The sequence below is a fragment of the Vibrio sp. Vb1574 genome, assembly GCF_033338675.1.
The window spans coordinates 57672-173014 of the sequence record NZ_JAWOTC010000006.1 but is presented as its reverse complement, the minus strand read 5'-3'; the positions used below and the strand labels follow the sequence as shown (position 1 = coordinate 173014).

General features: G+C 44.0%; 105 protein-coding genes (2 of these 105 cut by a window edge). 60 read left to right on the top strand and 45 right to left on the bottom strand.

The genetic code is table 11. From position 1 onward, the window contains the following. The 5 genes from rlmKL to rmf form a co-directional block, all read left to right on the top strand. On the top strand, nucleotides 1–1160 hold the 3' portion of the coding sequence (gene rlmKL / locus R7O12_RS07050; RefSeq protein WP_025766615.1) for a bifunctional 23S rRNA (guanine(2069)-N(7))-methyltransferase RlmK/23S rRNA (guanine(2445)-N(2))-methyltransferase RlmL. Its footprint begins 961 nt before the window's first position; 1160 of the gene's 2121 nt are visible here — the last part of the coding sequence; its start codon lies off the left edge, out of view; its stop codon occupies nucleotides 1158–1160. Nucleotides 1161–1181: 21 nt separating this feature from the next. Continuing rightward, nucleotides 1182–1424, top strand: a complete 243-nt coding sequence (locus R7O12_RS07045; protein WP_080276907.1) for a glutaredoxin family protein — start codon at nucleotides 1182–1184, stop codon at nucleotides 1422–1424. Beyond that, nucleotides 1402–3321, top strand: coding sequence for an ABC transporter ATP-binding protein (locus tag R7O12_RS07040; protein ID WP_005377449.1), 1920 nt, complete (start codon nucleotides 1402–1404; stop codon nucleotides 3319–3321). Before R7O12_RS07045 ends, R7O12_RS07040 begins: the two co-directional genes overlap by 23 nt. 7 nt (nucleotides 3322–3328) lie before the next feature. Beyond that, nucleotides 3329–5062 (top strand): DUF3466 family protein, encoded by a 1734-nt coding sequence (locus R7O12_RS07035; RefSeq protein WP_318104594.1) that lies wholly within the window; start codon nucleotides 3329–3331, stop codon nucleotides 5060–5062. A 181-nt stretch (nucleotides 5063–5243) separates the two neighbouring features. Next, on the top strand, nucleotides 5244–5417 hold the full coding sequence (rmf, locus tag R7O12_RS07030) for a ribosome modulation factor (protein ID WP_005377453.1): 174 nt from the start codon (nucleotides 5244–5246) through the stop codon (nucleotides 5415–5417). 140 nt (nucleotides 5418–5557) lie between these two features. Here the strand turns inward: rmf and fabA are convergent, their stop codons facing one another. Both fabA and R7O12_RS07020 read right to left on the bottom strand, forming a co-directional pair. Further along, the gene (gene fabA, locus R7O12_RS07025; RefSeq protein ID WP_005390081.1) at nucleotides 5558–6076 is read right to left on the bottom strand and encodes a bifunctional 3-hydroxydecanoyl-ACP dehydratase/trans-2-decenoyl-ACP isomerase; all 519 of its coding nucleotides are present in this window, start codon (nucleotides 6074–6076) and stop codon (nucleotides 5558–5560) included. Nucleotides 6077–6146: 70 nt separating this feature from the next. Beyond that, nucleotides 6147–7787: a Lon protease family protein gene (locus R7O12_RS07020; RefSeq protein ID WP_005377458.1), complete on the bottom strand. Its 1641-nt coding sequence runs from the start codon at nucleotides 7785–7787 to the stop codon at nucleotides 6147–6149. A gap of 210 nt (nucleotides 7788–7997) precedes the next feature. Here R7O12_RS07020 and matP point away from each other — a divergent pair, with 210 nt between their 5' ends. The 3 genes from matP to R7O12_RS07005 all read left to right on the top strand — a co-directional run bounded on the left by matP (nucleotide 7998) and on the right by R7O12_RS07005 (nucleotide 9212). Beyond that, the gene (gene matP / locus R7O12_RS07015; RefSeq protein WP_005396497.1) at nucleotides 7998–8447 is read left to right on the top strand and encodes a macrodomain Ter protein MatP; all 450 of its coding nucleotides are present in this window, start codon (nucleotides 7998–8000) and stop codon (nucleotides 8445–8447) included. 15 nt (nucleotides 8448–8462) lie between these two features. Beyond that, the gene (locus tag R7O12_RS07010; protein ID WP_005377468.1) at nucleotides 8463–8774 is read left to right on the top strand and encodes a DUF3634 family protein; all 312 of its coding nucleotides are present in this window, start codon (nucleotides 8463–8465) and stop codon (nucleotides 8772–8774) included. 114 nt (nucleotides 8775–8888) lie between these two features. Beyond that, entirely contained in the window at nucleotides 8889–9212 is a 324-nt protein-coding gene (locus tag R7O12_RS07005; RefSeq protein WP_318104590.1) for a hypothetical protein, read from the top strand. 638 nt (nucleotides 9213–9850) lie between these two features. Here R7O12_RS07005 and R7O12_RS07000 read toward each other — a convergent pair. The 3 genes from R7O12_RS07000 to R7O12_RS06990 form a co-directional block, all read right to left on the bottom strand. Further along, the gene (locus R7O12_RS07000) at nucleotides 9851–11572 is read right to left on the bottom strand and encodes an ATP-binding protein (RefSeq protein ID WP_054574154.1); all 1722 of its coding nucleotides are present in this window, start codon (nucleotides 11570–11572) and stop codon (nucleotides 9851–9853) included. Further along, nucleotides 11562–12743, bottom strand: a complete 1182-nt coding sequence (locus R7O12_RS06995; protein WP_318104588.1) for an FIST signal transduction protein — start codon at nucleotides 12741–12743, stop codon at nucleotides 11562–11564. Before R7O12_RS06995 ends, R7O12_RS07000 begins: the two co-directional genes overlap by 11 nt. 113 nt (nucleotides 12744–12856) lie before the next feature. Further along, nucleotides 12857–13213, bottom strand: a complete 357-nt coding sequence (locus R7O12_RS06990; protein ID WP_005377473.1) for a hypothetical protein — start codon at nucleotides 13211–13213, stop codon at nucleotides 12857–12859. A 257-nt stretch (nucleotides 13214–13470) separates the two neighbouring features. Here R7O12_RS06990 and ccoN point away from each other — a divergent pair, with 257 nt between their 5' ends. From ccoN to uspE, 10 genes are all read left to right on the top strand, one after another. After that, on the top strand, nucleotides 13471–14898 hold the full coding sequence (ccoN, locus tag R7O12_RS06985) for a cytochrome-c oxidase, cbb3-type subunit I (RefSeq protein WP_005396488.1): 1428 nt from the start codon (nucleotides 13471–13473) through the stop codon (nucleotides 14896–14898). Between the two features lie 12 nt (nucleotides 14899–14910). Further along, nucleotides 14911–15531, top strand: coding sequence for a cytochrome-c oxidase, cbb3-type subunit II (ccoO, locus tag R7O12_RS06980; RefSeq protein ID WP_005377475.1), 621 nt, complete (start codon nucleotides 14911–14913; stop codon nucleotides 15529–15531). A gap of 9 nt (nucleotides 15532–15540) precedes the next feature. Then, the gene (locus R7O12_RS06975; protein ID WP_005377485.1) at nucleotides 15541–15714 is read left to right on the top strand and encodes a cbb3-type cytochrome oxidase subunit 3; all 174 of its coding nucleotides are present in this window, start codon (nucleotides 15541–15543) and stop codon (nucleotides 15712–15714) included. Next, on the top strand, nucleotides 15714–16688 hold the full coding sequence (gene ccoP, locus R7O12_RS06970; RefSeq protein ID WP_005377487.1) for a cytochrome-c oxidase, cbb3-type subunit III: 975 nt from the start codon (nucleotides 15714–15716) through the stop codon (nucleotides 16686–16688). The genes R7O12_RS06975 and ccoP overlap by 1 nt, the downstream gene beginning before the upstream one ends. A 105-nt stretch (nucleotides 16689–16793) precedes the next feature. Continuing rightward, entirely contained in the window at nucleotides 16794–17270 is a 477-nt protein-coding gene (locus R7O12_RS06965) for a FixH family protein (RefSeq protein WP_005377489.1), read from the top strand. Nucleotides 17271–17274: 4 nt separating this feature from the next. Next, entirely contained in the window at nucleotides 17275–19638 is a 2364-nt protein-coding gene (locus R7O12_RS06960) for a heavy metal translocating P-type ATPase (protein WP_318125717.1), read from the top strand. A 15-nt stretch (nucleotides 19639–19653) separates the two neighbouring features. Then, nucleotides 19654–19818: a cbb3-type cytochrome oxidase assembly protein CcoS gene (ccoS, locus tag R7O12_RS06955; RefSeq protein WP_005377493.1), complete on the top strand. Its 165-nt coding sequence runs from the start codon at nucleotides 19654–19656 to the stop codon at nucleotides 19816–19818. An 8-nt stretch (nucleotides 19819–19826) separates the two neighbouring features. Next, nucleotides 19827–20507 (top strand): sulfite exporter TauE/SafE family protein, encoded by a 681-nt coding sequence (locus tag R7O12_RS06950; protein WP_033905304.1) that lies wholly within the window; start codon nucleotides 19827–19829, stop codon nucleotides 20505–20507. Nucleotides 20508–20597: 90 nt separating this feature from the next. Further along, the gene (locus tag R7O12_RS06945; protein WP_005377497.1) at nucleotides 20598–21344 is read left to right on the top strand and encodes an FNR family transcription factor; all 747 of its coding nucleotides are present in this window, start codon (nucleotides 20598–20600) and stop codon (nucleotides 21342–21344) included. A gap of 180 nt (nucleotides 21345–21524) precedes the next feature. Continuing rightward, a complete protein-coding gene (gene uspE / locus R7O12_RS06940) occupies nucleotides 21525–22472 on the top strand; it encodes a universal stress protein UspE (RefSeq protein ID WP_318125716.1) in 948 nt (315 codons plus the stop codon). 140 nt (nucleotides 22473–22612) lie between these two features. Here the strand turns inward: uspE and ttcA are convergent, their stop codons facing one another. The 4 genes from ttcA to R7O12_RS06920 all read right to left on the bottom strand — a co-directional run bounded on the left by ttcA (nucleotide 22613) and on the right by R7O12_RS06920 (nucleotide 26008). After that, nucleotides 22613–23506: a tRNA 2-thiocytidine(32) synthetase TtcA gene (ttcA, locus tag R7O12_RS06935; RefSeq protein WP_005377502.1), complete on the bottom strand. Its 894-nt coding sequence runs from the start codon at nucleotides 23504–23506 to the stop codon at nucleotides 22613–22615. Nucleotides 23507–23705: 199 nt separating this feature from the next. After that, on the bottom strand, nucleotides 23706–24368 hold the full coding sequence (locus R7O12_RS06930) for a DUF2987 domain-containing protein (RefSeq protein WP_025766641.1): 663 nt from the start codon (nucleotides 24366–24368) through the stop codon (nucleotides 23706–23708). Nucleotides 24369–24381: 13 nt separating this feature from the next. Then, complete coding sequence (locus R7O12_RS06925) at nucleotides 24382–25218, bottom strand: glucosaminidase domain-containing protein (RefSeq protein ID WP_025766642.1); 837 nt, start codon at nucleotides 25216–25218, stop codon at nucleotides 24382–24384. Next, the gene (locus tag R7O12_RS06920) at nucleotides 25211–26008 is read right to left on the bottom strand and encodes a hypothetical protein (RefSeq protein ID WP_170893783.1); all 798 of its coding nucleotides are present in this window, start codon (nucleotides 26006–26008) and stop codon (nucleotides 25211–25213) included. Before R7O12_RS06920 ends, R7O12_RS06925 begins: the two co-directional genes overlap by 8 nt. A 400-nt stretch (nucleotides 26009–26408) precedes the next feature. On the opposite strand from R7O12_RS06920, the gene potA reads away from it, so the two are divergent. From potA to R7O12_RS06895, 5 genes are all read left to right on the top strand, one after another. Beyond that, nucleotides 26409–27524 (top strand): spermidine/putrescine ABC transporter ATP-binding protein PotA, encoded by a 1116-nt coding sequence (gene potA / locus R7O12_RS06915; RefSeq protein WP_017634901.1) that lies wholly within the window; start codon nucleotides 26409–26411, stop codon nucleotides 27522–27524. After that, complete coding sequence (gene potB / locus R7O12_RS06910) at nucleotides 27505–28365, top strand: spermidine/putrescine ABC transporter permease PotB (RefSeq protein WP_005377512.1); 861 nt, start codon at nucleotides 27505–27507, stop codon at nucleotides 28363–28365. The genes potA and potB overlap by 20 nt, the downstream gene beginning before the upstream one ends. Then, nucleotides 28365–29135, top strand: coding sequence for a spermidine/putrescine ABC transporter permease PotC (gene potC / locus R7O12_RS06905; protein ID WP_005389180.1), 771 nt, complete (start codon nucleotides 28365–28367; stop codon nucleotides 29133–29135). The genes potB and potC overlap by 1 nt, the downstream gene beginning before the upstream one ends. A gap of 102 nt (nucleotides 29136–29237) precedes the next feature. After that, nucleotides 29238–30269, top strand: coding sequence for an extracellular solute-binding protein (locus tag R7O12_RS06900; protein WP_054579293.1), 1032 nt, complete (start codon nucleotides 29238–29240; stop codon nucleotides 30267–30269). 249 nt (nucleotides 30270–30518) lie between these two features. Beyond that, a complete protein-coding gene (locus R7O12_RS06895) occupies nucleotides 30519–31556 on the top strand; it encodes an extracellular solute-binding protein (protein ID WP_025766646.1) in 1038 nt (345 codons plus the stop codon). An 88-nt stretch (nucleotides 31557–31644) separates the two neighbouring features. Here R7O12_RS06895 and cobB read toward each other — a convergent pair whose 3' ends face one another. Further along, entirely contained in the window at nucleotides 31645–32376 is a 732-nt protein-coding gene (gene cobB / locus R7O12_RS06890) for a Sir2 family NAD+-dependent deacetylase (protein ID WP_005377522.1), read from the bottom strand. Between the two features lie 118 nt (nucleotides 32377–32494). Here cobB and R7O12_RS06885 point away from each other — a divergent pair, with 118 nt between their 5' ends. Next, on the top strand, nucleotides 32495–32668 hold the full coding sequence (locus R7O12_RS06885; RefSeq protein WP_005377524.1) for a hypothetical protein: 174 nt from the start codon (nucleotides 32495–32497) through the stop codon (nucleotides 32666–32668). Nucleotides 32669–32700: 32 nt separating this feature from the next. Here R7O12_RS06885 and R7O12_RS06880 read toward each other — a convergent pair whose 3' ends face one another. The 12 genes from R7O12_RS06880 to R7O12_RS06825 all read right to left on the bottom strand — a co-directional run bounded on the left by R7O12_RS06880 (nucleotide 32701) and on the right by R7O12_RS06825 (nucleotide 48286). Further along, nucleotides 32701–33921 carry an ammonium transporter gene (locus R7O12_RS06880; RefSeq protein WP_064368422.1) on the bottom strand — a complete coding sequence of 407 codons (1221 nt, stop codon included), beginning with the start codon at nucleotides 33919–33921 and terminating at the stop codon, nucleotides 32701–32703. Between the two features lie 505 nt (nucleotides 33922–34426). After that, complete coding sequence (locus R7O12_RS06875) at nucleotides 34427–34843, bottom strand: hypothetical protein (protein ID WP_021486723.1); 417 nt, start codon at nucleotides 34841–34843, stop codon at nucleotides 34427–34429. Nucleotides 34844–34860: 17 nt separating this feature from the next. After that, nucleotides 34861–38946 (bottom strand): RHS repeat-associated core domain-containing protein, encoded by a 4086-nt coding sequence (locus tag R7O12_RS06870; protein ID WP_231972247.1) that lies wholly within the window; start codon nucleotides 38944–38946, stop codon nucleotides 34861–34863. 423 nt (nucleotides 38947–39369) lie between these two features. Further along, nucleotides 39370–39786 (bottom strand): hypothetical protein, encoded by a 417-nt coding sequence (locus tag R7O12_RS06865; RefSeq protein ID WP_086046762.1) that lies wholly within the window; start codon nucleotides 39784–39786, stop codon nucleotides 39370–39372. Further along, complete coding sequence (locus R7O12_RS06860) at nucleotides 39770–40822, bottom strand: formate dehydrogenase subunit gamma (RefSeq protein WP_318104581.1); 1053 nt, start codon at nucleotides 40820–40822, stop codon at nucleotides 39770–39772. Before R7O12_RS06860 ends, R7O12_RS06865 begins: the two co-directional genes overlap by 17 nt. Before the next feature lie 14 nt (nucleotides 40823–40836). After that, a complete protein-coding gene (gene fdh3B / locus R7O12_RS06855) occupies nucleotides 40837–41445 on the bottom strand; it encodes a formate dehydrogenase FDH3 subunit beta (protein ID WP_005377536.1) in 609 nt (202 codons plus the stop codon). An 11-nt stretch (nucleotides 41446–41456) separates the two neighbouring features. Then, nucleotides 41457–44312: a formate dehydrogenase subunit alpha gene (locus R7O12_RS06850; RefSeq protein WP_318125715.1), complete on the bottom strand. Its 2856-nt coding sequence runs from the start codon at nucleotides 44310–44312 to the stop codon at nucleotides 41457–41459. Between the two features lie 10 nt (nucleotides 44313–44322). Continuing rightward, a complete protein-coding gene (locus R7O12_RS06845) occupies nucleotides 44323–44523 on the bottom strand; it encodes a twin-arginine translocation signal domain-containing protein (RefSeq protein ID WP_005377542.1) in 201 nt (66 codons plus the stop codon). 73 nt (nucleotides 44524–44596) lie between these two features. After that, nucleotides 44597–45223, bottom strand: coding sequence for a molecular chaperone (locus R7O12_RS06840; RefSeq protein ID WP_017820684.1), 627 nt, complete (start codon nucleotides 45221–45223; stop codon nucleotides 44597–44599). A gap of 9 nt (nucleotides 45224–45232) precedes the next feature. Further along, on the bottom strand, nucleotides 45233–46894 hold the full coding sequence (locus tag R7O12_RS06835; RefSeq protein ID WP_182016361.1) for a 4Fe-4S dicluster domain-containing protein: 1662 nt from the start codon (nucleotides 46892–46894) through the stop codon (nucleotides 45233–45235). Nucleotides 46895–47202: 308 nt separating this feature from the next. Next, nucleotides 47203–47832: a DUF3306 domain-containing protein gene (locus R7O12_RS06830; protein WP_053307092.1), complete on the bottom strand. Its 630-nt coding sequence runs from the start codon at nucleotides 47830–47832 to the stop codon at nucleotides 47203–47205. After that, nucleotides 47822–48286 (bottom strand): DUF3305 domain-containing protein, encoded by a 465-nt coding sequence (locus tag R7O12_RS06825; protein WP_017634910.1) that lies wholly within the window; start codon nucleotides 48284–48286, stop codon nucleotides 47822–47824. Before R7O12_RS06825 ends, R7O12_RS06830 begins: the two co-directional genes overlap by 11 nt. A gap of 323 nt (nucleotides 48287–48609) precedes the next feature. Between R7O12_RS06825 and R7O12_RS06820 the strand changes: the two genes are divergently transcribed. Next, nucleotides 48610–49434, top strand: a complete 825-nt coding sequence (locus tag R7O12_RS06820) for a formate dehydrogenase accessory sulfurtransferase FdhD (protein ID WP_017820681.1) — start codon at nucleotides 48610–48612, stop codon at nucleotides 49432–49434. Between the two features lie 240 nt (nucleotides 49435–49674). Here the strand turns inward: R7O12_RS06820 and R7O12_RS06815 are convergent, their stop codons facing one another. The 3 genes from R7O12_RS06815 to R7O12_RS06805 all read right to left on the bottom strand — a co-directional run bounded on the left by R7O12_RS06815 (nucleotide 49675) and on the right by R7O12_RS06805 (nucleotide 54964). Continuing rightward, on the bottom strand, nucleotides 49675–51267 hold the full coding sequence (locus tag R7O12_RS06815; protein ID WP_222716689.1) for an ABC-F family ATPase: 1593 nt from the start codon (nucleotides 51265–51267) through the stop codon (nucleotides 49675–49677). 216 nt (nucleotides 51268–51483) lie between these two features. Further along, nucleotides 51484–53523: a cache domain-containing protein gene (locus tag R7O12_RS06810; protein WP_318125714.1), complete on the bottom strand. Its 2040-nt coding sequence runs from the start codon at nucleotides 53521–53523 to the stop codon at nucleotides 51484–51486. After that, nucleotides 53513–54964, bottom strand: a complete 1452-nt coding sequence (locus R7O12_RS06805) for a sigma-54 dependent transcriptional regulator (protein WP_318125713.1) — start codon at nucleotides 54962–54964, stop codon at nucleotides 53513–53515. The genes R7O12_RS06810 and R7O12_RS06805 overlap by 11 nt, the downstream gene beginning before the upstream one ends. 334 nt (nucleotides 54965–55298) lie before the next feature. On the opposite strand from R7O12_RS06805, the gene R7O12_RS06800 reads away from it, so the two are divergent. From R7O12_RS06800 to R7O12_RS06775, 6 genes are all read left to right on the top strand, one after another. Next, nucleotides 55299–56117, top strand: a complete 819-nt coding sequence (locus R7O12_RS06800) for a substrate-binding domain-containing protein (RefSeq protein WP_005389522.1) — start codon at nucleotides 55299–55301, stop codon at nucleotides 56115–56117. A gap of 6 nt (nucleotides 56118–56123) precedes the next feature. Beyond that, entirely contained in the window at nucleotides 56124–56822 is a 699-nt protein-coding gene (locus R7O12_RS06795; RefSeq protein ID WP_005389524.1) for an ABC transporter permease, read from the top strand. Between the two features lie 50 nt (nucleotides 56823–56872). Then, complete coding sequence (locus R7O12_RS06790; protein WP_025766658.1) at nucleotides 56873–57592, top strand: energy-coupling factor ABC transporter ATP-binding protein; 720 nt, start codon at nucleotides 56873–56875, stop codon at nucleotides 57590–57592. After that, the gene (gene mobA, locus R7O12_RS06785; RefSeq protein ID WP_005377572.1) at nucleotides 57570–58157 is read left to right on the top strand and encodes a molybdenum cofactor guanylyltransferase MobA; all 588 of its coding nucleotides are present in this window, start codon (nucleotides 57570–57572) and stop codon (nucleotides 58155–58157) included. Before R7O12_RS06790 ends, mobA begins: the two co-directional genes overlap by 23 nt. After that, complete coding sequence (locus R7O12_RS06780) at nucleotides 58154–59932, top strand: bifunctional molybdopterin-guanine dinucleotide biosynthesis adaptor protein MobB/molybdopterin molybdotransferase MoeA (RefSeq protein WP_130544940.1); 1779 nt, start codon at nucleotides 58154–58156, stop codon at nucleotides 59930–59932. The genes mobA and R7O12_RS06780 overlap by 4 nt, the downstream gene beginning before the upstream one ends. 74 nt (nucleotides 59933–60006) lie before the next feature. Next, the gene (locus R7O12_RS06775; RefSeq protein ID WP_005377584.1) at nucleotides 60007–60273 is read left to right on the top strand and encodes a DUF2960 domain-containing protein; all 267 of its coding nucleotides are present in this window, start codon (nucleotides 60007–60009) and stop codon (nucleotides 60271–60273) included. Nucleotides 60274–60458: 185 nt separating this feature from the next. Here R7O12_RS06775 and nagK read toward each other — a convergent pair whose 3' ends face one another. Continuing rightward, complete coding sequence (nagK, locus tag R7O12_RS06770; RefSeq protein WP_005377586.1) at nucleotides 60459–61367, bottom strand: N-acetylglucosamine kinase; 909 nt, start codon at nucleotides 61365–61367, stop codon at nucleotides 60459–60461. 175 nt (nucleotides 61368–61542) lie between these two features. Next, nucleotides 61543–62292 carry a tRNA-uridine aminocarboxypropyltransferase gene (locus R7O12_RS06765; protein ID WP_053350551.1) on the bottom strand — a complete coding sequence of 250 codons (750 nt, stop codon included), beginning with the start codon at nucleotides 62290–62292 and terminating at the stop codon, nucleotides 61543–61545. Between the two features lie 140 nt (nucleotides 62293–62432). Here R7O12_RS06765 and R7O12_RS06760 point away from each other — a divergent pair, with 140 nt between their 5' ends. Next, entirely contained in the window at nucleotides 62433–63248 is an 816-nt protein-coding gene (locus R7O12_RS06760; protein WP_031777247.1) for a sterol desaturase family protein, read from the top strand. A gap of 103 nt (nucleotides 63249–63351) precedes the next feature. Here the strand turns inward: R7O12_RS06760 and R7O12_RS06755 are convergent, their stop codons facing one another. From R7O12_RS06755 to R7O12_RS06740, 4 genes are all read right to left on the bottom strand, one after another. Continuing rightward, entirely contained in the window at nucleotides 63352–63570 is a 219-nt protein-coding gene (locus R7O12_RS06755) for a hypothetical protein (protein WP_005389537.1), read from the bottom strand. Between the two features lie 48 nt (nucleotides 63571–63618). After that, complete coding sequence (locus R7O12_RS06750; RefSeq protein ID WP_025766661.1) at nucleotides 63619–63999, bottom strand: hypothetical protein; 381 nt, start codon at nucleotides 63997–63999, stop codon at nucleotides 63619–63621. A gap of 210 nt (nucleotides 64000–64209) precedes the next feature. After that, nucleotides 64210–64623 carry an NUDIX hydrolase gene (locus R7O12_RS06745; protein ID WP_025766662.1) on the bottom strand — a complete coding sequence of 138 codons (414 nt, stop codon included), beginning with the start codon at nucleotides 64621–64623 and terminating at the stop codon, nucleotides 64210–64212. Between the two features lie 270 nt (nucleotides 64624–64893). Continuing rightward, nucleotides 64894–66912, bottom strand: a complete 2019-nt coding sequence (locus R7O12_RS06740; RefSeq protein WP_005377618.1) for a methyl-accepting chemotaxis protein — start codon at nucleotides 66910–66912, stop codon at nucleotides 64894–64896. Nucleotides 66913–67046: 134 nt separating this feature from the next. Between R7O12_RS06740 and R7O12_RS06735 the strand changes: the two genes are divergently transcribed. After that, complete coding sequence (locus R7O12_RS06735) at nucleotides 67047–67541, top strand: NlpC/P60 family protein (RefSeq protein WP_199266720.1); 495 nt, start codon at nucleotides 67047–67049, stop codon at nucleotides 67539–67541. Between the two features lie 44 nt (nucleotides 67542–67585). Here R7O12_RS06735 and R7O12_RS06730 read toward each other — a convergent pair whose 3' ends face one another. The 3 genes from R7O12_RS06730 to R7O12_RS06720 form a co-directional block, all read right to left on the bottom strand. After that, complete coding sequence (locus R7O12_RS06730) at nucleotides 67586–67930, bottom strand: DUF3802 family protein (protein ID WP_005377620.1); 345 nt, start codon at nucleotides 67928–67930, stop codon at nucleotides 67586–67588. Nucleotides 67931–68120: 190 nt separating this feature from the next. Continuing rightward, nucleotides 68121–69083: a GGDEF domain-containing protein gene (locus tag R7O12_RS06725; RefSeq protein ID WP_017634922.1), complete on the bottom strand. Its 963-nt coding sequence runs from the start codon at nucleotides 69081–69083 to the stop codon at nucleotides 68121–68123. Beyond that, nucleotides 69083–70057, bottom strand: coding sequence for a response regulator (locus R7O12_RS06720; RefSeq protein ID WP_318125712.1), 975 nt, complete (start codon nucleotides 70055–70057; stop codon nucleotides 69083–69085). The genes R7O12_RS06725 and R7O12_RS06720 overlap by 1 nt, the downstream gene beginning before the upstream one ends. Before the next feature lie 224 nt (nucleotides 70058–70281). On the opposite strand from R7O12_RS06720, the gene R7O12_RS06715 reads away from it, so the two are divergent. Both R7O12_RS06715 and R7O12_RS06710 read left to right on the top strand, forming a co-directional pair. Beyond that, nucleotides 70282–71148 (top strand): fructosamine kinase family protein, encoded by an 867-nt coding sequence (locus R7O12_RS06715; protein WP_104979169.1) that lies wholly within the window; start codon nucleotides 70282–70284, stop codon nucleotides 71146–71148. A 253-nt stretch (nucleotides 71149–71401) separates the two neighbouring features. Beyond that, nucleotides 71402–71596: a CPXCG motif-containing cysteine-rich protein gene (locus R7O12_RS06710; RefSeq protein ID WP_017634925.1), complete on the top strand. Its 195-nt coding sequence runs from the start codon at nucleotides 71402–71404 to the stop codon at nucleotides 71594–71596. Between the two features lie 75 nt (nucleotides 71597–71671). On the opposite strand, the gene R7O12_RS06705 is transcribed toward R7O12_RS06710, so the two are convergent. Then, nucleotides 71672–72283 carry a riboflavin synthase gene (locus R7O12_RS06705; protein WP_005377625.1) on the bottom strand — a complete coding sequence of 204 codons (612 nt, stop codon included), beginning with the start codon at nucleotides 72281–72283 and terminating at the stop codon, nucleotides 71672–71674. Nucleotides 72284–72675: 392 nt separating this feature from the next. Between R7O12_RS06705 and R7O12_RS06700 the strand changes: the two genes are divergently transcribed. Together R7O12_RS06700 and R7O12_RS06695 are read left to right on the top strand one after the other, a co-directional pair. Then, entirely contained in the window at nucleotides 72676–74046 is a 1371-nt protein-coding gene (locus R7O12_RS06700) for an MATE family efflux transporter (RefSeq protein ID WP_005377626.1), read from the top strand. Between the two features lie 134 nt (nucleotides 74047–74180). Then, nucleotides 74181–75179, top strand: a complete 999-nt coding sequence (locus R7O12_RS06695) for a DUF3080 domain-containing protein (protein WP_213961985.1) — start codon at nucleotides 74181–74183, stop codon at nucleotides 75177–75179. 15 nt (nucleotides 75180–75194) lie between these two features. Here the strand turns inward: R7O12_RS06695 and R7O12_RS06690 are convergent, their stop codons facing one another. Next, nucleotides 75195–76040, bottom strand: coding sequence for a DNA ligase (locus R7O12_RS06690; RefSeq protein WP_005377629.1), 846 nt, complete (start codon nucleotides 76038–76040; stop codon nucleotides 75195–75197). 422 nt (nucleotides 76041–76462) lie between these two features. Here R7O12_RS06690 and R7O12_RS06685 point away from each other — a divergent pair, with 422 nt between their 5' ends. From R7O12_RS06685 to R7O12_RS06610, 16 genes are all read left to right on the top strand, one after another. After that, nucleotides 76463–76783, top strand: a complete 321-nt coding sequence (locus R7O12_RS06685; protein WP_017634929.1) for an STAS domain-containing protein — start codon at nucleotides 76463–76465, stop codon at nucleotides 76781–76783. 26 nt (nucleotides 76784–76809) lie between these two features. Continuing rightward, nucleotides 76810–77676: an OmpA family protein gene (locus R7O12_RS06680; protein ID WP_017634930.1), complete on the top strand. Its 867-nt coding sequence runs from the start codon at nucleotides 76810–76812 to the stop codon at nucleotides 77674–77676. Beyond that, nucleotides 77673–79775, top strand: coding sequence for an SLBB domain-containing protein (locus R7O12_RS06675; protein ID WP_318125711.1), 2103 nt, complete (start codon nucleotides 77673–77675; stop codon nucleotides 79773–79775). Before R7O12_RS06680 ends, R7O12_RS06675 begins: the two co-directional genes overlap by 4 nt. Next, on the top strand, nucleotides 79775–80461 hold the full coding sequence (locus R7O12_RS06670; protein WP_005377635.1) for an AAA family ATPase: 687 nt from the start codon (nucleotides 79775–79777) through the stop codon (nucleotides 80459–80461). The genes R7O12_RS06675 and R7O12_RS06670 overlap by 1 nt, the downstream gene beginning before the upstream one ends. Nucleotides 80462–80472: 11 nt before the next feature. Beyond that, nucleotides 80473–80853 (top strand): Hpt domain-containing protein, encoded by a 381-nt coding sequence (locus tag R7O12_RS06665; RefSeq protein WP_005377636.1) that lies wholly within the window; start codon nucleotides 80473–80475, stop codon nucleotides 80851–80853. 308 nt (nucleotides 80854–81161) lie between these two features. Then, the gene (locus tag R7O12_RS06660; RefSeq protein WP_085569876.1) at nucleotides 81162–82688 is read left to right on the top strand and encodes a sigma-54-dependent transcriptional regulator; all 1527 of its coding nucleotides are present in this window, start codon (nucleotides 81162–81164) and stop codon (nucleotides 82686–82688) included. Further along, nucleotides 82663–83733, top strand: coding sequence for a glycosyltransferase family 4 protein (locus R7O12_RS06655; protein WP_138939125.1), 1071 nt, complete (start codon nucleotides 82663–82665; stop codon nucleotides 83731–83733). The genes R7O12_RS06660 and R7O12_RS06655 overlap by 26 nt, the downstream gene beginning before the upstream one ends. Nucleotides 83734–83877: 144 nt before the next feature. Further along, nucleotides 83878–85062, top strand: coding sequence for a glycosyltransferase (locus tag R7O12_RS06650; RefSeq protein ID WP_318125710.1), 1185 nt, complete (start codon nucleotides 83878–83880; stop codon nucleotides 85060–85062). Nucleotides 85063–85073: 11 nt separating this feature from the next. Beyond that, nucleotides 85074–86246: a glycosyltransferase gene (locus R7O12_RS06645; RefSeq protein ID WP_005377641.1), complete on the top strand. Its 1173-nt coding sequence runs from the start codon at nucleotides 85074–85076 to the stop codon at nucleotides 86244–86246. Beyond that, complete coding sequence (locus R7O12_RS06640) at nucleotides 86239–87669, top strand: lipopolysaccharide biosynthesis protein (RefSeq protein ID WP_054579479.1); 1431 nt, start codon at nucleotides 86239–86241, stop codon at nucleotides 87667–87669. Before R7O12_RS06645 ends, R7O12_RS06640 begins: the two co-directional genes overlap by 8 nt. Beyond that, a complete protein-coding gene (locus R7O12_RS06635; RefSeq protein WP_169644502.1) occupies nucleotides 87666–89030 on the top strand; it encodes an O-antigen ligase family protein in 1365 nt (454 codons plus the stop codon). The genes R7O12_RS06640 and R7O12_RS06635 overlap by 4 nt, the downstream gene beginning before the upstream one ends. A gap of 115 nt (nucleotides 89031–89145) precedes the next feature. Beyond that, nucleotides 89146–90270, top strand: coding sequence for a glycosyltransferase (locus tag R7O12_RS06630; protein ID WP_318125709.1), 1125 nt, complete (start codon nucleotides 89146–89148; stop codon nucleotides 90268–90270). Further along, entirely contained in the window at nucleotides 90267–91700 is a 1434-nt protein-coding gene (locus R7O12_RS06625) for a GumC family protein (RefSeq protein ID WP_318125708.1), read from the top strand. Before R7O12_RS06630 ends, R7O12_RS06625 begins: the two co-directional genes overlap by 4 nt. Before the next feature lie 221 nt (nucleotides 91701–91921). After that, nucleotides 91922–93040, top strand: coding sequence for a glycosyltransferase (locus R7O12_RS06620; protein ID WP_318125707.1), 1119 nt, complete (start codon nucleotides 91922–91924; stop codon nucleotides 93038–93040). After that, nucleotides 93033–94223 carry a glycosyltransferase family 2 protein gene (locus tag R7O12_RS06615; RefSeq protein WP_258645805.1) on the top strand — a complete coding sequence of 397 codons (1191 nt, stop codon included), beginning with the start codon at nucleotides 93033–93035 and terminating at the stop codon, nucleotides 94221–94223. Before R7O12_RS06620 ends, R7O12_RS06615 begins: the two co-directional genes overlap by 8 nt. Before the next feature lie 10 nt (nucleotides 94224–94233). Next, nucleotides 94234–94872, top strand: a complete 639-nt coding sequence (locus R7O12_RS06610; protein ID WP_213961992.1) for a sugar transferase — start codon at nucleotides 94234–94236, stop codon at nucleotides 94870–94872. Between the two features lie 19 nt (nucleotides 94873–94891). Here R7O12_RS06610 and R7O12_RS06605 read toward each other — a convergent pair whose 3' ends face one another. From R7O12_RS06605 to hrpA, 5 genes are all read right to left on the bottom strand, one after another. Continuing rightward, nucleotides 94892–95281 (bottom strand): ATP-binding protein, encoded by a 390-nt coding sequence (locus R7O12_RS06605; RefSeq protein ID WP_005377656.1) that lies wholly within the window; start codon nucleotides 95279–95281, stop codon nucleotides 94892–94894. A 126-nt stretch (nucleotides 95282–95407) separates the two neighbouring features. Next, nucleotides 95408–96988: a BCCT family transporter gene (locus R7O12_RS06600; RefSeq protein WP_005377659.1), complete on the bottom strand. Its 1581-nt coding sequence runs from the start codon at nucleotides 96986–96988 to the stop codon at nucleotides 95408–95410. Nucleotides 96989–97350: 362 nt separating this feature from the next. Next, entirely contained in the window at nucleotides 97351–97866 is a 516-nt protein-coding gene (locus tag R7O12_RS06595) for an outer membrane beta-barrel protein (RefSeq protein ID WP_005377661.1), read from the bottom strand. Between the two features lie 199 nt (nucleotides 97867–98065). Then, complete coding sequence (locus R7O12_RS06590) at nucleotides 98066–98545, bottom strand: outer membrane beta-barrel protein (RefSeq protein WP_021033871.1); 480 nt, start codon at nucleotides 98543–98545, stop codon at nucleotides 98066–98068. A 182-nt stretch (nucleotides 98546–98727) separates the two neighbouring features. Then, on the bottom strand, nucleotides 98728–102714 hold the full coding sequence (gene hrpA / locus R7O12_RS06585) for an ATP-dependent RNA helicase HrpA (RefSeq protein WP_318125706.1): 3987 nt from the start codon (nucleotides 102712–102714) through the stop codon (nucleotides 98728–98730). Between the two features lie 185 nt (nucleotides 102715–102899). Here hrpA and R7O12_RS06580 point away from each other — a divergent pair, with 185 nt between their 5' ends. Continuing rightward, complete coding sequence (locus R7O12_RS06580; protein ID WP_262682558.1) at nucleotides 102900–103484, top strand: FMN-dependent NADH-azoreductase; 585 nt, start codon at nucleotides 102900–102902, stop codon at nucleotides 103482–103484. Nucleotides 103485–103578: 94 nt separating this feature from the next. Here R7O12_RS06580 and R7O12_RS06575 read toward each other — a convergent pair whose 3' ends face one another. Then, nucleotides 103579–103965: a hypothetical protein gene (locus R7O12_RS06575; protein WP_080960090.1), complete on the bottom strand. Its 387-nt coding sequence runs from the start codon at nucleotides 103963–103965 to the stop codon at nucleotides 103579–103581. 65 nt (nucleotides 103966–104030) lie between these two features. Further along, nucleotides 104031–105335, bottom strand: a complete 1305-nt coding sequence (locus R7O12_RS06570) for a MipA/OmpV family protein (RefSeq protein WP_318104529.1) — start codon at nucleotides 105333–105335, stop codon at nucleotides 104031–104033. A gap of 235 nt (nucleotides 105336–105570) precedes the next feature. On the opposite strand from R7O12_RS06570, the gene R7O12_RS06565 reads away from it, so the two are divergent. The 3 genes from R7O12_RS06565 (at nucleotide 105571) to R7O12_RS06555 (ending at nucleotide 108501) form a co-directional block, all read left to right on the top strand. Beyond that, the gene (locus R7O12_RS06565; RefSeq protein ID WP_005377676.1) at nucleotides 105571–105921 is read left to right on the top strand and encodes a hypothetical protein; all 351 of its coding nucleotides are present in this window, start codon (nucleotides 105571–105573) and stop codon (nucleotides 105919–105921) included. 9 nt (nucleotides 105922–105930) lie between these two features. After that, nucleotides 105931–107871 (top strand): alkaline phosphatase D family protein, encoded by a 1941-nt coding sequence (locus tag R7O12_RS06560; RefSeq protein WP_064353898.1) that lies wholly within the window; start codon nucleotides 105931–105933, stop codon nucleotides 107869–107871. 189 nt (nucleotides 107872–108060) lie between these two features. Further along, nucleotides 108061–108501 carry a TerB family tellurite resistance protein gene (locus tag R7O12_RS06555; RefSeq protein ID WP_017820644.1) on the top strand — a complete coding sequence of 147 codons (441 nt, stop codon included), beginning with the start codon at nucleotides 108061–108063 and terminating at the stop codon, nucleotides 108499–108501. Between the two features lie 237 nt (nucleotides 108502–108738). Here R7O12_RS06555 and R7O12_RS06550 read toward each other — a convergent pair whose 3' ends face one another. Then, nucleotides 108739–109269 (bottom strand): 3'-5' exonuclease, encoded by a 531-nt coding sequence (locus tag R7O12_RS06550; RefSeq protein ID WP_005377684.1) that lies wholly within the window; start codon nucleotides 109267–109269, stop codon nucleotides 108739–108741. 83 nt (nucleotides 109270–109352) lie between these two features. Continuing rightward, the gene (locus R7O12_RS06545) at nucleotides 109353–110894 is read right to left on the bottom strand and encodes a sensor domain-containing diguanylate cyclase (RefSeq protein WP_005377686.1); all 1542 of its coding nucleotides are present in this window, start codon (nucleotides 110892–110894) and stop codon (nucleotides 109353–109355) included. 291 nt (nucleotides 110895–111185) lie between these two features. Between R7O12_RS06545 and R7O12_RS06540 the strand changes: the two genes are divergently transcribed. The 3 genes in view from R7O12_RS06540 to R7O12_RS06530 are tightly spaced (at most 55 nt apart) and all read left to right on the top strand, a layout consistent with a single transcriptional unit that may run on beyond the window. Then, complete coding sequence (locus R7O12_RS06540) at nucleotides 111186–111818, top strand: DUF2760 domain-containing protein (RefSeq protein ID WP_017634945.1); 633 nt, start codon at nucleotides 111186–111188, stop codon at nucleotides 111816–111818. After that, nucleotides 111818–113782 (top strand): Hsp70 family protein, encoded by a 1965-nt coding sequence (locus R7O12_RS06535; RefSeq protein WP_318125705.1) that lies wholly within the window; start codon nucleotides 111818–111820, stop codon nucleotides 113780–113782. The genes R7O12_RS06540 and R7O12_RS06535 overlap by 1 nt, the downstream gene beginning before the upstream one ends. A gap of 55 nt (nucleotides 113783–113837) precedes the next feature. After that, nucleotides 113838–115343: the 5' portion of an Hsp70 family protein gene (locus tag R7O12_RS06530; protein WP_318104521.1), read on the top strand. 1305 nt of this gene lie beyond the right edge of the window; 1506 of the gene's 2811 nt are visible here — the first part of the coding sequence; its start codon is at nucleotides 113838–113840; the stop codon falls past the right edge of the window.

The window sequence follows — 115343 nt, the reverse complement described above, 5'->3', positions numbered from 1 at the left end:
TGATTGCGCTCTATACCGCATTCGGTGGACAGCTAAAATCTGAGTTTGGCGGATGTAAAGCATCTATCTTCTCGAGCTCAGACGAGCTCTTGAGTTGCCTTCGTATGCGCGCTGATAAACAGTTTAAATTGAACAACGGTGCGTTACCGTGTCACCAAAAGAACTACAGCATTGCCGAGCGCAGCGCTGATGAAGTTAAAGGTGCAGATACTAACGTTCAAATCGCACCAGACTTCTCAAACCGTTTGAAGAAAAACATTGGCAAGATTGGCAAGTGGGCTCGTAAAGAGAAACTAGACTGCTATCGTATCTACGATGCAGACCTTCCAGAATACAACGTAGCGATCGACGTGTACGGCGATCAAATTGTGATTCAAGAGTACGCAGCACCTAAGAACATCCCTGAAGAAAAAGCCAAGCGTCGTCTAACGGACATTATCCGTGCGACGATTCAGGTGACCGGTGTTGAAGCGAACAAAGTTGTACTGAAAGTTCGTGAGAAGCAGAAAGGTCGAAGCCAGTACCAAAAATTAGGTCAGGTATCAGAGACGCTCGAAGTAAACGAGTACGGTGTGAAGCTGATCGTGAACCTTCATGACTACCTAGACACAGGCCTGTTCTTGGATCATAAGATCACTCGTCGTCGTCTTGGCGAAATGGCACAGGGTAAAGATTTCCTTAACTTGTTTGCTTACACTGGTAGTGCAACAGTGCACGCTGCAGTTGGTGGTGCGCGTTCCACTACAACTGTCGATATGTCAAACACCTACTTGAACTGGGCGAAAGACAATATGCAGCTTAATGGCTGTGTAGGGCGCCAACATAAATATGAACAAGCGGACTGTTTGCAATGGCTAGAAAACGCAAAAGGTGAGTACGACTTGATCTTTATTGACCCACCTACGTTCTCTAACTCTAAGCGTATGGAAACATCATTCGATGTACAACGTGACCACATTAAGCTAATGAAGAACCTCAAACGTTTACTGAGAAGTGAAGGCACAATCGTATTTTCAAATAACAAACGTCACTTCAAGATGGATGAAGAATCACTCGCTGAATTGGGTTTGAAGGCTCAGAATATTTCTTCTCAAACGTTACCATTAGATTTTTCGCGTAATAAACAGATTCATAACTGTTGGCTAGTAACGCACGCGTAGTATAAACAAAAGGATTAATACGTGCTGATATTGTATAGCACGGAGGGATGCCATCTTTGTGAGATGGCATTTGCTCTAGTAGACCAAGTCGGTTTGGCCGAGCAAACAGATATCATTGATATTGCGTTCGATGATGTACTATTTTCTCGTTACGGCGTCATAATACCCGTATTAAAATATCAAGATTCTGAGTTGAACTGGCCGTTTGACTTAGAACAACTCACACATTGGTTGGATAATAATGGCATTACTTACCATTCATAACGCACAACTTGCATTTGGTGACCACCCATTGCTAGACAAAGCGGAGTTCGCTCTTCAAGAAAACGAACGCGTTTGTTTAGTTGGTCGTAACGGAGCAGGTAAGTCCACGTTAATGAAAGTGCTTGCCGGCGACATTTTGTTGGATGATGGCAAGATTCAAATAACTCAAGACGTAGTAGTTTCTCGGCTTGAACAAGATCCACCGCGCAATCAAGAGGGTACGGTTTACGAATACGTATCTGGCGGTTTGGCTGAAATCGGCGAACAATTGAAGATCTATCACGATCTTCTCGATCTTGTTGCTCAAGACCCAAGTGAGAAGAACATTAACCGTTTGGCGAAAGTTCAAGAGCAACTTGATCATTCTAACGCTTGGCGCTTTGATGACCGTGTTAAGAACGTACTTGGCGCTTTAAAACTAAGCCCAGAAACCAAACTGACCGATCTATCCGGTGGCTGGCAACGTAAAGCTGCTTTAGCTCGTGCGCTGGTTTGTGATCCTGATGTATTGCTTCTTGATGAACCAACAAACCATCTCGATGTGACAACGATCGAATGGTTAGAGAACTTCTTAAAAGACTTCAAAGGCTCGATCATCTTTATTTCTCACGACCGTGCATTCATCAAGTCGATGGCGACACGCATCGTTGACTTAGATCGCGGTCAATTAGCTTCTTTCCCTGGTAATTACGAACAGTATTTGAATGACAAAGAAGAAATGCTTCGCGTCGAAGAAATGCAAAATGCTGAGTTCGATAAGAAACTAGCGCAGGAAGAAGTGTGGATTCGTCAAGGCATTAAAGCACGTCGTACTCGTAATGAAGGCCGTGTTCGAGCCCTTAAAAAACTTCGTGAAGAGCGTCGTGACCGTCGTGAAGTTCAAGGTAAAGTTAACCTAAACATCGATGATGCTTCTCGTTCAGGTAAGATTGTATTTGAAGCAGAAAATGTATCTTTTGCTTACGAAGGCAAGACAATTGTCGACGACTTTAGCTTTAACATCATGCGTGGTGACCGTATTGCACTTATCGGACCAAATGGCTGCGGTAAGAGTACGGTACTTAAATTGCTACTAGGGCAATTGGAAGCGCAGTCTGGTCGTTTACACTGCGGAACAAAATTAGAAGTCGCGTACTTTGATCAGTACCGAGAGATTTTGGATCCAGAAAAGACAGTGATCGATAACTTAGCGGATGGGAAACAAGAAGTAATGGTTGGGGGACGTCAGCGTCATGCGCTGAGTTATCTTCAAGACTTCTTATTTGCACCTAAGCGCGCCAGAACCCCGGTTAAGGCACTTTCTGGTGGTGAGAAAAACCGATTATTGCTAGCCCGTATCTTGTTGAAACCAAACAACTTACTTATTCTTGATGAACCAACTAACGATTTGGATATCGAAACGTTGGAACTTTTAGAAGAAATGCTTGCCAATTATCAGGGTACATTATTGTTAGTGAGTCACGACCGTGAGTTCGTAGACAACACAGTAACAACCAGCTGGATTTTTGAGGGTAACGGTATAATCGAAGAGTTCGTTGGTGGTTATCATGATGCTAAACAGCAGCGTGACCAAGTTCTTGCTTCGCGCAGTCAGGTTGAAAAACCAACAAAGAAAGAGAAAGTGGTTGAGGAAACTCCCAAAACTACGCAACCTAAGAACAATTCGAAGAAGTTATCGTATAAGCTGCAAAGAGAATTAGAGGCTCTACCAGCTAAACTTGAACAATTAGAGTCGGATATCGAGAGCCTTCAGGAGCAAGTGAACGATCCAGAGTTCTTTGCTAAACCTGTAGAGCAAACTCAGCCGGTATTGGAACAGCTTGCTGCATTAGAGCAGGAGTTGGAAATCGCATTCGAGAGATGGGAAGAACTCGAAGCAATGCAACAGGATAGTTAAGAATTCAATGAATTGTAGTAATAAATTCAAATTGACCGCCATTGCAATGATGGTTGGTACCACAATGAACGCACAGGCGGCATTGTATCAAGTTGTTGAGGTTTCACCTCAGGATCATGGTTCAAACGGTGACTACCAAACGGCTTACGGGGTTGCAATTCAACAGGGCAATGCAGGTACAGATCCTTCAACAGGTTCACCTTTCGCTCTAGGCTGCTTTGATGCAGCAGCAAACTGCACGCCAGAGCAGTTTAAACTTGCAATGGAAACTCGCACTACACCGATTTCAGCGACACAAGCCGTGGATGGGAACAGCTATCGTGAAGAAATCCCATTCGGATTAGACGCTGGCTTTTATTACATCCAAGAACTCAAAGACTTTGAGCGTTACTGTTACAACCAGCTTCGCTATTCCACCTGTGACTCATGGGCTTCAGTAAACTGGACGCCGTGGAATAAAGAACGTAGTAAAGACTTTACTTCTAATGCGTTAGCGTTCATAGAAGAAGATTCTGCTGCTTATAAAAATGAATATAACAATGTTATCAACCAGCTTACCGAGGATGGTGCAGCTGTCGGTAATCAGAGTAAAGTTAGCACAAAAAATACTTCTACATTAGAAACACGAAATACCGTAGTTGCACCAGTAGAGCCAAATATTCTTACTGGCGATGGTGACGCAAGTGTTGTGCAAAGCCATGCTTGGAGCACAGACGGCAATTTTACTGTTGGCAGTGTTTCTCGAACAGCAAGCAATACCAATGGATCTCACCACACATCAAAAGCAGCGATTTGGGATCAAAGCGGAACCGTCAGTGAATTGGCTTGGCCAAGTGGCACATCTAAAGATGGAGAAAGGTTAGCTCAAGGGAGCATGCGTGACCTTGTCACTGATGGAACTACGGTCTATGGCGTAGGTTACAACACTTACAGTGATGATAACTACCTGAATGCGACTGTTTTTGTCGGAACTCTAGAAGCCGAAGGTAGCGTTGAAAACGCAACTTGGAAAAACAAAGTTGTTGTAGGAGCTAGACAGCGCGAGGGTGATGATACGGTTCATACAAACTCACGATTAACCGACGTTAACTCTAATTTTGTTGCTATTGGTGAAGCAAAACGTTCGGGCGGATACTTAATGCCAACGGGCTCTGCTCCGAATCGTCTCTTTATCGTAGATGATGTTCGTAAGGATTCTATTAGCGCTTTTTACCCAACTACTGGCATTTTCTTTAGCGGTGCGGGCGGTAAGATGGGCGGTATCAACTCTTACAATGAAATCGTCGGGCAACTTGATGCAGAAACGACTCGTGAAGACGATGGCAAGCCACGTCGTAAGCGCGGTTTTATCTATCCATATAGCCTAGGTGGCGAGACTAGTGAACGTGCTGCAACATTGTTTAATGGAAAAGCTTGGTTCCTAGACAGTTTGACTAATGGCGGTGATTACTCTGAACAAAACAATCAGTTCCGTATTATCGACGCAACTGATATCAATGATGCAGGTGTGATCTCTGGTACAGCTATGAAATGTGCAGGTGGTTATAGCACAACAGCAAACAATGCGACATGTAGCTCTGAAGAGCAAATTGTAGCAGTCAAACTAGTACCTATTGCTGACGCAACTAAGGACGACATCGTATCTCGAAGCATTGACTCAACGACGACAGAGCGTCAAGGTGCAGGCCTTGGTTGGTTAGCTTTGACCATGCTTGGATTGTTTGGGTTCCGTAGAAAATAGTTAAAAATCGTCAGTAATTTTTAAATCAAGCAGATGCTCACACATTTGAGTCTCTGCTTTTTTTATGCCTTGAGAAATTGCCTACTTTGATCGATTCTTATAAGTGGAGTCATAAAAACTCCATCAAAGTTTCACAATAACAGCTGTACGTTAGTAAATGGACCTGTATGAGGAATTAACTATGAAGAGACAAAAGCGTGATCGCCTAGAACGAGCTCAATCTCAAGGCTACAAAGCTGGGTTGAATGGAAGGTCTCAAGAGGCTTGCCCATATCAACAAGTTGATGCTCGGTCGTATTGGTTAGGTGGTTGGCGTGATGCCAGAGATGAAAGACAATCTGGTCTCTACAAATAAACTCTCCACATACAAAAAGAAGGATTCGAAAGGGCTCTACGGAGCCTTTTCTACATTATAGGGACATAGGGAAGTAGGTTAACACTCGACAACAAAAAGGCTCCTAAATAGGAGCCTTAATAAATCGATTAAAATCGAGATTAGAAGCTTGAAGTATCTTGGAACAAGCCAACTTTCAAATCTTTTGCTACGTAGATTTCTTTGCCGTCCACACATACACGACCGTCGGCCAAACCCATCACAAGTTTACGGTTTACAACGCGTTTCATGTGGATTTCGTACGTCACTTTTTTCGCTGTTGGCAGGATCTGACCTGTAAACTTCACTTCGCCAACACCCAGAGCACGACCTTTTCCTTTGCCACCAACCCAGCCAAGGAAGAAACCAACAAGTTGCCACATCGCATCAAGGCCAAGACAACCCGGCATTACTGGGTCGCCAGGGAAGTGGCAGTCAAAGAACCACAAATCTGGAGTAATATCCAATTCCGCCAAGATCAAACCTTTACCAAAATCGCCTTCAGTCTCAGACATTTTAGTAACACGATCCATCATTAGCATGTTTGGCGCAGGAAGCTGAGGGTAACCAGGCCCAAACAGTTCGCCTTGGCTAGAAGCAAGTAGATCGTCACGGTTATAAGAATCACGTTTGTTTTGCATTATCAATTACTCCAATTTTTGATAGCTGCATCTTAGTGAACACGTGTACGCTAAACAACTCCGATCAGTACTAGACAAACCAGTTTTTGATGCGCTGCACAATTCCTTCTGGATGCTCATGTCTTTCAAAGTTTTCAATACGTTCCGCTATTTTGCCAATAATGCTATCGTCTTCACCTCTAAAAGGTTTATTCATTACAATCGGAATAGCTTCATCTACGGTAGAAACGGACCAAATATGGAACTCACCATTTTTAATGCTTTCTATTACATCTTTATGTAATGCAAGGTGTTTAAGGTTTGATTTTGGCATCACAACACCTTGATTTCCTGTAAAACCTTGATGTTTACAAACCTGATAAAAGCCTTCAATTTTTTCGTTCAAGCCACCGACGGCTTGCACTCGACCAAACTGATCAACAGCTCCTGTAACAGCAACTTGTTGATTAATTGGAGATTCAGATAAAGCACTCACCAAGCAACAAAGTTCTGCAAGAGATGCGCTGTCACCATCAACTTCACTATAAGACTGTTCAAATACGATGGAGGCAGAGTAAGGCAGTGGTTCATCCAGTTTCAGAGCAGAGCTCAAGAAAGCTTGCATAATCATCATGCCTTTTGCATGTAGATTGCCTCCAAGCTCAGCTTTGCGCTCAACATCGGAAACATCGCCATCACCAAAATGAATTACACAAGATATTCGTGCAGGCTCACCATAGCTGACAGGGTGCCCAGCCATATCAATAACGGTTAGGCCATTGATTTGACCAACTTGTTCCCCAGTTGTCTCAATGATGACTTGTCCATCTAAAATATCGTACACGGCACGCTGAGGAAGGTAAGATTCTCGGTAATACTTGTCGTCAATCGCTTTATCTAACGACTTGTAATCTAATGCGTGACCATCACTGAACTGGCTGGCAAGCGTTAGAAGTTGAGAGTGCCACATTACTCCTAAAGGCAGATAATGTTGATCTTCAGTAAATCTCATACCGGCTAGCAACAATCTTCTAAAACCACATTCAGTTAAGTGAGGCAGCTGATATTGAGAACATATCCAGTTCACTAAACCAAAGTAATCTGTCAAATTCTGCTCTGACAGATGAATATCTTCTTCAACTTCCGTATACATGGCAAAGCCAGAACAGAAGTCTTCATCGATGTATTCTAGCTCTGCTAACTGACTTCTTTCTCCTGTTACAATCAGTTTTACATCATAAGCTTTAGCTTGCGGTACTGAAGTAGGTAAACGAGTAGGGCTTAGGTTCAGTGGCTCGATAAGGTTTTGTTGAATTGCAGACTTTATATTTGGCCAAAGCCCTGGGTTAGCCAAAATTAGATTAGCCGGTACAATTAAGTAACCGTTATCTGCCTGTGAAATTAAACCAGGTTGGAAGGCAATATCACCACTTACATCAACACTGTAACGGTCAAATAAACGTTTGGCATCAAGTGATTCCGAAAAAACTATCGCAGCGTTAGACTGGCTCTGAAGAGCTTTACTGATGAACTCTCTATATACAGAATTATCTACGCAGTTAATGAGTAGTACTCGCGTCAATCCGGAAATTTTTGAAAAACGAGATATCGTTGCCGACATTCTCGGTTGGAGATCAGTAAAAGACTTCTTTGGTAACGAAGGTGCAGACTTTAAAAGTGCTTCGTACTGCTCAAGTGAAGGTGTTACGTCTTGCCAATTAAGTTGGTTCATTAAAATTCATCGTAATTCAATCTTGCCGACATTATAACGAAACGGACTATAACACCCTAGCACCAATTTGGTTTGCTCTCGGCATTCATCTCTCAATGAACAATACTTAGACAAATGAGTGATCAACATCGATACTTCTAAGAGTTTTATTTGCCCAAGTAAACCATCTGGGTTACGCTGTCACTAGGTTATGTTTATGGGTCGGAACAAATGAAATATCAGCAGCTTGAGAATCTAGAATGTGGGTGGAAATGGAAGTATCTCATCAAAAAATGGAAAGATGGTGAAGCGATTACCCGACATATTGATACAAGCGAAGCAGATGCAGCGGTCGCAGAACTAAAACGCCTTGAACACGAGCCTACACTTGTCTTAGCTTGGATAGAAAACCACATGTCAGAAGAGTTAGATAATAAACTCAAGCAGGCTATCCGAGCGAAACGGAAACGTCACTTCAATGCAGAGCAAGTCCATACAAAGAAGAAATCCATTGATTTAGATTACCGAGTTTGGGAAAAGCTTTCTAGTAGAGCGAATGAACTTGGTTGTACGTTATCTGACGCAATTGAATATTTGCTTTCCGAAGCGTCGAGAAGTGAAAAAGCGAGTCAAAAAGTTACCTCAATTAAAGAGGATTTGAGTAAATTGCTATCTAGCTAGGATAGGGAGTGCCAAATGTTATATGTAATCTTAATTGCAGCCATCGTGATCTTTTGGTTGATCGCAGTCGATAGGCCGGTGTTAAAAGTAAAGTTCGATAATGGCCATATTAGTAACGTAAAAGGGCATCTACCTCCTTCTTTCAAACACAACTTACAGGATATTAGTGAGCATAACCCGTTTACTGGTGAAATGAAGGTGTATAGCCAACGAACAGGAATGCGCTTAAGCTTTTCCAAAGGCATTCCCAAAAAAGTTCAACAGAGGATTCGTAACGTTTTTCCGCACCAGGGCTTCAAAGCAAACAAAGGCAAGAAGCGCGCTTAATTACATATCAGTTACTTCATCATGTTAAATGGGACGCAATGTGGCGTCCCATTTTCGTATCTACAGAAAAATTACTTATCATCGAACAATCAACAACATAAACGGACCAAAACGATGAGATACGTTGTAACTTTAATGGTATTGATCTTTGCAAGTAATTCAGTTTTTGCTGACGATTCAGAAACGAACCTGTTGGCTAAAAAAATTAAGACTAAGCTTCAAAAGAAAGTAGACAATAAGTTTGATGGCTATCAAGGTTATTGTGACGTCATGATAGAAATGGAGCACAAAAGTAAAAACGCAGTAATAAAAAGAGTAACCAATAGTGGTGACCAAAAAGTGTGTAGGTACGTTAAGTCCAACTTGAAGAGAGGAAAACGCTATCGTTACAAATTCCCCGAAAAGTACATTCGTCTCCATATAACTACAGGCTTATAAATGTTTCAGAACACCTTGATTAAGAACGAATGAACTGAGCTCGTGATTTTTGGCAGATTTCGTTGCGGAGCGATTAGAGCGTTTAGCTGATTTTTGCTGTTGTACGAGGCGAGTATGAAAGGCTTTTTTGTTTGGTAGCGCTTAAGTTAGTAATCGTGATGCCATTGAATGGCAAATTCAGTGAGTTAGCCATCATCACCATACATAGATTGATTCAGGTGCTTACGGAAGGACACGCCAGTAAGTCGGGGACTAAGCGCGCATCAATTTTCAATAAGAGATTTGATTTGCTTCGTAAGCATAACCACAAACCAAACTAGCGATTGCAAGTCCACAGGAACCTCGGTTAAAGCCTCAAAAGCAAACAATGTTGTTAATCTTAGGAGGACATTTTAAAGTAGCTAAAACCGGACATTATTGCTTTGAGATCTCACTCCTTGGTGCGCATTATATGTGTTATGTTAAATTGTGTATTGCCGTACGCTAAATGCTGTCTGAGTATGCTCCTATTCCCCTGCAGATTTTAAATTTAAGGGCCTTACTGTAAGTATTAAACATAATGGTTATTTACCATAAAATACTTAATATAGATCTTAATAATCTATCGATTGTTAAGATCTATATTAACGCCTTTTTGCTTATTGAAATGACTGTATAGCTTCAAAGATATCTTGTCTTCTAACTGGCTTGGAAATGAATCCGTCCATACCGGCATCCAGGCATTTATCTCGATCGCTTTCTAGCGCATGTGCAGTTAACGCTATAATTGGGGTCCTGAGACCTTTATCTCGAATAAGTCTTGTTGCGGTAATTCCATCCATCACTGGCATCGAGACATCCATGAGAATCAAATCGATTAAATCCTCATTCTCTTCTAAAAATGTTAATGCCTCTGCTCCATGGCTTGCGATATGAACATTATGGCCAAGCTTATTTAAGATAAGCTTTATTACGAACTGATTCGATTCGGTATCTTCTACGACGAGAAGTTCCATTGCTTTTGTCGGTTGATTGGTTTCGATTCTAACTGGACGATTTTGATTACAACGAGTCAAAACTGGAATCGAAATCGTAAAGGTTGAACCAACATGCTCATCACTTTTAACGGCAATCTTTCCACGCATCATTTCGACTAAATGCTTGGTTATTGCGAGCCCCAGTCCTGTACCACCGAAGCGTCTCGTGATGGAACGGTCTCCTTGATGAAATGCCGTAAACAAGTGCTCTTGCTTTGCTTTAGATATACCAATTCCAGTGTCAGATATTGAGATCACAAGTTCAGCATCTTGCTCAGATACAGAAACTTTTACTTCACCTTCGTCTGTAAACTTTATTGCATTCCCTATTAGATTAAACAGAATTTGAGATAACCGCGTGGAGTCAATCCAAAATTGTTTGTCATTAGTGACAGTACAGTTGAGCTTGAATTTAAGATTTTTCTTCTTAGCTATTTGTTTTTGCTGAGAAATAACAAAAGTGACAGTGTCTCTTAAGTTAATCCATTGTTCATTGAGCTGAAAGCGACCTGACTCGATTTTAGAAAGATCAAGAATGTCACTGATTATCGCGAGAAGTAACTCTGCAGAGCACTCCATTTGGCTCAAAGCATCAATTTGTTCTTCTGACAAGGTTGATTGCTTCAGTATATCTAGCATTCCAAGAACGGAATTTAAAGGGGTTCTTATTTCATGACTCATCATCGCTAAGAACTCCGACTTAGACCGGTTCGCAAGCTCTGCTTCTTCTCTTGCTTTAGCGAGCTGAGTTGTTCTTACTTCAACGATACGTTGTAACTTCTCTTTGGTCTCGATATCAATGACCGCCCTTTCAATTAAGGGACGAAACCGCCTCAAGGTTTCCTTATTCTCTATGCTAAAGTGCCCTTTCTGAGCTCCAATAAGTAGGATTACGGTTTGCGTTACTTCTGAACGTATACCAGTTAAAACGACCGAGTTTACATGGCTTTTTATAAAGCTGTTTAAGTTAACAAACTCAGCGAGTTTATCTGGCTCGAACAGTAGAATGCATTCACCATTGAGAGCTCTTTGATAGGTGTTACCGTGTAACCAGGATACATTATCAAATACGCTATTAGTTGATATCAATGTCTTGAAGGGATATCGTTCACCATCACGAGTCAGTACAATAAAATCATCGAAGCTGATGTACTTTTTGAGGACATTGTTTAATCCCGTAAATATCTCATGCCGATTCTTTGCCTCACTCATCGCAGATATCGCGGAAAGAATGGCCTTGTTTTCATCAGCGAGTAGTCGTTCTCTTTGTCTAGCCTGCTTTAGCTCAACTAACGCTTCTTGAAGCGCTTCCTGTTGATATATGTCTAAGTATTTATCTTTCATAAGGTTTATGGAATATAGCCGATGAAATCATCAGGTTTCCATGTCCATTCTCACCACCAATAAATCTACCTTGCTCGCCGAAAGTAAAAGGGCAAATAAAAGGCAAATGTTCTAGTTCTTGGTTAATTTGTTCACAAACGCTATTCATGTCTTGCATTAAGTGCAACATGGGACCTGCGCAAAAGATATTTATCACTCCAATTTTTCGAGACTCTTCTAATTTTTGGTTAAAAGCGGCATTGACGACTTTTGCAGCGCGCGCAACGAGATGCTCACGACTTCCTTTCATTAATGTGAGCTCGTCACCCTCTTCTATTCGTGTAAACAACTCGATTCCACCATCTGGCGTCTCACGGATCGGATGGGATAATTTGTAATATGGGCGATCATAGAGATGACCTGCGATCCGCCCTAATGGATAAGCACTCGAGTTTGTAAACAGCATATTATCTTTACCTACTTGGTTATCCTGGTGATTTGTCCACCTTCTATAAACATTGAGCGCAGGTTCATTATCAATTTCAAGTAAGCATCTATCGTTGATCTTGGTTGCAACACCTTTGATATTAGTTGGTGTATGCCCAGCGCTAAAAGCGATATCAACAGGTTGAGAGGAGTAAAAGAGAGTTAAGCTTAAACCTGAAGTTTGAGAGCCTTGGGCGGTTATCACAGACCATTTCCCAGCGATGTTATTATCAGCGGCCGAACCACCAATAATTGGAATTAGAGTTCCAAATCTTTCATCTATAGACGCAATGATTGATTCCTCTTGCCCTGGTGTAGCATGAAGTAGAATTAAGTTTGGTACCTCTCCTACACGGTTTGCGTTCTCAAGGGCCATATCCAAAGCATTGGTGACGCTGTCACCTGAGTTGTGATTAGAAATACCAGTACCATAAGCATGAGGACCTGTATCATAAACAGCAAGTGCCGCAATTACTGGTCCTGTATGAAAGCCCTGATCTGTCATTACGGCTTGACATGAACTGGCGCCATGAAAAGGCACACCAGGAAAATGCGCAAGAAACGCTTCTCGAATCAACTCGAAATTGTATTCTTCCGTGTAGTAACACATCACGTAAGACAAGTTCTGTTGTGTCAATTCGGACCTGAGCGTTTTTATCGCTGAGTCTTCATCTTTAATATGAGTAAAAACTGATTGGCAATGCATACGATTTTATAATTGGATATCACTCTGCTGTTATACCATTCCAACCAATTTTCTCTAGGTAAGAAGGTGTTAATTTCATTAATAAGTTACGATTATCTCGTGATAGATCGTATTTATAATTGAACTACAACAATGTTTTCACCTTTTTTAAAGGTGATTTTTTTTGATTCAGGCATGATGTCCCATTCTACTGATTTATGCTTTTCGTTGAGATTGATAAAATTACCAGATTGATTTAGATCAATTTTTAGAGTGCTACTTTCTGTCGTTTCGAGCGAAATTCCCATTGAGTCACGATTAATCGTGATTATTTCTCCTTCAATTGTTACATCGCATCGTTCTTTTTGTGAACAGTCAACGCTATTAACACTCTCGTGTGTAAAGGTACGCCAGAAAAATGCGCCTATTAAAACACTGAGCATGATTAAGATTTGTGCAAGTCGCGCCTTTGTTAACTTTTGTGCAGGCATAATTACTAATATCCTTGTTACAAACTTCAAACTTTTTAAATAAAAAATGATTTCCAGAGGTCCAGTAAGGTTACTACCCTGTCATTGAATTGTTAATTCAAGTATAGTGTCACGCTGAAAATGCCACTTTTTATTAAAGTCAGCAATGGAAATAAGGTGATGATAACACTTGAATTCTAGAGTTTACTTGGGTGGTGTTACGACGCAAGTCGTGTTGGAAGTAAAAGTGTAGTTAATTAGAAATTGGAAGCATGCAAATGAGCCAAGTAAAGCAGCTTGAACAAAACTACAACTATACAGTCGTTCGCCAATTTACCCTCGTGACCATTTTATGGGGCATAGTTGGTATGGCTGTTGGTGTTTTGATTGCCGCTCAATTAGTTTGGCCACAGCTAAACTTTGATACGCCGTGGTTGACGTACAGTCGCTTACGTCCACTGCATACTAATGCGGTAATTTTTGCGTTTGGTACCAGTGCTCTGTTCGCAACGTCTTATTATGTTGTACAGCGCACATGTCAAACACGTCTTTTTGGTGGCCCACTCGTTGCCTTCACCTTTTGGGGTTGGCAAGCAATCATTCTGGCAGCAGCCATTACTTTGCCTCTCGGTTTAACATCGGGTAAAGAGTATGCTGAGCTAGAATGGCCTATTGATATCGCAATTGCGCTAGTATGGGTATCATATGCGGTGGTGTTCTTCGGCACACTAGTGAAGCGAAACACGTCACATATTTATGTGGCAAACTGGTTCTTCGGTGCCTTTATTATCACAGTAGCAGTACTTCACATCGTGAACAGCATGGCTATTCCTGTGTCACTTGGTAAATCTTACTCGATTTACTCGGGCGCAGTGGATGCGATGGTTCAGTGGTGGTATGGACACAATGCGGTAGGTTTCCTACTGACCGCTGGTTTCCTAGGTATGATGTACTACTTCGTTCCTAAACAAGCTGAACGTCCTGTTTATTCTTACCGTCTATCTATCGTTCACTTCTGGGCACTTATTTCTCTATATATTTGGGCAGGCCCTCACCACCTTCATTATACAGCGCTGCCAGACTGGACTCAGTCTCTAGGTATGGTTATGTCGCTGGTTCTATTTGCTCCTTCTTGGGGTGGTATGATCAACGGTATTATGACGTTATCTGGTGCATGGCATAAGCTTCGTTATGACCCTATCCTACGTTTCCTAATCGTTTCACTGTCGTTCTACGGTATGTCTACCTTTGAAGGCCCGATGATGTCGATTAAGACGGTTAACGCACTTTCTCACTACACAGACTGGACCATTGGTCACGTTCACTCTGGTGCGTTAGGTTGGGTTGCGATGGTTTCTATCGGCTCTGTATATCACTTGGTACCTCGCCTATTTGGCCAAGAGCGTATGTACTCTGTTGGTCTAGTTAATGTGCATTTCTGGCTAGCAACAATCGGTACCGTTCTTTACATCGTTGCGATGTGGATCTCTGGTGTAATGCAAGGTCTTATGTGGCGCGCGGTTAACTCTGACGGTACGCTAACTTACAGCTTTGTTGAGTCTGTAGAAGCGTCTTATCCGTTCTACTTTGTACGTTTCCTAGGCGGATTTATCTTCCTATCTGGTATGTTCCTAATGGCATATAACACGTACAAAACGGTAAGTGCACCAAAAGAAAGCCTAAAAGCTATCCCACATCCGGCATAAGGAGATTTAAGAATGAGTAATAATTCTAATAATCGCCATGAAATCTTAGAACGTAATGTCGGTTTGTTGGCTATTTTTATCGTGTTTGCTATCAGTTGGGGCGCTCTTGTAGAGATCACTCCTCTGATTTTCCAAAAGCAAACGACTGAACCTGTAGAAAATCTGCGCGCTTACACTCCTTTGGAGATGGAAGGCCGTGATATCTACATCCGTGAAGGTTGTAACGTTTGTCACAGCCAGATGGTTCGTCCTTTCCGCTCAGAGACTGAACGTTACGGCCACTACTCTGTTGCTGGTGAGAGTGTTTGGGAACACCCATTCCTTTGGGGCTCTAAGCGTACAGGCCCGGATTTAGCTCGTGTTGGTGGTCGTTATTCTGACGAATGGCACCGTGTTCACCTGTTAGATCCTCGTGAGCTTGTACCTGAGTCAAACATGCCAGGTTTCCCGTGGCTAGCTGAAAACGTTTTAGACGGTAAGCTAACTCAGAAGAAACTTGAGCTATTTCGTGATCAGTTCGGCGTTCCATACACTGATGAAGAGATCGCGAATTCGGCTAAAGAAGTAGAAGGTAAAACAGAGATGGATGCAATCATCGCTTACCTTCAGTCTCTTGGTCATGCAATGAAGTAAGGGGATCATATGGATTTCGGTACAATTCATAGTATTTATACCGTTGTACTCTTCGCTAGTTTTATTGGCATCGTATGGTGGGCATTTAGTAAAAAGCGTAAAGCACGCTTTGAAGAAGATGCCAACTTGGTGTTTGCTGACGAAGAACAAAAGACCCCTAATAACCAAGGAGTGAAGAAGTAATGACTACATTCTGGAGTCTCTGGATTATCGTGATTACTGTCGGTACGCTAGTAGGCTGTGCGATTCTCCTGACTTGGTGCGCTAAAGACAAAATGGGCGTCGAGGAAGGGGAAGACATGGGCCACGAGTACGATGGTATTCGCGAGCTAAACAACCCTCTACCAAAGTGGTGGACTTACCTGTTTGTAAGCACATTTGTGTTCGCAGCAGTTTACCTTGCCCTATTCCCAGGTCTAGGTAGCTTCAAGGGCTTTTTAAACTGGCAGAGTTCGGCTCAAACCGTTCGCTCACTAGAAGAGTCAAAAGAAGCCATCGCTGCAGCACAAGAGAACAAGCAACTAAACCAATATGCAAAAGAACTGGATGATGCCGACGCTTACTTCGGCGAAGCATTCCGTAAACTTGCGCACAATGACAGTGGTCTACGCCCAATTCCTGAAATTGCGCAAGATCCTGAAGCATTAAAAGTTGGTCAGCGTTTGTTTTTGCAAAACTGTTCTCAATGCCATGGCTCTGATGCACGTGGTCAGAAAGGCTTCCCTAACCTGACTGATGATGCATGGCTATATGGTGGCGAGCCAGCAGCGATCGTTACAACCATCATGCACGGCCGTATTGGTCAAATGCCAGCATGGAAAGATGCCCTTGGTGAGCAAGGTGTTCAAGAAGTTGTAAGTTACACACTTAGTTTATCTGGTCGTAAAGTAAATGCTCGTGAAGCCGCGGCAGGTAAAGCACGCTTCGTAGTGTGTGCTGCTTGTCATGGTACCGATGGTAAGGGTAACCCTGCAGTCGGTGCGCCTGACCTTACAGACCAAGACTGGTTATTTGGTGACTCTCGTGCAGCTGTAACAGAAACCGTAATGAACGGACGCTCAGGCGTAATGCCTGCGTGGAAAGACATTTTGGGTGAAGATAAAGTTCAGCTCGTTGCCTCATATGTCTGGAGTTTAAGTAACTCAGAGAGTAAGTAACTGAGATATTACGTAACATAGCAATAACAGCCCCTTTCATAGGGGCTGTCTTTCCTTTAAATTTAACGCCTTACATTTTTTCATTTAGCTGTTGAGAACTTTTTTATGGTAAAGCCTTGGTATAAACAATTTTGGCCGTGGTTCCTAATCATCCTTCCTCTTACTGTCGTAGTTTGGACTGTGATTACTGTGGTCGTTTTCTCGAACAACTCTGTTTCTTTAGTCGCCGAGGATTACTATAAAAAAGGCAAAGGCATTAATATCGACATTAGTAAAATGAATGTCGCTCGTGACCTAGGTCTTAACGCTGAGATTTCCTCTGAAAATAACAATGTTGTGATTGTTTTCGCTAAAGGGAAGCTACCTCATTACCCTGCTCTAACGGCCACTTTCACTCATCGTACTCTTCCTGATCGTGACTTCACAAAGCTTGTAACAGCGGATGCATCTGGTAATTACCGACTAAAAGCTGAGGAATCTATTCAAGGACCATGGTTTGTTGAACTACAACCACACGACAAGCAATGGATGATCCAAGGTAAAGTTGAGTTTCCTGCCTCTTCAACACCGTTAATGAAGTAAGCATATGTGTAAATCCTGTTATCACTGCGGTGAAGATGTACCAGCCAACACGGATTTCAAAGTAGAAATATTGGGTGAAATTCGCGACATGTGTTGTCCGGGCTGCGAAACTGTGGCGCAGACTATTGTCGATAGTGGTCTTGTCTCATATTACCAATACCGCACTGCGCCTGCAGAAAAGGCAGATCTAGTACCAGAGCAACTCCAAGCTTTAATTCATTATGATAATCCGGATGTACAATCTGAATTCGTACGAAATCGCGAAAATGTTTCTGAAGTAACCCTTTCTTTGGAAGGCGTTTCATGTGCCGCTTGTGCGTGGTTAATCGAAAAGCAAGTTTCTAATACGGCCGGGTTGGTATCTATCCGTGTTAATACAACCACCAATCGAGCGTTACTAGCCTGGGATAAAACTCAGGTACGGTTAAGCGAGCTCCTTTCCGTTATACATAAACTTGGTTACAAAGCTGCACCTTTTGAAGCAGATAAGCAAGAAGCCTCTTACCATCGAATGATGAAGCAATATCTATATCGGCTAGGTATTGCAGGCTTAGCAACCATGCAGGTCATGATGCTCGCCGTTGCACTGTATCTCGAAGTCTTTGGTGATTTAGAGCCAGAGTTTAAAAGTTACTTTCGTTGGGTAAGTTTGATTTTTGCTACTCCTGTTTTGCTTTATTCCGCTCTTCCATTTTACTTAAACGCATGGCGCAGTATCAAAGGCCGAACCCTTGGTATGGATGTCCCGGTTTCTATCGCGTTGATCTTTGCCTATGTTGCAAGTTTAGTTGCAACAGTAACTGAACAAGGCGAAGTCTTCTTTGAATCTATCTCGATGTTTACCTTCTTTTTGTTAGTAGGTCGATTCTTAGAGATGCGCGCTCGTCGCAAAGCTGCTGCAGCGAGTGGTAACCTTCTTAAGTTGATTCCGGCAATTGCTACAACGCTGGACGGTGATCAGATACCCGTGAAGACGCTAAAAGTTGGCGATCGTATTCGCGTTCTACCTGGTGAACATATCCCCGCTGACGGTAAAGTTATTTCAGGCCGTATTCATATTGATGAATCCATGCTAACGGGTGAGTCAGTGCACGTTGTGAAACGAGAAGGTGATGTCGTCTATGCGGGAACGCTAAACGGAGACGAATCATTTGAACTCGAGGTAGTAAGCTCGAAGGCCGATTCAATGATTTCTAATATCGTGCGTTTACAAGATGAAGCTCAACACTCCAAACCTAAAATTGCGGAAATTGCAGACATTGTCGCCCGTTACTTTGTTGGTGTGGTTCTTATTATCTCTGCTGGTACTTGGTTTTACTGGCATCAAACAAAACCAGATGATGCGTTTTGGATCATGCTGTCTGTGTTAGTCGCTACGTGTCCATGTGCGCTATCTCTGGCCACTCCGACCGCTCTCACTTGTGCGACCTCTAGAATGGGTAATTTTGGCATTTTACTTCGTAAAGGCCATGTGTTTGAGACATTATGTAAGGTCAACCACTTAGTTGTAGATAAAACAGGCACTCTAACGAAAGGTGATATTGAGATCTGTGAAACAAAGGTACTTAGTGATCTCCCACAGAAAGATTGTCTATCACTAGCTGCAGCTTTAGAAGCTCATGCAAACCACCCTATCGCTCGTTCTTTTGCAACTTTCACCAATGATGACTTTATCGTGTCTGACGTGCAAAACGTGATTGGTTCAGGGATTGAGGGTATGTGGAATGGCAAAATCGTTAAGATAGGTAGTGCTGCTTTTGTTCAAGGCAAAGAAAGTGGTGAAAGCCAGGCGGTCTATCTGTCGGTTGATGGCAAGCATGTCGCTAGCTTTTACTACCGCGACCCTATCCGAAAAGAAAGCAAAGCCTTTATTCAACGTTTTGCTGACGCTGGAATTAAGACAACCCTGCTAACTGGTGATTCTCTCTCAAACGCCCAACCAGTGGCAAATGAAATTGGTATCGATCACATCGTCGCGTCAGCAAAGCCAGAAGATAAGCTTGCATACCTTAAGAGCTTGGACGAAAACAGTATCACTATGATGGTTGGTGATGGAATCAATGACGCGCCGACTCTCGCCGGAGCTCACCTTTCTGTCGCAATGGGTGGTGGTACAGATGTCGCTAAAGCTTCTGCTGATATGACGTTACTTGGGGATAATCTCGAAAAACTACTAGAGGCACGTTTGCTTGCACTGCGTACAAGAAAGATTATTCGAGAAAACTTGGCTTGGTCTTTGGGTTACAACCTGTTAATTTTGCCTTTGGCGGTCGCAGGTTTAGTGGCTCCCTACATTGCAGTAGTTGGCATGTCTGCAAGCTCAATTATCGTTGTATCTAACTCTTTGCGCCTGCTCAAAGAGAAATAAGTAGAGAAAGCAAACATGGAAAGTCTTTATATATTGATTCCCATCGCTATCGTTCTCGTTTGTGTTGCTGTCGCCGTTTTTCTTTGGGCGGTAAGAAGCGATCAGTTTGAAGATCTTGAACGGCAAGGGCACAACATTCTTCTCGACGAAGAAGACCAATCTAATAGTGATAAAAAGTAGCGACCTTTATGACTCCTGATTTTATCGGTGCGTTGATGATCGGCTTAGTAGGAGCCGGTCATTGTATGGGTATGTGTGGTGGTATCGCGTCTCTGCTTACCATGGGCTCTTCTGCTAAAAATAAAACCACCCCTCTTATCCCCCTCTTCTACAACCTCGGACGATTGATCAGTTATACCTTAATAGGAGCATTAGTGGGTGGTGCTATATCAGGTTTATCTGAGCTTAGTGGGTTAACGCATTCTCTTGCTTGGTTAAGGCTGATTGCTGCGTTATTCATGATTCTGGTCGCGCTGTATATTGCTAAATGGTGGCAAGGCTTACTTTTAATAGAAAAGCTAGGGCAGTATCTCTGGCGCTTTATCTCGCCGGCAGGGAAGAGTTTGTTGCCACTAAAGCATCCTCTTCACGCGTTGCCATTTGGCTTTATTTGGGGTTGGTTACCATGTGGCTTAGTTTATTCAGCGCTTACTTGGTCGGCGGTTTCTGGTAGTGCGATGAACGGCGGCCTAATTATGCTTGCGTTTGGGCTCGGAACGCTACCTGCAATGCTTATTATTGGATACGGTGCCAATCATTTTCAGAAATTACAAAAATCATTAATATTTAGAAATATTTCAGCATTAATCCTTATTGGCTATGGTACGTATACCGCTGTAGGAGCCTTAGCGTTACTCGGTTTCATATAACGTTAAACTCTATTGAGGTGACATTTTTGCTACCCTTTAGGATTAAGCGATGCTAAAATATTGATGTATATCAAATAGTGAAAGGTTGTTATGATTTCTGAAAAACCTGCAACAAAGCGTATCCAATCAGGCGGTTGCGCCATTCATTGCCAAGATTGTAGCATTAGTCAACTGTGTATCCCGTTCACTCTAAATGAGGCAGAACTTGACCAGCTTGACCAAATCATCGAACGTAAGAAGCCTATTCAAAAAGGACAAGAGCTTTTTAAGGCCGGTGATGAGCTAAAATCGCTATACGCTATCCGCTCTGGTACCATCAAGAGCTATACGATCACAGAGCAAGGTGATGAGCAAATCACAGCGTTTCACTTAGCTGGAGACTTAGTCGGTTTCGATGCTATCACTGGTGACTCCCACCCTAGCTTTGCTCAAGCACTCGAAACGTCGATGGTATGTGAAATCCCATACGAAATTTTAGACGATCTATCGGGTAAAATGCCTAAGCTTCGCCAGCAAATCATGCGTTTGATGAGTAACGAAATTAAAGGTGATCAGGAAATGATTTTGCTTCTTTCTAAAAAGAACGCAGAAGAGCGACTAGCTGCTTTCCTTTACAACCTATCAACGCGTTTTTCTCAGCGTGGCTTCAGCCCTAGAGAGTTTCGTTTAACTATGACTCGTGGTGATATTGGCAACTACCTTGGTCTTACAGTCGAAACGATCAGTCGTTTGTTAGGTCGTTTCCAGAAATCTGAGATCCTAAGCGTAAAAGGTAAATATATCACTATCTTAGACCACGATGCATTGATGGAACTTGCTGGTGTAACTAAAGAATAATACACCCTAATTATTGATGTAGCTCGAAAATGAGCTACATCATATTTCTCATAAATTCCTTTCGAAAGTCCTCAAAAAGTTCTCCAAACTAAGCTACAGTAAAAATGTACGGTGAGTACTCCAAAATACTGATTTAATTTACATTCAGTATCTGGTTTTGCAATAGAAGTGGGCTTAGTTATGAGTATATACAGTAAGATCCTTGTTGTAGCTGACATCAATAATGATGAGCAGCCCGCACTTGCAAGAGCTGTTCAATTAGCTCAGAAAAGTGTATCTAGAAGCCGAATCACTTTCTTTTTATCCATTTACGATTTCTCGTATGACATGACGTCAATGCTATCAGTGGATGAAAGAGATGCTATGCGTCGAGGTGTCATTCATCAGCGTGAGCAGTGGATGCGTAAAATTGCTCAACCATACCTAAACGATGGCTTCGACTTTGATGTTTGTGTTGTCTGGCACAACCGCCCTTATGAGGCGATTATTGCTGAAGTCTATGCAGGCAATCATGACCTAGTCATCAAAGGCACACGTAAGCATGATGTTTTAGAGTCTGTCATTTTCACACCGACAGATTGGCACTTGTTGCGAAAATGCCCTATTCCAGTGCTTCTTATTAAGAATGCTGCTTGGCCGGAACAAGCAAGTATCCTTGCCTCAGTACATGTGGGCTCAGAAAACCCGACTCATATTGATCTCAACGATACGATGGTCGAGCGATTAAAAGAAATCACCACTCGGCTTGAGGCCAAGCCATATCTTGTTAACGCCTACCCCGTTACACCGGCGAACATTACGATTGAACTTCCTGAATTTGACCCAACGACTTATACCGATGCGGTGCGAGGTCATCATTTAACGGCTATGAAAGCACTACGCCAAAAACATGGTCTTGATGAAGAACAAACGATAGTTGAGCAAGGTTTACCTGAAGATGTCATTCCGGCAGCTGCAGAGCGCTTGAACGTAGCAATGGTTATTTTAGGTACCACAGGGCGAACAGGGCTTTCTGCTGTCTTTATTGGTAATACAGCGGAGCATGTAATTGATAAAATAAATTGCGATGTGTTGGCTCTAAAACCAAAAGGCTACATTAGTCCTCTCGATCCAAATACAGCAACCTAATCTCTCTTTAGTATTGTTATGTATTGAGCGCTTTCAAATAAGCGCTAATAAATCCCCCCAATACAGGGGGATTTTTGTTTGGGAACAGTTAAAGCATTGGGTACAAAAAAGGAGGTCTAATTGACCTCCTTTTTTACGAGTTAGATGTTCGTAACATCGATGAACATTGATTCATCAATATTCGTCGAAGAAACGACAGCCTCATTAAATTCATACTCTTCGCGGTTACCTTCACGATCTAGCGGTAAGTTAACAAAGTCGAACAATTCGCGGTCTGCTAGTTGGCTTGGGCTTACGTTTTGAATTGATTTAAAAATTGCTTCCACACGCCCTGGCGTCTTCTTATCCCATTCAATCAACATTGCTTTTATAGATTGACGCTGAAGGTTCTCTTGAGAGCCACAAAGGTTACACGGAATTATTGGGAAATCCTTGTGCTCAGCGTATTTGATCAAATCTTTTTCACGACAGTAAGTCAATGGACGAATGACCACGTTACGACCATCATCAGAGCGTAGCTTTGGTGGCATCGCTTTAAGGCGAGAGCCGTGGAACATGTTCAAGAACATTGTTTCGACGATGTCATCCATGTGATGACCTAGCGCAAGCTTAGTTGCACCAATCTTCTCTGCAAATGAATACAGCGTACCACGTCGCAGGCGTGAACAAAGACCACAAGTGGTTTTGCCTTCTGGTACCTTCTCTTTTACGACGGAATACGTGTCCTTATCGACAATATAGTAAGGGATATTCAGTGTTTCGAAATACTCTGGCAGAATGTGCTCAGGGAAGCCCGGTTGTTTTTGGTCTAGGTTTACTGCAACCACTTCAAATTTGATTGGCGCAGCTTTTTGAAGATTCAACAGGATATCAAGCATCGCGAATGAATCTTTACCACCGCTAATACATGCCATCACAACATCGCCTTCTTCGATCATGTTGTAATCAGTAATGGCATTTCCAACATGTCTTCTCAGGCGTTTCTGAAGCTTGTTGAATTCTAGGGTTTCTTTTCTTGTATCTATTTGGTTCATTGCGGGCTCTCACATCGCCGATAAATCGACTAGGACTTCCTAACATGGGTTTCTTTGGGGCGTGGATTATACGAGCTTTTTACACAGGATTAAATGCTTGTCTTATTGAGTCTTTAAGAAAAGAGTGTGAAAGATACTTTAGTTACGGTCACAAATGAAAAAAGAGCTGCGATTGCAGCCCTTTCTAAACGTTCAGTGTTCATTTCTTTGCGTTAGGTAGATAAGGTAACACTCGCATCGTCGGTTCTGGTAGTGTCATTGTGCCACCTTGCCCTATTTCACTTAGTGCGACTTGTATCTTGCCATTGACAATTGGCTTTTCGGTTCCGTTTGAGAAAATCACTTTATCATTCAGTTGATTTGCAAACTCCATCGTCACACCTTGAACCTCCGGTGTAAACCAACCCGCAAACATACCGCCTAAATCTTCCAGCATCGTCTGCATTTGAGGTAGAAGAGGCTTAAGTTGGTCGTAAGAAACGTTACCCTGTAATGGTTCTTTGGTCATCACGACAAGTGAGTAATCGCAACGTGTATCTTTTGGGGTATCGACAAAAACCAACGGATTCGCTGACTTTAAGTTTTTATCAACAGGTAAAGGCAACTCTTGTGAAGCAGGGATAACAAACTCTTCATAGTGCTCTTCTTTTTCCATCCAAGCTTTTTCTATCATACAAATTTGTTTAGTTTTTGCGTCCACAAAAAAGACACCAACTTTCACATCGTCATGCCCTTCTTTATTGTTGTTTTTTAGTTGAGTATATAACTTTGAGTACGTGAACATGTACTCTTGAGCTTGGGTTATCGGCGATGCAAGAATTAGCGCCGCACTTCCCAACAGACTTAGGCTTAACTTTTTCATTTTATCCGTTATTTTATTGCGTCCAGTAGGCGTTGTTATGACGAATCATAGCGCGAAGATCGTGTACATAGGCGATGCCACGTTCAGAATAGGCTAGCAACCCATGCGTTAACTCTGACGCGGTTGCGACCGTTAACAAGCCCTTGTTCTTTTCAGCCAGAGATGTTCTGATTTCACGCAGGTCTGCATACGCTGGGTTTCGATTAACGTTCATAAAGTAGCCATGAACAGACTGTTGTACAGAATCGAATTTTTCAACTTCATGAACTTTGTTAGCGCCACGTTGCGCTGGAACAATTCCACAGCCCTTTTTATAACACCATTGGCCGAACAAGTTGTTTGCTTGAGTAGCAAAACGAGAAGTGCCCCACGCAGATTCATTTGCCGCTTGAGTTAGAACCAAGGCTTCAGGTAAGACGTTCACTCGCACAAGCATCTCATCTAGCCACGTTTGATCAATCTTATCGTTACTCAAGGGCAACGAATACAGAGATGATAACCGCTGAGCATACTCTTGTTGTTCTTGCGTCACTTGTCCCACCTTTAAAGAGGTAAGAAAGGCCCGCTCATGACGAATTCGTTGATTCTCAAGAGCAATTTTAGGCCTTAAAAAATCAAAAAAAGCAGCTTTTTTCTCTTTCGTATCTTTTATTGAATTGAAGTCTGGGATATCACCGATGTATGGCAAGTGTGATAAATCGACATGCTTAATCTTGCCAGAGAGTACGTCAGGATTTTCCACATATTTAAACTGTTTCTCGTAGTGTAAATATGGGCCTATAGAAATAAAAGTGGCGGCTATACAGGTTGCCGCCACTCGTAAACTTATTGATTTCAAAGAATTAGGCATCAAACACCTGTGAGTTACCATCGTGATCATTATCGTTTTTCTGTGTTGTAACGATCTTAAGCTTAATTCCAAACATTTCGCGGTAGAGTATGCCTTTCAAATGGAAGAAGAATGGCAGCACAAAAATCAAGCCAATACCGTAGAACATTGCTGCAATAATAAACATTAACATCACGCCTAAGTAAAGCCCCGCGACCACAAAAATCTTCTTGTTGATTGCGCGAAGTGATAACAGCAACGCTTGCATTGGTGGCACCCTTTTCTCACAAATCAACAAAATAGAGTGACTAAATGCCAAGGAAAGATACAGCGACAGTAAAGGAAAAATCATACCAACCACACCTTGTAGCATTAAGCTCATGAGCGTTGCTAGAATAACAGGAATGGTGAACTGCAACCCCTTTCCAACATGGCGCAACTTAGTCTTTAGGCCAGCGATATGACTCATAGCCATCAAGCTGATCCCCGCATAAATTGGGGCGCTAATCACCTCATAACTGAAATTCGCGACATAAATAGAAGACACAATATCGTTTGTGAACGACTCTGGGTTCTCAAACGCATCAAGAATAACGGTCAAATCGCCCAACTGCAGTTTTAATGCAATATAGAAAATACCTAACTGGACAAAAAGCAATACAATAATGGCAGGAGAAAATGATAAAAAGTGCTGGATGGTTGCTCGCCAAGCTTCGTTAAAAACCGCGCCAGCTTTAAGCTCGTAGTTGCCAGACAAAGCTCGCTCTACACTCCCCCCAAGATTGAAATCTTTCTCAAAATCGTCGTTCATAGTTTATCCAAGACTAACTTGTAAAATTTTGACTGGAATTCCAGTCAATTAATGTAATCGTCATTATAAAGAAATCTTTCCACATCTAACATCACAACTCACCTACAATCCTTGCAATCTCAACTGTATGGTTGATAATTAACCACTTTCAAGGTCATGAAATTGAAACAATTGTTGAACAAAGTTTAGTGCTATCAAACTGTGTCTAGATGCCAATTAATCTCATAAAAACAGTATGGTAAGGAATGATGGCTTTTTCCTGCAAAATTATTTCTGTTTCAAGATAAGAAAATGCTTTAATTTCACACTTTTGGTGATTATGATGCGCGCCTCAAAAGTGAATGGTTAGTGTCACATCAGCTGGGATAATCCCGGCTTGAACGTGGGGGAAATACAGACGTTGAACGCAAAACCGCAAGCAGGAAAGCCAGTTATTCGTTTATCTGGTATTAGTAAAAGTTTCGATGGTAAGGAAATCATCGGTAATTTAAATCTGGATGTTAATCATGGTGAATTTCTGACGATTCTCGGGCCTTCTGGTTGTGGTAAGACAACAGTTTTACGCATGATTGCAGGTTTTGAAACGGCAGATAACGGTCAAATTATTTTGGATGACCAGGATGTAACACAGGTTCCTGCAGAGCAAAGGCACGTCAACACGGTATTTCAAAGTTACGCATTGTTTCCACATATGACCGTATATGAGAATGTCGCTTTTGGTCTTCGTATGCAGAAAACGCCTACTGCGGACATTGAACCACGAGTAATGGAAGCACTGCGCATGGTGCGCCTAGAAAAAATGGCACAGCGTAAGCCTCATCAGCTTTCTGGTGGTCAGCAACAACGTATCGCCATTGCGCGTGCGGTTGTTAACAAACCAAAAGTACTGCTGCTAGATGAATCTCTATCTGCACTTGATTACAAACTGCGTAAGCAAATGCAAATTGAGCTTAAACAGCTTCAGCGTCAACTTGGTATTACCTTTATCTTCGTTACGCACGATCAGGAAGAAGCCCTATCGATGTCTGACCGCATTATTGTAATGCGCGACGGTGTTATTGAGCAGGATGGTTCTCCACGTGAGATTTACGAAGAGCCGAAGAACCTATTTGTTGCTCGCTTTATCGGTGAGATCAACGTATTCAACGCAACCATGCTAGAGCGTATCGACGAGAAACGTATCCGTGCAGAAATCGAAGGTGTCGAGTCTGTTGTTTACTACGATCAGGAAGCGCAAGCAGGTGAAAAACTGCAAGTACTACTTCGCCCAGAAGACTTACGTATCGAAGAGATCAAAGAGTCTGAAGAAAAAGGCATCGTAGGTCACGTAACAGAGCGTACCTATAAAGGTATGACGCTTGATTCAGTTATCCAATTGGATTCGGGCATGCGTGTAATGGTTAGCGAATTCTTTAACGAAGATGATCCTGATGTGGACCACTCACTTGGCCAGAAAGTCGCTATCACTTGGGTTGAGAGCTGGGAGGTAGTCCTCAATGATAAGCAAGAAGATTAATCTTCAAAACGCGATCATTACCTTAATCGTCGGTTGGCTAACACTTTTCGTGTTGGTACCAAATGTGATGATTATCGGTACGAGTTTCTTAACGCGTGATGAAGCAAACTTAATCGAAATGACATTTACTTTCGACAACTACTTACGTCTACTCGACCCCTTGTATGCGAAAGTGCTGATGCACTCGTTCTACATGGCGATTGTGGCGACGTTGTTGTGTTTAGTAATTGGTTACCCATTTGCTTACATCATAGCGAAAATGCCAGAGAAATGGCGCCCATTCATGTTGTTCTTAGTTATCGTACCTTTTTGGACAAACTCTCTTATCCGTACTTACGGCCTGAAGATTGTTCTGGGTACACAAGGTATTTTGAACAAATCATTAATGGCGATGGAAATCATCGATAAGCCATTACGTATTATGTACACCGAAACAGCAGTAATGATTGGTCTTGTGTACATCCTGCTTCCATTTATGATTCTGCCGCTTTACTCGGCAATCGAGAAGTTGGACAACACTTATATCGAGGCGGCGAAAGATCTTGGTGCGAACAAGTTCCAAACCATTACGAAAGTGATTCTACCTCTTACAATGCCTGGCATTATCGGTGGTTGTTTGTTGGTTCTGCTACCAGCACTAGGTATGTTCTACATCTCTGACCTTCTTGGTGGTGCGAAGAACCTACTGATTGGTAACGTTATTAAGAGCCAAGTATTGAACGCTCGTGACTGGCCATTTGGTGCTGCGACCAGTATCGCCCTCACCTTCGCAATGGCTGTGATGCTTTACGCTTACTACAGAGCAGGCAAACTATTGAATAAGAAAGTGGAGCTAGACTAATGGGACGCACAGTTAGATTTAGCTTTATGGCGCTGGTGTATGCATTTTTGTATCTGCCAATCATCGTCTTAATTGTTAACTCATTTAATGCCAACAAATTTGGTATGAAATGGGGTGGTTTCACCACGAAATGGTACGAAACCTTAGTAAACAACGATAGCCTAATGCAAGCTGCATGGCATTCATTGAACGTAGCGGTATTCTCAGCGACAGCAGCAACCATCATTGGTAGCTTAACGGCCGTTGCCCTATTCCGTTACTCGTTCAAAGGTAAGGGTGCGGTAAACGGCATGCTGTTTGTCGTGATGATGTCTCCAGATATTGTAATGGCGATTTCATTACTTGCTCTGTTCCTGGTATTGGGCGCACAGCTTGGCTTCTTTACACTATTGATTGCTCACATCACCTTTTGTCTACCATTCGTTGTGGTAACTGTATACAGCCGCTTAAATGGCTTTGATGTGAAAATGTTGGAAGCAGCAAAAGACCTTGGTGCAAGCGAGTGGGTTATCTTGAAACAGATCATCCTTCCTCTCGCTAAACCAGCGGTTGCCGCAGGTTGGTTATTGAGCTTTACCCTGTCTTTGGACGATGTGATCATCAGTTCGTTTGTAACGGGTCCAACATACGAAATCTTGCCATTGAAGATTTACTCCATGGTTAAGGTGGGCATTTCACCGGAAGTGAACGCCCTAGCAACGGTGATGTTGATTGTTTCTTTGGTCTTGGTAGTAATTTCTCAGTTGCTAGCAAGAGAAAAAGTGAAGTAGAATCCGCACCCGTTAACATCACGAAACAGAATGGTTACATGCCATTCTGTTTTTCTATCTATCGTCCAAAATTGGACAACGTTTGGTTTGGAGCTAACGTCAATGAAAAAATGGGCTACTCTATTAGCTGGTAGTGCATGTGCGCTTTCTCTGTTCTCTGGTACAGCGGCAGCGGATGATAAAGAATTAGTATTTATGAACTGGGGTCCTTACATTAACAGTAATATCCTAGAGCAATTTACTAAAGAAACTGGCATCAAAGTAATCTACTCGACTTACGAGTCGAACGAAACTTTGTATGCAAAGCTAAAAACTCATAACCAAGGTTATGACCTAGTAGTACCTTCAACGTACTTCGTAGCGAAGATGCGTGACGAAGGCATGCTACAAAAGATCGATAAGACTAAGCTGAAAAACTTCGGCAACCTAGATAAAAACTACCTAGACAAGCCTTACGATCCAAATAACGACTACTCTATTCCACACGTTGTTGCGATTACAGGTCTAGCGGTTAACGCGGACATGTACGATCCAAACGACTTCCAAAGCTGGGCTGACCTATGGAAGCCAGAGCTTGAAGGTCAAGTAATGCTGATGGACGACACTCGTGAAGTGTTCCACATTGCACTACGCAAGCTGGGTTACTCAGGTAACTCTACGGATCCAAAACAAATCGACGAAGCGTACGCAGAGCTACAAAAGCTAATGCCTAACGTTCTAGTATTCAACTCTGACAACCCAGGAGCACCATACATGTCTGGCGAAGTTGGTGTTGGTATGCTTTGGAACGGTAGCGCCGCAGCGGCACAAAGTGAAGGCCTAAACCTTAAACTCGTTTTTCCTAAAGAAGGCGGTATCGGCTGGGTTGATAACTTCGCTATCTCCTCTGGTGCGAAGAACGTAGAAGCCGCTCACAAGATGATCGACTTCCTACTGCGCCCAGAAATCGCAGAGCAAATCTCTCGTGATACTGGCTACCTAACGGCGGTGGAAGAATCGAATGCTAAGTTTAAAGACGTTGCCCCACTGTTCCCTTCTCAAGAAGACCTTGACCGTGTTGAATGGCAAGATGCGGTTGGTGATCTAACCGTTAAGTACGAAGATTATTTCCTCAAGCTGAAAGCGGGACAATAATCTAGCTTGTGTAACAAGTCATCAACCATAGGAAAATAGGCAGCAATACGCTGCCTATTTTTGTCTTAGGCTGATATAATCGCGCGTTGCTAGGTTTATTTGTCTTGGTATCATAGATTTATCGTCTCATAACAAGGAGACAACGATATTCAAGCTAAATGAACATATTTGTGCTTACTGCGATTTGGCTCAACTCGATAACTCCAGCTAGTATTGACTTGTCCAATCGCGAAACAAAACGGAAAACAAATGAAAAGTAAATTCTACGCAAGCGCTCTATGTGCAGCGACGCTCATCGCTACCCCTGCAATGGCTGCTGATCAAGAACTGTATTTCTACAACTGGTCGGAATACATTCCAAACGAAGTTCTTGAAGACTTTACAAAAGAAACCGGAATCAAAGTTATTTACTCTACATACGAATCTAACGAGAGTATGTACGCAAAACTAAAAACTCAAGGTTCTGGTTACGACTTGGTAGTACCGTCTACCTATTTCGTCTCTAAAATGCGTAAAGAAGGCATGCTACAACAGATCGACAAAGAGAAATTATCTCATTTTGCCGATCTTGATACTAACTTCCTAAACAAACCGTTCGATCCGAACAACAACTACTCTATCCCATACATTTGGGGTGCGACCGGTATTGGTATCAATGCTGACATGCTAGACAAATCATCGGTTACTAAGTGGGATGATTTTTGGGATAGTAAGTGGGAAGGTCAACTAATGCTGATGGATGATTCTCGCGAAGTATTCCACATTGCATTGACTAAGCTTGGTTACTCACCAAACACGACTAACCCAGAAGAAATCAAAGCCGCTTACGAAGAACTGAAAAAGCTAATGCCAAACGTATTAGTATTTAACTCAGACTTTCCTGCAAACCCTTACCTTGCGGGTGAAGTTTCACTAGGCATGCTTTGGAACGGTTCTGCATACATGGCTCGTCAAGAAGGTGCGAACATCGACATCATCTGGCCAGAAAAAGGCACTATCTTCTGGATGGACAGCCTAGCAATTCCAGCTGGTGCGAAGAACGTTGACGCAGCTCATAAGATGATCGATTTCCTACTACGTCCTGAGAACGCAGCTAAGATTGCACTAGAGATTGGTTATCCTACGCCAGTTAAAACGGCACACGATCTGCTACCGAAAGAATTTGCTAATGATCCAAGCATCTTCCCACCACAAGAAGTGATGGACAGCGGTACTTGGCAAGATGAAGTTGGCGAAGCGAGCGTAATGTACGATGAGTACTTCCAAAAGCTAAAAGTGAACAACTAATTCGTTAGTTTTAAAGATATGAAAAAGCGGCTCATGAGCCGCTTTTTTGTTCTTAATGACAAGACAAAAACTCTTCCTGTTGAAGTTATTACGCTCTTTCTTTTCCTTCTAGAGCCAGTATCTCGTCAACTAATTTTGGAACCTCAACGCTTGCTTTTCCGTAGCGTTTTTCCTCAAATTCACTTTCTACCGCACTAGGTTCTAGGTTAATTTCAATGGTATGTGCGCCGTGCATTTTTGCATCATGAACAAAACCTGCTGCGGGATACACAACGCCAGAAGTCCCAATAGAAATAAACAAATCTGCTTCTTCTAATGACGCGTAGATATCCCCCATTCGCAGTGGCATTTCACCAAACCAAACAATATGTGGTCGCATTTGTGAAGGGATCTGACAACAGTGACAAAGTTCGCCTGTCTTAATGTCCTCATTGTGCTCTACTACTTGGTTAGATTCACTACAGCGCGCCTTGAGCAACTCACCATGCATGTGAATCACATTCTGACTGCCGCCTCTTTCGTGAAGGTTGTCTATATTTTGAGTGATGACCGTCACTTTACCTTCTAACTCAGCCTCTAAACGACCTAATGCTTCATGCGCTGCATTAGGCTTTATCGCATTATCTTGAAGTTTCTTGCGGCGTTGGTTGTAAAAGTCTTGAACAAGGTCCGGATCGCGAGCAAACCCTTCAGGCGTTGCTACATCTTCGATACGGTGATTCTCCCATAGGCCATCTTGCGCACGAAATGTTTGAATACCAGATTCGGCCGAGATACCTGCACCAGTAAGTACTACAATATTTCTATAAGGGAAATTCATAACTCATCCTTGCTGTTTTTTCATTAGCTTAACACTGAAAGAATAGCAACAGTAGTAATATGGAATAGACCATAGTCGTAATGGTCACTATTAGAATTACAATTTAAGAGGAACAGCAATGAGACAAGTATCTCTAACGTTTACATTGCTTCTGACTTTGGCAGGCTGTCAACTTACCAATGTTGAAGGCGAAGTCGATGATGTAAAGGTAAGAGTCAGCACCAATGATGATGACCATCGAGGTAATGGTAATTTCTGTCCTCCGGGCCAAGCCAAGAAAGACAATTGCTAAAAGAGCGGCTTTATGCCGCTCCCATATTGGCCTCAATCCTCGTTGGTCGAAGATATTTTATGAATGGCTAGGTCAGCGCCATTGAATTCGTCTTCTTCTGAAAGCCTCAGTCCCATACTGGTATTAATCGCACCGTAGACTACAAGTGCACCAAGCACTGCGATGGAAAGGCCCAAAAGCGTTCCTAGAAGCTGAACGATAATACTCACGCCACCTAGCCCACCCAATGCGCTTTGACCAAAAATCCCAGCGGCAATACCACCCCAAGCGCCACATACACCGTGTAAAGGCCAGACACCTAGCACATCATCAATCTTGGTTTTGTTTTGTAGGTGGGTAAAAAGATAAACAAATAGCACGCCAGCAATCGCACCTGTCACTAAAGCACCGATAGGATGCATTAAGTCTGAGCCCGCACATACAGCAACCAAGCCAGCTAGTGGGCCGTTATGAATAAAGCCAGGGTCATTCTTACCAGCCAACAGTGACGCGACAATGCCCCCGACCATTGCCATCAATGAGTTCATAGCCACCAAGCCACTTATGCCTGACACAGTTTGAGCTGACATGACGTTGAAGCCAAACCACCCCACACATAAGACCCAAGCTCCCAAAGCCAAAAACGGAATATTCGAAGGTGCAAAGTTGGTGTGCTTTCCTGCTCGAACTCTGCCTTTTCTCATGCCCAAAAACACGACGGCAACAAGCGCTATCCAGCCGCCAACACCATGCACAACGACTGAACCTGCAAAATCGTGGAAGCCATAACCAAAGCTATTTTCAAACCAAGCTTGAACACCAAAGTTTCCGTTCCAGATCATTCCCTCAAATAACGGGTATACGATGCCGACAGTGAAAAATGTTGCGATTAGAATCGGATAAAAACGAGCTCGCTCTGCGATACCACCAGAAACAATAGCAGGAATCGCTGCAGCGAAGGTCAGCAAGAAAAAGAACTTCACCAACTCGTAACCATTGCCTTGAGATAACGTCTCTGCATCAGCAAAGAAGGTGCCGCCATAAGCGACCCAGTATCCAATGAAAAAATACGCAACGGCGGAAATACCGAAATCGGCCAAGATTTTAACTAAAGCATTAACTTGGTTCTTTTGGCGCACGGTTCCTACTTCAAGAAAAGCAAAACCAGCATGCATCAAAAAAACCATGATTGCGCCAAGTAGTAAGAAAAGTGTGTCGGAACTTTGCGTGAGAGTTTGTACAGCGCCGTGTACCTGATTGGCAGTTACACTCATTATGATTGTCTCCGTTGATCTGTAGCGCACTTATCCTGTGCATCAAAGTTAGGCTCATCACCAATTTGGTGAACTTGATTTATAGAGCGTCTAACAGAGCAATTCTCATTCCATAATTTACATTTCTAACACTTACGATTTAATTTATTGTTTTGCATGAACTTTAATAAAATTACGTATTCTTAAAATGGCGCTTAACACGCTAATAAGTGCACCAATATGGTTTTAGTGCACCAACATAAAGCGCACCATATAACTCAACAAACAGCAAACTTTCTACGATAAACGTAAAAGCCACCTCATGAGAGGTGGCTTATATACTGAATGGCTAACTAAAGGAGTTTATCGAGTGATCTTCCCTGCTTTTACTTCTTCTAGCCAACGCCCCTCGACGAGATATAGCGGAAGCTAACTAAGCAGCAAGGTTTAAAATCTCTCTATAGGATATAGTACGTTATATTTAGGACTAGTACTTGCAATTCTGCAGCTCCCATACAACATCGCTTTAAAACTCTTCTATATCTGCCTCGTCGATCCTACCTTTTTTGAGTGTCTTTAAAGCTTTTTCTGAAACTACAAGTCTATAGTCTTCAGCTATCCAAAAATCATCCTTTTCCACACTACCTACTACCTTCAACCAATAGAATTTAGGCAATTGTATTCCTGGATATAGTTCGCCAAATTGCTCAGATGTTGATATCTCCACATCACTCAGTTTGTAACCTGTTAAATTTGCTGATCCAATTTCTTTTGCTAATGACTCGGTAACAATGTAGCACGGAAACGTCGCCAGTAAATCATCTCCCAACCAACCATCAAATTGATAGTGTAACTTAAACACTTTAGGTGGATGAGTTGATGTATCAAGTAAAGAATGCCTTCCCAATCCACCACTAACCTCAGGTTCAATATAAAAATACATGTGCTCCTCCGGACTAATTATCTAATAGGTGGGTTGAATTGTGCACCAAACATATCATCAATTTCTGTCGCCTTATCAAGTAACTGTTGCTTATTCGGGTTAGGGTTCTGCCGATAAAACTTGTCCCACTCTTTCCTGATCTTACTCAAATGAAGTTTAGAGTTTACTTCTTTTGGTATCCCACGCAAATTTTCAAGAGAGTGCATTTCGGATTCCTTTATTATCCCTGGGTATCGCTCACGAACTTGTTGCTCGACTGCATGATGAACAACCACTTTTCCTTCCGTTAAAGGGTTGGCTTCAAAGAACGTTTTTCTATAATTTATAGTTGTAGACTCACCAAATTTAGCTGATTCGTATTGGCCAAAAACATAAGTCACTCTAGATTCTTTGCGCGGGTGTAAAAGAACAAACTCCTCAATCCCAACAACATACTGCACTTCGTGTCTGCTGCCATCTGAGTGATTAATATGACGATAAAAAGTAATCTCGTTCTTCTCGCAATCAATATGGTCTAAATCGTATTCATATCGAATAAGATTTTTACCTTTGGGTTTTCGGATTTTGACTTGCGAGCGAACGCCATCTTCTCCGACGGATGATTCTTTTGCTGCCTCTAAAATCTGATCGCAAACCTCTTGGGGGACATCGCTTTGCGCCTGATACTCTGCCAACATTTGACCCAAGCGTTTTAGCCCTTCTTCACAAAGGAAACCTGTTGGATCAATCCACTGGATAGGGTTGACTGCATATTGGTAATGATTAATACCACCAGCAATAGATATCGGATCTTGTTGGATAAAACGTCCTAGTTTAGGATCGTAATACCGAGCGAGGTTGTAATGTAAGTTGGTTTCTTGATCGAAGTACTGCCCTTGAAAACGCAGTGGATTTGCTACATTTTCAATATGTACATGAGCAAAGCCGTTAGCATCGTAGCTGGCACTCCATACAACATTCCCCTCGCAATCGATCAGTCGCTCTGGTTTACCAACTTGATCGCACTGGTACCAATAAATAACGTCATTTTCTAGCAGTGCCACTGGCGTGTAGGTTTCTGGTTGATATAGGTACCAACGGAAAGCACCTGAAGAGCGTTCACCAATTAAACGTTCACCTTCCCACAGGAACTCCGTAACGCCTTGTTGTGTAATTTTCTTCGTTCTGCGCCCTAATGCATCATATTCATATTGACTGATGCCATCGTCGGTGTGAACTTCAATGAGCTGATTTAACGCATCAAATACGCGAGTCTGAACGTGTCCTTGCCCCTCACGTTTTGTCTGATTTCCTTGCGCGTCATATTTGAACCTGACACCATCGTGTACTTCAATACGATCAGCGAATACCTCTGAAGTTGGCAAAGTAGGATTGCCAAAACTATCGTATTCAAATTTAGTCACATCTCCGGAAGCATTGACTCGTTTAAGTTGCCCTAAGGCATCGTACTGATAGTGTGTTGCTCCTGCCGTATTATCAATGATTGATGAAATACGGTTTTGCGCATTGTAAACGTACTTTTTCTCTCTATCTGGCCAATGCTGTTCAACCAAACGACCAACACCATCATAAATGATGCGCTCATTAAAATATGCCGTTTCAATTTGGGAAACTCGTCCCATTTCATCGTAATGAAATTTGATTTGAGGTAAATCTAGGTTTCCAAACCGAATCGCTGAAAAACGCCCATATCGATCATAAGAGAAGTTCAGCTCCGTATTATCTGGCAGTACCTGAGATACGCGTTGGCCAACTCTGTTAAACTCCTGCGTTATCTCAAACTGGCCTTGAATGCGCTTTGTTAAATGCCCGAATGAAGAGTATTGGTATTGCAATGTGTGATGGCGATTGGATGCGAAAGTAAGTCGCCCACCAAGCGTATAATTGAAGTGGTTCTCTACAATACTGCTACCATTTCCTGCTTTGACGTGCTTGAGATAACCCGCAGCGTCATAGCGATACAGCACCGTCCTATCGGCGACTTGCTTACGATGGATTCGCCCCATATGATCATAATCAAATTGGCTTTGTAGATTATCAAACCCGACAGTTCCTGACAGCTGGCCTTCATCGTCATACAGGAATTCGAACTCTAAGCCGTCACTCCGAACTAATTTAGTCAGGTTACGTTGTTGATCGTATTCGTAAGAAATATGGCTGCCATCGGGAAAGATGACTGCTTCTTGTTGCGCGAGTGCTCCCCATTGATACGAGGTAATGCCTGCTGGCGTTCGAATCTGAGCAACACGGCTGTGCTCATCGTAAGAATATTCTTCGCTATAACCGACTTTGTCTTCGTCGTTAAAATAACGAACTGATGTACGCCTGCCAAATTGATCATAAGCGAGTTGAGCAATACACCCATCGGGATAAGCAACGCCATTCACTAAATCTTCTTCATTGTAGCTATAACGAAGTAATGTACCGTCTATTTCATTCGCGATAAGTCTTTGTTGTTCATCCCACCACCACTGACTTTTCTTACCATCTTCAGACTCTTTTTTGACGACTTGACCGTGTTTATCGTAATCATATTCCGTGACACAGCCGAACTGATCGGTATCCCAAACTCTTTGACCGAGGCTATTGTAGTAAGCCTTCTCGATATCCCCGTCAGGTGAAACCGTTTTAACTAACTTACCTAAGCCGTCATAACCATATTGAATTTCTTTGCCAGAGGAATGAAACTTAGAAACTAATTGACCATGCTGATTATATTGATAATTGACCGTTGACTGATCAGGATAGATAGCTTGCGCTTTTCGCCCTAATTCATCATATTGCCATCGCCAAGTTCTACCTGTGGGGCTTATTTTCTCGAGTAAGTTACCCTGCTCGTCATGCAAGAAAGACCATTGATGATCTAACGAGTCAGAATAAGAAGAGTGATTTCCTTGATAATGGAAGCGATAGTCATAAATTCCTGCGTCCCCAACGTTTCTGATGCATTTCGCTTTTGCACCTTCGCCATCCCATTCAAAATAATGAGTAAAGCCAGTTGGTCGTACACGTTTAACAATTAAATGCCCGCGGTATTGATACTGTTCCTTTAAGCCTAAATGATTAGTTGCACTGACCAAATCATCGTGCTCATCATAGGTATAAGTTGTCAGAACTTTTTGGGACTTTGCATTTAGCAGTTCTACAAGGCGTCCTTGCTTATCATATTGACATTCAAGAACCGGACGCTTGTTGTATGCAATCTCGATCAATCGATGGTTTCGAGAATACTGCAGTTGAAACGTTGAAAACGTGCCATTTCTGACTTGTTTAACAACCCAACGATCATCTTTCTGTTCAAATCGATATTGATGCCCACTAGCGAGCGTCACGATCCGAGTTGCTGAATTTAGGAAATAACAGCTCGCACCAGCGTATATCTGGTAACTTGTTGCTCCAATATCTACTGGCTCAAATTCTGTGATATCGGCCTTATCGTCAACAAACTCCCAAGCGATAACATTGTCTTTCTCGTCCGTCTTTTCGCGTAATTCAAACTGAAATGCATGTCGCCAACCAAAGCCCATTCCATGATTTACATCCGACTGCGAAGAGCGGTAAGTACGCTGCCAAGTAGTACCTTGTTGTAGCTCGATATCATAGAGTTCGAGAATTTCTTCACCCGTCACAAGTGATACAGGATCACCGGCTTTCTCATGTTTTTCGCTGCTTTGTTGCTGAGGCTTGGCGGATGCGGCACTTCTGCCACTCTTTTTATTCGACTTCCCCTTTCCCTTCGATGGTTTTGCATTGACGGTATTTTGAGTCGGTGGAGGCGTAACCGCTGACGAGAGTGCGTAGTTTTCGCCGGTAGGTACAATTCGAGCGACATGCAAATCACCGTTCACCAAAGCATTGGCAAACGTTGAATTATAGTGTTGGGAAGTAAGCTCACCGTCAGGTATGTTTGGCTTGAATTGACCAATCGCATAGAACAAGTCCTCGACAGAGCGAAGGTCAAGCTCACCAAAGCTCTCAAGAAACTCTATTGCCTCTTGTTTGGTCACGAATGTTTTAGGTTCGCCGCTAGTAAGTAACTGACCAGAGAAGTGATAACTTTCGCCAAAGCGATTCGTGATAGGAATGACGAATTGAGGGATCATAGCCGTAACGTGTTTGTCCTTTTCTTACCTTGCCGCATCATTTAATGCTCGTTTCGCTCTTTTTATTTGTGAGAGCAAGATGCCTTAATCAAACATCCTCCGATAGAGATTCCTCTGTATGCGTAGACTGAATGTATTGATGGCAATTTTCACGTATGCAACTCTTTGAATTTCTGAGCGCAGCGTACTTTAACGGGACGATGAATCCTGAGTAAATGAACAATAGCGTGAGTGAGACTAATGTCTCATCGTGACGCGATTTTTTTACATGTTTCTTACTTAACTATGATTTTCTGCCCAGTTACGTAAATTCACTCAAAAAGTTGCATCAAGTATCACCACTGCGACGCAACGCTTCATATTTGAGACAAAACAGCAACAAAAAAACCGCCTATTACGGCGGTTTTGCTTAAAGAATACTGATTAAAGGTTTGGACCTGTCGATGGTCTGTGTGGTTGGTTATTGAGCAGTTGCTGCATCCCTTGAAACATTCGTATAAACCACACCAAGATGGCTAATGCAGCAAACACCATCCCTACCCAAGGAATAAAGTAAGCGATGGTTTCAAGCAAAGTACTATGCAACCAATAATCACTCACGCCAACGAGTACACCGTTAGAAGTCGCGACGGTGACGATCAACACAACAAAAAACGTCAGGTAGAGAAAGAAGGTGCGAATTAAACCGTAGTAATGAGAAATCACTACGTCGCTGTCTTCTCCCTTATCTAATCGGTAACCCGCATAGATAATTGCGATAACGCCTGAGATCAGAAACGTAAACGGGGTCAGACAGCTCAGGATGTACGCAACCCAAATCCCGTTATGAGGTTTGTTCATTCGCTTTCGCTCCTTTTACTTCCGTTTGTGCCGTATCTGTTTCGCCCATTGCTTCTTTGGATTTCACTTCTTCATACCAAAGATCGTGATGCTCTTTCGCCCATGTTTCATCAACTTCACCTGTCACCATGCCTTCTAGCGCACCTTCCATACCGAATAGACCAATATAGATGTGGAAGATAAAGCCACAGATTAGAATCAGCGCCGAAATCGCATGAACTAAGTTAGAAAGCTCCATGTCACGGCGAGTTTGGCCAAAGATAGGAAAGTCCAGAACTAAGCCACTCACTGCCGCGATAGCACCAAAGAAGATTAACAACCAATAGATTGCCTTCTCACCACCGTTTGAGAAACCAGCTGACGGATGTGTGCCTTTGTGTTTACCAACCATGCCGCCCATTTTCATAAACCAACGAACATCAGTCATGTTTGGAATCGACTTGCGCCACCATTTAAAGAGCACGAGCATCAGTAAAATGAAGAACAATGGTCCCATGTAATTGTGGTACTGCTTCGCCAACATGACGATAAAGCCCCAGAACTCAGTAGGAACGTACGGTTTTAAGAAGTGCTTACCGTAAACCAGCATCAAACCACTGAATGCCAGAGTTAAGAATGTAAACGCCATACTCCAGTGAAGCGCGCGGTCTAAACGAGACCAACGCTTCATTTTTTTACCAGTACGCGGCTTGCTAAGCATCAAAGGACCAACGAATACGTAAGCCATGATAACCATCGCGATACTGCCGAAAATCGCGATAGCACCAGCAGGAGACATCCATTTCTCTTTTAGAATGTACCAAGTCTCACCAGGTTTACTGATCAATACGCCATGTTCTGGCGATTGAGACGTGGTGTAGCCTTCTTGCCCCTCTCTGACTTCGCGCCAATAGTCTGCCCCGGCGAGTTGCGTGATCTCCTGTTGAATAACTTTAGAAGATTGTCCCTCTGCTGAAGCAGGCATTGCAAAAGTCAGCAGCAATGCCGTCATCATTGACAACATTGCTAGAGATGCACGTTTAAGCGTGTTTAACATGTGCCTCTCCTTACTTAGCTTTTCGTCGCATCGTAAGAAAGATCGTTTCCGTCTGTCCAACCTGCGTTTTTCGCGCCGCGTTCTACCACACGTTGACGGAAAATGTCAGAGACTTTCTCTGCGTCACCCGCAAGCAGCGCTTTGGTTGAACAAAGCGATGCACACATCGGTAACTTGCCTTCTGCGATACGGTTCGCACCGTATTTTTGACGTTCTTCCTCAGAGCCAGGCTCTGTTTCTGGGCCGCCCGCGCAGAAAGTACATTTATCCATTTTGCCACGTTCACCAAACGCCTCTTGTTTAGGAAATTGAGGTGCGCCAAACGGACAAGCAAACAAACAGTAACCACAACCGATACACAGATCTTTATTGTGAAGAACGATGCCGTCTTCGGTATGTTCGAAACAATCAGCTGGACAAACTGCCATACAAGGCGCATCGGTACAGTGCATACAAGCAACAGAGATAGAGTTTTCACCAGCTTCACCGTCGTTTAGTGTTACCACGCGGCGACGCTGAATGCCCCATTCAAGCGCATCGTCGTTTTCGTTCTTACATGCAGTAACACAGCCGTTACACTCGATACAGCGCTTGGTGTCACATAGGAATTTCATTCGTGCCATTGTCAGACTCCTTACGCTTTACGAATGTTACATAGGGTTACTTTGGTTTCCTGCATCAAGGTAACCGGGTCGTAACCGTAAGTGGTTGCCGTGTTAGCCGATTCGCCAACAACGTAAGGCTGTGTACCTTCTGGGTATTTAGGACGTAGGTCTTCACCTTCGAACTTACCGCCAAAGTGGAACGGAATGAACGCCAAGCCAGGTTTCACACGACGTGTTACCATCGCTTTCACCCTGATTCGTCCCTTCTCTGCACCTTCAACCCAAACATCATCACCATCTCTGAAGCCAAGATCGTTCGCGTCTTTCGGGTTCACTTCAACAAACATTTCTTGTTGAAGCTCGGCAAGCCAAGGGTTTGAACGCGTCTCTTCACCACCACCTTCGTATTCAACCAGACGGCCAGAAGTCAGAACGATTGGGTACTCGCCCGATTTGTCCTGCTCTTGAATGGATTTATACAACGTAGGTACACGGAAGATTGCATCTTTGTCTTCCCAAGTTGGGTAGTCCGTTACAAGGTCACGACGTGGTGTGTAAAGTGGTTCACGATGCAGTGGCACACGGTCTGGGAACGTCCAAACAATCGCACGCGCTTTCGCGTTACCAAATGGAATACAACCGTGCTTGATCGCGACACGCTGAATACCGCCAGAAAGGTCAGTCTTCCAGTTTTTACCCTCTGCTGCCACTTTCTCTTCAGCAGTTAGGTCGTCCCACCAACCAAGTTGTTTCAATAACTTGTCAGTGAACTCTGGGTAACCATCTTTGATTTCACAGCCTTTCGAGTAGCTGTCTTCTGCAAGAAGGCTCTTGCCTTCAAATTCCACACCAAAGCGCGTACGGAAATTACCGCCACCTTCTGCAACCGTCTTTGACGTATCGTACAGAATGTGTGTACCTGGGTGTTTCATTTCTGGTGTGCCCCAGCATGGCCAAGGTAGACCATAGGTTTCACCGTTGACAGGGCCACCTTCCGCTTCCAATGTGGTTTTGTGGAACGTATGCCAGTTTTGTTGGTGCGCTTTCAAACGCTCTGGGCTTTGGCCTGTGTAACCAATCGTCCACATGCCTTTGTTGAATTCACGCGTTAGGTCTTCAATCACCGGCTGGTTGTTTTCAACACGGATGTTTTTGAACAGAAGATCGGAATAGCCCAGTTTCTTCGAAAGCAGGTACATGATTTCGTGGTCTGGTTTTGATTCAAACAAAGGTTCAATCACCTGATCACGCCATTGTAGAGAGCGGTTAGAAGCGGTAACGCTGCCGTGTGTTTCAAACTGTGTTGTTGCAGGAAGCAGGTAAACGCCGTCGGTACGGTCGTTCATTACCGCAGCAACCGTTGGGTATGGGTCCACAATCACCATCATGTCCAACTTCTGCATCGCTTTTTTCATCTCAACACCACGTGTTTGAGAGTTCACTGCGTGTCCCCAGTAGAACATTGCACGGATGTTTTCGCGTTGACGAATGTTGTCTTTGTTTTCCAGTACACCATCAACCCAACGAGATACAGGAATACCTGCACTGTGCATTGGTTTCTGACCGCTATAAGCGTTGTCATCGAAACGACCTTTGATCCATTCGTAATCGATTTCCCACACTTTTGACCAATGACGCCAAGCGCCTTCAGAAAGGCCGTAGTAGCCCGGTAGCGTGTCAGAGAGCACGCCAAGGTCGGTTGCGCCTTGTACGTTATCGTGACCACGGAAGATGTTTGCACCGCCGCCTGATTTACCAATGTTTCCAAGCGCTAGCTCAAGCACACAGTAAGCACGTGTGTTGTTGTTACCAGTAGTATGCTGAGTACCACCCATACACCAAACAATACAGCCCGGGCGATTTTCAGAAAGCAGTTTTGCTGTTTGGTAAACGTCTTCTTCGCTTACGCCTGTTACGCGCTCAACTTCTGCTGGCGTCCATTTCGCCACTTCAGCACGGATCTCATCCATACCGAATACACGTTGACGGATGAACTCTTTATCTTCCCATTGGTTTTCGAAGATGTGCCACAACACACCCCAAATGAATGCTACGTCAGAACCAGGACGAAGTGATACATAGTGATCCGATTTTGCTGCCGTACGTGTACGACGAGGATCCGCTACGACGATCTTACAGTTGTTCTTCTCTTTCGCGATCAGAATGTGCTGCATCGCTACTGGGTGTGCTTCAGCTGGATTTGAACCAATGAATAGCATCGACTTACAGTTGTGCATGTCATTGAAAGAGTTGGTCATCGCACCGTACCCCCAAGTGTTCGCTACACCCGCCACGGTTGTTGAGTGACAAATACGCGCTTGGTGGTCAACGTTGTTCGTACCCCAAAGTGATGCCATTTTGCGGAACAAGTACGCTTGTTCGTTGCTGTGCTTTGCGCTTCCCAAGAAGTAAACCGAATCAGGCCCAGACTCTTTGCGGATGTCCATCACCTTGTTACCGATTTCTTCGATCGCTTGATCCCAAGAAAGCTTTTTCCACTTACCGTTTTCAAGCTTCATTGGGTATTTAAGACGGCGCTCACCGTGGCCATGTTCACGCAGTGCTGCGCCTTTTGCACAGTGACCACCGGCGTTAAATGGGTGGTCGAATGCAGGCTCTTGACCCGTCCAAACACCATTTTGAACTTCTGCGTAAATACCACAACCCACTGAACAGTGAGAACAGATAGTACGTTTTACTTCTGTTTTCGCTTCTGGATCGACTGATTTTGCTTGCGCTTTTTTCATCATTCCCGGTGCGAATAGACTAGCACCAACCACTGCACCACCAGCGGCAAGCGAAGTGTTTTTCATGAATGCACGACGAGATACGCCAAGCTGGTTCGTTTCTTTGCTCACACTGTCGGAGCGTTTGACAAGTTTCATCCGTTATCTCCTAAAGTGTGTCGTAGTAATCGCGAATGTGTTGAGTTTCACGATACCCTTTCTTCTTCACGTCGTTTTCAGAAGGCTCAACCGTTTCTGAAGCAACGGCCACTTTCGTGGTTCCCGCAACAACAGCACCGGCAACGGCAGCGGTTGTGAAGCCTTTTAGGAGATCCCTACGGCTTGTGTTTATTTCTTTATTATCTTTCATCATTGCTTCCTTACCTTACGGTAGATCTTTGGAGACTCATGCCTCTCTATCGATATGACCAAGTACTGCTCGATTACTCGTAATCAGTGACGTTTTTCACATCAATTTTTAATTTGTTCTTACTGCTTTTGGTGTTCACGCTAAAGCGGACTTGCTCTAACGTTAAAAATGCATCGCAAAGCTGTGCAGCTGGCTTGTAGAAGTTCACGCTTTCGGCGCTCTCTAGTTGGCGCGTAAAAGATTGGAACCAAGGAGCAATGTGTTTGTTAAACACCGCTTGTTGAAGTTCTTCCTCTTCACCTGTCAGCATTGCCATCACTTCGCACAGTGCAGAAATATGGTCTTCAGGCTCTTTCACGTTCTCTTCTCGTTCGATGCCTAAAAGATCCAAATCGCGACGAATTTCCGCTAACGGTTTTTCCATCATCGAGCCAGTGCGATGCCAAGATCCGAATGGCACAACTTCACCACGTCCAATGCCAATAAACAGATCTTGATATTCTTCTTCTAACGCTTCTCGCTGCGCTTCGTTCGCGGCTTGTTGCAGTGCGAGCCAAGCTTTTTGCATCGCGCTCTCAGACGGTTCAATTTCTAGCGATTTCAGGAACGCCAGCATTTCATCACTAGGCGCACTACGAAAAAGTGCAGATAGAACGAGATAAATGTCTGTTCTCAGTGTTTGTTCTTGTTGTGTGTCCACTGCGAGCTCCTAGTATTTTAATTGTTTCATTGGGTCTTCTGCCATCGACTCAAACATGTCGATCACACGGCAGTCTTCACACATCGCGATACGATTGATCGCCGCTTCATCAGAGAAATGAGAGTGACCGCGTAACTTGTTTTGTAGCATGTCGATCATCGATTGCGGAGCAAAGGGCTTGTGACAACGAATGCACTCGGCTGCCTTTTCTTCATGAATCACAACCGCTTTCTGGCGTTCTTCTTTCACCCAGTTCATACGAGGAGTAAGCGTCAGCACTTTCTCTGGACACGCTTTCTCGCACAGCCCACATTGAATGCAGTCTTGCTCGACGAATTTAAGCGACGGAGATCGACCGTCCGTATGCAATGCACGTGTTGGACACACCGCCACACAGCTCATACACAACGTACAACCTTTACTTTCACAAGAGACTGTGCCGTAAGGTGCGTTCGCTGGAAGTTCAACAATGTTCTCAACTGGAATACGTGATGCGGACAACGCATCCAACGCCGTAAATAGACGCTGACGTTTGTTGCCTTGCAAGTCTCCTAGTGCCAAATCAAAAGACTCGGTACAAAGTGTCGGAGCACCTTCACGTAGTGACTCTAGATACAGAATGTCGATGGTTTCTTTGGCGATACCAAGCTGACCGAGCAGCTCTTGAGCAATACCTACTTCGCTATTAAGCACACGAATAATGGTTTGAGGCATAAAACGTGAAGCCGCAAACAACACCTGAGTAGCACCATTCACAAGCGCGGCGAACCAAGTATCAATACCAACCGAAGGCAGTTCTTCCACCACAATTGGAATCACATTATCTGGCAGTGCTTTTAGTGCCATCACGTTGTAGCTCTCGTGGCGAGAACTGCAAATCAATACGATAGGATCTAAACCACCCGCTTGCTCATAGTTGGCGAGCGTACGTTCAATAAACTTTTGCGTATCTTTAGGGTTTGGCAGTGCGTAATGAATCGCTTCTGTCGGACACGCTGTAGCACAAGTACCCACGCCTTGACATAGGTATGGGTTGATCTCGATGCGATGGCCCGTTTTGTCGCTGCCTTCACTCGATAGTGCCCCTGCCGGACAAGCATCCACACACCGTTCGCAACCTTTTACGCCACGAGAGCTGTGTGCACATAAATCGGTATCTAAACGGAAGAATTTCGGTTTATCGAACGTCCCCATTAAGGTTGGAATCTCTTCCAACGCTTCAGCCAGTTTCGGATAGCCACGACCTACTGGGTAGTAGCCCGGTACTGGGACTTCTTCCGACATGCAGCTGTTAAGGCAAAGATCGAGTACGATATCGAAACAATCGCTATTGATCGCGACCTTGGCAAGATTGTTGGTCGAACCATGATTTTCAATCAGAACTTCAAACGTACCTAAGAACCCTGAAACCTGAACCGAATTGGCGTAATAAAGCTCGGGATTTGTGCCCTTTTCGCCATCGGTAGAAAGCAGCGTTAGGCTGTTCATTTGCGACAATTGCGCTGCCGCACTTTCGATGATTGCTGTTGGGCCCACAATCAAAGTATTACCACCGCTTTCATAGCTTACGGTTGGTGGAATAAGATTGGTCAACTCTACGGTATTTTCGAAAGCGTACAGCCTCGCTTTACCGTTATTGGAAGTTGCTTGTTCTAATAATTGTTTCAGCATTGCTCAATTCCATTTATGAACATGGATAGTCTTTTCCATCTCTTAGTGTAGTTAGCGCCGGAGATTCTGCTGATTAACTTATCAATGAGCATTCTTATTCCGCCATCTATAGGCGATGAATACTACGCAGTGCGTCCGTACTAACTTCAACCAGATTGGTATTGAGCAACAGATAGCAAGTGTCATGCCAATAAAATATCAACTAAAAATCAATAGGTTATCAATTTTACTGACAAATAGTAGGGATAAAAAAACCGGTTGAGACATTTTGTCTCAGCCGGCTCATTGAGTGTTTAGTCAAAATGTACCTATTCTTTGTGTGGTATATTTTGTCTCACCTCGTTAGGCTGTGATTCTTCAGCAAAAGTATCACTTTCGCCAGGAACTGTATTTATATACAGTTCATTTTCATATTGAGTAATTTGGCCACTTTTGTCGGTGTTTGACTCTGCGTCTTCAACTACCCCAGATGCGATATCGTTAACGTTAAGCTCAGACCCTTGCGCAGTTTCAGCGTCTGGTTCGTCTTCCACTTTGTCTTTAACCCAATCACGCAGCGTCTCAGCGACGTCTTGAGAAAGTGACTTTAAGTTACTGTAATCATCATCGTAATCGTCTAGGCCGTCACGCACGTTAAATTCTTCGGACAAGAACATTTTGCGCAGCGCAGCTTTCTTGACGCTTTCTGAGGCTTCAGAAACCAGCAGTTGCGCCACAGACATTTCTTCGGTTTTTTCAGTCTCTACACTCGCGGTAATGTCTGGAGCCTGACTATCCTCATTGACGTTCAAAGCATCTGAGCTTTCGTCAGCGTTTGAAAGCGCTGTGACACTATCTTCGGATTGCGCCGTCTCTGCTATCGGCGTGATCTCTTCATCATGTTGGGAAGATTCTTCTAACTTACGTTTCGACCAACGGCTTAAAAAACTAGTTGCCATTTGCTCTGCCCGCTCCTTTGCGTTTCTTACGTCTTACTTCTAACAACTCACCGTGGCGACCGATAAAGGCTTCCATCCAAGCCTGAACGGCTAACGGCATATCGTTAGATAGTACAAGGTTATCACCATCCATATATTGCGCCGCAACAGATTGTGAAGCCGTCAGTAACTGTATCGCTGGTTTTTCACCAGACTCGACGTTATCCATCACTAAAAAGAGTTTAGGTTGCAGAGAGCTTAAGTTAAAGCGGTAGTCTGTACGTTCATCTTTATGTAATTGCAACGGACAAACATCTGGAGTCTCTTCCGTCGGATTCAGCGCAAATCCTGTCAACTGCCATTGGGTTGTCACCCAAATCCCTGTACTGATCTCATGCTCAACAAGCTCTACGCCGATTGGCCATGTATCCTCAGTCTTTTCGTAATTTTTTTCGAAATCTTTCTTATCCGACATAACTCACCCAGTCTTTCTATTTTTGGTCTGAAAACACACAGGACATTTTGCCCCCGTTTTCGACCATTTTTATTGTCTTCGAAGCAATAAACGCGCCAAGCTGATATAACTTAGTCTATATACTCCCTCAGGCTATAAGTACCAAACTAGACGAAACTCAAATGTATTGATGTGTCATTACTGCGAACTCGCAGTTTTAATGCATTGTTGACATAAAACCTCGCAATTTCTGTGGGAACCGCTATTTTGGAATGAGATTTGCTAGCCACTTAACAAGCTAAAATGCGTAGCAACCTAACGCTCTTAATCACTAGGACACGACTGTGCTGAAACCAAACATTATTAAAACCAGTGAAAATCCCCTGCAAACCATTGAAGTCGATGTGTACGACGAGTACGGCGAAAAACTGACAAAGCAAATCGCGTGCGAGCGTCCTCTTACGGTCATGCTGAACTGGAAAGAAGTGGTCACGCTCATGACGCTAGGTTCGCGTCCAGAAGCACTAGTACTGGGTTATTTAAAAAACCAAAGCTTCCTGTCCGACCCAGCCGCGATTGAATCCGTTATTATTGACTGGGAAACGCATTCCGCAGCGGTGATTACTAAAGAAAACACTGAACACTTAGAAGGCGCCCTGAAAAAGAAAACCGTCACCTCAGGTTGTGGCCAAGGCACTATGTATGGCAACGTGATGAAGCAGCTTGAAAATTATCAAGTGCCTCAAGTTCCTCTTAAGCAGTCAGAAATTTATTCTGCGCTGGAAGCGTTAACTCATTACAACGACACCTACAAAAAAGCGGGCGCAGTACACGGCTGTGCGGTTTGCAAAGGTAATGAAGTGTTGTCATTTGTGGAAGATGTCGGCCGTCACAACGCAGTGGATACACTTGCAGGTGAGATGTGGCTCAAAGAAGAAACAGGTGAAGATAAAATTTTCTACACAACTGGTCGCCTTACATCAGAGATGGTGATTAAAGTGGCTCAAATGGGCATTCCTGTTCTGCTTTCTCGCTCTGGCGTTACTCAAATGGGGTTAGATCTAGCGAAGCAATTTGGTATTACAACCATTGCGCGTGCGAAAGGTTTGCGCTTCCAAGTGTTTACAGGAGCCGACAAGGTTGAATTTGATGTAAAAGGCAACCAATAACACCTTTTCAGTGTAAACTAAAACCAATAATGCGGATTCACAGAGGATGTGGACTATGAATAATGACCAATTGTGGAATTTTCTGCTTACGCCCAGCGGTATCATGCTTTCTATGATTATTACCTTTGGCGTGGTCGGGCTCTATGCGTATATAACCGGTCAGTTTAAGGATTAAGGCCAAATATCAAAAAAGCCTCGCTAAATAGCGAGGCTTTTGCTTTTTAAACGCTTTGCGAGTAATTACGCGTCAACACCACGAGATTTTAGGAACTCAGAGTAAGTGCCTTTAAAGTCTGTGATTTTACCATCGCGGATTTCGATAATACGCGTTGCTAGTGAGTCTACGAATACACGGTCGTGAGATACGAAGAACAACGTGCCTTTGTATTGCTCAAGCGCAGTGTTCAAAGATTCGATCGATTCCATATCCATGTGGTTGGTTGGTTCGTCCATTAGCAACATGTTTGGCTTGTGCATCATCAGCTTGCCAAGCAGCATACGACCTTGTTCACCACCAGACAGTACTTTTACTGACTTCTTAATGTCGTCTTGGCCAAACAGCATACGACCTAGGAAACCACGAACGACTTGCTCGTCATCACCTTCTTGACGCCATTGACCCATCCAATCCGTTAGGTTCATGTCTTCTGCAAAGTCATGCGCGTGGTCTTGCGAGTAGTAACCGATGTTTGAGTTTTCAGACCATTTGTACTCACCCGCACGCGGTTCAAGCACACCAGCAAGCGTGTTTAGAAGTGTTGTTTTACCCACACCGTTCTCACCGATGATCGCAACGCGCTCACCCACTTCAAAAATTGCATTGAAGTCTGAGAACAAGTCCTCTTCGAATCCTTGGCTTAGGTTTTCAACAATCAGAGCGTTACGGAACAGCTCTTTCGACTGTTCGAAACGAATGAATGGGTTTTGACGGCTAGACGCTTTAACTTCATCCAGTTTGATCTTGTCGATTTGCTTAGCACGAGATGTCGCTTGTTTTGCTTTCGATGCGTTTGCAGAGAAACGAGCAACGAACGTTTGTAGCTCAGCGATTTGTGCTTTCTTCTTCGCGTTGTCGTTTAGTAGACGTTCGCGAGCTTGAGAAGCCGCCGTCATGTACTCATCGTAGTTACCTGGGTAAACACGTAGCTCACCGTAATCCAAATCAGCCATGTGCGTACATACTGAGTTTAGGAAGTGACGGTCGTGCGAGATGATGATCATTGTGCAGTTACGTGCGTTTAGCGTGTCTTCCAACCAACGGATAGTGTCCATGTCCAAGTTGTTGGTAGGTTCGTCAAGAAGCATCACATCTGGGTCTGCGAATAGAACCTGCGCTAGAAGCACACGAAGTTTCCAACCTGGTGCTACTTCACTCATTAGACCGAAGTGTTGCTCCATTGGGATACCTACAGCAAGAAGAAGCTCGCCCGCTTTGGCTTCTGCCATGTAGCCGTCCATTTCAGCAAACTGAACTTCTAAGTCAGCCACTTTCATGCCGTCTTCTTCGCTCATCTCAGCAAGTGAGTAGATGCGGTCACGCTCTTTCTTCACTTCCCATAGCTCTTTATGACCCATGATAACGGTATCGATTACCGTAAATTCTTCGTAAGCGAACTGGTCCTGGTTCAGTTTTGCAACGCGCTCGTTTGGATCGTAGCTTACGTTACCGCTGGTTTGCTCAAGCTCGCCGCTGAGGATCTTCATAAAGGTTGATTTACCACAACCGTTAGCTCCAATTAAGCCGTAGCGATTGCCTTCGCCGAACTTAACTGAAATGTTTTCGAATAGCGGCTTAGCGCCGAATTGTTGAGTAATATTCGCTGTGGAGATCAAAACCTTTACCTTAGCAATTGGGGTGTATTTAGAAAAACCGGGCAACGGTACTTGTTCATGCTACATACTGCAAGTGTTGTTTTTATTAATTCACTCCAAGTGAAATCATTGTAAGGTTTCTAAGAAGCAAAAGCGTAAACATAAATGCGTCATCAAATACAAAAAAGAGCCACTATCGTCAGTGGCTCTTTTTCCATTAATACTTCAAAAAAGTGACTAAGCGATGTTCGTCACCTCTAGGATCAGTTCGGCTTTTTTAGGTAAATAAATACTGAATTTACTGCCTTTTCCCCATTCAGACTCTGCTTTTAACTCACCACCCGTTTGGCTGAGAATACTTTGGGAAACCGATAGCCCTAACCCTGTGCCTTCTCGTTTCGTTGTGTAAAATGGCGAGAAGATTCGACTCAAGTTTTCTGGTTTAATACCGCAGCCCTCATCAATAACATGAATCGCAGCTCCTTTCACTTCGCCCTCTTCAATCCAGTCTTCACTGACTACTGTTAAAGTTCCTTTACCGCTCATTGCGTGAATGGCGTTCATTAGCAAATTAACTAAGATTTGTAGCAAGTGGTGACGGTTTATCTCAACGGACGTATGCGCTTGTAGGTCAGTCACAAACTCAACGTCGCGTTTCTTGGTGCCAGTTTTAACCAAGGTGATGCTTTCATCAATGATAGGATTGACATGTTGCCAAGTGATTTCATCTTGAACACCGCCTTGTCGACTGTATTGCAATAAACTGCGTGTGATATTGCGGATACGATCAATTTGCGCGTGAATCGCATCAATTTCTTCTTGTACTCGACTTGCATCGTCACCCAATTCAAAATGGATCAATTCTACGTTGCCAAGAATCACGGCGGTTGGGTTATTAATTTCGTGAGCAATCCCCGCGGTGAGTTCTCCCAATGCTGCCAGTTTTTCATGAACAACGAGTTTGTCGCGAGTTTGGTTAAGCAATTGAATATGCAGCTCAAGATCTTGGGTTTTTTCTCTCAGGCTTGCCGTACGCTCTTGAACTTTGCATTCAAGTTGAGCTGCGGAGTTTTTCAGTTCAATTTTGCGCTCTTCTAGCGCGTCTAACATATCATCAAACTGTCTGGCTAACTGCGCAAGTTCATGATCGGCATCTAATCCTAACGGGCCAATCCGTTTTTCTTTACCTTGTTGGACCTGCTTCACCACTTTGTGAATGCGTTCGATCGGTCGAAACAGATCATAAGAACCGCGATATACCATCACGCCAGAAACCAGCAATAACATAACCGTAATCAAGCTGATTTCGGCAATGTTGGTCATGTAGGCTTTAACGAGTGGCCACATTAGGTAACCGGTATAAAGCATACCAATAACATTGTCGTATTGGTCTTTGATTGGTTGATACGCCGTAATATACCAAGCGTCATACACATATGCTCGGTCAACCCACTGTTCACCCTTCGAAAGTACTTGGTTATACACTTCTGCGCTCACGCGAGTGCCTATGGCGCGCCCTAGCCTATGATCGCTGTCTAAAGGAACGTTGGTGCTCACACGCAAATCATCGAGAAACACAGTCAACGTACCCACAGGGCGAAGGCGGTCATTATCACTTAAGTAAATGAGATCGCGGATTTGATCCACCAACACTGTACTGTTGTTAAGGAGCAAACCACCATCAAGAAAGCCGATCAAATCGTTCGCTTGGCTGTATACCGGAATCACGGTTCGACTGACTAACCCACGCGCCTCCCTGTCACCATCAGCAAGAATAGGCACTTCTGCTCGTTTGGCGAGTTCAGGATCGAGGCGTTCGAGTTCTTCTTTATTGAGTACATCAAAAAACGATTCGCGCTTGGTGAGATCCATAAAGCGGAATTTGTTTTCCATGGAATTAACGCGTTGGAAAGAGAGAAAATCTAAAGCATATCTTTTCTTCTGCTCTGTGACCCACTTTTGCAGGTCACCTTGTGGCGTTCCTTGATTAATGCGAATACGGAAATCGTACGAATCGGCAAACGCCCGCACGTAATTGGCTTGCTTTTGCTGTAACAACGTTACGCTGTTATTTGCAACACCAAGACGCTCCGAGACATCAAGCAGCGCATTTTGCCACGTGTAATGAATAGACCAATAAATGGTAATGCCGATCAGAGCTAACAACGTGAGGAAAATCGGCGCAGAGGTTAAGAATAACAAACGATAACGCACCATGGTTTTAAAACGGTGCGTCCATTTTGACAATCCTTTGTGCTGTGGGCCGTTAGTCGGCATATTCCTCATCCTCAGAATCCCATTCTTTGTATTTACGTTCTAAGGTCTTGCGAGCTACGCCCAAGTCGCGAGCAGCGGCTGATTTGTTGCCTTCGTGCAAGTTAACGACTTGTTTAATATGTGCTTTCTCGACTTCTTTTAACGTCCAGCTGTTTGGATAGCCCTCGCCAGTAAATTCTTTGCCTTCTTTAAAGGTTGGTAACTCAGCTGAGTGAGAAACAGTAATCGATACATTAGGCAGTGAATGCCCGCCATTCAGCTCTCGCCAATAGTGTGCAGGTGGTTTGCCAAGCAAGATACAACGCTCAATCAAGTTTTTCAGCTCACGAATGTTTCCCGGCCAATCGTACTCACTCATGGCTTCCATGTCCTCGTGCGCCCATTTGGGCGCAGGCATACCGAGCTCGCGCGTCAGCATGTTGCTGAAAAATGGCACCAACTCAAATAAGTCGGTTTTGCGCTCTCGCAGCGGACACACTTCAATTTTCAGAACGTTTAAACGGTAATAGAGGTCACTGCGGAAATTACCTTGATTGACCTCTTCTTGCAGGTTTCGGTTGGTTGCCGCTACGATACGGACATCAATACTGATCTCTCTTTCTGAACCGACAGGGCGAATCGTACGCTGCTCTAACACACGTAATAATGATGCCTGCATTGCAAGTGGCATCTCCCCGATTTCGTCAAGAAATAAGGTGCCACCGTTAGCAACACGGAACAAACCTTCACGCGATTTTTTTGCACCGGTAAACGCGCCCGATGTATGACCAAACAACTCACTCTCTAAAAGCTCAGGTGCAATCGCGCCGCAGTTGATTGGCACAAACGGGCCCGTTCGCCCACTCGCCTGGTGGATACCTCGTGCAACTAGCTCTTTACCTGTACCCGACTCACCTTCCACCAAAACAGAAGCGCGTGATGGTGCAAATTGGTTAATAAGTTGCTTAAGCAGACGCGTTTTTTCTGAGCCGCCGATGATCTCTGAGGTATTGTGACGCTGGTAATCGCGTGTCATGGCGTACTGCATGCGTTCGTTCAAACGGCGATCCATACAGCGACTGACCGCTTTTAACATCTGCTCAAGGTTGAATGGTTTGAGGATAAAGTCGGAAGCACCGAGCTGTAGCGCTCGAATGGCAATTTCTAAATCCGCATAACCCGTCATAAAAATCACATCGGCACGTTTGTCATCATCTTCAAACGCTTCTTCCCACTCAATTCCAGAACGCCCTGGCAGATTAATATCCAGTAAGATCAGATCATAATGTCGAGAATTACGCAGTTGTTCTGCTTCTTCGATGCTACCAGCTGTATCGACATGTGAAAAAAGCTTACCCAATGCCTTTTTCAAGATGGCTTGCATGCCTAATTCATCATCGACGACCAGTACGGAAAAGGCGCTATATTGTTGGTTTATACTAAGATGGGATTGAGTAGACATATTTACCCCAGATGGATTTCGATGGGACAGAGTGTACCAAGTTTAAACAGAGATACCCTACAAAAAGTGCGACATTTTGTACCAACGCAAACTTTTATGCAAATAACCCCATGATTTAGTGCATATACCAAGCACTTTAAGCTTGTAAAAGGTTGGCATCTTGTTTGCTATAAGGTGGATACGGAGCGCATTTAAGTGATCTCAGGATGTTGATGTTTGCTTATTCCAACACCCTGAGACAACTTGCGTATTACGCTAATCGCTCTCGTCCAAAAAGGCTTCTCCCTAAAACCTGGAGAGATTCCAAAGAATCATTGGAAAGGAACACATAAAAATGAAAAAAATTGCGCTAACTCTGGCTGCAACGTCAATCACGCTTGTAAGTTACTCTGCGTTTTCTGCTCAAGACGGAGAACACGTTCGCCTTGCAACCACAACCAGTACTTACCATTCAGGTTTACTTGATTACCTGCTTCCACAATTTGAAAAAGACACGGGCTACAAAGTCGATGTTATTGCTGCAGGTACTGGTAAAGCCTTAAAAATGGGCGAAAACGGTGACGTAGATTTGGTGATGACACATGCACCAAAAGCTGAAGGCGCATTTGTTGAGAAAGGCTACGGCGTTTTACCTCGCAAGCTAATGTACAACGACTTTGTGATTGTAGGCCCGAAAGCTGACCCAGCAACAATCAAAAATGACGAAGGCGTGTTAGATGTATTCAAAGAGATCGCCAACAAAAACGCAACGTTCATCTCTCGCGGCGATGATTCTGGTACACACAAAAAAGAAATGGGCTTCTGGGCTCAAACTAAAATCGAACCGAACTTTGGTGGCTACCGTAGCGTAGGTCAAGGTATGGGCCCAACTCTAAACATGGCGTCTGAAATGCAAGGCTACACCATGACGGATCGCGGCACATGGCTGGCTTACCAAAACAAATTGGATCTAGAAATTCTGTTCCAAGGCGATGAAAAACTGTTTAACCCGTACCAAGTTATTCTTGTTAACCCTGAGCGTTACCCAACGATTAACTACCAAGGTGCGAAGGCATTCAGTGATTGGTTGGTAAACCCTCGCGGACAGGAACTTATCAATGGTTTCCGCCTAAACGGTAAACAACTGTTTGTTGCGAATGCTGAGAGCAAATAACGCAATATGAATCTTGCTGATACAACACTGGAAGCGCTTCGCTTACTGGTGAATTTTGATGCAGACCTATGGGAGATCGTTGCGGTCTCCTTTAGTGTTTCTATCACGGCAATATCCCTAGTGGTATTGCCGGCTATTTTGATGTCCTTTGTACTGGCGTATACCGACTTTCGCGGTAAATGGTTTTTGTTGTCGATCGTAAATACGCTGCAAGCGGTCCCTACCGTGGTGATTGGCCTGTTGCTGTACATGTTGCTGTCGCGTGCTGGCCCTTGGGGAGACTGGCAAATGCTGTTCACTCAGAAGGCAATGATCTTCGGCCAAATGGTGATCTGCTTCCCTGTTTTGGTATCGATGATGCATGGTGCATTACAATCTAGCGACCGTCGTGCAGTGGAAACTGCCATCACGCTGGGCGTCTCCATTCCGCGCTTGGCAGCTACGATGATTTGGGAAACCCGCTTTCCTCTACTTGCGGCTATCATTGCAGGGTTTTCACGTATCGTGACCGAGGTGGGCTGCTCAATGATGGTTGGTGGGAACATTATGGGCGTGACGCGAAATATTCCCACGGCTATCGCAATGGAAAGCAGTAAAGGTGCTTTTGCGCAAGGAGTTGCATTAGGAATTGTATTACTATCTTTAGCGTTGGCTCTAAACTTCTTCTTATCAAGCATGAGAGGCAAAGGCTACCTCAGAACATAGAACATGAAGCAAACAAACGACTCACCATTAACCCCATGTCGAGGCGAATTATGACTATAAAAATCACCGCCGAACAGTTATCCATGCGCTTTAAAGAGCGTGTGCTTTTCCACATCCCTGAGTTAGCCATCGGCCCAAATGATGCCATTTATCTCAAGGGTGACAATGGTGTGGGCAAAACTACCCTACTCAAAATCCTTGCTGGCTTGCTCAAACCCTCTACTGGTGATGTTGTTGCGCCAAAAGATACGTGGCTAAAAAGACTGACGCGTCGCAATGGTCGTGTCGATGTGATTTATCTCCACCAATCCCCTTACCTTTTTGACGGCACTGTATATGAAAACGTAGTCTATGGAGTGAAATATCAACAAGACACGCAAAAAGATAAGCGAGCTCAAGTTATTCACGCGCTGCGCATGGTAGGTTTAGAAACCTTAGCGGACGAACATATTTCCGTGTTGTCCGGCGGTGAAAAACAGCGCGTTGCCATGGCAAGGGCTTGGATCTTAAAACCGTCGATTTTGTTGATGGATGAGCCAAGTGCGTCTTTAGACCAAGAATCCATTGAACGATTGGTGGTGATGGCGAAAGATCTTTTGGATCGTGGTTCCAGTATCGTGGTGACAAGCCATCAGGCCAACGCACTGACCGACTTATGTAAAAAACAGTGGTGGATTAAAGACAAGACTTTGATAGAGTCTCCTCTGTTGTATGTCATACCAAAAGAAACATCCCAAGAGAATGCATATGCTTCAACCAACACAAACTAGTTGGGTCATTTTGGCTGGTGGCCAAGCCAGCCGTATGGGTGGAAAAGATAAAGGTCTGATTGAGTTAAATCAGAAGCCACTCATCGAACACGTTATTGAACGTTTATCTCCACAAACTCCACGCATTTTAATTAATGCCAACCGAAACCAAGATGCGTACAGCAAATTTGGTTTCGTATTTAGTGATCAATTCAAAGATTTCCCTGGGCCTATGGGCGGTATTCACGCGGGTTTGATGCATGCTGAAACTGACTGGGTCGGATTTGTACCTTGCGATAGTCCACAAATTAACACCGACCTTGTCGAGCGTTTCTGCCAGTTTGTCAAAGAAGACAGCGATATTTTGGTCGCGCATGATGGTGACCATCAGCAACCTGTTTTTACGCTCTACCACAAGCGCGTACTGCCAAAACTCACCGCGTTTTTAGAACGTGGCGACCGCAAAATCATTCTGCTCTACAAAGAGTGCAACACCAGTTACGTTGACTTTAGCGACTCACCAAACTGTTTCGTCAACTTGAACACTCCGGAAGAACTGGCGCAATTTGGACAATTAGAATCATGAAACACACGCTAAACATTCCTATTCTTGGTTTTGCGGCTTATTCAGGCACAGGCAAAACCACACTGCTTGAAGCCCTATTGCCAAAGCTAACTGAAGCGGGCCTGCGCATTGGCATGCTAAAACATGCTCATCACAACTTCGATGTCGATAAGCCGGGTAAAGACAGCTACCGTTTACGCAAAGCTGGCGCATCTCAAATGCTGATTGCTTCTCGCAACCGTTTTGCGTTAATGACAGAAACGCCAGAAGCCGAAGCGGAGTTTGAATACCTATTAACACGTTTTGATGAAGACATGCTTGATGTGGTTTTGGTCGAAGGCTGCAAAAACATCGCGTTTCCTAAAATCGAATTGCACCGTGAAGAAGTCGGCAAGCCTTGGCTTTATCCAAACGATGAAAACATCATCGCTATCGCTTCAGACGGCGGCGAGTTGGACTCTGAACTGCCACAAATGAACATCAATGATCTTGAAGCGATTGCTCAGTTCGTTATTCAGTATGTTCAAGAAGCGAACGCACCAAAAAACAAAGAGAAAGAAGCCGCATGTTGCGATACCCTTTCTCCTGCTTTCCTTTCTGTGGTTCAAGGCCAAGAGAAAATCCTTTCTTTGGTGAACACGGTTTCGGAAATAGAAGCATGCAAGATTGAAAACGCCTATGGCCGCGTTCTTGCGGAACATATCGTTTCACCAGTAAATGTGCCGCAATACACCAACTCCGCGATGGACGGTTATGCCATCCGCAGTGATGATGTTGACCGTGATAGCTACCAAGTGGTTGCTGAAGTGATGGCGGGCCATGCTTACGAGCAGCCTCTGGAAGTTGGTCAAGCAGTTAAGATCATGACTGGCGCACCAACACCACGTAACGGCGATACAGTGGTCATGCGTGAGCAAGCCATTCAAGAAGGTGACAAGGTCACTTTTAACGGTGCGAATATCAAAGCAGGCCAAAACGTTCGTCAAGCAGGTGAAGATCTCGCTATCGGCAGTGACGTCTTTACCGCAGGTACTCGCCTCGCCTCTCCAGAGATGGGCATGATCGCTTCGCTTGGCTTTGGTGAAGCGAATGTATTCCGCAAATTGAAAGTTGCCGTGTTCTCCACCGGTGACGAAGTACAAGCACCGGGAACAGAGCAAAAAGCGAATTCTATCTACGATTCCAACCGTTTTACCATCATGGGCATGCTTGAAAAGCTCGGCTGCGAGATCTTGGATTTCGGTATTCTGGAAGACAACGAACAGTTAATGATTGAAGCGTTGGAAAACGCATCGGCGCAAGCGGACGTGGTTATGACTTCTGGTGGCGTATCTGTTGGTGATGCGGATTACATCAAACTTGCCTTGGATAAACTTGGTCAAATCGATTTTTGGCGAATCAACATGCGTCCGGGACGTCCACTCGCGTTTGGTCAAATCAACAACAAGCCGTTCTTTGGTCTGCCGGGCAACCCTGTTGCCGTGATGGTCTCTTTCATTAACTTTGTCGAGCCTGCACTGCGTAAGATGCAAGGCGAACAAGGCTGGAAGCCTCTGAAAGTGAATGCCATCGCGACTGAAAACCTTCGCTCTCGACAAGGTCGTACCGAGTTTAGCCGTGGCGTCTATGAACTGGATGCAACTGGCCGTTTAACCGTTCGTACAACAGGCAAGCAAGGCTCTGGTATTTTGCGCTCAATGAGTGAGGCAAACTGTTTGATCGAAATCTCCCCAGCTATTGATACAGTAAAAGCGGGAGAAAGCGTGACAATTATCCCACTTCAAGGCAGAATCTAGCTCAAACTAGAAATTCAAAGGTCAGCGAGTCTGGCCTTTTTGTTTAATACAGAAACCTTTTCAGAGAGACAGCTATGGCTCGCACCATTCTTTACACTTACAAAGACCAAGACAAAGAACTGACATTCTCATACCAGCAACACCGCAACATTCAAGAAGCAGTTGCCGAGGCAGAAGGTATCGATATCACTGAGTTCCTAAAGATGGAGCAACAAATCGAAGCAGTGTCTGACACTAAAGCAGTGCGCAACTACCGCGACAACTACTTCAGAAAATTAGGCTTTAGTAAAATCACCCTAGCTCAAAAAGAAAACCTAGGCGTAGGCAAAAAGAACAAATAAGCTTAGCTGCAAACAGAAAACTCACGATTCGTCGTGAGTTTTTTATGCATGCTACTTTTGTTCATGATCTATACCCGAGCATACCGAAATTACTTAGGTATATAAGTAAAAGCCCCGTTTAACCTTGAAAGTCTAAACGGGGCTTTAAATTTCTTCTTACTTTATATCGAGTAAGGTTTAAGTCATTACTTGATGTTTAAGAACGCAGCGCCGCGTACACCACCTGAATCACCGTGTTTTGCTTTGATGATCTTAGGACACTTAGCCACAGACAATAAGTGTTTAGGGATGCGTTTTGGCATCTCTTCGTAAATCAATTCGAAGTTAGATAAGCCTCCACCAAGTACAACGGTGTGTGGGTCTGTTGCAGTAAACAGGTTTGCAAAGCAGATTGCTAGCAGCTCCATAAAGCGCTCGACGTGCTCTACTGCTTTCTCTTCACCCTCTGCGTGCGCTTTAATAATGTCGATCGCTTTCTTCTCTTCGCCGTAGTAATGCGCGTAAAGAAGCTCGAAACCACGACCAGATAGGTAACTATCTAAACAGCCTTTGTTGCCACAGCCACAGCCAAGTAATGGTGCGTTTTCACCCAGGTGGAACCATGCGTCGATAGGAAGACGTGTGTGACCCACCTCACCCGCTACGTGGTTGCGGCCAGAGAATACTTTACCTTCGTAGATAAAGCCACCGCCAAAACCAGTACCAAGGATCAAACCTAGTACAGATGGTTCATCTTGAAGATCTTCGTCCCACGCTTCAGAAAGCGCGAAACAGTTTGCATCGTTTTCAATTTTTACGCTGCGACCGATTTTAGCTTCCAGATCAGCACGAAGTGGTTTGCCTTTTGCCGCAGGAACGTTAACTGTTAGTACCGTTGCATCATCGGCGTCTTCCATACCTGGCAAGCCAAGACCAATCGTACCTTCGCAGCCAAACTCTGTATCGTATTTATTCACCAATTCCGCAATGGTATCAACCAGCAGCTCGTAGTTGTCTGTTGGTGTAGGTACACGTTCCGTCGCTACACGCTCAAGCTTCTCGTTAAATGCACCAAATTCAATTTTAGTGCCACCGACATCAAAGCCGTAATACATGTATTTCTCTCCTAAAAAATGCTTCAAACGACTCTCAAAAATGGCTAGAGTCAAAAGTATAAACTGATGGCATTATCCATATCTGTACGCCTGCAAACCGTGACCGAATGCAGATTTATCCCCTCACCGAAGCCAGTTGAACAACATACCATCAACAAAAGCTCATTCCTTAGAGTCAGCTCTCGGTTTTCATCCACTCTTTGAAACGTTTCAAGTGTGGCTGGTTAGGGTCGTTTTTGACTCGAGTCTTGCTCAGCATGTAAGTTTCTCTGAAGGCTTCAAACCACAATTGAAGGCATTCCGCAGCTTTAGGCTCACCAGCTTGTTTTAAAACTAATGTCGCGACTTCGGCGGTTGAAAGATGCTGATCATTCTCGGAGCGGCGCATGATGTATTCAGACAGAGATTCCGGCTCAATGGAAAGCACAGGCAAAGATTTAAGAAAATCGGAACGACGGAATATCTTTCGCGCCTCACGCCAGCTACCATCAATAAAGATCAGCAACCATTTTTTGTTCTCGACATCTTCTTTTACCAATCGCCCTGGCTCTAGATCTTCAATTAAACGAGAGGGATCATCCACATAGTCTGCAGGAAATACAATCACCGGTTGGTAACTGTCATCCTGTAGTAGCGCTAGCATCTCTTCAGACGGTTCTGTTCGGTTCCATTGATACACGTAAGTCTCTTGAATCGTATCAGCGATTAGACGACCGGTATTACTTGGCTTAAACACTTCGTTTTCAGAAACAATCAACATACATGCAATATTGGCCTTGATGTTTGGCTGAAGGTCGCACAAACAGTGTTGCTCAGAAACCTGGCAATATTGGCAACGAACCACTTTACATCCACGCGCGTTGAAAGGCTTGGTTGAGATAGATTGTCGGTACTGATATAAACGGTGGAAAGCGTGAATTCTCATGGTAAGTAATGCCAAGTAAAAAGTAGAGCGCGATTCTACTGATATTATGGTTTCGCCTCAAGATAAGCCCATCAGCAGTGTGTTGAAATAATTTCACTCTTATCTCGGTCATAGATAAAGAAATAAATAAGGGAATGACAGTGACAGAAACGACATTTCAAGAACCCTCATGGCTCAGATTAGGCTTTTTCCTTGGCGTATTATTGCTTTGTGCCATTTGGGAGAACAAATTGCCTAGAAAAACACTGACCGCTTCGCGCAGGTTTCGTTGGGTCAATAACTTGTCATTGGTTGCTTTTAACAGCCTAGTTATTGCTTTAATCATGCCTATCGCCGCCTTTCAAGCTGCGGTCATAGCTCAGGAGCAACAATGGGGGCTGCTGAATATTCTGTCCCTCCCCGCTTGGTTAAATATTTTTCTAACCGTCATTTTGCTTGATTTCGTCATTTACGCTCAGCATGTTGTCTTTCATCATGTAAAACCGCTGTGGAAGATTCACCGAATGCATCACGCCGATCTCGACATAGACGTCACCACAGGCGCACGCTTTCATCCCTTCGAAATAATCATTTCAATGGGAGTAAAAATTGCAGCCGTGTTTATCTTAGGTGTTTCACCTATCGGAATTGTGGTATTTGAAATTGTGCTTAATGCGAGCGCGATGTTTAATCACAGTAATGCAAAACTGGCTTTATCTATGGACCAAAAACTGCGAAACGTCATCGTTACACCAGACATGCATCGCGTGCACCATTCAGTGATAGTAAAAGAGACCCACTCAAACTTTGGTTTTTTCCTTTCAGTTTGGGACCGCTTTTTTGGGACATACCGAGCTCAGCCTAAGTTGGGTCATGAAGATGTTGTTATTGGTGTGCCGGAAATTAGAGACGAAGAAGAGCAAAGATTAGATAAGCTGTTAACGCAGCCCTTTCGCTACAATAAAGAGAAGAAGTAATGGTTGAAAAAATATTGTTGGATGAAGTATGTCAACAAAACGAATAGACCAAGCCTAAACCCCTGTTAAACACTACTTCATCCTCATGATGTGTAAGAACAGATTAGTTTTCTGCTAGCTGACGCTTTTTGTTTAACTGAGTAATACCAACAAATAAACCAACAACACCAAGCACTGCACATGCCAAAGCATTGGTGTTCATTACTTGCTGTGCCTCTATTGAGCTGTATAGAAAAGCAAGGCTGAAGAAAGTGGTGGCAAAGCTCAAACCTGTCAGTACGCTGAAACCAGCAAAACTGGCCAAGTCTTTAAAATCGTTCATAACGAGTCCCTGTTTACAATCCTTAATCGAGTGTTGTGAAAATAATAATTAACGAAATATTTGGCGCGATTGACTATGTTTTCGCGCATTCCATAACCAGATAGATACCCCAAATGAGAACCCTAAAAACAGTGTCTTCATTTGTAGGGCGACGTTGTTATCTAATATTTCTAATGTATAGTGAGCGTGGGAACTAAAGATAACATTGGTTATAAGAATCAATAACATAACGACTATGCCAGAGCGGCGATGCTTGACCAATAGATACGCTGCTAATAAGTCCAATAGTCCCAAAGCGCTCCAATACATATTCAACCAGCGTGGCGCAAAATCGTAAGGTAAAAAGCCACCAACAATGTTGTCATAAAGATGAACCACTCCGCCAACTGTCATAAAAAGGCATAAGAGAAACAAGACGAATTTATCCATTACCGTTTCCTTATCTGAATGAATGAGCAAAGCATATAGAAGTCACTTAAACATTTGTAATCTCATCGCCATTTTTGAGATCGACAGTGCCATTATCAACACGATGAGAACAGTAACGGCTACTCTACCTTCTTTATTTGCTTCTAGTAGAAGCATAGTGTTTGCTTTGTCATTGTCCCAAATCCGCCAATGCAACGACAGAATCCTCCTTTAAATCACGCCTTGGTTTAGCAACTCTCGTACCTTTTCCAGCCCGCGCTGAAACACAGTATGTGCATTCGCGGGAAGGCCGCTCTCGACATCGTGCCAGAAGAACGCGAAATCATGTCCACCATCGTCTTGCGTATGAAACAGCCATGAATTAGCGAGATCAGCACACTCACACAAAACAAAATGCCATGCTTGATTTTGAAAGCCACTGTCCCATGAGCATAAATATCGTGCGGAACGAACATGTGTGATACCAGACTCCTCAGCGAGCTCCCGCTTGGCCGCTATGATGTAACTTTCATCAAACACTTCAACAGTGCCCTTGACGAGCTGAACACCCGCCAACGGATGTTTAAAAAGTAGGATCTCTTGATTTTGATTACGTAGAACGACGGGGCAAACTTTATCGATCACAAAACCACTCCTTCTTATGGCTTTAGCTTTCTCTGGATATAAAAAAATCGCATGAAGCTGCATGATTCATTCCTTTGAATTCTGGCGACATTCTAGTCAACGAGTCCCTCGAACAAAGCATTAACATCACGTTGTGATAACTAAACCCTTTAGAAATGAACGAGATGAGATGTAACTCACTTTTGCGATGCAAATAGGAGCCATTAAATGAGTAGCCGTAACAAAAAAGCAGAACCGAGGTTCTGCTTTTAGTCGGTGGAAACATCTCATTTACTTGGTCTGATGAAGCTCATACTTGTGCAGCATTGCTTGCTGGTGCCCAGCAATTTCCGCCACTTGCTCAGAACTCTCAACCATAGACTCAAGCTGCAGCTTTGTGCGTTCGCCAAGATCAGAAATATGTGTGATGGATTGAGATACATCTGCCGTCGCTCGTTCTTGTTCTTCTGTAGCAACTGAGATTTGCTCAACACGTTCTTGAATGTGCTTAACCGCGAGGTTGATATCAGAGAATGTCGATTTCACTTCATTGCTGGACTGTAGCGCGTGGGTCATTTCTTCTCTTGAATCATTAACTGCTTGGCGCGAGCGCTCTGCGGCAGTAATAAGCTCGCTCATCATTTCTCGGATGTTCGTAGTTTGTTGAGAGGTATCACTTGCAAGTTTGCGAACTTCATCAGCGACAACCGCAAATCCACGCCCTTGCTCACCAGCACGGGCAGCCTCTATTGCCGCATTGAGAGCAAGTAAGTTGGTGTTGTCCGCGATCCCACTGATCATATCCACCATTTCACGAATCTGTTTAACACGCTGGTCTAGCTCTAACATTGACTGTTCATTTACATCCAAAGAGCTTTCTAATGACTCCAAACGTTCGCGGTTTTGTTCCACGACTTGAACCCCTTTTTCAGTGTGTTGGGTTGCAAGGAGCGAGTCCTGTGAAGATGCATTTGTCACCATTGCTATTTCACGAATAGAGGCTTCAAGCTGCGTTATGGTCGTGATCATACTCGACAACGCTTCATTTTGTGTTGCCAACCCATCACTTGTTTGTTCGGCTGCACTGTGACTTACTTCTGCCGTCTGATAAAGCGTTTCACAATTGCGCGTCACCGTTTGAATGGAGTCATGTGTGGAATCGATTACTTGATTCAACTTTCGTGCTACTTCTTTCAGCTCATAAGGGCCGACTTCTTCTGCCTTGTCACGAAAATCATGTTCGGTAAGTGCTGAAAGACGCGTTAGTACATTCCTTAACCCTCGGTTTGTCCATGACTTGAGACTAAACCAAGTAACCAGAATAATAAAAGAAATCACACACGCCGCAAACACGAGCACAACGCTGACCGATTCAATGGTCTCGTTGACCACCCGCTCTTTTTCATCGATCAACTGACCAGCGGTTTGGGAGATTTGATCAAGTAACCGCATGGTTTCATCCGCAAGCATCGAAGCCTGTTTAAACTCTGAACGTTGCAATTCCCCTTGTTCTAGTTTGGCGAGGATCAAACGCAGCACGCCCTTTTCACTAAAGCCTTGTTTCACCATCTCATATGGTGCGGTTAAGCTTGCATATTCACTTACTTCAGGATGGAAAGATTGGAAGTCTTCATAGGCGAGTTTAATACCTGCTATGCGATTTCGCATTTCTCGGTATTCTTTTTCGGCTTTGTTTAATTCTGAGTGCATCATCATGACTAAGAACGTACTTTCCATTGAGCTTGCAGAAGCAATGAAACGGTTAGCGGCATCGCTCGACTCAGGATTATCAGCACTAAGAAACGAACTGATTCGATTCATTTCCGGACCGATAGAGCTAAGCCCATAGCGAAACCCACCAACAGCGGCATCAATATCCATTTGAATTTGTATCACCGAAGATTGCTTCAACAAAATGGACTGCGTGATGTTATGTAAACGCGCTAGTTTGGTGTCTAACTCCTCCGAGAGTTGCTGAGCTACACCAGACGCTTTCACAACCAAAGTTGTGCTTTGAGTTGCAAGAGAGTCGATTTGCTCTTTTATGAGAGGCAACTCTTTCGGCTCAGTAATCTGCATACCATGGTTGAGTAGCTTAACCATCTCCAATACATTCCTGGTTAACTTTGCGTTTGCCATCGCGATTGGTAATGCTTTTTGCGACAAGTCTTCAAATTGTTCCCCTACCTGTTCCATTCCTTTGAAACTTGAGACAGAAAGGGCTATAACAAGAGCAATGATAGTTAAAAATGTTGCACTGACAGCCTGAATCAGTGAAAGTGATGTGCGTGAGCGTTTTCGCTTTGCCATAATCAATTTTTATTCTTTCTTAAGGTTGAATCGGTTCTGCAGTGATTCCGTCACATTTGTGAGACAAAACCGTGATTTGCAGCCCATACTATGGATTGGTTATGACACTAATATTTCAGTTGTGAGTCATAGAGATGACAGGTGGTGATTTGCGTCGAGTATATTTTCCTTTGATAATCAGTGTGCTACTAAGCGCCTGCTCTTCTGGGCCTGAGCCTAGTGAGCAATCACAGGTGACAACACCTACAAATCAGCTATTGTCTGACAACCCTGACTTGTTCGACTTTTACACAGAGTGGCACGGCACGCCTTATCGCTTAGGCGGGACACAGAAATCTGGAATTGATTGCTCAGCATTTGTACAAAAAGCGTTTATTGAGGCTTATCAGCTCTCGTTACCAAGGACAACGAAGCAGCAATCAAAGCAAGGTGTGGAGTTAAGTTGGACGGATGCCAAGCAAGGGGATCTAGTGTTTTTTAAAACAAGACGTACAACTTATCATGTCGGAATTTACTTGGGTAACAAGCAGTTCATGCATGCATCGACGTCTAGAGGTGTGATTATTTCAAGAATCGACAACCCATACTGGGCATCTAAGTTTTGGCAAATAAGAAGAGTTACAATGTAACTCTTCTTACTCTTAACCGGACATTGCTGTAAGTTAAAACAATATCAGTCGTAAGTCGCAACAGCATTATCGAACAGATTTTTGACCAGAGCGATGTATTCATCAAGGAACGTGATCTGTTCATTGGTCGCTTTTTTATGCCATACCCCAGCCAATATCTCACCAAGATCTTCAACAACTGCATCAGCCTCTTTCAACAATTTGAAACGTACGCTCGAGTGAAGTTCTGGATTTTGCTCAAAAATCGCCATGATGTTTGAAGCCACCATATCGGTGACAACATCTTCGATGCTTTCGGATCCAGTGTCGCCAATTTCGGTCGTAAAAATATCTAGATTTAGAGACAAGTGCTCGATAAGAGCGAGATATCCATCGGTTTCTAAAACCACTGTTTTTCTCCGTTTATTGCAAGCCTTCGAAGCTGAAAGCAGAATAGTTTCAATAGTAAGACATGCCGAGAAAATTTCATTAACTTATTTCATATTAACAAACATTCACGAACCAACTGGATGATTTTCAAACAATTGAGCTTTGCTTCACTGAATTCGGATACAGGGTTTCTTCAAACCTTTTTATATTTCAGCCATTTTCATGCAAACAGGTTTGGTTACGACCATTTTCTTTTGCACGATACAGCGCAGCATCGGCACTCTTTAACCATTGAGTGTGAGTTTCAAAATAAGGCTTATACTCGCAAACACCAATACTTATCGTGTAATTAATCAAAAAATCTTCCACTTTCACGATCTCTTGCTCAATTCTTTTGCGCAAACGCTCTGCGAAATAGCAAGCTTGCTCCTGGTTTGTGTGAGGAAGTAGTACGGTAAACTCTTCACCACCAAAACGACCGCAGATGTCACTGCTTCTTGCTGTTTTTCTCAACAAGGCAGAGGTTCGACGAATGACTTCGTCCCCTGTCGGGTGACCATAAGTATCATTCACCTTCTTAAAGTGGTCGATATCGAATATTACTAATGAGCATGGTCCGTCGATAACTTTTAAGTGAGCAAACTCATCTTTCAATGATTGCTCCCAATAAGCGCGATTAAATAAACCTGTTAAACCATCTTTGCGACTGATTTCCGACAAATGTTGATTTGTTTCTTTCAAATGAATGCGATTTCTCGCAGTTTCAGAAACATCATTGACTTGAATCGCTATGTGGCTGACCTCTCCTGAAAGCCCAATTAACGGCGTGATCACGATATCTTGATACATAAAATCACTGCTGTTTGAAACCGGAGAAAAATTGTTGAACTTAAAAAGGTACGGTCGGTTTTCCCAGCTAGAAAAAGAACGAGTTTCCAGATCGGCGGCAGCTTTTATCTTGGTTTCTAGCCAAGTTCTTGGCAGCTCTTCAAAATGCTCAAATAAACATTCACCAAGAATTTCTTGTGATAGAACGCCACTGTATGACTGCATAAAACTGTTCCACACACACACTTTATACTCTTGATCCAAAACAATAAGCCCTGAATCCATCGTATCGAGAATTTGTGTGACCCAATGAAAGTCTGCTATGTCCAGCGTGATATCGGACATTAGATTAGCTCCATGATTTCATAGATTATTTCTACGGATGGCTTATCAATTAAAAACAGTACCTCGCACTCGAAATCGAGCGCTTCTGCCATGTAGGTGTATTCGATAGTAAAGAGCTCGCCCAACTCGCCTTGCTCTTCACAATAAGGTGTTAAGGTATCCACAATGCCTGGCTGACGAAGTGAGAATTGCTTGTCGAGTTGATCGCCTAACGACGTGAGAAATGACGAAACCAGTAGGTTAGAGATATTCAAGATGATTTCATTATGAGGCGTAAACTCAAGGAGGTAACCTAATTTTTCCCCAATCTGATTGATATCCCTACCACGTAAGCACACCAGTGCCTCTCCGTGAATACCACCACCGACAAACCTCTGCGCTACCGCAACGGAACTGTCACGCCCAACCACGTCAACCAGTGTCATATGAAGCTCGCCGTAGGACAAAGGTCCAACATGAGGAACAGGAAGTTGGATGAACTCATGTAAATGGTCGGCCATAATCGCAGCCCCTTTACCGAGGGCAATGTTCGCAATTTCACGGAATTTGGCTAGTAAGGAAAGCTCTTCGCAACCCTGGTTTTTAGAATCAACCGAATGACTAGGTTTGAACGCATAATGCAGCCCTAATTGTTCGTATAGTGGGAGCACCTGCTCTTCTGTCAGAGGCTTAGCGATAAAAGCTTGAGCACCAAGATCGAGACAGCGCTGTTTTGCCTCTTGTTGAACATCTCCAGAAATAATGACGATTTTGGTCGGGTACTGACTAGCAGGTAATGATTCGAGGACCTCAAAACCATCCATTATGGGCATCGTTAAATCGAGAAACAAAATATCGATATTTTGCTCAGCAAGAATATTAAGCGCCTCATAACCATCTTGCGCTTCAATAAGATGCAATGATGTATCTTGTACGATAGAACGCGCAATAAGCTTTCTTGCAACAGCTGAGTCATCACATATCAGTATTTTCATGCCACCAATGGAACTAACGTCAAAAAAATCATAATACCTGTTGTAAACGTTCATCTCCATATGCTAAGCCAACAAATCAGAGGCTTATAAGCGATTTGATTCACATTTATACAAATTGACTACACTAAGAGGAAGGTTTCTTTACTAAGTATGCTCAACATAGCGCCAACTCCCTGCTATTTATCCTAAACTATTGGTGGTCAAATAGATTCGCGAGGTTTTGTATGTGGCAAGCAATATCGCAACAGCTTTCTGATACTTTATTGTTCGATTACCAGATCACGGAAAAAGTAAGGCTGTCTGGTGGGGATATCAGTGAAAGCTACATGATCAATGATGGCGAGCAACGTTATTTTGTGAAAATTAACGATCGCGAGTTTTTGTCGAAATTTGAGGTAGAAGCTGAAAGCCTGCATCTTTTGCGTGAAACATCCACCCTATTTGTACCTGAGGTGGTATTGGTTGGTAAAACCAAAAATGCCTCATTCCTAATTCTTAACTACCTTCCAACGAAACCATTAGAAGATGGTCCCAACAGCTTTAAATTTGGGCAGCGATTAGCTCACCTACACCAGTGGGGCGAGCAAAAAGAGTTTGGTTTTGATACCGACAACTATCTCGGTTCGACTCTACAGCCCAACAAATGGCACAAGAAATGGTGTGTATTCTTTGCTGAGCAACGTATAGGATGGCAATTACAGCTCCTTAAAGAAAAAGGCGTCACCTTGGTTGATATCGATGACTTTATCGATGTCGTAAAACAGCGGCTAGCAAACCATGCTCCGGAACCTTCTTTGTTGCATGGCGATTTATGGAATGGAAATGCGGCACTCACTGCATTCGGTCCTATCTGTTACGATCCTGCGTGCTATTGGGGGGACAGGGAGTGTGATATTGCGATGACAGAGCTTTTTGGTGGATTTCAACCAGAATTTTATCAAGGCTACGAATCGGTTATGCCACTTTCTTCAAGCTATGAGGAACGTAAAGATATCTATAACCTTTACCATGTTCTCAACCATTGTAATTTGTTTGGCGGCCATTACTTGGAACAGGCTCAACTGGTTATTAATAAAATCATTTCTTATTAATTTGGAAGCCACTGCATATTTCAAGATGTAAAATCTCGAGGCACATCACTACAGAAAATAACCCTAAGCTCAAGGTTGAGTTTGGGGTCAAGTTTTGTACTTATTTCGACTCAATTAGCAACAACTCTGCCTAATATCAAAGGAGACTTAACTTTGGATTGTGCCTATTTTCCTTGTAGGCAAAGTAAGTAAAGGGCTGTACTTCCTTGATGAATAGTGTGTTTAAAAGCCCTGCGAGATTAGGAGTTGTTGTATGAAAAATTATACCGAAAGGTATGTAAAGTGCCCGCATTGCGGACATTCTATCGGCATTACATTGGATGCAAGCAATGGTGACCAAGAATTTTATGATGATTGCCCAGCTTGTTGCCACGCTATCCACCTAAATATGCGAGTGGATGAGTTACAAGATAAGGTCGAACTATTTATCGATGACAATTACGAATAGCAGCTCGAGCATGTGAACATCAGAAATGTAAAAACGCTTAAATGAAAAAGGAGCACTCGGCTCCTTTTTCTCATTCTAAAGCTGTTTTGCTGCAAGAACGCGCTCAACAGTATCAACAATTGCTTGAGTCTGAGGATCAAACTCAATATTAACACGCTCCCCTACTTGTCTCACTCCGAAAAGCGTTCGCTGCAAGGTTTCTGGAATTAGGTGTACCGAAAAACGACACGCTTCAACTTCACCAATAGTTAGCGAGCAGCCATCTAAACCAATGTAACCTTTCGCTAATACATATTTCATTGATTCTTGCGGCAGTTGGAACCAAATCGTGCGGTTATTGGGCGTATCGATGATATCGACAATATCTGCCGTTAAACTAATATGACCAGACATGCTATGCCCGCCTATTTCGTCACCAAACTTAGCCGCGCGCTCAATGTTTACGCTATCCCCTTCCACCAGCCGACCTAAATTAGTAAGAGCCAATGTCGCTTGCATTAAATCAAAACTGATAAGGTTGCCTTCGATCTTAGTCACAGTTAGACAACATCCGTTGTGTGCAACGGATGCACCAATTTCTAACCCTTTACAAAGTTCATCGCTTAACTCGACAACGTGCGTTTGAAAGCGTTCTTTTTTATCAATTTTAACGACCTTCGCCGTACCCTGAACTATTCCTGTAAACATTTCTTTTTACCTATTGATTTAATACCAACTGTAGTCGAAGACTAAGCCCTAAACACTGCGCTACAGGTCGGAAATAAAGACCGCAGACGATAAAGCAACGGCTTAATGAACACTGGTTTGTTCTCATGCATGCTTCAACATTACCATGATTCGCTGCTGTTCTCAGTAAAAGCGTATCCTTAGCGTGGAGAGCGTCCAGTCAGTGTTATCGACTATTAGCTACCTAGCTATGGAATATAAACATACAATTGTTTATCATTTGCGCGGAGTTTCTCCGAGGCATTTTTTCACCTTATCGTGACTAAAATCAACCATCAGATCCGTTCACCACATCTTTTGCCCTCGAGTACTCTCATTCTTTCAACTTATTGTTCCGCTCTGGAGTATTTTTCGTGCATCGCTATAAAGAAGAAGCATCAAGTCTTATCAAATTGGCGACCCCGGTATTGATCGCATCTGTCGCTCAAACTGGTATGGGGTTTGTTGATACCGTAATGGCTGGAGGCGTTAGCGCCACCGACATGGCTGCGGTTTCTGTCGCTTCAAGTATTTGGCTACCATCCATTTTGTTTGGGGTGGGTTTATTAATGGCATTGGTCCCTGTTGTCGCACAGTTAAATGGCTCTGGTCGTCGAGTGAAAATACCGTTTGAAATTCAGCAAGGCGTCGTTTTGGCATTGCTGATCAGTGTGCCGATAATTGCAGTCCTGCTTCAAACCCAGTTTATTCTCGGGCTGATGGATGTTGAAGCACTGATGGCTGAAAAAACGGTGGGATACATTCATGCCGTTATATTAGCAGTACCCGCTTTTTTACTTTTCCAAACGCTTAGAAGCTTTACGGATGGTATGTCATTGACGAAACCGGCAATGGTGATTGGCTTTATCGGTTTGCTGCTCAACATTCCTCTAAACTGGATTTTCGTGTACGGCAAGTTTGGTGCACCTGAATTAGGCGGTGTTGGCTGTGGTGTAGCAACCACGATTGTTTACTGGGTCATGTTTGCCATGCTATTGCTGTATGTGATGACATCAGAGCGATTGAAAAGCATCAACCTATTTGGAGAATGGCATCGCCCACAATGGAAAGCGCAAGTTCGTCTATTCAAGCTCGGCTTTCCTGTTGCAGCAGCGCTGTTTTTTGAAGTGACATTGTTTGCTGTTGTTGCACTGCTCGTTTCACCACTGGGTCCTATCATTGTGGCAGCGCATCAAGTCGCGATTAACTTCTCCTCGTTGGTATTTATGCTACCAATGAGTATTGGTGCAGCAGTAAGCATTCGTGTCGGCCATCGACTTGGTGAAGAAAACGTAGATGGCGCGCGCGTAGCGTCACGAGTCGGCATTATGGTTGGTCTAGCATTGTCCGTTCTCACAGCGATTTTAACCGTCTTGTCTCGTGAGTGGATCGCCGAGCTTTACACTAGCAACCCAGAGGTAATCACTCTAGCGATGCACCTGCTCGTATTTGCCGCTGTTTATCAATGTACGGATGCGGTTCAAGTGATCGCAGCTGGTGCATTACGCGGCTATAAAGACATGCGAGCCATCTTCAACCGTACTTTTATTGCTTATTGGATTCTTGGGCTGCCAATTGGTTACGTCCTTGGCCGTACAGACTGGATTGTCGAGCCAATGGGAGCACAAGGCTTCTGGCTTGGTTTTATCATCGGCCTATCTTCTGCGGCCTTTATGTTAGGCGTCAGAATGCGTTGGATGCATCGCCAAGAGCCAGAAGTGCAATTGAACTTTTCAGTTCAATAAAAAGTAAAAAAAGCCAGCATCCGCTGGCTTTTTTGATCGAATAATCACACGGTTGAGTATACTTATAACAAGATTACGAAGCGGTTGATTTTGCTCTCTAGACAACGGATACGAAGTTATAAAAAAGGATATTTGTGCGGTCTATTTTATTGTTCTTAATCTTGATTCTTAATGGTTGTGATAACTGGTTCAATCCAGAGAACGCCATGTTTGATAAGTATCATCAACGTGTAGCCAATGTATTGGACGTTCCTGCTATTCCAATAGAATTACAGTCTACGGTAACGATTCCTGCGAAACGCGTTTTGTTCGAGCCATTGCCAAGGCTATCTATTGGCCTGCTAGAGAGCTATCAATTACGACAATGCGGACTCTTTAATTTACTTGCCGAGAAAAACTCACAACTTGGAAAGGTGCAGGATGCCTTTCATGATTTTGATTATCAAACTGCCCTTTTAAGAGTCATGCATCGATGTTTATCCGAATTTCCACTTAGCGATGAAGAACGCGCGACATTGACAGAGCTTTACTCAACCAAGTGGCAACATTTAGACATTCATCTCGACAACTTACTACTCGTAAGTGACGCCATGCAAAAGCAACTAACTGCCTCTGATTGGCTATCTCAAAATACGACGAATGATATTGCACGCATTAACGATGTCTATCGTATTTTCAGCGAAATGTATGATTTACCCCACCGCGCGGTCTCACGTCTACCCGACGTGGAAGTTACGCAATATCAAGAAGAGTTAGAGAAATCTCGTTTACTCGGACGACTTTACTATTCAATAGTAAACACATCCCTTTGGTTAAAAGCGACAACTCAGCTACTTGAGCAGAACCAGAGCAATGTATTGTGCGGGCCGAACAGAGACACCACTCAGTTCCGCTACTTAAGAAATGTCTTTCAATCCATTTACGTTGAAGAAGTGCAACCTTATTTGGCTTATTTAGACAGTACCTATCAACAACTTAATGATGGTGCCACTTTGGTGGAGAACCGTATGCAACTCCATGGTCACCAGTATGGCATAATTGAGGCACATAGGACATTTAGGCAAGAAACCCTAAACCACGTTCAGTTTTGGCAGGGTCTCTTCAAACGATGTGGCGTAACCGTTGGCAACTAGTAAGTGCAGAGCGTTCTATTCCTTCAACCTTTCACGCAAGAATCGAGCAAAACGCGGTTTACCAGTATGTGTAAAACCGTTATATCTAAATGTAATGGTTGAACCAATTTTCGGAGGCTGGCGACGCACTTCATCGGTAAATCCGCTACCGATGTAAAACTCAATGCCATTTGGTAAGCGAACTAACATTGCTCCCATCATACCTAATAAGCGCCCTGTTCCTGGCTTATAACCCACAACTAACGCTTCATCATCTGAGTATCGTTTTAGTTTAAGCAAATCACTACCGCGTCCAGCCTGATAGCGGCTTGATACCTTCCGCAACATCACCCCTTCACCGTCGGATATTGAAATTTTATCCAACTGTGTAAACAGATGAGCTTCATTTTGAATCGCTCGGTGCTCGACATATTTGATATGAGGCTGGTCGACTTCAAGCACTAAGTCTTTGATGTTGTAATAACGCTTCCGATAATCACCAGCGGAATATGGCATATCAAAGATCATAAAGTCGATATGTCGCCAAGCAGACTCTACAGGAGTTTTATCTAACACCGTTTGCTGAACAAGATGGAAGTTACCTCTCCCAGCCCAAAGTTCACCGTCCAACGGATAATCAGGTAAAGGTCCTGTAAACCAATCTGGGGCGTAGATTCGATTACCATTTCTCGTCACGAGATGTTGCCCAGTCCAATAAGCGCGAACACCATCAAGTTTTTCGCTATACCAATATTCAGACACATCAATGCCATCCTGATAGCTTTGTGCAAGAGAAACTGGTGGTGCGAGAGACGTATCCGCTTGAAGCTGTGAAGACGCTGCCATAACAGCCAGCGCAATTAATGTCATTTTTAATGGCATAAGAAGACCTTGTACAAAAAATCGCCTTTATTGAAACGTAAGTCCTCTCGATGACCTATTTATTACTAGTTATTCTTCGACTCATAACAATCAACATTAGTAATAATTTGCAAAGATAATCATAAACTTTAGACAGGTTTTGCATTTAGTCGTTACACGCTATTCACGTAAGGCGGATGGTTCGTCAATCGAGTTGGAATCTAATCATGACGAACCTCCCCGCTCTAACGACTTCTTTCGGCTCAACACCTCTTATAAGCAAACCATTTCTCTGTGCGTTTTTGATTCTCAATTTGAGAATCAGTCCTTTCTCAAATTGAACAATATCATTAACAATATTTAACTATTTGATTTTTAATTAATTTCAAATTGGCACGTTACCTGCTCTATATCCAATTAGAAAAACAAACGGAGACAGAGTCATGGAATTACGCAAACTAGAAATCAATCAAGACAAGTTAGCCATTGAGTTTTTTGGTGACTTAGATGCAAGCGGCTGTCGACAAGCACAACATCACATTGATGAGGTAATTCACAACAATCATCACAAAGAAGTCGAAATTAACCTACAGCACGTCCAATTTCTTGATTCTTCAGGGATTGGTGCCATTGTTTACTTATATAAGCGTCTAGTTGAACGTGAAAGAAGCATGAGTATTGAAAACGTATCAGGCCAACCTTTAGAAATCATGAGCTTGCTTCGTATCAACCATGCCATTCCCGTTAACTCAAAAGGACACTAAAAATACCGGTTTAAACGGAGGTTGGCATGGTAAATCTTTTACGACGATACGCAGTAAGCGGTCTTGTTGTCGGCATGTTTGGTTGTTCGTCGTTTGACTACCCAGAACACGGGAAAGGTGGCTTGGCGGAAAGCTATCAAGATATCTCGATCGAGAATTATCAGTTTTCCCCAGTAATGCCTGACGAGCCTTTAGGTCCAGAACATGGGTTAAGGTTTGATTGGCAATTGACCAAGTTACATCTAGACGCACTAATCCAAGAGGGCGCGCGCTGGTGTTTTCCTGCGGCAGTTGTTCAGGCCCTTGAAAAACAAAATAGAATTGCGCGCGAGTTAGAAGGTGGGCTTTTACTCGACGCTGCCAACGACCTTGTGATTCAGCGTCGACGCTTAAACCAGCTCGAACAACAACTCGACTACGTACTGAGCCAAACAACTTGCACACCGCCCGATGATATTGAAGCACTACGTAGCGACCTAAACATAGTCTCGGATATCTATGCACTACTTAATATCGACAACCAGTTTGCTGTCGATTCAGCAGAAATCAACCCGAAGTACATGGGACATTTGGCAGAAGCAGCCTACATTTTACGTGACCACCCCAACCTATCTCTTGTAGTAACGGGGCATGCGGATGCAACTGGAACACCCGATTACAACCAGAAACTTGCTCAAGCGCGTGCGGAACAAGTAAAGCGTTACCTAACCGTATTTGGTATCACTTCAGAGAGAGTCACTACCAAATCTGTCGGAGACAACCTGCCACTCTATGAAGGTGAAACATCCGCCGTGCGTTTAACTAATCGTCGAGTAAGCATCGAGGTTATTAGCCCTAATTCAGATAGCGATACCTCAATAAACCGCAACCCAACGGCAGGAGGCGCGCTATGAACACGATGAAACCATTTATCCTCTTAATGTTGTTGTGTCTGGTCGCGTGGGTACCTTCTTCCATAGCGGATGAGAGCAATACTGTTAAGGTCGGTGATTTAATACAGATTAACTTACCTGGAGAGGCGTCGTTAAACCAAGGGTTTCAGGTTGATCGTCGTGGACGAATTAATTTACCAGAAGTCGGCCCTGTGTTAGTGGCCGGCTACAATGAACAACAACTCCAAGACGTGATTATCGACAGGCTAAAGACCGTGTATCGTGACGTTAACAACGCTCGAGTTTTTATTAAACAGCAACAGTTGTTAGTGTCCGTTCAAGGCTACGTGGTCAAACCCGGTGAATATACCTTACCTTCTGGGTCCAACATTCAAATGTTTGTGTACGAAGCTGGCGGCCTGCGCGCTGGGGCTCAGCTTGATAAAATGATCGTGAAACGTGGAAATAAAAACATTGAATTTGACTACAAACGCTTCCTTGATACGGGTGACAATAGCCAACTGCCAAAACTAGAATCACTGGATGTCTTATTTGTCCCCGCTTCCCCACTCGTAGGGAATATTGAGCAAGAGTTTGATGCAGCAAAACTCGCGAATTCAGGTGACAGCGCAGATTCCGCTCGTGCAATCAAAGTCTTTGGTGAAGTCAACGCACCTGGCTCGTTCTCATACAAGCCAAACACCACGCTAGTTGATGTCGTAATGCGAGCTGGCGGCGTGACACGATATGCCAGTGTTGAGCAAATTCGCGTGATAACAAACAATAACCCAACCATGTTTAACCTGAAAAAGTACCTTGATAGTGGAGACCAAAGCCTACTGCCGGAGATCCTGCCAGGTGCCACCATCTTTGTCCCAAAACAGGAAGAAGAAATCAAAGCAGGTGCAAATGTGGTTTACGTGATGGGTGAAGTCGCTCATCCTGGGGCATACGAAGGCAAGCAAGGCGCTAGCTTCATGGATATCCTCGCCAACGCTGGCGGGCCCACTCGCTACGCAGAATCTCGCCAAATTCGCGTTATAAAAGCCGATGGCAAAGTCATCAAATTCGATCTTACCGCGCATACAGAAGGACTATCTTCAGCCAGACCACCAAATGTTGGACCAGGAGATGCGATTTTCGTGCCGGAGAAAACCGATTTCAATGAGAAGTCTTGGTTAAAAGTAGCACCTAGTCGAGCGGTCGCAGTGATGGGAGAAGTTGTTCGCCCTGGACGCATCGAGTGGTCAGACGAAATGGATTTGATTGATCTGCTTGCACACGTTGGTGGCCCAACTCGACGAGCTGATACCACCAAAATTGAAGTCGCCAATAACGGTCAAATGACACAATTTGACTTAGACCAATACATTCTGGATGGCTCACCAACATCAAGCCTACCTCGAGTTTCCGCTGGTACAGTCGTAAGGGTACATGCATTGCCTGACGACCCATCCGATAATAAGTCGCAATGGGTAAGCCAAAGCTCTGACGCATCGATATACGTTTTCGGGCAAATCAATGCACCTGGGCGCTATCGTTTCACCGAAGATATGCATTTTCTGGATATTTTATCTGCCGCCGATGGACCGACAATGGATGCAGATATTCACAACATCCGTGTCACACACCGAGGCCTAGGTTATGCCAAAGTAAGTAAATTGAATTTATCGATGTACTTTGAAACAGGCGATGAGTCAATTCTGCCCCACGTTCGTCCTGGTGATACCATTTACATTCCAGAAAAAAACAAAAACTGGTTAGATCGTTCAAAAGAGTCCACGGTACGCGTATTAGGTGAAGTAAGAGACCCAGGGCGATACGTATTCAATGACAACATGACTGTGCTTGATCTGTTAGCGGAAGCAGGAGGACCAACTGACAATGCCTACCTTGAAAAGATCAGTGTGGTCAATATGTCTTGCTGCCAAGGCCAAGCCCGAACATTTGATTTGGTGAACTTTAGTAAAACAGCCAACATTTATGAGCTGCCAGTCATTCGCGCAGGCGACACGATTTACATTCCCCATAAAGACGAAAGCTTTGTTGAAAAAGCGAGGGCCGGATTAAGAGATATTTTACAAATCACCACAACCATCGTGTTAATAGGAGCGTTGTAATGACTATTCCTGCAACTCACGCTGAGATTGAGCAAATTTATCTTCAGAGTGAACAGAAAGGCCACAAAACGATTTGTGTTGTGGGTTGTAAATCTGAAGATGGTGTCACTTCCGTGGCTTCATCTCTTGCAGAGCGCTTGGTTTTAGCAGGCCACAATACTTTGTATGTAGACCTTAACTTATTCAAACCCGCTTATCACACTGTTCACGAATTTGATGATGACGAGAAGGTTGGCCATTTGATCACACGAGAGAATACACACCAAACTTTAGTCGGCCTCCCTGCTCCGTCTCTCGCCAGTACTCAGTTAGCGTACCGAGACCCAACAACGCTGAAACAAAACATTGCACAATGGTTAACGCAGTACGAGCGCGTCGTGATAGATACATCACCACTTCTTAGTGTCAACCGAAGCAATATTGCGCCTCAAGTGATTGCTGGCGTATGTGATGCTACTTTGTTAGTAGCGCATTATGGCTCTACGACTGCAACCCAGCTCGAGCAAGCCAAAAAGCTACTCGATGCTAGCGATGCGAACTTGATTGGTTCTGTACTGAACATGAAGCACACTCCAAGCCTGAAAGATGAGTTAATCCGCCAAGTTTCCAAGCTGCGTTTCTTACCAAAAAAGTGGAAAGAAAAACTGTCTCAGCAAATTAAAAAAAGCGAACTGTTTATGTTATAGGGAGCGCTATTATGACGATAAATAATACATTGACTATCGAGCAAGAATTAGTGGATGAGCATATTCTTCAGCAAATGATCAAAGATACGTGCGCCGAAATCATCCCTACCTTGATTGATCACTATGTCGAAGAGTCACGCGATCGCATGGAGAAAATAGAGCAAGCATTAAGCACAAAAGACCTTCAAACATTAGAGTTCGAGGTTCACACACTGGGCAGTTCTGCTCTCGCTTTAGGCAATCGAACGCTTTCAAGACAAGCAAGAATGATTGAGAAGTACTGTGTCGAAGGAAAAATACCAAAAGCATTGGAGCTTTGTGAAACACTTCCGCAACTCGCCAATGAATCGTTTGATGCGTTAGAAAAGCGAAAAGCTCAAGGGTTTGAGTAGTATTAGTGTCTTACTCCCTAGCGAAGCATCGCGTTTGATAAAGCGCGATGCCGACATCATCTCATAAATTTAGGCTCCAAATTCAGTCACCCTCTCCAAGCCACATACCTTGAAATTATTTGGGTATAACTTAATCAATTAAAAAGTATGGATTTTTCGCAAATTTCCTACCTTGTGCTAATACTTAAATAACGCTTTTCTCAAATTGAGAATTTTCAGCACTAGAGAGCTATAAACCACTCATAATGCCAAATAGTAGTGCTGACAAAAATCATAAAAAATGAAACAAACTACGTTGGGATGGGACTATGAGACCAAGGGTGTTACTGGTAGAGGACTCTACTTCACTAGCCATACTTTATAAGCAGTATGTGAAAGACGAACCTTATGACATTTTTCATGTCGAGACAGGTCGCGAAGCGATTCAATTTATTGAAAGAAGCAAACCTCAGCTCATCATTCTCGATTTGAAACTGCCCGACATGTCTGGCGAAGACGTGCTGGATTGGATCAACCAGAATGACATTCCTACGTCCGTTATTATTGCTACGGCACACGGCAGCGTCGACTTAGCCGTTAATCTAATTCAAAAAGGTGCGGAAGATTTCTTAGAAAAGCCCATAAACGCTGATCGCCTAAAAACGTCAGTTGCATTGCACCTTAAACGCGCCAAATTGGAAGATTTGGTGGAAAATATTCAGTCCAAGTTTGATCGCCACAACTATCACGGATTCATCGGTTCAAGTCTCCCGATGCAGGCGGTATACAAGACCATTGATGCTGTTGCGCCAACTTCTGCCAGTGTGTTTATTGTGGGAGAAAGCGGCACAGGTAAAGAAGTTTGTGCTGAAGCCGTCCACCGCCAGAGCGACCGTAAAGACAAGCCTTTTATTGCAATTAACTGTGGGGCTATTCCACGAGATTTGATGGAAAGTGAGATTTTTGGTCACGTTAAAGGGGCCTTTACTGGAGCAACAACAGATCGAAAAGGTGCGGCGACGCTGGCACATGGTGGCACGCTTTTTCTTGATGAGCTGTGTGAAATGGAACTTGAGATGCAAAAGAAGTTGCTCCGCTTTCTACAAACGGGCACTTACACCCCTCTTGGTGGCACTCGAGAAATGAAAGTGGATGTGAGAATCATTTGTGCCACTAACCGAGATCCATTAACAGAAGTAGAAGAAGGTCGTTTTCGTGAAGACTTATACTACCGTGTGCACGTTATACCTATCGATATGCCCCCATTACGTGAACGAGGAAGTGACATCGTCACGCTTGCCAAGCACTTCTTGACCACTTACGCCAAACAGGACAAAAAGAAATTCTCAACAATCGACAGTGAAGCTCAACATATCATCAAGCATTACGAATGGCCGGGTAATGTAAGGCAACTACAAAACATCATACGTAACATTGTGGTGCTTAATAACGACGAAAAAGTCACGGTGAGCCACCTACCCGCTCAACTCACTAAAAAGTCAAAAGTTACGAAAACAACGACGCCTGCGCATGTTGCTCAAGAGTCAGCAAACATTGCACCAATCACACCACCACCTGTTTATACTGAGGAACCTTCACCTTCTGCGGTCGAACCGTCGATTACCGCAGCGGAGCTGCCTGGTACACCGTCCTCTGCTGCTACCTCACCGTACTTTAACTCTGATGGAACCATTCGCCCTATGTGGCAAGTAGAGCGTGAAGCAATTCAGAACGCAATTGCGTACTGTGATGGCAACGTCCTCAACGCCGCTGTCATGCTGGAGTTAAGCCCATCTACGGTTTACCGAAAAAAACAAGCGTGGGAAGCGGATGAAATTAATCTCGAACAATCTTGATAAACCTGCCATTGGTGAAATTTGGATCTTGCTTGATAGCCGTCTATTCGGCGGCATTGAAAGTCACGTTATCGAGCTAGCTCGGGGATTAATCGCCTTTGGAAACAAAGCTCGAGTTGTGCTAACCACCGAGTATTCGCCAGCCGCTCAGATTGTACAGAAGGCAAAAGAAGCCGCGATCCCTGTGAGTTACTTAAACTATTTGTCTGGCGAGCCCAATAAAGCTTTAAAAATTAAACACCTAACAAGCGCTGTCGCCAATCACCAACCCTCAGTGGTTCACTCCCATGGTTATAAAGCGTCGATTTTGTCGCGCTGCGCCAAACTGCTCACCCGTACGTTTCCTCGTTTGATTTCAACTTATCATGCTGGTGAATCGTCCTCAGGGAAACTATGGCTATACGATTGGCTTGATAGAAGCTCAGGCAGCCTATCTGACCATTGCTTTGCTGTCAGTCCGAGTATTCAGCGCAAAGTTTTTTGTTCTTCAGGACTGCTGAATAACTTTGTTTCGATTCCCAACAGTCAACTCAACTATCAGGAAATCGCTTTTGTCGGCCGATTGAGTCAGGAAAAAGGCGCCGATCAATTTATTGAGGTAGCGAGGCTCTGTCCAACATTACAGTTTAGTGTGTACGGTGATGGCCCAGAAAAAGAATCGCTTAATCAAACTGCCCCTCCAAATGTGACTTTCTTCGGCCATCAAACCGATATGGAAGGTGTTTGGGAAAATATCAGTGTACTTATCATTTCTTCTCGTTATGAGGGTCTTCCAATGGCGGCGCTTGAAGCCATGTCGAGAGGCATTGCCGTGATGAGCTTACGTGTAGGTCGTCTTCCAGATATTATCCAAACGGGTAAAAATGGTTTTATCGTCGAAGACATTCCCTCTCTTGCTAAATGTCTTCATGACTGGATGTCGATTGGTGAAGCGCAACAATCACTCATTCGCGAGAATGCTCGACAAACCATCATTGATGATTTCTCAACACAAAGTGTGATTCCCGTATTGCTACAAAAATATCAAATTGAAACGGATCACTAATCCATATTGGTTCTCAATATGAGAATGATGAGTTCCAAACATAAATATCATATAAGATTCAATCACATAAACTAATGGCATATTTTGGCATCTCTATTGCAGCTCAGCAGTTAACGCAGATTAATGATGAGACAGAGGTGACTTATGACTACGCCAAAACGCATTCTATATGTTCATTATGGTGATAATTGGATTCGCGGCAGTGAAGTGGTGCTTCTGGCTCTCATTTCAGGAATCGACCGCGATAAGTTTGAGCCATTCGTATGGTCCAACTGCCAACCATTAATCGATAAGTGCCAATCGCTCGGAATTGAAGCGGAACATTCAGCCTTCAATTTGGTGGGTGGTTGGAGCGCTCCGCGCTGGGATATTAGCGGGTGGAATAGCCTTATCAAACAAGGCTCAGCATTAATCGAAAAGCACAACATCGACTTGGTACACGTCAATAGCGGCGGCCCTTGTCAATGGATGTGTTTGGCTGCTCGCATGAATCATATACCACTTGTCACGCAACTTCATTGCCATTATACATTGCGCGATCGCTTCTCTCTCGGACTTCACCTCTCTCCAAAATTGATTTGCGTTAGCAAAGATGTTGGACGCGAAATTATTCAGGACGGCTACCCACAAAACCAACTTCATGTCGTACACAACGGCGTGTCACTTCAAGGCGTGGATACACCCATCGACATTAAAGATCGCCTCGGAATCCCATCACAGGCCTTTACCTTTCTGTCGGTGGGTTCGCTGATTAAGCGCAAAGGGTTCGACCGCCTTATTCGCGCAATGCGCATGCACAACTACCACCACCACAACCCTCACCTTGTTATTGTTGGTGACGGCGAAGAAAGAGAAGCATTGCAACAGCTTGCCGCGGATCTTGGTATCCAAGAGCGAGTGCACTTTGTCGGGGAGCAACACAATGCCGGAGAGTGGATGTGTGGTAATGCAGACGCTTTTATTAGCGGCGCCTATGAAGAGGCCTTTGGTCTCGTGCTCGGGGAAGCGGCTTTAGCTCAACTGCCTATCGTGGCTCCTAAAACGGGAGGCATTCCTGAGTTGTTCGAGCATAATCACTCTGCATTGCTGTACCAGAACAGTGGAATGGCGAGCCTGTTAAACGCGATTCAACAAGTCATGCAAGACGCGGCATTAAGAAACAAGCTGGCGGAAAACGCTTACCTACATGCTAGCCAGCACTTAACGACGACTGCATCTATCAACGCTATTGAACGTATTTACGAAGGTGAACTTAATAACAACGCCATTACACCAATGCCAATGACTCACTGCATGAAGCCTCTTTCACGCTGGTTGAGCATCAATTGAGGAGCCCGGTCATGAAACGTGTATTGATGTTCGACGCCATCCCAATGCAAGGTGGATCCAAAATCGCGAATGCAGAGCTCCTTAAGCAGTGCGATAAGCTGAACGTGATTGGTTATCTACTCACTACAAATCCAGAGCATTGGGCGTCACTGCTTAGTGATACACCGCGTGTGCAAGTTATAAAAATAAAACCATCACCATTTAACTCGACTCATGGACTGACCTACTGGTTGATGAACGCTTACTACTTTCTCCAACTTCTCTACGCGTGCATGAAGCTGCCAAAAATAGATAGCTTTTTGGGCCTATCTTGCCCAAGTAATGATATGCCTTTGTACTTACTACGATTAATTAGCAAAAAGCCTGTGGTACAGATGGTTCATGGCCCTATTGGACGATCGAGATCTGCTGGCTACTGCTTAGTAAAAGCATCGGCAATTTACTACTTGGCAAACACCCGCGAATCAATGGTAGAAGCATTACAGGCCTACCTCAAAACAGAGAAGCCAGCCACCGAACGCTATTGGTGTGGTTTGAATACATCTACGTTTGTTAATGGATTATCGAAAGATCGCTGGCCAAAACAAGCGAATCCGATTTCAAGCCGCGTTTTCTGGGCAGCTAGCTTACTAAAATGGAAGAACATCGATCTTTTGCTTGATGCTTTAACACTTGATGAGTCGAAAAAGATCAAATCCACCGTGTGTTACATCAAACCTAACGTGGCAGGTGTGGAATATTCAACACCGGACTTCAACACACAAGGTGTTGAATGGCATGAGTGCCCAAACAACTTAGATGAATTGCGTTCACAGTGTGGTGTGTTTGTTTCCACCAGTCTCAACGAACCTTTTGGGTTATCTATTTTGGAGGCGCTCGCTGCAGGTATGTGTGTCGTCATTCCACATGATGATAGTTATTGGGACCGCGTGTTAACTCACGGCCGAAATTGTATTAAATACACGCCTAACAATGTGGCTTCGTTACACAACGCAATTCGCCTTTTGAATGAATCGCCGTGGATGAAAGTAACGATGGGTATCGAAGCACTCAATGTTTCTCAACTATACACAGCCGAACGTTGTTATTTGCCAATCGCCCAGCACCTTGCTGCCGAAATTGCTACCAACAATGATTGCACACTCAAGACACCGCGAGACATCAAAGGATATGATCATGTCTAAAGCAATGACCAACATGACGCTATTTGCTATCGCCTTAGTGATCAATAAAAGCATCAGCCTAATCATGCTGCCTGTATTGCCCCACTTTCTCTCACCAGAGCAAATGGGCAAGCTTGAGCTTCTAACAACCTTTGGTGTTGTTACGACCTTGTTTGTCAGTTTCTCTTTGCATGAAGCGCTGTATCGATTCGTCGGCGTTGAAAAGGATCAAAATACGCGCACAAGCCTACTAAACCAGCTGTACTCACTTGCTTTACTCATCGCTGGCGTCGTCGCTCTTAGCTTGCTCACTATCATTTTAATCGCCCCCATTCCCGCGCCTTTTACGCGAGCCGAATTCGCTATTGTTATGTTTGCTATCGTTCTAGAAGGCAGTATTGCAATCGGCACTGCCTGGTTAAGAACACAAGACGACAAAGCAAGAACACTGCTTAACGTCATGGTCACTACCACCATTTTTCAGGTCATTTTTATCGTCGCGGCGCTGTCTGTTCATCCCCATGTTATTTCTGTTTTGTGGGGGGGCTTGTTGGCTGCTATTACTCAATTTGTTTGGCTGCACATCGTTAACAGTTACAATGTCACCCTTCCTAAACTGACATTGGCAAAACAATACCTAAACTACTGCCTACCAATGATGATGGCCGGTTTAGTAGCATTTTGTCTCAATGGCGCTGAACGCTGGTTCATTGGTGCCAACACTTCTCTTGCGACGTTAGGGATTTACGCGATAGCGGTAAAATTTGCAGTGGGCATGTGTATTTTAGTGCAGCCATTTGGCATGTGGTGGATGCCACGTCGATTTAACTACTTAGAAGGGCGCAAGAACACTGAAGCAGTGCGCATCACACACTTAGGTATGATTTACATTACAGGTTTGAGTGTAGTGGTCGGCACATTAGCAATGGTGATGATCACCTACTTACTGCCAGAAACCTATCATGAGGCGGTACTATTCAGCTTATTCTTGCTACCTATCGCCATGTTAAAAGAATGGAGTGAGTTGATTAACATCTCCATTTTGTACAAGCGTCGTACTCGCTGGCTACTGGGTATAAATGTCGTCTCTGCGTGCGTTGCGATTGCTTTGCTGTTTGGCTTATCTTCTCTGGGTATTTATGGTGTGTTCATTGCGCTTTATTACGCACAACTGTGTAAGCTGGGCCTGACTTATGTAGTAGGCCAACAATGTATGACGTTGCCTTTTCACCTAAGTCTGATGGTTTTATTACAGATTATATCCGGTGTGGCACTGTTCCTGCTTCACTCTTCACAATCAATAGGAATCGCCATCGCAATTTGCATTTTGACATGCAGTTTGCTGGCAGGGATAGCCACTCGCTACATGAGTAAAGAGACGCTCAATGCTCTCACTCGATACATAGTGAAAAGGCGTGGACAGGTGAAGAGATACTCGTTATGAATGAAACCAAGGTGAGAACAAAACAGTCCATCGCAGCACTGACGATCACTGTCGGTATCGGCCTGCTTTGGGTTGTTATGCCTCATCCCATTTTGATTGTTGCGTTGTGTTTCGCACCACTCGCGTTACTGTTTGTTCTCAATCAAACGTTTTGGCTTGTCACACTGTTCGTTATTTTTTCATTCTTTCGTATTCACGAAGCCTTTCCTGTTATCTATAACTTCAAGATCCCATTACTGTTATCACTGGGGGCACTCGCCGCACTCGCTTTTCACCTTCTTATAAGCCGCCAGATTACAGCTTTTTGGCACCCTTCATTAAAGTGGCTGTGTATATTTTGGGGTCTGGTGATCATCGGAATAATATTCGCTTCCAGTCGTGATATCGCAATAACGGTGTTCAAAAATACCTATTGGAAAATCATCATTATGACGTTGGCCATCACCTGGCTTATTACTAAACCTTCACAGCTCGCTCAGATGTCAAAAGCAATTATTTTCGCCGGATTATTGATTGGCTTAGTGGCATTACAAAACGCTGCGAATGGCATTGATTTAGTCGAAGGAACGCGCGTGTCAATAGGACGATCCATAGGTTCAGTACTTGGCGATCCTAACGATTTGGCACTAGTGCTGATGTTTCCCCTTGCCTTTACCGTTAGTCAATTGATGGAGAAGCATTCCCCCAAGCATCTCAGGCTCTTTGCCCTTATCACCTGTTTGGTTTTGTTCTTTGCGATCATTGAGACTCAGAGCCGCGGTGGGTTACTCGGTTCACTGTCTGTATTTGCCTACTTTGCTTTTAAACACATCAAAAGCAAAACATTAGTCTTGGTACTAGGCGCCGTAGCAGCCATCGTACTCTACGCATTCGCTGGTATTTCAGGACGAGAATCGGGGGGAGCCGCTGAGGATGGTATAGATGCCTCTGCGATGGGGCGACTTTATGCGTGGGAAGCGGCATTTAAAATGGCGCTGCATCACCCGTTGACTGGCGTAGGTCTAGATAACTTTTACTTTAATTACTATTTCTACAGCCCACACTGGGATGGTATCAACCACGCGGTCCATAGTACTTGGTTTGGCGTGTTGGCAGAAACGGGTTTTGTCGGACTCGCGGTGTTCATTACTTTAATTGTGTCATTGATCCGCACCTCTTTGCATTCCATCTCATTGCTGACACCAAAATCAGATTACACCCTCTCTGTAGGAGCAAACGCCGTGTTAAGTGGGCTTATCGGTACCATCGTATCAGGTACGTTTCTGACTCAAGGTTTCACTTGGCCAATTTACATTCTAGCGGCATTAACAGTTGTCGTTAGCCGTATTGTTCAAAGTGACTGTCAAAATGAGAAATCCTAGTTTCAAACATAAACAAAACCCATAACTCACTGTTTTAAAATGGCTAATTCCTTGGCACGCATTGTGATTACTCACTTAATTAGTAATCAAATAACCAAGACTCAAGGAGAGCCACATGACGGACATCGTAGTATTTGGAGAAGATTTTGGAGGGTTACCCTCTTCCACTCAGCATATTGTCAAGCGACTAGCAGCGAACCATCGAATCCTTTGGGTGAACTCCATTGGCCTTCGTCAACCTAAGCTGGATTCTAAAGACATACAACGTGCGTTAAACAAACTCACTCGTGTATTTCATAACGTAGGCTCACACAAGCCAACATTGGACTCTGAAACAAACCCAAACATTCACATCATCAACTTGCTCACCATTCCTGCCCCTAGTTCTGCATTAGCAAGAAAAGTGGCCGCTAAGATGATGAAACACCAACTCAACAAACAATTACAAGCTCTTGGTTTTGATAAGCCTGTATTTTGGACGTCGCTCCCGACTGCTGCCGATCTTTGTGCAGAAATGAACCCACGTGGACTGATTTACTATTGTGGCGATGACTTTAGCGCTTTAGCTGGTGTTGACCACGACACGGTAGCCAAGCACGAACGTACTCTTGTTAATGCGGCTAGCGTTATCTTTACGGCAAGCGAAACACTCTCCACCAAATTTCCATCTGGTAAAACCGTCACTTTGCCTCACGGTGTCGACTTTAGTCTGTTTTCTGAGCCAGCACCTAAGGCTGAAGATTTTCCTAATAATGGTCGCAAAGTGCTGGGCTTTTATGGCAGTTTGTCGGAATGGTTAGACTACGACTTAATTGCCCAAGTCGCAGACCAAGCGCCTGACTGGGATCTCGTGTTCATCGGCCCTAACGAGTTCAGTGATAATCCACTTCCACAAAGATGCAACGTATACTACCTGGGCCCGAGAGCGCATCACACTCTGCCACGTTACTCCCAACACTGGGATGCCAGTTGGTTGCCCTTTGTTGATAACGCTCAAATCAAGGCATGTAATCCGCTTAAACTTCTTGAGTACTTGGCAACAGGAACCCCTGTTATCAGCACACCGTTTCCTGCATTAATGCCCTACAAACATATGCTTCATGTGGTTCAAAATGTCGAAGACGTGCGTGCCAGTCTCGATCACCTCCTACCGCCACCGACAGATTCAAAGTCATTTGTTCAACAGCAAAGCTGGGAAGCAAGAGCCAACCAAGTTGATAAATTAGTGAGGGCGCTATGAACGATTTGAGAGAGAACCTTAGTGTATTACTACATGGCGCTTGGCGACGTCGTTACATGATCGTTATCCCTATGCTTGTCTTGCCGGTGCTGGGCTTCATCGTAAGTAAGCTGGTTCCGACGACTTATGTTGCTCATACCAGCATGCTTATTCAAGAGACAGCGAAAATGAACCCGTTCCTTCAAGACCTTGCCGTCTCAACAATGCTTAAAGACCGATTGAGCGCACTCAGTACTCTGCTAAAAAGCCGACACGTTTTGTATTCTGTCGCAAAAGAACAATCGCTGTTCAATGACGAGATGAGTGCAAAAGAGCAAGAGTTCATCATAAAAGATCTTGCGTCGCGCCTGTCTGTTCAGCCACTCGGTAAAGACTTCATTCAAATTCAATTGCAAAGTGGTAAATCAGAAGGAATGGAGTCGATGCTGCTCTCTGTCAGAGAGCATTTTGTCGAACAGCTTTTGGCTCCTGAGCGTTCTTCGATTAAAGATTCGAGTCATTTTTTGACTATCCATATCAACAAACGCAGGGAAGAACTAGACAAGGCTGAACAAGCTTTTGCAGAGTATAAAAATACTTACTCAGACGCGACACCCGAAATGCAAGCTCAAAGCCTTACTCGCCTTGCTAGCCTCAAACAAACGCTAGCCGAAAAGGAGGCGGAGCTTGCTGGTGTTTCACGAAGTCTAGGCAGTTTGGATCAACAACTATCCAAAACGAACCCGGTTATCGGTAAACTGGAAGAGCAAATCATCGACATTCGTAGTGAACTTACCCTGCTTCGCGCTAAATACACAGAGGCGCATAGTTTAGTTCAAGGTAAGTTGCGAGAATTAAACCGGTTGGAGCAGGAACGCTCGGTACTCTTGAACTCTAAACAACCAGAACTAAACAGTGCTCAACTATGGGATATCGCGAGCAATACCACAGTAAACAGTCTTGGCGAAGCACAGCCTCTACTTGTCTCCCAACTACATCAATTACAAATGATGCGTGGACGTTTTGAAGCACTTACGGAAGAAACCAACAGCTTGCGAGACATGATCCAAGAATTAGAGCGAAATGCGCACCAATTTGGGAGCACAGCAACAGAAATCAACCGCTTAGCTCGTGACGTCGCAGTGAAGAGAGAAATGTATGATGAACTCGTCGAACGCTATGAGATGGCCCAACTAACGGGTTCTTTGGGAGAGTTTGAAGAGAATAAGCGCGTAAAAATCATTGATGAACCGTTCACGCCAACGATTCCAACTAACTTACCTAGTTTTGTATTTGTCATTTTAGGATTTATTGGTGGCGCTGGTTTAGGCATTGGATTAGCGACGATACTTGAGTTAGCCGATAACTCTATCCGCTCAAAAAGAGCATTAGAAAAACACCTTGGTGTTCCTGTCATCACCACTTTACCTAACGTAGTGTACGGAAACTAACCGCCATAAGAACTCATTTACAAGCACTCGGTCGGCGAGTGCTTTTCTTTTACTACTGCCTTATACAGCCTCATAGCATGTCCACTAATATGAATCTCAAATTGAGAATAAACATAGAACCTCACACGAGCCGAAGCTAACTTATTGTTTTTAAATGTTTAACTTCTTGGCACGTTGTCTGCAATTCCTAAATAAACAAAGAACTCAACGAGGGTTTGAAAATGGAAGTCAGACAAAAGCACAATAACACTAAGCACAGCAAAAAAGTGATATTACACGTCGTGCAGCACTTAGCTCCTGGCGGCTTAGAAACGCTCGTACTAGAGATGCTTCGTTTTGCGCAGCCAAACCATTCCGTTTTTGTCGTAAGTTTAGAGGGAAGCAAAGCGCAAGCACTGCAATGCTGGCAAAAACTATTGCCCTACCAAGGCCAACTGCACTTTCTTAATAAAAGACCTGGATTCAGCGGGAAGACCATCGCTACACTGACTTCAATGATAAAAAGAATGCGACCAGACGTGGTCCACACCCATCATATCGGCCCACTTCTGTATGGTGGTATTGCTGCACGTTTAGCGCACGTACCTGTAGTGATTCATACCGAGCACGACGCATGGCACCTTAATAACAAAAAATCAGCTCGACTACAGTCCCTTTTGCTAACGATTATTCGCCCGCAAGTAGTTGCCGATGCTAACTTTGTCGCCCATCAAATACAGACTAAGTTAAAGTATCGCAAAGTTTGTACTATCCATAACGGGATTGACTGTCAGAAGTTTAAAAGCGGTGACCAAACGGCAACAAGACACTTGTTTGAACTTCCAACCGACAAAATCGTGATTGGCGTTGCCGGGCGTCTAGAAGCAGTTAAAGGCCATAAAGTGCTTATCGAAGCATTCTCTCATCTTACGCCAAACACACACCTAGCCATTGCTGGAGATGGTTCTCAGCGAGCTCAATTGGAAGCACAAGTTAGAACGTTAAAACTTGAAGATCGAGTAACCTTTTTAGGCTTGGTCGACGATATGCCCAGCTTTTACCAAAGCCTAGACTTGTTTTGCTTACCATCACTTCAAGAGGGATTTCCTCTCTCAACCCTCGAGGCTCAAGCATGTGACATTCCTTGCGTCGCGACGGATGTTGGCGGCGTGAAAGAGACGCTCTGTCCGAACAACAGTACACTGGTTGAAGCAAATCGCGTGTTTTCGTTGGCCGAAGCGTTATCACAGCAACTGGAATCATCACACCATTCTCCTCGAACTTTTATTCTCAAACACTTTGATATCAGAGACATGGTGAGTCGCTACTCACGTTTGGCCAAGGAGGCTAGCTATGAATGATTTACTTTGGATTATAGGGTTTGGTTTATCCGCGTTTTTGATTGTCTATCATCACGTTGGGTATCCACTGCTCCTTAAGTGGCTTCCTTTAAAACAGCAAGACGAAACCAAAGCACCATTTGTAGAGCGAGCTTACAAAGCCTCCAAAACAGACAGCCAGCTACCCTCTATTACTGTCATCGTGCCCGCCTACAATGAAGAACAATGGATAGCAGAGAAGATCCGTAACCTTGCGAGCCTAGATTACCCAAGGGATAAGTTAAGAGTAGTGATCGCATGTGATGGCTGCACAGATAACACAGCCGAGATTGCTCAAGCGACAATTCAAGAAGCAATCTGCTCTGATACTCTGTTCATTATTAATGATCACCAAATCAATCGCGGTAAAGTTGCCCTACTCAACGAAGAAATGCGTCATGTTAGCTCGGACATTACCGCACTGAGTGACACGTCGGCATTGATTTCTTGCGATTCTCTGTTGCTAGCTAGTCAGCATTATCAAAATGAGAACGTTGGAGTGGTTAACGCAACATATCAAATAATGAGTACTGATAACCAAGGTGAAGCGGCGTATTGGCGATACCAGTCTCGAGTAAAGCATCAAGAATCCTTGTTAGGTTCAACGATTGGTTCCCACGGTGCATTTTACACTTTCAGAACTCACTTATTTGAACCACTGGAAGTCAGCACCATTAATGACGACTTTATTCTCCCTATGAGAATCGTTTTGCGAGGCTATAGCGCTATTTACGAGCCAAACATGCTGGCTCTTGAACTAGAACAGAGCTCAGACAACGCAGATTTCAAGCGGCGCCTAAGAATTTCAGCGGGTAACATGCAGCAGCTCATGCAATTAAAGCAATTACTGCTACCTCGTTATCGTGGCACTGCCTTTGCATTTCTATCGGGAAAGGTTCTGCGCTTAGCAACACCCTATTTGATGATTGTTTGCTTTATTTGCTCACTACTACTGGCACACAATCCGCTGTTTCAAGTAATGCTGTTCGCTCAAGTTGGCATTTATAGCATCGCGCTTATCACTTACTTGATGCCAGCACTTAACACAATTAAACCTTTTAAGCTGATTAGCTACATCGTCATTGGTCATCTCGCCAACTTTATCGGCGGTATGAAGTATTTACTCGGAATGGAAAATGGACGTTGGAAACGCGTCAACCAATAAGGAAAGCATCATGAAAAACTCACGCTACGATTCAAATGTATGCCACGCAAAAAGAACGTTTGATGTACTGGTTGCAATGCTTATTTTGGTCGTCACTGCACCACTATTCCCATTTATCGTGCTAGCGATCAAAACCACATCGAAAGGCCCTGTGATTTATCGCCAATTGCGAGTAGGACGCTGCACACCAGAAAAAATGGATCTTTTTCAAATCATGAAGTTTCGCACCATGTATATTGATGCAGAGCAACGCTCTGGCGCAGTATGGGCAACTGAAAATGATCCCCGCATCACGCCAGTAGGACGCTTTTTACGCAAAACGCGTTTAGATGAACTACCTCAACTGTTTAATGTGTTGAGAGGTGAAATGTCGATGATTGGGCCGCGCCCAGAACGCCCAGCTTTCTACCAGAAATTAGAAGATGAAATCCCCTATTTTGTAGAGCGCACATATGGCGTGTTACCGGGTATCACAGGCTTAGCTCAGGTTAACCAAGGCTATGATGCATGCATTGAAGATGTAAGACGCAAAGTTGGGTTTGACCACAGTTACGCACTAAGCTTAGGTTCGTTTTACTCTTGGATTTCAATGGACCTTTCAATCATGAGCAAAACATTCGTTGTGATGATTGACGGGCGAGGTCAATAACTTCCGGTTCTGGTAACGGTCACTCTTGCCACTGGCGGCGCATCTTTTCTATCGTCGCTGGTGGCACGTCATGAATGCTTTGATACGCTCCGTGACACACTTTAATTTCCACCTCGATGCGCTTCTTCATGCAGTAGTCCATGTAACGCTTCATCTCCCAATGTCGAACAAACGTATTGCTCACAATCACGACTCTCCCTTTGTTCAACCACTTTCTAGTTTGCTGAAAACACCACTCATGCGCTTGAGGTAATTGAACCGGTTCAAAGTGATAATCACCTTCATCATTTTCAAAATACATGTCAGCTTCAAAATGCTTAGCACCAAGCTCTATTGCCAGTTGTTTTGCTAAGGTTGTTTTACCTGAACCCGGAAGTCCACGAATAAGAATGAGTTTAGCCAGTGACATAATGCAGTTTAATGAGGTGGAAATAAGCCTAAACTGTAACGAAATTATTGGAAAAGAAAAGTAGAAATAAAAAATGCCGAGCACATTAGGCTCGGCATTTAAACTCAATCATGGATCGCGTTGTATTTATTTGTAAGCTGGCAGTTCAGTTCTTAACCCTTTCACCAAACTGACACACATCAACAGCAGAACAAAAGTAAACGGTAATCCTGTTGCAACAACGCCTGATTGCAATGCTTGCAGGGCTTCTTTACCACCAACCCAAAGCATTACGGCTGCAATTGCACCTTCAATACACGCCCAGAAAATGCGTTGCGGTACTGGTGCATCAATCTTACCACCGGCGGTAATACTATCGATAACCAGCGAGCCAGAGTCTGACGATGTAATAAAGAATACCAGAATCAGCACGATAGAAAGCATTGAAATCACTGAGCTGTACGGAAGCGCATCGTAAACATGGAACAGAGTCAATGAAATATCAGTTAGGCCATTTGCACCTAGCTCACCAACTTTATTCACCACTTGGTCAAGCGCGATACCACCAAACACAGACATCCAAATCAAAGTAACAACTGTAGGAATAACGATGACTGCGAATAAGAATTCTCGAACCGTACGACCTTTAGACACACGCGCGATAAACATACCAACAAACGGTGACCAAGATACCCACCAAGCCCAGTAGAATACCGTCCAGCCGTGCATCCAAGTTTCATCTTCACGACCGTGAGGGTTACTCAATGGAATAATATTTTCAATGTAAGCCATTGTTGTGTCGCGTAGCGAGCTCCACGCCGTATCAAACGTGATGAAGGTAATGAAAATAAGCAGCGCAAACGCAACCACCATATTGACGTTACTCAGTAGCTTAACACCACCATCAATGCCACGAATCACTGATAACACCGCGATAAAGGTAACGAAGGTGATCACAATCATTTGTGTACCAATGCCGCCTTCTAGACCAAAGACATGGTTAATACCACTGGTCGCCTGCTGAGCACCTAGACCTAGCGACGTTGCAAGACCAAATAGCGTCGACAAAACGGCAAGGATATCAATAACGTGACCTAACCAACCCCATGCACGGTCACCAAAAATTGGATAGAACGCCGCGCGCAATGAAAGTGGTAAACCTTTGTTAAAGGCAAAAAACGCTAATGCTAGTGCAACGAGTGCGTAAATACTCCAACCATGCACACCCCAGTGGAACATAGTGGCACCCATCGCAAGGGATTTTGCTTCTTCGGTGTATGGTACTGCGTTAAGTGGCATTCCCCACCAATCAGTGAAATACGCGGTCGGCTCAGCCACACTCCAGAACAGAAGACCAATACCCATACCCGCGGCGAAAAGCATCGACAACCAAGAAACGGTTGAGTGATCCGGCGTTGCTTCTTTGCCACCTAAGCGGATTTTACCTAGCGGAGAAAAAAGAAGAGCAACGGCGAACAATAAGAAGAAGTTTGTCGACCACATAAAAAACGCATCAAACTGTTCGATAATTCCGTTTTTTAGACCGTTTAATACGTCACGAGCAGTGGTTGGCTCAACAAGAAGAAGTGAAATCAGACAGAAAACAACGAGCCCCGCACTAATGCCAAAAACCGGGTTATGTATATCGAATCCCCACTTTTGAACGTTATCCTGTCCAACCTGATAATCGGTTGTATCAATACTATATTTTTTAAATGCATTATCCATAAATACAAATTTAACGTGAATTTGAAACGCCCCTCAGGTGAGAAGAACTCCAATACCGCCCTCCATTAATTTGAACTCTAAAGTTTTAAAGCGGGACAAATTTTAGCAGCAATCACATATTTTTGCAAAAAGTCGTGATTTATTGCATTTTAAGCTCAATTCGAGACAGATGAAGGGGAAATAATATCAACACAAAAATTATGAGGTCTAACGATTGATTTTGTCGTAGGTTGTAGACTAGAAAAGACACAAGAAAGACTTAAGTTCATAGCCAGTCACAGCGCAAATAGAGAAGACCTGCGCTGATTTGGTTTCACAATTAACGACGAAACCAAATCAGCAAACCTTTCATCCAGCGAGCGTTATAAGAAATGGAAGGTGATGTTCCCTGTTACGCTGCTAACGGTATCGCTATCGCCTTCAATATCCACGCCAAACGCTTGATAACTCGCGCCCACAGACACATTGTCAAGCAAGAAGTATTCGGCACCAACACCATACATGTAAGAGACGCCATCATCTTTGTCTAAGTTTCTCAGTCCGCCGTCATAATCAACGTTGAATGCATTGATGCCGCCTTTTGCGTAAACGTGTAACGGGCCGAAGTCGATACTAGGTTTCGCCGCTAAATAGAATGAATCAAAATCAGCACTACCCCTGCTGCCACTCAAAGATAAATCCACTTTGCCGTGGTTAAAGTAGCCTGCTTCAATGCCAATGAATGGCAAAATACCAGTACCGACATGAATACCATAAGTTGTATCATTTTCGCTGTCGATATCGGACTGACCAATTTGACCACCAGCGTAAATCCAAGAGTCAGCCATTGCTGACGTTGAGCACAACGTTAGAGCGAATAACGAGAGTGTTTTTTTCATACTATCCCTTCCTGATCGATTCCTAAGCGAAACATTACGCAAATATGCGCATTTAATCGCCACTATATATTGGAAAGCATAGGCATTTTAAGACTCTAAAAGTGAATAATTTATGTTCAACTTTTGTTTTGTGACTTCCAGACAAAAAAACACCGACATAAAGCCGGTGTGTTTCATATGGTGTTAGAAAGCTTGACGCTTATAGGAAATGTAGTGTTGCGTTAACAGAGAACGTGCTGATATCGTCTTTACCAGCAGTGTAGTTCATGTAGCTAGCACCAACAGACATTGGGCCAAAAATGAAGTACTCAGCACCCACACCGTACATTAGGTCCAAATCGTCATCGTCTTTGCCGCCTTTCACTTTTTTGTCCCACTGATGGAAACCACCTTTTGCGTACACGTGTAGCGGACCGAAGTCGATGCTTGGCTTAAGTGCTGCGTAGTAAGAAGTTAGCTTAGTGTCTTGACCATTTACGTTGAACTCACCGTGTTGTGTTACACCAGCTTCAACACCAATGATAGGTAGAATGCCTGTACCAACGTGAACAGAGTATGATGTGTCCGTTTCACCTTTGTAGTCAGACTGACCTACTGTTGCACCACCGTAAATCCAAGAATCCGCCATTGCCGCAGAAGATGCGCCAAGTAGCGCCACTGCTAATAGAGTTTTTTTCATCATCTACCTTTACTCTTTATTATTCCCACGTCTGCATAACTCAGTCGTTGGTACTACAAATAAAGGGAGGCGAACTATTGCCTCCCGGAACTAAAAAATAATGCTTATTGAGTTACTAGCAATTAGTGTACCAGCAACTTCTTAAGCGATAATTACAAATCTGACACTATTTTACTGGTTGATTAGCAAGCATCAATCGCGTTTTTGACTCGTTTATCAGAAACAGGATAAGGAGTGCCTAATTGTTGAGCAAAGTAACTCACGCGAAGTTCTTCAATCATCCAACGCACTTCTTTTACATTTTCAGGAATGGCCACACCTTTCGGGATCTTGTTCAGCAACTCTTTATAGTCTTGAGTCACAGATTCAATCTTCAGCATATGTAAACGATCTTTGTTTGGATCGATTGGCAACTTCTCCATACGGCGCTCTATCGCGCGCATGTAGCGAAGAATATCCGGCAAGCGCTTCCAGCCACATTCCGTTGCAAAGCCTTTGAAGATCAAGCCTTCAATTTGTGCTTTGATATCGGACAGAGCAAACGCCATTGTGAAGTCGATCTTGCCTTTTAGCTTCTTATTGATGCTAAACGCCGTGGTCAGAATAGTCTCAACCTGTTGAGCGATCTCTACAACGGTGTCACCCAATTCAGCACGAACGTGTTCTTTCAACGCTTCGAACTTCTCTGGCTCCCAAACTAAACCACCCTGCTCTTCAATAAGCTTATCGACACCGCAGGCAATGCAGTCATCTATCAGATCAAGCACCTTGCCGTAAGGGTTAAAATACAACCCCAACTTCGATTTGTTCGGTAAGTTAGCGTGCAAATATTTAATTGGAGACGGTACATTCAACAAAATCAAACGACGCTGGCCAGCGCGCATTGCGGTGATCTGCTCAAATTCGGTTTCGTAGAGTTTGATTTCAACGCTGTCTTTGCTATCAACAAGCGCCGGATACGCTTTTACATCGTAGCCGCCACGTTTTTGTTGATACACTTTCGGCAATTCGCCAAAACTCCACGTATGCAGACCTTGCTGTTCGATATCGTCATCCGCAACTTTGGAAAGCGTTTCTTGAACTTTGTCTTTCAAACTTTCTTTCAGTTCATGAAGGTCTTTATGTTCCTTCAGTTTACGATTTCGATGATCAACCGCGCGGAACGTGACTTTCAAGTGCTCAGGTACTTGTTCCAAGTTCCAGTCTTCACGCAGTACCTCTACGCCCGTCATGCGTCGCAACTCTTTCTCTAATGAATCTAGCAGCGGCGCTTCCATTGGCGTGACACGTGCTAAGAATGCATCGGCATAGTTTGGCGCAGGCACAAAGTTCTTACGAATTGTCTTTGGCAACGATTTAATCAAGCTAACCACAAGCTCATGGCGTAAACCTGGGATCTGCCAATCAAAACCCGCTGGTTCAACTTGGTTTAAAATCGGCAACGGCAAATGCACTGTGACACCGTCACTATCATCGCCTGGTTCAAATTGGTAACTCAATTTGAGCTTCAAACCATTTTGATGCCAGAAGTTCGGGTAATCCAAATCGGTCACATGGCTAGCATCACCCTTGAACAGCATCTCTTTTTCAAAGTTCAGCAGTTCCGGATTTTCTTTAGATGCCTTTTTCCACCACGTATCGAAGTGTTTGCCAGAAACGACTTCAGTACCAACACGTTGGTCATAGAAATCAAACAGCTCATCATCATCCACCAAGATGTCACGACGACGAGATTTATGCTCAAGCTCTTCCACTTCTTGCAGAAGCTTACGGTTTTGCTTAAAGAACGCGTGTTTGGTTTCCCATTCCCCCTCAACCAATGCACTACGAATGAAGATTTCGCGACTTACGGTCGAATCGATACTGCCGTAGTTGACCAAGCGTTTCGGTACGATTGGTACGCCGTAAAGCATCACTTTTTCGTGCGCCATCACCGCAGCGCGTTTCTTCGACCAATGTGGTTCGCTGTAACTACGTTTAATAAGGTGTTTAGCTAACGGTTCAATCCATTCTGGCTGAATCTTTGCGATGATACGACCCCAAAGTTTTGAGGTTTCCACCAACTCAGCAGACATGATCCACTTAGGCTGTTTCTTGAATAGACCTGATGCAGGGAAGATATGGAAACGAGCATTACGCGCGCCTTGATATTCATTCTTTTCTTGGTCTTTCATGCCGATGTGCGACAGCAAACCAACCAAAATGGCACTGTGTACGCCATGGTAAGAAGCGGGCTCATCGTTAAGCTTGAACTCCATCTCACGCATCGACTGATGAATTTGGAAGTACACGTCTTGCCACTCGCGAACGCGCAAGTAGTTCAAATAGTCTTGCTTACACTGTTTGCGGAACTGATTGCTAGACAAGGCTTTTTGCTGCTTTTGGATGTATTCCCACAAATTCACAAATGTCAGGAAGTCCGACTCTTCATGGAAGAAGCGACGATGTTTATCGTCTGACGATTGTTGTTTATCTGAAGGACGTTCGCGTGGATCTTGAATCGACAAGGCCGCTGCAATGATCATCACTTCTTTAAGCGCACCATATTTTGGCGCTTCCAATACCATACGCGCCAAGCGCGGATCGATTGGCAAACGCGCTAATTGGCGACCAACGGAAGTCAGGCGTTTTTTCGGATCTTTTACCTCAGAGTTAATCGCACCAAGCTCTTCCAGCAAACGCACGCCGTCTTGGATGTTACGTTTATCCGGTGCTTCCACAAACGGAAACGCTTGAATATCACCCAAACCAAGTGCCGTCATTTGCAAGATAACCGACGCTAGATTGGTACGTAGGATTTCAGGATCAGTAAACTCTGGGCGTGACTCAAAATCTTCCTCTGAGTACAGACGAATACAGATACCCTCTTCCACACGACCACAACGACCTTTACGCTGGTTCGCACTCGCCTGAGAAACTGGCTCGATTGGAAGACGCTGAACCTTAGTACGGTAACTGTATCGACTGATACGCGCCGTACCCGGGTCGATAACGTACTTAATGCCCGGAACAGTTAGCGAGGTTTCTGCCACGTTGGTTGCCAGTACAATTCGGCGACCAGTGTGAGGTTGGAAAATCTTATTCTGCTCACCTGCCGACAAACGCGCGTAAAGCGGCACAATTTCCGTGCTCTTCAGATTACGTTTGGACAATGCATCTGCGGTATCACGGATTTCACGTTCACCGTTCATGAAAATCAGGATGTCACCTAAACCTTCATCGCACAGTTCGTCTACCGCTTCGAAGATGCCTTCAAGCTGGTCACGATCATTGTCGTCATCACCGCTTAGTGGGCGGTAACGTGTTTCTACTGGGTAAGTACGACCCGATACTTCAATGATTGGTGCATTGTTGAAGTGTTTTGAGAAGCGTTCTGGGTCGATGGTTGCCGACGTGATGATCACTTTCAAATCAGGACGACGTGGCAGCAACTCTTTCAAGTAACCCAAGATGAAATCGATGTTAAGGCTGCGCTCGTGCGCTTCATCGATAATGATGGTGTCGTATTGATTCAAGAAACGGTCATGCTGAATTTCAGCCAACAAGATACCGTCCGTCATCAATTTGATTTGGGTATTTTCAGAGATCTGATCGTTGAATCGAACCTTGTAACCAACAAACTCACCAAGCTTGGTTTCCATCTCTTCGGCAATACGGTTAGCAACCGAACGCGCTGCAAGACGACGAGGCTGAGTATGACCAATCAGGCCAAATTTACCGCGACCAAGCTCAGCACAGATTTTTGGTAGCTGAGTGGTTTTACCAGAACCGGTTTCACCCGCGACGATAACCACTTGGTTTTCTTCGATCGCTTTCGCAATATCGTCGCGTTTTTGGCTTACAGGCAGGATTTCTGGGTATTCAATCGTTGGTTTGTAGTTGCTGCGCTGCTCTGCAACCATCATGGATTTTGCGATGTCTAATGCGATTTCATCGAACACAGCATTACGCGCTGCGTCCTTCTTAATTTTGCTTGCACCAGAAATACGTTTACTCAAGCGGAAACGGTCGCGCATCATGCACTGATTCAGCGCTTTACGCAGAGATGCAGCACTATTCACTTGAGCCTGAGGTGTTTGAGCTTGTTTCGCTGTCGCTTTTTGCGCACCATTTGACGGTGTCACTTGCTCTTCAGCTAGATTCTTTTTTGGGGGCTGTGACGAAGTCAAAGCGTTTCCTATTCTTTTCATTACAAAAACTGCGCGGATTGTATCACACAAGATCTGTAACAAGATAACCGAAAGCTCATTCAATTTTTTCGAACATGTTCAGCGAATCGCTAGGCTTTTGAACTCACTTACGTTGCTTATAATGGCTCCCATAGTCGAAAGCACTTATTTAAGGAATAACCATTATGTCTCGTGTACTAGCTCTAAAATCAAGCATCCTTGGCGATTACTCTCAATCAAACAAATTGGTTGAAAACTTCATCAAAAATGTAGACCAAGACAAGCTTACTGTTCGTGATTTGGCTGCAAACCCTCTACCTGTTTTGGACTTCGCCGTTGCGACTGCACTGCGCGCTACGGAAGATCTTTCACAAGAACAGCAAGCGGTGGTCGACTTGTCTGACACCCTTATTGAAGAAGTAAAGGCCGCAGACACTTTGGTTATTGCCGCTCCAATGTACAACTTCACCATCCCGACTCAGCTTAAAAACTGGATTGATTTGATTGCTCGTGCAGGCGTGACATTCAAATACACAGAAAACGGCGTTCAAGGTTTGATTGAAGGTAAAAAGGCGATTGTAATAACGACTCGTGGTGGTATTCATAAAGATTCACCAACTGACAACGTTACGCCATACCTACGCACTGTGCTGGGTTTTGTAGGAATCACTGATGTGGAATTTGTTTACGCAGAAGCGCTAAACATGGGTGAAGATGCGGCTGAAAAAGGCATTTCAGAAGCGCAAAGCCAACTTGCAACAATGGCGTAAGTTAGAATAAACCAGAATACAAAAGGGATTGGTTCGCGCCAATCCCTTTTTGGATCCTGATGCCTTGATCGTATTTATAGGGTCTCTAACATCGTCAAAAACGATTCACTTTCTCCAAGTTGCGTATTGCATCGAGGTAGACTTTTTCTAAAGACCGCTCAGCTTCGCTTATCATATTCTCGATCATCGCATTAAACGCGACATCACTACGGATTTCTATATTGTCTCCCGCCTTAACGTCAAGAGAGTTGACGTACAACACCAACCATTCATCGCCCTCCAAGTGCCCTTCTCCGTGAATGGCAAAAAAGCGTTTGGCAAATTCAGCGTTGGTACAATTTATCGCTTCAATTTGAAGATTGAATGAGGAGTCGATACTCATGGTGCTTATGCCATCCGATTCATCAGATGCATCACAAACAGCCTTAACTCTGGCACGATATACGAAATTTCTCGTTGAAAGCAGCATAGTATTATTCATCATTACTCATAATGGGCGATAAATAAGTCAGTTGCAAATCCGACCTATATGCATCTCGTGATGCGCTAAAACTCGAACTGGAAATAAATAGTATTGTAGTTGCTCCCACCTTTAATTCGCCCAAACTGGGAAGCGCTTTCAAAAATCGCCGAGCGGTGATGCAATGAATAGCCCACCCACATATTGTTCCAGCTCTTTTGGTTGAAGAGATCGCCTACATTGACATCAAACGAGAAATCTAGGTAGTTGAGCAACTTGCTTGGTGTATAACCCTTGTCTTCCATTTCTGTGCCTTCAATATAGGTAATGCTATCAATGTATGACACACCTTCCGCTACACCAAATCGCCAAGTCGTAGGCCAATTAACCGTATAATAAGCCTTAATCGCCATGACGTATTCTGTGCTCGCAGACTGAACACTGGACGACCAGTGATGAACCAACCCTGGCGTTAAATAAATATCAAGAGGAAAACCAAACAGCTCATCCGTTAATGGATGCCCATAAAACAATGAAGTAAGTTGATTGTCGTATGGGTCTTTTTCTCTCTCAAAGCTAAATATTTCACCGATGTTCGAAGGCGTCGCCCAACCATGCGCAATACGTAGATATGCTTTATTGCTCAGTGTCGGTTTCGGAACTTTGTTTTTATCGTTGAAAAAGCCAAAACCGACAAACACTTCTCCCTGATATCGATCTTCTACAAGCTGACTGTTGTAGGCGTTATCATCTAAGCGAGTAACACTCGTCTCACCCAGTAAATACAAATTTGAAGTTACATGGTAACGCGCTTTAATACCAAGATTGGTGTCAAGTCCAGCTCCAATTCTCTCGCCAGTAATATCCTTAAAGGAATAATATTCACTATTGAAATCAGCGTCTTTGTATCGAATCGTAATCGATGGCTCTAATTCCCAATCCCCAAATACATAATTGGCAGCAAGGCGGTAATTAGAGTGAAACTGGAGTTCGTCGTCCGTCATCAACTCTACTTCTGCGCGCCAATTGTCGTTAATGCTATAACGCACTTGCCCACCAAAATCGACTCTATCGCCTTCATTAGCATTTTGTAGCGACATGGGAATATCGACAAATCTCAATCGCATGAGTGCGCTCGCACGCCAGTCGGAATCACTCTCATTATACAAAAAAGCGCCACCTTCAATGCCATTGATATACACATGTTCGTTTTCAAAGAACATCATTGGTACAAATGTACTCACCGTAGAGTCATTATCGGCGGTATAAAACGGAATCGATGCTGTGCGATACATCGCAGCAATCCCCCACGTTTGTTCTTCTGCACCATGCGCAGAAGAAACTACCGCAGCTAAAGGTAAAGCGAGTGTTGTTAGAATTAATCTCTTCATGAGTTCGAAAAATGTTGGTTGAGAAGCAGGCAAACATCAATGATTTGCCATTAAAAGCTTATGTTCTGCTGATGATAGCCGTTACAATGGCAAATGTTGTCATCCTCGTGACAGTTTGAGTCCCAAGATCATATTAATATTGCACGACTAGGTGAGCTTGTTTGCGAATATTTTACCATTACAACAAGCGCTTAAACTCTAGCTTAGTTCTAAATCAAACATAATGAAGTAAAAAGTGAAAGCATCAGAACTCATCTCTACCTTGAATCATTTACCCGCAGACACAGACCCAGACATTGTGATGGGAGAAGCATGGCTGCCAGAGAGGTTGATAGGGACTCAACTCGATGGTGACATGTTGTTTTTGCACTTTGATAATGCACCAGAAGATGGTCAAGGTGACGAAGAAGGGCGTGGCTTCGTCGAACACGAAATCGACCTAATTAGAACTCGGCTTCAGCAAATTTTGGATGAAGACAGTGATAACGCGTCAAAAGCCGATGCGATGCTTGGTTTGTTCCTTATGGGACATGAACTTAGTAGCTCGCAAGTTATCGAAATATTAGAAGAAGAAGCTGACACATAAGGAGCCGTTTTGCCAGCATTGATGAACACGACTGAAATTTCTTCACTTCCTCTTGTCGTTGCAGGTCCGATCCTACGTAAAGTGACCGCAACTGAAATCAATATTTGGCTAGTCACCACCCAACGCTTGGAGGGTATGGTGCAAATTACGGATGAAAATGCCTCCATCCTTTATCAAGCCCCTTTAAGTGAACAAAAAGAACAGCTTCAAATCGGCCTCAATGCGTGGTGTTGCTTACTTAAATTAGAAGGCGAGTTTCCAACCCATCAAGCGTTACGCTATCAAATAAAAACGCAATATGGATTAGTGACGGAACTGCTCCCTCACCTGACTTATGAGCGAGATAATACGCCAAACTTGGGTATTGAGTTCCTCGTTAGTGAAAAAGCGGATTATCTCCTACATGGCTCTTGCCGTAATCCCCATCACTTCAGTGATGATACATTGGTCGCTGCGGATCATAAAATCGCGTCTCAATCCATTGAAGAAAGACCGGATATGCTCATCATGAGTGGTGATCAAATCTATGCAGACCATGTTGCAGGCCCCACTCTCGATGCCATTGAGCAAGTCATAGCTTTATTGGGTTTGCCAGGCGAAGAATTCGATCAAGCTCCGATAAAAAATACCAATGAGCTCTACCAACACCCTGCTTGCTATTATGGTCGAGATAAATTGTTGCCTCATTATGTGAGTGATGACAGTTTACTAAGTAAGTTTTTTCCACACCGAGGGACACCAATATTCAGCGCCAAAGAGTGTGAGAATCACCTAATAAGCTTTGCTGAGTGCTTTGCAATGTACTTATTGGTTTGGTCTCCGACCTTGTGGAAGCTTGTTCGAACGGATCGTTTATTAGAAAACGAATTTACTGTCGGCGGAGAAGTTCTTGAACCCAAATGGCAGCAGCAATGGCGCGAAGAAAAAAAACAAATTGATAAATTCGTCGCAGGTCTGGACAAGGTTCAACGCTTACTCGCTCACATTCCAACCTATATGATTTTTGATGATCACGATGTCACCGACGATTGGAATCTCACCATAGGCTGGGAACAAGCCGCATACAGCAACACGTTTGCAAAACGCATTATCGGTAATAGCTTGATTGCTTACTGGGTTTGCCAAGGTTGGGGAAATGCGCCAGAAAAATTCAATGATGAATTTATGAGCCTCGCTCAACGCTTTATCGATGAGCGAACCTCGCAAACCCAAGATGCATTTATTCAATATTTGTATCGCTTTGAGAATTGGCACTACACCATTCCTACGACACCAAAAGTTGTCGTGCTAGATACACGAACCAGACGCTGGCGTTCTGAGTCTAAAATGAACAAACCTTCTGGCTTAATGGACTGGGAAGCGATGATTGAGTTCCACCAAGAACTCGTGCACCAAGACAAAGTTGTTATTGTTTCTGCCGCGCCAATGTTTGGTGTGAAATTTATCGAAGCACTACAACGTGTGGTGACCATGCTTGGTAAACCATTGATGGTTGATGCTGAAAACTGGATGGCTCACCCCGGAAGTGCGAATACTCTTATTAGTATTTTCACACACACAAAGACACCAACTAACTTTGTTATTCTCTCTGGCGACGTACACTACTCTTTTGCATACGATATTAAGCTCCGCTATCGAAAAAACAGTCCGAATATCTATCAAATCACCTGTAGTGGAATTAAAAATCAGTTCCCTACACAACTGCTCAATATTTGTGATGGCCTAGATAGACTGCTATACAGCCCTCGCTCACCTTTAAACTGGTTCACAAAACGTAAACGACTCAAGATTTACAAACGCGCACCAAGTACGCACAACTTTTATCGCTTGGTTAACCATAGTGCCATTGGTGAGCTACGCCTTGATGATGAAGGCAAACCAAGTCAAATTAGTATTCTGACGAGTGATGGTGACGAAGTTCATTTTCCACCGACACGTGCTGAAAGCTGAGTATCAATCCCAAAATGACTTGCCCTTTGTAAGAGGCAAGTCACCTTGAACTAACTCAGGAGTTTAGTTTTTTTGGGGAGAAAGTGGCCGTTCTTAAATGTCAACGGCGTGCTAAATTTGGTATCGCACCTTGAGATCTTCCGTATTTATTACCATGTTAACCAAATAAACAATAGCTCGGTGTTCATTATGTTTAATTCTCTCACATCATTATTTAAACAACTCATTGATGGCTCTGATTTAAGCCAAACCAACACACTTTCCCCTAACATGGCTATCGCGTGTTTGCTTTGTGAAGTTTCTGGCGCAGACCATAGTGTCGATGATAGAGAACAAGAAACAAAGCGCTCTTTATTGATGAAACTGCTTTCGTTAAATGAAGAAGAATCAAATACTTTGTTAGAGCAAGCGCAACAGAAAATAAAAGATTCCGCTTCGCTGTACGACTTTACCTCTCAACTAAGAGAACTGACTCAAGAAACTCGTTACAACTTAATCAAAAGCATGTGGGAAGTCGCTTACGCAGACGGCGAAATTGACCCGCTAGAAGACGCGGTGATCCGTAAAACAGCAGAGCTACTCTATGTTGATCACAGCGAGTTCATTCGAGCGAAGTTACAGTCTCAGTAAAGTGACGAGATGAGTATATAAGTCGCTGGCTAACTCTAAGCTACCCCTAGAATGACAACAGATATCGCTTCTGTAGCCATAAAAAAACGCGCACTCTGCGCGTTTTTCAATAAGCCAACGACATTGTTATTAAAATACTGGTCAAGGTATGTGTTTAGCTCTTTCCACACTAAACAGACTGCATGACAAAACAACAATGGTTGGATGATTATTTAATTACAAGCTAGGTTCGAATAACTAAAACATGGTCAAAGCAAGCTTAGCTAAGTTGTATGCATCTACATAGCCAGAGTGTTGACGCCCTTCCCAGTCTATTCCTTTTGCTTCTTGAGCGGCTCGATGGCCTATACGTTTATCTTTTAGACGATTTTGAATACGGTAGAGCGTTGCTAAGTTGATGAACTCTGTGAACGGTGCTTCAATACCTTTTTGCTTACACTCTTCTAGCAGAATGAGGTCATCTCGCCCCCAAGATGCAAAGATTTTGTTGCGACCACCGAAGTTCTTAACCATGGATTTAAGCACTTCTTCTAGTGGGCGTCCTTGTTTTTCAATCTTACGTGGTGTGATGCCCGTTAACTCAGCGCAAAACAGAGACACTTCATCGTGTTCTGGTTTCACGTAGTATTGAGCACGCTTGACTATCTCACCTTTAGACAAATCTATTTCAGCTAACCCCACTTCGATAATTTCACCCGTGCTGCCGACGCCATTTTCGTTCCAGCAACACATTTCTAAATCGAAGCATACAATACGGTTATGGTTCATAGTTTGCCTTGGTTCCTAACATAAAAATTTAAAGCGTGCGATTCTATCGTAACACGGCGTAAAACTCGAATTTGTGCGCCCATTTAATCGCCGATCGACACATTATTACGGCCGTTTTTTTTACTCAAATAGAGTTGACTATCCATTTTGTGATACAAGCTCTCAGGATCTTCTTCTTTATGGATAACCGCACCGATACTCAACGTACAGATGATTGACGCATCACCATAATCAAAAGCCGTACTTGCCACAACACTCCGTAATTTTTCTAGGTAAGCTTCTAGCACTGCTCTATCAATGACTTTAGAAATAATACAAAACTCGTCACCACCAGCTCGGTAAAACTTATCTCCCGGTTTTAAATTAGCACTGACCAGCTTAGTGACATGTTGTAACGCTTCATCTCCACCTAAATGGCCGTGTTTGTCATTAATCACTTTGAAGTGGTCGATATCAAAACCAACCAAGGCGAAGTTAACACCTTTGTTTATCTGATTAAGCAAATGATCGTTGAATGCTCGGCGATTCAGTAGTTGAGTTAGAGGGTCTCGCTCTGCCATTCTTTTTAATTCAACGGTTTTGAGCTCCAACATGACCGCTAAGCGCTCTTTTTCTCGAGACTGTAAATTCACAATCCAACTGATCAAAAAGGCGATTACCAATCCGGCTAGTGTCGTGCCCGCTAAAATAGAACGTTCCCAAGCTGAGACTGCGTCAGAAAGCTTAAAGTCAATACGCCATTCACGGTTAGGCAGTTGAATGGTCCGGCTTATAACCGTTCCTCGAATGTTGTCCCAGCTCGCACTTTGAAAGAGAACAGGGTCATCTGCTGCGTCGAATCCCAAATCTTCTACGCGCACCGACATATCGAGCTCCGTCGCGGTTTTCGTAATCAAATCCTCAAAGTAAACCGTACTTCGGATAACACCGGTCACTACTCCTAATAAATATTTGTTCTCGAAGTCGAACACTGGATGGAACACCAGCAACCCAGTCTTAGGTATGGACTTGTCATAACCATCTTGCAGTAAGCGAACTTTATCCGAGACATTCGCTCGCCCATTTTCGGAAATATCATCCAAGATTAAATCGAAGCGTTTGCGCGAAAAATAGAAACCCAATAGAGAAAGGTTTTCCGGTGTTCTTGGGTAGATATCCGACGCGATGAAAATTGGCTCATTGTGTTCAAAAATGTACCCGTAGGTTTTGGGACCATCTTTAGGGACGGTAAACGGTTGGAAGTTTGGAAATTTTTGACGGGTCTTTAAAATATGTTCATCAAGATCTTCAAATTCGACCTTTTGCATCCATTGAAGTCCAATGAGACTTCGCGAGCTGTTAATCACTTGTTCCGCATACATCGGAAACGATGGCCAATAGCTTCGCTCAATCGAATGGAAAAAGTTTGCGCCCGCACCAATGAACTTTAGATCATTCTCGACGTTTGCTTTAAGTGATTCTGCTTGTCGGTCGGCTAAAGTATCAAACGTCGTCTGTGTATACCGTTGCTGCATTGTATAAGCAGCACCAACTACACCAGCAGTGACACATAAAGTCGCCAAAAAAGCTAAAATAGAGTCTGAATGTCGTTTTATAAAGCTCTTATGAGCGGTGCTTTGTGTCATATCGTAATTTTTGATACTTCCGTAAGTTAAACTTCGGGATCTATTGAAATACTGCGTTAGCAATGCACAAACATCAAGCAACAACCTATATTGGGGAGTCTGATCGTCGATTTTTCACGCTGTTCGTACGGTATAGTCACGAATTATTACAGCCTTAAGCCTTGAATATGCTACCATCCGTCATCATTTTAATGTCTAAACTTGGTGCAAGATCGCAAAGACGATCGTTTTAGTGAACAAATATGAGCCAATACTGAGCACCAATAAATCAATAGAAAGAGAAAAAACGTCATGAACATTGATTTGAACCTAATTCCTCAAACGTTCGATATGCTTCACGCAGGCCTAACCGCATCGAGCGTTTTGCTTCTTCTAGTTGCAGTGTCGCGCAAATCAAAAGTGGTCGAGAAAGTGGTAGAAAAACCAGTCGAGAAAATCGTCGAGGTTGAGAAACCAGTTGAGAAGATCGTTGAAGTAGAAAAAGTAGTGGAAGTAGAGAAAGTCGTAGAGCGTGTTGTAGAAGTTGAATCAAAACTTGCAACCGCATCAACAGACTCTGCAATGCAGCTGCTTTCTATCATGCAACAAGAAGCTCGCCTGATTGACTTCCTAAAAGAAGACCTAACGTCATTCTCTGATGAAGAAGTAGGCGCAGCCGCTCGCGTAATCCACACTGGCGGTCAGAAAGTACTGAACGACTACGTGACGCTAGCGCACGTTCGTAACGAAGACGAAGAAACTCGCATTACGGTTGAAGAAGGCTTCAACCCACAAGAAATCCGCCTAACTGGCAACGTAACAGGCAGCGCGCCATTCAACGGCACGCTAGTTCACAAAGGCTGGAAAGCAACATCAATGACGTTGCCTAAACTGGCTGAGAACTACGATGCTTCTGTGATCGCTCCAGCTGAGGTTGAGCTGTAATGGAACACATGAACCAAGAAAACCATTCTCAAGAAGCGTCTGTTGAAACTCAACAGACACCTAAATTCAGTGTTGGTATCGACTTAGGTACAACACACTGTGTCATGTCTTTTGTTGATACACACAACGAAGACGCTCGCGTTGAAGTGATGCCAATCCCGCAGTTAACTGCGCCGGGTACGGTAGAGACTCGTAGCCAATTAGGCTCTTTCCTTTACCAACCACACGAACACGAAATGAACCCGCAATCACGCGTTCTTCCGTGGTCGAGCGAGCCAAAAACTCTGGTTGGTGCGATTGCACGTAACCTAGGTTCGAAAACGCCAATTCGTCTTGTTGCAAGTGCGAAATCTTGGCTTTGCCACGCTGGTGTAAACCGTCGTGATGCTTTCCTGCCAGCAGGTAGCCCAGAAGAAGTGGAAAAAGTATCCCCTCTTCGCGCGACAGAGCTTTACCTAGAGCACCTAAAAGACGCTTGGAATCACACCAATCCAAATCACAACCTTGCCGATCAAGACGTGACTATTACGGTTCCTGCTTCTTTCGATCCTGCTGCTCGTGATCTAACAGCCGAAGCAGCACGCAACGTTGGGTTTGTGCACCTAACGCTTCTAGAAGAGCCACAAGCTGCGCTTTACAACTGGATCGATAACAGCAATGACAAATGGCGCGATGAAGTTGAAGTTGGCGACATCGTGCTTGTGGTCGATATCGGTGGTGGTACAACCGACCTTTCTTTGGTTGAAGTAACTGAAGACGATGGCAACCTAACTCTGAAACGCATCGCGGTAGGTGAACACATCCTACTTGGCGGTGACAACATGGATCTTGCACTTGCGTACCGCTTGAAAATGAAGCTAGCGCAAGAAGGCAAAGAGCTACAGCCATGGCAAGTTCAGGCAATGACACACGCATGTCGTGACGCGAAAGAAGCGTTATTGAACGACAGCGAACTTCAGTCAGTGCCAATCGTAGTACCAAGCCGTGGTTCTAAACTGCTTGGCGCAACGCTGAAAACAGAACTGACTCAAGAAGAAGTACAACAAACACTGGTTGATGGCTTCTTCCCTCAAGTTGCAATTACTGACCACCCTGTTCAACGTAACCGTGGAGCACTAACGCAAATGGGTCTGCCTTACGCACAAGATGCAGGCATTACTCGTCACATTGCAGCGTTCTTGTCTAAGCAAGCCAATGCTCTTTCTACTTCAGGAAATGGCGCAGAAGCAGCAGCTCAAGATTTCAACCCATTCGCTAACATGCCTGGTATGCCAGGTTCGGATGCAGCGCAGTCAGCTGACTTCATCAAGCCAACCGCAATCCTATTCAACGGTGGTGTTCTGAAATCGAAACTTCTAGCAACTCGTCTAGAAGACACGATCAACGAATGGCTAATTGAAGCAGATGCAGAAATGGCAAAACGCCTAACAGGTGTGGATCTAGACCTTGCAGTTGCTAGCGGTGCGGCTTACTACGGCTCTGTGCGTCGTGGGCAGGGCGTTCGTATCCGTGGTGGTATTGCTTCGGCGTACTACGTGGGTATCGAAAGTGCGATGCCAGCTATTCCGGGCATGGCGCCGCCAATGGAAGCACTTTGTGTTGCACCATTTGGTATGGAAGAAGGCTCAAGCGTTGACGTACCAAGCCAAGAGTTTGGTTTGATCATCGGCCAGCCAGTTAACTTCCAATTCTTCGGCTCAACGGTTCGTCGTGATGACCTAGCAGGTACTCACCTAGACTACTGGGCACCAGAAGAGCTTGAAGAGCTTCCAGAAATCCAAGTAACGCTGCCTGTATCTGAAGGTCGTCGTGAAGGTGAAGTGGTTCCAGTAACCCTAGCCTCTCGCGTCACAGAGCTTGGTACGCTTTACTTAGAAGCCATTGCCGCTGATAACGGTCAAAAATGGCATGTTGAGTTCGATGTGCGCGAAGACGCGAAAAGCAACTCAGACGAAGAAGAATAAATAGAAATCAAACGGCATCCAATCGGGTGCCGTTTTTAAATACACGAAGGTTTGTATGGCATCTCCTCGTTTTCTTGTTGGTATTGACCTTGGCACCACAAACACTGTTGTGGCGTACTGTGAAATCACCGACAACCTTGAACAATCCGAAGTATCCCTATTCGACATCGACCAATTGATTGGCCCGGGTGAAGTGGTTCGTAAGCCATTGCTGCCCTCTTTCCGCTATCACCCTGCGGTTGGTCAAATCTCCCCTTCTGACCTAACACTCCCTTGGGAAAACGAGCCTGTCTCTGGCGACATTAGTAATGTGATCGTGGGTGAATGGGCTCGTGAATTAGGCGCGAAGGTGGAAGGACGTCAGGTATCCAGTGCTAAAAGCTGGCTATCGCACCAAGCAGTGGATCGTAGTTCAGACATTCTTCCTTGGGCGGGCGCGCAAGACGTAGATAAAGTCTCACCCGTTATTGCCAGCGCAAGCTACCTCAACCACATTCGTCAAGCATGGAACTACCGTCACCCTAGCAATAAGCTAGAAGACCAAGATGTGGTTGTGACCGTTCCAGCTTCGTTCGATGAAACCGCTCGTAAACTCACGCTTGAAGCTGCACAGCTGGCTGGTTTAAAGAAAATCGTCCTGCTCGAAGAACCACAAGCCGTATGTTACGACTGGTACGCACGCCACCAGCAAACCGCAGCTGATGAACTCAAAGAGTTACCGCTGATTCTGGTGTGTGATGTGGGCGGTGGTACTACCGACTTGAGCTTGATTGAAGCCAGTTTCTCTTCTCAAGATGAACTAGCCCTTGATCGTATTGGTGTTGGCGAACACTTAATGCTGGGCGGTGACAACCTCGACTTAGCATTAGCGCACCTTGCGGAAAGCCGCTTCAACCAGAGTAAGAAGCTCACTGCTGCAAGCCTGACTAAGTTGATTCAGCAAACTCGCAAGGCGAAAGAAAACCTACTTTCAGCGAGTGCACCTGAAGAAGTGAAGATCACCATGCTGGGCAGCGGCTCGAAACTTCTTGGCGGAACAAAGAGTATTGGGCTGAGCAAACAAGAAGTGCACCAAATCGCTTTGGATGGCTTCTTCCCGCTTTCTGATTTCAGTGAAGTACCAGACAAACGCCGCAGCGCCGTTGTCGAGTTTGGTCTTCCATACGTTGCTGACCCAGCTGTTAGCAAACACGTAGCCGAGTTCTTAACTCAGCACCAACAAGTTGCTCGTGCCGCTCTTCGCATTGAAGACGACAAACAAAATGCCATTCCGGTAGGTTTGCTACTCAACGGTGGTGTGTTCAACAGTGAGCTTGTGACTGAGCGTGTCACTACCCTCCTTTCCGATTGGCGCGGCGCTCCGGTTACGGTATTAGATAACCCACATCCAGATTGGTCTGTTGCCCTGGGTGCTGTTGCATTTGGTAAAGCACGTCGTGGTGCGCAGCTTAAAATTGGTGGCGGTGCAGCGCGTTCTTACTTCTTGCACCTTCAAGAGAAGAACAAGATGGGCAAAGCGCTCTGTTTGCTTGCAAAAGGTACAGAAGAAGGACACGAGATC

Excerpts from the sequence above, each read along its gene's own strand:
- ccoP (WP_005377487.1), top strand. The coding sequence starts at position 15,714 with ATGACTACATTCTGGAGTCTCTGGATTATCGTGATTACTGTCGGTACG.
- R7O12_RS06790 (WP_025766658.1), top strand. The coding sequence starts at position 56,873 with ATGACTATAAAAATCACCGCCGAACAGTTATCCATGCGCTTTAAAGAG.
- R7O12_RS06675 (WP_318125711.1), top strand. The coding sequence starts at position 77,673 with ATGAACACGATGAAACCATTTATCCTCTTAATGTTGTTGTGTCTGGTC.
- R7O12_RS07000 (WP_054574154.1), bottom strand. The coding sequence starts at position 11,572 with ATGAAAGATAAATACTTAGACATATATCAACAGGAAGCGCTTCAAGAA.
- R7O12_RS06570 (WP_318104529.1), bottom strand. The coding sequence starts at position 105,335 with ATGAAGAGATTAATTCTAACAACACTCGCTTTACCTTTAGCTGCGGTA.
- R7O12_RS06995 (WP_318104588.1), bottom strand. The coding sequence starts at position 12,743 with ATGCATTGCCAATCAGTTTTTACTCATATTAAAGATGAAGACTCAGCG.
- potB (WP_005377512.1), top strand. The coding sequence starts at position 27,505 with ATGATAAGCAAGAAGATTAATCTTCAAAACGCGATCATTACCTTAATC.
- R7O12_RS06750 (WP_025766661.1), bottom strand. The coding sequence starts at position 63,999 with ATGGATAAATTCGTCTTGTTTCTCTTATGCCTTTTTATGACAGTTGGC.
- R7O12_RS06800 (WP_005389522.1), top strand. The coding sequence starts at position 55,299 with ATGAAAAAAATTGCGCTAACTCTGGCTGCAACGTCAATCACGCTTGTA.
- R7O12_RS06765 (WP_053350551.1), bottom strand. The coding sequence starts at position 62,292 with ATGAGAATTCACGCTTTCCACCGTTTATATCAGTACCGACAATCTATC.
- R7O12_RS06880 (WP_064368422.1), bottom strand. The coding sequence starts at position 33,921 with ATGAGTGTAACTGCCAATCAGGTACACGGCGCTGTACAAACTCTCACG.
- R7O12_RS06635 (WP_169644502.1), top strand. The coding sequence starts at position 87,666 with ATGAATGAAACCAAGGTGAGAACAAAACAGTCCATCGCAGCACTGACG.
- R7O12_RS06865 (WP_086046762.1), bottom strand. The coding sequence starts at position 39,786 with ATGAACAAACCTCATAACGGGATTTGGGTTGCGTACATCCTGAGCTGT.
- R7O12_RS06870 (WP_231972247.1), bottom strand. The coding sequence starts at position 38,946 with ATGATCCCTCAATTCGTCATTCCTATCACGAATCGCTTTGGCGAAAGT.
- R7O12_RS06965 (WP_005377489.1), top strand. The coding sequence starts at position 16,794 with ATGGTAAAGCCTTGGTATAAACAATTTTGGCCGTGGTTCCTAATCATC.
- R7O12_RS06875 (WP_021486723.1), bottom strand. The coding sequence starts at position 34,843 with ATGTATTTTTATATTGAACCTGAGGTTAGTGGTGGATTGGGAAGGCAT.
- R7O12_RS06580 (WP_262682558.1), top strand. The coding sequence starts at position 102,900 with ATGTCTCGTGTACTAGCTCTAAAATCAAGCATCCTTGGCGATTACTCT.
- R7O12_RS06550 (WP_005377684.1), bottom strand. The coding sequence starts at position 109,269 with ATGAACCATAACCGTATTGTATGCTTCGATTTAGAAATGTGTTGCTGG.
- R7O12_RS06710 (WP_017634925.1), top strand. The coding sequence starts at position 71,402 with ATGAAAAATTATACCGAAAGGTATGTAAAGTGCCCGCATTGCGGACAT.
- R7O12_RS06600 (WP_005377659.1), bottom strand. The coding sequence starts at position 96,988 with ATGGATAATGCATTTAAAAAATATAGTATTGATACAACCGATTATCAG.
- R7O12_RS06670 (WP_005377635.1), top strand. The coding sequence starts at position 79,775 with ATGACTATTCCTGCAACTCACGCTGAGATTGAGCAAATTTATCTTCAG.
- R7O12_RS06795 (WP_005389524.1), top strand. The coding sequence starts at position 56,124 with ATGAATCTTGCTGATACAACACTGGAAGCGCTTCGCTTACTGGTGAAT.
- R7O12_RS06825 (WP_017634910.1), bottom strand. The coding sequence starts at position 48,286 with ATGTCGGATAAGAAAGATTTCGAAAAAAATTACGAAAAGACTGAGGAT.
- R7O12_RS06620 (WP_318125707.1), top strand. The coding sequence starts at position 91,922 with ATGGAAGTCAGACAAAAGCACAATAACACTAAGCACAGCAAAAAAGTG.
- R7O12_RS06920 (WP_170893783.1), bottom strand. The coding sequence starts at position 26,008 with ATGAACGACGATTTTGAGAAAGATTTCAATCTTGGGGGGAGTGTAGAG.
- R7O12_RS06830 (WP_053307092.1), bottom strand. The coding sequence starts at position 47,832 with ATGGCAACTAGTTTTTTAAGCCGTTGGTCGAAACGTAAGTTAGAAGAA.
- R7O12_RS06665 (WP_005377636.1), top strand. The coding sequence starts at position 80,473 with ATGACGATAAATAATACATTGACTATCGAGCAAGAATTAGTGGATGAG.
- R7O12_RS06860 (WP_318104581.1), bottom strand. The coding sequence starts at position 40,822 with ATGTTAAACACGCTTAAACGTGCATCTCTAGCAATGTTGTCAATGATG.
- R7O12_RS06615 (WP_258645805.1), top strand. The coding sequence starts at position 93,033 with ATGAATGATTTACTTTGGATTATAGGGTTTGGTTTATCCGCGTTTTTG.
- R7O12_RS06945 (WP_005377497.1), top strand. The coding sequence starts at position 20,598 with ATGATTTCTGAAAAACCTGCAACAAAGCGTATCCAATCAGGCGGTTGC.
- R7O12_RS06555 (WP_017820644.1), top strand. The coding sequence starts at position 108,061 with ATGTTTAATTCTCTCACATCATTATTTAAACAACTCATTGATGGCTCT.
- R7O12_RS06690 (WP_005377629.1), bottom strand. The coding sequence starts at position 76,040 with ATGCCATTAAAAATGACATTAATTGCGCTGGCTGTTATGGCAGCGTCT.
- R7O12_RS06720 (WP_318125712.1), bottom strand. The coding sequence starts at position 70,057 with ATGAAAATACTGATATGTGATGACTCAGCTGTTGCAAGAAAGCTTATT.
- R7O12_RS06835 (WP_182016361.1), bottom strand. The coding sequence starts at position 46,894 with ATGCTGAAACAATTATTAGAACAAGCAACTTCCAATAACGGTAAAGCG.
- matP (WP_005396497.1), top strand. The coding sequence starts at position 7,998 with ATGAAATATCAGCAGCTTGAGAATCTAGAATGTGGGTGGAAATGGAAG.
- rmf (WP_005377453.1), top strand. The coding sequence starts at position 5,244 with ATGAAGAGACAAAAGCGTGATCGCCTAGAACGAGCTCAATCTCAAGGC.
- R7O12_RS06610 (WP_213961992.1), top strand. The coding sequence starts at position 94,234 with ATGAAAAACTCACGCTACGATTCAAATGTATGCCACGCAAAAAGAACG.
- R7O12_RS06930 (WP_025766641.1), bottom strand. The coding sequence starts at position 24,368 with ATGAAAAAGTTAAGCCTAAGTCTGTTGGGAAGTGCGGCGCTAATTCTT.
- ccoS (WP_005377493.1), top strand. The coding sequence starts at position 19,654 with ATGGAAAGTCTTTATATATTGATTCCCATCGCTATCGTTCTCGTTTGT.
- R7O12_RS06640 (WP_054579479.1), top strand. The coding sequence starts at position 86,239 with ATGTCTAAAGCAATGACCAACATGACGCTATTTGCTATCGCCTTAGTG.
- R7O12_RS06595 (WP_005377661.1), bottom strand. The coding sequence starts at position 97,866 with ATGAAAAAAACACTCTCGTTATTCGCTCTAACGTTGTGCTCAACGTCA.
- R7O12_RS06590 (WP_021033871.1), bottom strand. The coding sequence starts at position 98,545 with ATGAAAAAAACTCTATTAGCAGTGGCGCTACTTGGCGCATCTTCTGCG.
- R7O12_RS06950 (WP_033905304.1), top strand. The coding sequence starts at position 19,827 with ATGACTCCTGATTTTATCGGTGCGTTGATGATCGGCTTAGTAGGAGCC.
- R7O12_RS06960 (WP_318125717.1), top strand. The coding sequence starts at position 17,275 with ATGTGTAAATCCTGTTATCACTGCGGTGAAGATGTACCAGCCAACACG.
- R7O12_RS06630 (WP_318125709.1), top strand. The coding sequence starts at position 89,146 with ATGACGGACATCGTAGTATTTGGAGAAGATTTTGGAGGGTTACCCTCT.
- R7O12_RS06575 (WP_080960090.1), bottom strand. The coding sequence starts at position 103,965 with ATGAATAATACTATGCTGCTTTCAACGAGAAATTTCGTATATCGTGCC.
- R7O12_RS06705 (WP_005377625.1), bottom strand. The coding sequence starts at position 72,283 with ATGTTTACAGGAATAGTTCAGGGTACGGCGAAGGTCGTTAAAATTGAT.
- R7O12_RS06625 (WP_318125708.1), top strand. The coding sequence starts at position 90,267 with ATGAACGATTTGAGAGAGAACCTTAGTGTATTACTACATGGCGCTTGG.
- potC (WP_005389180.1), top strand. The coding sequence starts at position 28,365 with ATGGGACGCACAGTTAGATTTAGCTTTATGGCGCTGGTGTATGCATTT.
- R7O12_RS07040 (WP_005377449.1), top strand. The coding sequence starts at position 1,402 with ATGGCATTACTTACCATTCATAACGCACAACTTGCATTTGGTGACCAC.
- R7O12_RS06645 (WP_005377641.1), top strand. The coding sequence starts at position 85,074 with ATGAAACGTGTATTGATGTTCGACGCCATCCCAATGCAAGGTGGATCC.
- ccoO (WP_005377475.1), top strand. The coding sequence starts at position 14,911 with ATGAGTAATAATTCTAATAATCGCCATGAAATCTTAGAACGTAATGTC.
- R7O12_RS06735 (WP_199266720.1), top strand. The coding sequence starts at position 67,047 with ATGACAGGTGGTGATTTGCGTCGAGTATATTTTCCTTTGATAATCAGT.
- uspE (WP_318125716.1), top strand. The coding sequence starts at position 21,525 with ATGAGTATATACAGTAAGATCCTTGTTGTAGCTGACATCAATAATGAT.
- R7O12_RS06685 (WP_017634929.1), top strand. The coding sequence starts at position 76,463 with ATGGAATTACGCAAACTAGAAATCAATCAAGACAAGTTAGCCATTGAG.
- R7O12_RS06650 (WP_318125710.1), top strand. The coding sequence starts at position 83,878 with ATGACTACGCCAAAACGCATTCTATATGTTCATTATGGTGATAATTGG.
- R7O12_RS06895 (WP_025766646.1), top strand. The coding sequence starts at position 30,519 with ATGAAAAGTAAATTCTACGCAAGCGCTCTATGTGCAGCGACGCTCATC.
- R7O12_RS06775 (WP_005377584.1), top strand. The coding sequence starts at position 60,007 with ATGGCTCGCACCATTCTTTACACTTACAAAGACCAAGACAAAGAACTG.
- R7O12_RS07005 (WP_318104590.1), top strand. The coding sequence starts at position 8,889 with ATGAGATACGTTGTAACTTTAATGGTATTGATCTTTGCAAGTAATTCA.
- cobB (WP_005377522.1), bottom strand. The coding sequence starts at position 32,376 with ATGAATTTCCCTTATAGAAATATTGTAGTACTTACTGGTGCAGGTATC.
- R7O12_RS06725 (WP_017634922.1), bottom strand. The coding sequence starts at position 69,083 with ATGTCCGATATCACGCTGGACATAGCAGACTTTCATTGGGTCACACAA.
- R7O12_RS06740 (WP_005377618.1), bottom strand. The coding sequence starts at position 66,912 with ATGGCAAAGCGAAAACGCTCACGCACATCACTTTCACTGATTCAGGCT.
- R7O12_RS07010 (WP_005377468.1), top strand. The coding sequence starts at position 8,463 with ATGTTATATGTAATCTTAATTGCAGCCATCGTGATCTTTTGGTTGATC.
- R7O12_RS06715 (WP_104979169.1), top strand. The coding sequence starts at position 70,282 with ATGTGGCAAGCAATATCGCAACAGCTTTCTGATACTTTATTGTTCGAT.
- R7O12_RS06850 (WP_318125715.1), bottom strand. The coding sequence starts at position 44,312 with ATGAAACTTGTCAAACGCTCCGACAGTGTGAGCAAAGAAACGAACCAG.
- R7O12_RS06540 (WP_017634945.1), top strand. The coding sequence starts at position 111,186 with ATGAACATTGATTTGAACCTAATTCCTCAAACGTTCGATATGCTTCAC.
- R7O12_RS06810 (WP_318125714.1), bottom strand. The coding sequence starts at position 53,523 with ATGCCGACTAACGGCCCACAGCACAAAGGATTGTCAAAATGGACGCAC.
- R7O12_RS06655 (WP_138939125.1), top strand. The coding sequence starts at position 82,663 with ATGAAATTAATCTCGAACAATCTTGATAAACCTGCCATTGGTGAAATT.
- R7O12_RS06885 (WP_005377524.1), top strand. The coding sequence starts at position 32,495 with ATGAGACAAGTATCTCTAACGTTTACATTGCTTCTGACTTTGGCAGGC.
- fabA (WP_005390081.1), bottom strand. The coding sequence starts at position 6,076 with ATGCAAAACAAACGTGATTCTTATAACCGTGACGATCTACTTGCTTCT.
- R7O12_RS07035 (WP_318104594.1), top strand. The coding sequence starts at position 3,329 with ATGAATTGTAGTAATAAATTCAAATTGACCGCCATTGCAATGATGGTT.
- R7O12_RS06845 (WP_005377542.1), bottom strand. The coding sequence starts at position 44,523 with ATGAAAGATAATAAAGAAATAAACACAAGCCGTAGGGATCTCCTAAAA.
- R7O12_RS06660 (WP_085569876.1), top strand. The coding sequence starts at position 81,162 with ATGAGACCAAGGGTGTTACTGGTAGAGGACTCTACTTCACTAGCCATA.
- R7O12_RS06990 (WP_005377473.1), bottom strand. The coding sequence starts at position 13,213 with ATGCCTGCACAAAAGTTAACAAAGGCGCGACTTGCACAAATCTTAATC.
- R7O12_RS06605 (WP_005377656.1), bottom strand. The coding sequence starts at position 95,281 with ATGTCACTGGCTAAACTCATTCTTATTCGTGGACTTCCGGGTTCAGGT.
- R7O12_RS06975 (WP_005377485.1), top strand. The coding sequence starts at position 15,541 with ATGGATTTCGGTACAATTCATAGTATTTATACCGTTGTACTCTTCGCT.
- fdh3B (WP_005377536.1), bottom strand. The coding sequence starts at position 41,445 with ATGGCACGAATGAAATTCCTATGTGACACCAAGCGCTGTATCGAGTGT.
- R7O12_RS06755 (WP_005389537.1), bottom strand. The coding sequence starts at position 63,570 with ATGAACGATTTTAAAGACTTGGCCAGTTTTGCTGGTTTCAGCGTACTG.
- ccoN (WP_005396488.1), top strand. The coding sequence starts at position 13,471 with ATGAGCCAAGTAAAGCAGCTTGAACAAAACTACAACTATACAGTCGTT.
- nagK (WP_005377586.1), bottom strand. The coding sequence starts at position 61,367 with ATGTATTACGGCTTTGATGTCGGTGGCACTAAAATTGAATTTGGTGCA.
- R7O12_RS06805 (WP_318125713.1), bottom strand. The coding sequence starts at position 54,964 with ATGTCTACTCAATCCCATCTTAGTATAAACCAACAATATAGCGCCTTT.
- R7O12_RS06545 (WP_005377686.1), bottom strand. The coding sequence starts at position 110,894 with ATGACACAAAGCACCGCTCATAAGAGCTTTATAAAACGACATTCAGAC.
- R7O12_RS06925 (WP_025766642.1), bottom strand. The coding sequence starts at position 25,218 with ATGCCTAATTCTTTGAAATCAATAAGTTTACGAGTGGCGGCAACCTGT.
- R7O12_RS07020 (WP_005377458.1), bottom strand. The coding sequence starts at position 7,787 with ATGAACCAACTTAATTGGCAAGACGTAACACCTTCACTTGAGCAGTAC.
- mobA (WP_005377572.1), top strand. The coding sequence starts at position 57,570 with ATGCTTCAACCAACACAAACTAGTTGGGTCATTTTGGCTGGTGGCCAA.
- R7O12_RS06535 (WP_318125705.1), top strand. The coding sequence starts at position 111,818 with ATGGAACACATGAACCAAGAAAACCATTCTCAAGAAGCGTCTGTTGAA.
- R7O12_RS06900 (WP_054579293.1), top strand. The coding sequence starts at position 29,238 with ATGAAAAAATGGGCTACTCTATTAGCTGGTAGTGCATGTGCGCTTTCT.
- R7O12_RS06780 (WP_130544940.1), top strand. The coding sequence starts at position 58,154 with ATGAAACACACGCTAAACATTCCTATTCTTGGTTTTGCGGCTTATTCA.
- ttcA (WP_005377502.1), bottom strand. The coding sequence starts at position 23,506 with ATGAACCAAATAGATACAAGAAAAGAAACCCTAGAATTCAACAAGCTT.
- R7O12_RS06680 (WP_017634930.1), top strand. The coding sequence starts at position 76,810 with ATGGTAAATCTTTTACGACGATACGCAGTAAGCGGTCTTGTTGTCGGC.